The organism is Trichodesmium erythraeum IMS101, from assembly GCF_000014265.1.
GTDB classification, from domain to species: Bacteria; Cyanobacteriota; Cyanobacteriia; order Cyanobacteriales; family Microcoleaceae; genus Trichodesmium; species Trichodesmium erythraeum.
Map to the genome: position 1 here is coordinate 2,306,860 of NC_008312.1, position 115,343 is coordinate 2,422,202.

At 33.7% G+C, this 115,343-nt stretch carries 63 protein-coding genes and 4 pseudogenes (1 of these 67 running past the window's edge); 29 read left to right on the forward strand and 38 right to left on the reverse strand.

Annotation, left to right across the window (positions count from 1 at the left end; translation table 11 throughout):
* Both TERY_RS07025 and TERY_RS07030 read left to right on the forward strand, forming a co-directional pair.
* Positions 1–1,626: the 3' portion of a tetratricopeptide repeat protein gene (locus tag TERY_RS07025; RefSeq protein ID WP_011611178.1), read on the forward strand. The gene continues 168 nt to the left of window position 1, outside the view; 1,626 of the gene's 1,794 nt are visible here — the last part of the coding sequence; the start codon falls outside the window, past its left edge; the stop codon is at positions 1,624–1,626.
* A gap of 784 nt (positions 1,627–2,410) precedes the next feature.
* Positions 2,411–2,923, forward strand: coding sequence for an inorganic diphosphatase (locus tag TERY_RS07030; RefSeq protein WP_011611179.1), 513 nt, complete (start codon positions 2,411–2,413; stop codon positions 2,921–2,923).
* Between the two features lie 425 nt (positions 2,924–3,348).
* Here the strand turns inward: TERY_RS07030 and TERY_RS07035 are convergent, their stop codons facing one another.
* The 6 genes and pseudogenes from TERY_RS07035 to TERY_RS32620 form a co-directional block, all read right to left on the reverse strand.
* Positions 3,349–3,588 (reverse strand): hypothetical protein, encoded by a 240-nt coding sequence (locus TERY_RS07035; protein WP_011611180.1) that lies wholly within the window; start codon positions 3,586–3,588, stop codon positions 3,349–3,351.
* 150 nt (positions 3,589–3,738) lie between these two features.
* Positions 3,739–4,002: a hypothetical protein gene (locus TERY_RS07040; RefSeq protein ID WP_011611181.1), complete on the reverse strand. Its 264-nt coding sequence runs from the start codon at positions 4,000–4,002 to the stop codon at positions 3,739–3,741.
* Positions 4,003–4,098: 96 nt separating this feature from the next.
* Complete coding sequence (locus tag TERY_RS07045; RefSeq protein WP_011611182.1) at positions 4,099–5,364, reverse strand: WcaI family glycosyltransferase; 1,266 nt, start codon at positions 5,362–5,364, stop codon at positions 4,099–4,101.
* A 788-nt stretch (positions 5,365–6,152) separates the two neighbouring features.
* Positions 6,153–7,163, reverse strand: a complete 1,011-nt coding sequence (locus TERY_RS07050; RefSeq protein WP_011611183.1) for an exopolysaccharide biosynthesis polyprenyl glycosylphosphotransferase — start codon at positions 7,161–7,163, stop codon at positions 6,153–6,155.
* Positions 7,164–8,912: 1,749 nt separating this feature from the next.
* The gene (locus TERY_RS07055) at positions 8,913–9,575 is read right to left on the reverse strand and encodes a DUF3318 domain-containing protein (RefSeq protein ID WP_044137240.1); all 663 of its coding nucleotides are present in this window, start codon (positions 9,573–9,575) and stop codon (positions 8,913–8,915) included.
* A 107-nt stretch (positions 9,576–9,682) separates the two neighbouring features.
* Positions 9,683–9,946 (reverse strand): annotated as a pseudogene (locus tag TERY_RS32620) (DNA cytosine methyltransferase); the annotation flags it as partial.
* A gap of 293 nt (positions 9,947–10,239) precedes the next feature.
* On the opposite strand from TERY_RS32620, the pseudogene TERY_RS30190 reads away from it, so the two are divergent.
* Positions 10,240–10,965 (forward strand): annotated as a pseudogene (locus tag TERY_RS30190) (IS1 family transposase).
* Between the two features lie 337 nt (positions 10,966–11,302).
* Here the strand turns inward: TERY_RS30190 and TERY_RS32625 are convergent.
* From TERY_RS32625 to TERY_RS07090, 6 genes and pseudogenes are all read right to left on the reverse strand, one after another.
* A pseudogene (locus TERY_RS32625) lies at positions 11,303–11,428 on the reverse strand (DNA cytosine methyltransferase); the annotation flags it as partial.
* 28 nt (positions 11,429–11,456) lie between these two features.
* Positions 11,457–11,675 carry a DNA cytosine methyltransferase gene (locus TERY_RS27565; protein ID WP_081432415.1) on the reverse strand — a complete coding sequence of 73 codons (219 nt, stop codon included), beginning with the start codon at positions 11,673–11,675 and terminating at the stop codon, positions 11,457–11,459.
* 755 nt (positions 11,676–12,430) lie between these two features.
* The gene (locus TERY_RS07075; protein WP_011611187.1) at positions 12,431–13,828 is read right to left on the reverse strand and encodes a ferredoxin:protochlorophyllide reductase (ATP-dependent) subunit N; all 1,398 of its coding nucleotides are present in this window, start codon (positions 13,826–13,828) and stop codon (positions 12,431–12,433) included.
* 765 nt (positions 13,829–14,593) lie between these two features.
* Entirely contained in the window at positions 14,594–15,841 is a 1,248-nt protein-coding gene (locus TERY_RS24970; protein ID WP_011611188.1) for a DUF5331 domain-containing protein, read from the reverse strand.
* A gap of 38 nt (positions 15,842–15,879) precedes the next feature.
* Positions 15,880–16,746 (reverse strand): ferredoxin:protochlorophyllide reductase (ATP-dependent) iron-sulfur ATP-binding protein, encoded by an 867-nt coding sequence (gene bchL, locus TERY_RS07085; RefSeq protein ID WP_011611189.1) that lies wholly within the window; start codon positions 16,744–16,746, stop codon positions 15,880–15,882.
* Positions 16,747–17,678: 932 nt separating this feature from the next.
* Entirely contained in the window at positions 17,679–19,757 is a 2,079-nt protein-coding gene (locus tag TERY_RS07090; protein ID WP_011611190.1) for a ShlB/FhaC/HecB family hemolysin secretion/activation protein, read from the reverse strand.
* 404 nt (positions 19,758–20,161) lie between these two features.
* Between TERY_RS07090 and TERY_RS07095 the strand changes: the two genes are divergently transcribed.
* The 3 genes from TERY_RS07095 to TERY_RS07100 all read left to right on the forward strand — a co-directional run bounded on the left by TERY_RS07095 (position 20,162) and on the right by TERY_RS07100 (position 22,482).
* On the forward strand, positions 20,162–21,865 hold the full coding sequence (locus TERY_RS07095) for a transglutaminase domain-containing protein (protein WP_011611191.1): 1,704 nt from the start codon (positions 20,162–20,164) through the stop codon (positions 21,863–21,865).
* Between the two features lie 163 nt (positions 21,866–22,028).
* Entirely contained in the window at positions 22,029–22,166 is a 138-nt protein-coding gene (locus tag TERY_RS32630) for a hypothetical protein (protein ID WP_155994352.1), read from the forward strand.
* A gap of 76 nt (positions 22,167–22,242) precedes the next feature.
* Entirely contained in the window at positions 22,243–22,482 is a 240-nt protein-coding gene (locus TERY_RS07100) for a hypothetical protein (protein ID WP_044136536.1), read from the forward strand.
* Between the two features lie 1,166 nt (positions 22,483–23,648).
* Here TERY_RS07100 and TERY_RS07105 read toward each other — a convergent pair.
* On the reverse strand, positions 23,649–25,751 hold the full coding sequence (locus tag TERY_RS07105) for a hypothetical protein (protein ID WP_155994353.1): 2,103 nt from the start codon (positions 25,749–25,751) through the stop codon (positions 23,649–23,651).
* A gap of 1,362 nt (positions 25,752–27,113) precedes the next feature.
* On the opposite strand from TERY_RS07105, the gene TERY_RS07110 reads away from it, so the two are divergent.
* The 5 genes and pseudogenes from TERY_RS07110 (at position 27,114) to TERY_RS07125 (ending at position 32,429) form a co-directional block, all read left to right on the forward strand.
* Positions 27,114–28,208, forward strand: coding sequence for a glucose-1-phosphate thymidylyltransferase (locus TERY_RS07110; protein WP_011611194.1), 1,095 nt, complete (start codon positions 27,114–27,116; stop codon positions 28,206–28,208).
* A gap of 316 nt (positions 28,209–28,524) precedes the next feature.
* A pseudogene (locus TERY_RS36470) lies at positions 28,525–28,926 on the forward strand (glycosyltransferase); the annotation flags it as partial.
* A gap of 84 nt (positions 28,927–29,010) precedes the next feature.
* Positions 29,011–29,367, forward strand: a complete 357-nt coding sequence (locus tag TERY_RS36475) for a glycosyltransferase family 2 protein (RefSeq protein WP_370496784.1) — start codon at positions 29,011–29,013, stop codon at positions 29,365–29,367.
* 150 nt (positions 29,368–29,517) lie between these two features.
* Positions 29,518–30,600 carry a glycosyltransferase gene (locus TERY_RS07120; RefSeq protein ID WP_011611196.1) on the forward strand — a complete coding sequence of 361 codons (1,083 nt, stop codon included), beginning with the start codon at positions 29,518–29,520 and terminating at the stop codon, positions 30,598–30,600.
* A 911-nt stretch (positions 30,601–31,511) separates the two neighbouring features.
* Positions 31,512–32,429, forward strand: coding sequence for a TSUP family transporter (locus TERY_RS07125; protein ID WP_011611197.1), 918 nt, complete (start codon positions 31,512–31,514; stop codon positions 32,427–32,429).
* A 552-nt stretch (positions 32,430–32,981) separates the two neighbouring features.
* Here the strand turns inward: TERY_RS07125 and TERY_RS07130 are convergent.
* Entirely contained in the window at positions 32,982–35,135 is a 2,154-nt protein-coding gene (locus tag TERY_RS07130; protein WP_011611198.1) for a polyribonucleotide nucleotidyltransferase, read from the reverse strand.
* 1,208 nt (positions 35,136–36,343) lie between these two features.
* Here TERY_RS07130 and TERY_RS07135 point away from each other — a divergent pair.
* The 7 genes from TERY_RS07135 (at position 36,344) to TERY_RS07165 (ending at position 55,522) form a co-directional block, all read left to right on the forward strand.
* Complete coding sequence (locus TERY_RS07135; RefSeq protein WP_011611199.1) at positions 36,344–40,939, forward strand: SNF2-related protein; 4,596 nt, start codon at positions 36,344–36,346, stop codon at positions 40,937–40,939.
* Between the two features lie 475 nt (positions 40,940–41,414).
* Positions 41,415–42,590 (forward strand): AAA family ATPase, encoded by a 1,176-nt coding sequence (locus TERY_RS07140; protein ID WP_011611200.1) that lies wholly within the window; start codon positions 41,415–41,417, stop codon positions 42,588–42,590.
* A gap of 3,604 nt (positions 42,591–46,194) precedes the next feature.
* Positions 46,195–46,959: a Uma2 family endonuclease gene (locus tag TERY_RS07145; protein WP_011611201.1), complete on the forward strand. Its 765-nt coding sequence runs from the start codon at positions 46,195–46,197 to the stop codon at positions 46,957–46,959.
* Positions 46,960–47,056: 97 nt separating this feature from the next.
* Positions 47,057–52,396, forward strand: a complete 5,340-nt coding sequence (locus TERY_RS07150) for a tetratricopeptide repeat protein (RefSeq protein WP_011611202.1) — start codon at positions 47,057–47,059, stop codon at positions 52,394–52,396.
* 3 nt (positions 52,397–52,399) lie between these two features.
* Positions 52,400–52,753: a hypothetical protein gene (locus TERY_RS07155; RefSeq protein ID WP_011611203.1), complete on the forward strand. Its 354-nt coding sequence runs from the start codon at positions 52,400–52,402 to the stop codon at positions 52,751–52,753.
* A gap of 459 nt (positions 52,754–53,212) precedes the next feature.
* Positions 53,213–54,598, forward strand: coding sequence for a hypothetical protein (locus TERY_RS07160; protein ID WP_011611204.1), 1,386 nt, complete (start codon positions 53,213–53,215; stop codon positions 54,596–54,598).
* Positions 54,599–55,036: 438 nt separating this feature from the next.
* Complete coding sequence (locus TERY_RS07165; RefSeq protein WP_011611205.1) at positions 55,037–55,522, forward strand: LOG family protein; 486 nt, start codon at positions 55,037–55,039, stop codon at positions 55,520–55,522.
* A gap of 536 nt (positions 55,523–56,058) precedes the next feature.
* Here TERY_RS07165 and TERY_RS07170 read toward each other — a convergent pair.
* The 4 genes from TERY_RS07170 to lgt all read right to left on the reverse strand — a co-directional run bounded on the left by TERY_RS07170 (position 56,059) and on the right by lgt (position 63,925).
* Entirely contained in the window at positions 56,059–57,195 is a 1,137-nt protein-coding gene (locus tag TERY_RS07170; RefSeq protein ID WP_011611206.1) for a PRC-barrel domain-containing protein, read from the reverse strand.
* A 544-nt stretch (positions 57,196–57,739) separates the two neighbouring features.
* The gene (smc, locus tag TERY_RS07175) at positions 57,740–61,399 is read right to left on the reverse strand and encodes a chromosome segregation protein SMC (protein WP_011611207.1); all 3,660 of its coding nucleotides are present in this window, start codon (positions 61,397–61,399) and stop codon (positions 57,740–57,742) included.
* A 749-nt stretch (positions 61,400–62,148) separates the two neighbouring features.
* Entirely contained in the window at positions 62,149–62,946 is a 798-nt protein-coding gene (gene cobM, locus TERY_RS07180; protein ID WP_044136543.1) for a precorrin-4 C(11)-methyltransferase, read from the reverse strand.
* 112 nt (positions 62,947–63,058) lie between these two features.
* Positions 63,059–63,925 carry a prolipoprotein diacylglyceryl transferase gene (gene lgt / locus TERY_RS07185; RefSeq protein WP_011611209.1) on the reverse strand — a complete coding sequence of 289 codons (867 nt, stop codon included), beginning with the start codon at positions 63,923–63,925 and terminating at the stop codon, positions 63,059–63,061.
* A gap of 2,295 nt (positions 63,926–66,220) precedes the next feature.
* On the opposite strand from lgt, the gene TERY_RS07190 reads away from it, so the two are divergent.
* Entirely contained in the window at positions 66,221–66,595 is a 375-nt protein-coding gene (locus tag TERY_RS07190) for a hypothetical protein (RefSeq protein ID WP_011611210.1), read from the forward strand.
* Between the two features lie 784 nt (positions 66,596–67,379).
* Here TERY_RS07190 and cobT read toward each other — a convergent pair.
* The 3 genes from cobT to TERY_RS07205 all read right to left on the reverse strand — a co-directional run bounded on the left by cobT (position 67,380) and on the right by TERY_RS07205 (position 70,040).
* A complete protein-coding gene (gene cobT, locus TERY_RS07195) occupies positions 67,380–68,486 on the reverse strand; it encodes a nicotinate mononucleotide-dependent phosphoribosyltransferase CobT (RefSeq protein ID WP_011611211.1) in 1,107 nt (368 codons plus the stop codon).
* A gap of 158 nt (positions 68,487–68,644) precedes the next feature.
* A complete protein-coding gene (locus TERY_RS07200) occupies positions 68,645–69,304 on the reverse strand; it encodes a DUF2232 domain-containing protein (RefSeq protein WP_011611212.1) in 660 nt (219 codons plus the stop codon).
* 31 nt (positions 69,305–69,335) lie between these two features.
* Positions 69,336–70,040, reverse strand: a complete 705-nt coding sequence (locus TERY_RS07205) for a cyclic nucleotide-binding domain-containing protein (protein WP_011611213.1) — start codon at positions 70,038–70,040, stop codon at positions 69,336–69,338.
* Between the two features lie 608 nt (positions 70,041–70,648).
* Between TERY_RS07205 and TERY_RS07210 the strand changes: the two genes are divergently transcribed.
* Positions 70,649–72,400 (forward strand): hypothetical protein, encoded by a 1,752-nt coding sequence (locus TERY_RS07210; RefSeq protein WP_044136545.1) that lies wholly within the window; start codon positions 70,649–70,651, stop codon positions 72,398–72,400.
* Positions 72,397–74,406, forward strand: coding sequence for a hypothetical protein (locus TERY_RS07215; RefSeq protein ID WP_044136548.1), 2,010 nt, complete (start codon positions 72,397–72,399; stop codon positions 74,404–74,406). Before TERY_RS07210 ends, TERY_RS07215 begins: the two co-directional genes overlap by 4 nt.
* 41 nt (positions 74,407–74,447) lie before the next feature.
* Here the strand turns inward: TERY_RS07215 and TERY_RS34740 are convergent, their stop codons facing one another.
* Positions 74,448–74,612 carry a hypothetical protein gene (locus TERY_RS34740; protein WP_196797239.1) on the reverse strand — a complete coding sequence of 55 codons (165 nt, stop codon included), beginning with the start codon at positions 74,610–74,612 and terminating at the stop codon, positions 74,448–74,450.
* Between the two features lie 386 nt (positions 74,613–74,998).
* A complete protein-coding gene (locus TERY_RS07225; RefSeq protein ID WP_011611216.1) occupies positions 74,999–76,612 on the reverse strand; it encodes a TonB family protein in 1,614 nt (537 codons plus the stop codon).
* A gap of 639 nt (positions 76,613–77,251) precedes the next feature.
* Between TERY_RS07225 and TERY_RS07230 the strand changes: the two genes are divergently transcribed.
* Together TERY_RS07230 and TERY_RS07235 are read left to right on the forward strand one after the other, a co-directional pair.
* Positions 77,252–78,142, forward strand: a complete 891-nt coding sequence (locus tag TERY_RS07230) for an alpha/beta fold hydrolase (protein ID WP_011611217.1) — start codon at positions 77,252–77,254, stop codon at positions 78,140–78,142.
* Positions 78,143–79,574: 1,432 nt separating this feature from the next.
* A complete protein-coding gene (locus TERY_RS07235; protein ID WP_011611218.1) occupies positions 79,575–81,896 on the forward strand; it encodes a heavy metal translocating P-type ATPase in 2,322 nt (773 codons plus the stop codon).
* Between the two features lie 529 nt (positions 81,897–82,425).
* Here the strand turns inward: TERY_RS07235 and TERY_RS07240 are convergent.
* Positions 82,426–82,770 (reverse strand): hypothetical protein, encoded by a 345-nt coding sequence (locus TERY_RS07240; RefSeq protein ID WP_011611219.1) that lies wholly within the window; start codon positions 82,768–82,770, stop codon positions 82,426–82,428.
* Between the two features lie 65 nt (positions 82,771–82,835).
* Between TERY_RS07240 and tmk the strand changes: the two genes are divergently transcribed.
* A complete protein-coding gene (gene tmk, locus TERY_RS07245) occupies positions 82,836–83,513 on the forward strand; it encodes a dTMP kinase (RefSeq protein WP_011611220.1) in 678 nt (225 codons plus the stop codon).
* Positions 83,514–83,728: 215 nt separating this feature from the next.
* Positions 83,729–84,691 (forward strand): DNA polymerase III subunit delta', encoded by a 963-nt coding sequence (locus TERY_RS07250; RefSeq protein WP_011611221.1) that lies wholly within the window; start codon positions 83,729–83,731, stop codon positions 84,689–84,691.
* Between the two features lie 385 nt (positions 84,692–85,076).
* Here the strand turns inward: TERY_RS07250 and TERY_RS07255 are convergent, their stop codons facing one another.
* Both TERY_RS07255 and TERY_RS07260 read right to left on the reverse strand, forming a co-directional pair.
* Positions 85,077–85,475 (reverse strand): DUF309 domain-containing protein, encoded by a 399-nt coding sequence (locus tag TERY_RS07255; protein WP_044137246.1) that lies wholly within the window; start codon positions 85,473–85,475, stop codon positions 85,077–85,079.
* Positions 85,476–86,057: 582 nt separating this feature from the next.
* Positions 86,058–86,423: a ferredoxin-thioredoxin reductase catalytic domain-containing protein gene (locus tag TERY_RS07260; protein WP_011611223.1), complete on the reverse strand. Its 366-nt coding sequence runs from the start codon at positions 86,421–86,423 to the stop codon at positions 86,058–86,060.
* Positions 86,424–87,869: 1,446 nt separating this feature from the next.
* On the opposite strand from TERY_RS07260, the gene TERY_RS30195 reads away from it, so the two are divergent.
* On the forward strand, positions 87,870–90,308 hold the full coding sequence (locus TERY_RS30195; RefSeq protein WP_196797240.1) for an SUMF1/EgtB/PvdO family nonheme iron enzyme: 2,439 nt from the start codon (positions 87,870–87,872) through the stop codon (positions 90,306–90,308).
* A 636-nt stretch (positions 90,309–90,944) separates the two neighbouring features.
* On the opposite strand, the gene TERY_RS07270 is transcribed toward TERY_RS30195, so the two are convergent.
* The 3 genes from TERY_RS07270 to TERY_RS07280 all read right to left on the reverse strand — a co-directional run bounded on the left by TERY_RS07270 (position 90,945) and on the right by TERY_RS07280 (position 98,068).
* Positions 90,945–92,099: a DUF58 domain-containing protein gene (locus TERY_RS07270; protein ID WP_011611225.1), complete on the reverse strand. Its 1,155-nt coding sequence runs from the start codon at positions 92,097–92,099 to the stop codon at positions 90,945–90,947.
* A 144-nt stretch (positions 92,100–92,243) separates the two neighbouring features.
* Entirely contained in the window at positions 92,244–93,791 is a 1,548-nt protein-coding gene (locus TERY_RS07275) for a DNA-processing protein DprA (RefSeq protein ID WP_011611226.1), read from the reverse strand.
* Between the two features lie 2,195 nt (positions 93,792–95,986).
* Positions 95,987–98,068, reverse strand: coding sequence for a RecQ family ATP-dependent DNA helicase (locus TERY_RS07280; RefSeq protein WP_011611227.1), 2,082 nt, complete (start codon positions 98,066–98,068; stop codon positions 95,987–95,989).
* A gap of 93 nt (positions 98,069–98,161) precedes the next feature.
* On the opposite strand from TERY_RS07280, the gene coaD reads away from it, so the two are divergent.
* Together coaD and TERY_RS07290 are read left to right on the forward strand one after the other, a co-directional pair.
* Positions 98,162–98,668, forward strand: coding sequence for a pantetheine-phosphate adenylyltransferase (gene coaD, locus TERY_RS07285; RefSeq protein WP_011611228.1), 507 nt, complete (start codon positions 98,162–98,164; stop codon positions 98,666–98,668).
* Positions 98,623–99,291 (forward strand): hypothetical protein, encoded by a 669-nt coding sequence (locus TERY_RS07290; protein WP_044136555.1) that lies wholly within the window; start codon positions 98,623–98,625, stop codon positions 99,289–99,291. The genes coaD and TERY_RS07290 overlap by 46 nt, the downstream gene beginning before the upstream one ends.
* 1,650 nt (positions 99,292–100,941) lie before the next feature.
* Here the strand turns inward: TERY_RS07290 and TERY_RS07295 are convergent.
* From TERY_RS07295 to TERY_RS07335, 9 genes are all read right to left on the reverse strand, one after another.
* Positions 100,942–102,213 (reverse strand): ribulose bisphosphate carboxylase small subunit, encoded by a 1,272-nt coding sequence (locus TERY_RS07295; RefSeq protein ID WP_011611230.1) that lies wholly within the window; start codon positions 102,211–102,213, stop codon positions 100,942–100,944.
* A gap of 878 nt (positions 102,214–103,091) precedes the next feature.
* Positions 103,092–103,292, reverse strand: a complete 201-nt coding sequence (locus TERY_RS07300; RefSeq protein ID WP_011611231.1) for a hypothetical protein — start codon at positions 103,290–103,292, stop codon at positions 103,092–103,094.
* A 1,147-nt stretch (positions 103,293–104,439) separates the two neighbouring features.
* Complete coding sequence (nuoK, locus tag TERY_RS07305; RefSeq protein WP_044137249.1) at positions 104,440–104,751, reverse strand: NADH-quinone oxidoreductase subunit NuoK; 312 nt, start codon at positions 104,749–104,751, stop codon at positions 104,440–104,442.
* A gap of 40 nt (positions 104,752–104,791) precedes the next feature.
* A complete protein-coding gene (locus TERY_RS07310) occupies positions 104,792–105,415 on the reverse strand; it encodes an NADH-quinone oxidoreductase subunit J (RefSeq protein ID WP_011611233.1) in 624 nt (207 codons plus the stop codon).
* 119 nt (positions 105,416–105,534) lie between these two features.
* The gene (ndhI, locus tag TERY_RS07315) at positions 105,535–106,164 is read right to left on the reverse strand and encodes an NAD(P)H-quinone oxidoreductase subunit I (RefSeq protein ID WP_011611234.1); all 630 of its coding nucleotides are present in this window, start codon (positions 106,162–106,164) and stop codon (positions 105,535–105,537) included.
* A gap of 2,260 nt (positions 106,165–108,424) precedes the next feature.
* Entirely contained in the window at positions 108,425–109,543 is a 1,119-nt protein-coding gene (nuoH, locus tag TERY_RS07320) for an NADH-quinone oxidoreductase subunit NuoH (RefSeq protein ID WP_011611235.1), read from the reverse strand.
* Positions 109,544–109,813: 270 nt separating this feature from the next.
* On the reverse strand, positions 109,814–110,965 hold the full coding sequence (locus TERY_RS07325; protein ID WP_011611236.1) for a citrate synthase: 1,152 nt from the start codon (positions 110,963–110,965) through the stop codon (positions 109,814–109,816).
* Between the two features lie 97 nt (positions 110,966–111,062).
* Positions 111,063–111,563 carry a phosphohistidine phosphatase SixA gene (gene sixA, locus TERY_RS07330; protein ID WP_011611237.1) on the reverse strand — a complete coding sequence of 167 codons (501 nt, stop codon included), beginning with the start codon at positions 111,561–111,563 and terminating at the stop codon, positions 111,063–111,065.
* 885 nt (positions 111,564–112,448) lie between these two features.
* Entirely contained in the window at positions 112,449–112,946 is a 498-nt protein-coding gene (locus TERY_RS07335; RefSeq protein WP_044136556.1) for an HNH endonuclease, read from the reverse strand.
* Between the two features lie 592 nt (positions 112,947–113,538).
* Between TERY_RS07335 and alr the strand changes: the two genes are divergently transcribed.
* Positions 113,539–114,726 (forward strand): alanine racemase, encoded by a 1,188-nt coding sequence (gene alr, locus TERY_RS07340; RefSeq protein WP_011611239.1) that lies wholly within the window; start codon positions 113,539–113,541, stop codon positions 114,724–114,726.
* Positions 114,727–115,343: the final 617 nt, after the last annotated feature.

Genomic DNA, 115,343 nt, shown 5'->3' on the forward strand with positions numbered 1-115,343 from the left:
TCTCAAGTCTTAAATTATCTGGGGGTACTTAAAGCACAAATGGGAGATAATAAGAGTGCTATAAGTTTAATAAAGAAAGCTGTTAATCTAGAACCATTAAATTTTAAATACCTCAATAATCTCGGCAATACTTATCGCGCCTTTGAACAACTTGATAATGCTATTGACTGTTATAAACGTGCGATTCAGGCAGATAAAAATTCTGCTGAATATCACCTAAACTTAGGTATTGCTTTGACCGAAAAAGGAATCATAGAAGAAGCGATCGCTTCCCTAGAAAAAGCTTTAACTATTAATCCAAATTATCAGCAAGTTAACATGGCTCTAGGAGATATATTTCAGACTCAAGGGAAATTAGATAAAGCAATATCTTCTTACATAAAAGCTCTCTCAATAGATCCAAAATATTCAAAGAATCAAAATCCCAATAATTTTGATGCTCTATTATCTTTAGGCATGGCACTTTATCGCCGTGGAAACCTCAAAGAATCACAAATAACTTATGAACAAGCATTAGAAATTAATCCTCATTCCACAGAATGCTTGACTAATATTGCTGCTACTTTTTATGAGCAGGGAAGAGTTGATATAGCTGAAGCTTGTTATCAAGCTGTTGTTGATTTAATTCCTACTTCTACTGATGCTCATATAAATTTGGGTTTTCTGTTAAGCCAACAGGAAAAATATGACGAAGCAATTGAGTGTTATAAAGCAGCATTGAAGCAGGATCAAAATTCTGTTAATGCTATAGCAGGTCTAGCAGAAGTTTTCGGAAAAAAATCTGACTGGAAAACAGTCTTTCAACTATATCAAAAAATTCTGAAACTTGATTCTAACTCTGCTGATGCTTATGCAAAACTAGGAATATCTTTGCGAGAAATAGGTAAATCTAAAGAAGCAATTCCTCAATTTGAAAAAGCTATAAGTATTAATAATAGACATATTAAAGCTTATGCTAATTTGGGTTTAGCTTTGCAAGATGTAGGCAAACAGTCTGAAGCTAAATTTATTTTTGACTATTCAGAATTAGTAGCTAAATACCAGTTTACTAGTATAGAAGGATGGCAAAATTTGACAGCTTATAATCATGACTTGAAAGATTATATTGTTCGACATCCTACTCTTTTAAAAAATCGACCAGGCAAACCCATAAATAAAGGTAGTCAAACTTATGAAATTTTTACAGATAATACTCCTGTAATAACAGCACTAAGAAAAAAAATTAATAGTTATCTAGAAGATTATTTTAGTCGTTTCACTTCTAATTCTAACTATCAATTTTTTCATAATATACCCTTAGATTGGAAACTCAGTGGTTGGGCAGTTGTTTTAGAATCAGAAGGATTTCAATCTTCTCATATTCATCCTGAAAGTTATTGCAGTGGCGTTTATTATATTCAAGTTCCTAATACTATTAAAGAAAATAATTCTGAAGCAGGTCACTTAAATTTTGAAACTTGCTTTTCTTCAAAGTTAGATATGAAAAATTCAGATAAATATCAGGTTAAACCACAAGCAGGATTATTAGTAATTTTTCCTTCTTATTTTTGGCACTCTACTATTCCATTTATTGGAGATAGTGAGAGAATTTGTATTTCGTTTAATATGGTTCCTGTGAGTAGCTAAAATTCTCTGATGTCATGGTAAATGTTAATCATGTGTCTGAGTTTCTGAGACTCTGCTATTTAATTTTATATATATAGAAAATCGCAAAATTTGTATTTCATTTATCTACTGCCGAATGGTAAATCAAATTTTCTGATATTTGGCTAAATATTAGTCATCTGTTCCTAGGAAATTTCCAGATTAGTCAATTTTATCCATCATCTCTAAGAAAATAATTTTGGAGAAAGTTACTGCAATTTTTCGACTTTATTAGCCTCAGAATTAGACTTAAATAAATTTTTCCTTTGCTTGAGAGTTATACCATTTATAAAAAAGTTTTCTACCTATATCTTCAGTAGGGGAGAAGGGAAGTATTAAACATTTATAAAACTAATATTAACTTAGCTAAAGATAGCAATAAGATTATTATGCCTATCTCAATTCTTTAACAACTGAAGTACTAACCAAATATAGTATTAATGCATAGGAATTAGTATTAAACGGGAAAAATGAGGCGAATAAAATTCTCTAAATTTTGGGTAAATATTAATCATCTGTTTGGAAATTCAATGATAGAGTTCACGTTGACTGAGGATCGAGATATTAATTCAGCTCAGGTATGCTTGACTTAGGCCTGGGTGTAGGAACGATATCTTTAGATGCCTAGTCCCTTAGCTCTACTAACTTAGAAGAATAAAGCAACTATGGGCCTGGAATCTTACTATTCCCGGTGCTAATTCGTGGAGCCCGAGTAGTTCATCCCAACTCTTGATATACTCTTTTTTAGTTAATATGGAGAAATATTGTGGATTTATCGTTAATTCCGGCTCAACCAAAACCTGGACTAATAAATGTTTTAATAGAAATTACTGGCGGAAGTAAAAATAAATACGAATTTGATAAAGATTTACAAGCTTTTGCCCTTGACCGTGTACTATATTCTTCTGTACAATATCCTTATGACTATGGTTTTGTCCCTAATACCCTAGCAGATGATGGTGATCCCCTTGATGGAATAGTAATTATGGATGAGCCAACATTTCCTGGATGTGTTATTCCAGCAAGACCTGTAGGTATGTTAGAAATGATCGACGGAGGAGATAGAGACGAAAAAATTCTCTGTGTTCCAGATAAAGACCCGCGCTATACTGAGGTTAAATCTCTCAAAGATGTAGCACATCATCGACTAGAAGAAATAGCTGAATTTTTCAGGACTTATAAAAACCTAGAAAAAAAGGTGACAGAAATACTTGGCTGGAAAGATGTTGAGCATGTAATGCCATTAGTAGAGAAATGCGTTAAAGCTGCAAGTAAGTAATATTAATTCTAGTATCTTCAGAGTTAAAAAAAATTTAGGGGTGGGTTTTCTAGAGATTTTACTTGAATAAAAACCTACCCCTACTTTTTAAAAAAACTAGTTAATTTTTTAAAAATTCTCAAATGATGGCAGTTTTTGTAGTTATCGTAATTTTTAATAGGAATAAAATACTTTTTTACCCGAAACTATTTTACAGCAAGAAAGCAGTGTCTTAATTATAACTAAAATGATTATAGTAAATAACAATAGGGAAGTGATATGGAAAGTCTACAAAAATTTTAGATAAAGTCCAGCAGCATCATTAATGTATAAAATAAGGTAATAAAGAAAAAACATTTTTCCTTCAGTATAAATATCTTTTGCTACAAGGTATTAAAATCATTAAAATCAGAAGTTTTAGTTAACTCAAAATTAGTTAGTTCTATTCAAATTTTTATAAATCTTGTAGAATTATCAAAGAAATTTATTTGTTGGTTTACAAAAAAATATCCAACATATTCAATTTCTACTGCATATTTATGTGCCACCATATCAACCAATTCAGAATCGTAATATTTCCAATATTCTTCTCTATTTGATTTATTGCGGATAGGGAGCTGAAAGTTTTCTAGTTGTAATATTTGGGATAGTTTTTTAAAGTCGTTTTCAAGAGATTCAAACCTCATAACAAAATTAACTTAAGGCTGGCTTAACGGCAAGCCATTACTATTTAAATAATAAAACATTGTTGGTACTTTTCGCAATAAATTAATAAACTCATCTCTATTCCATTTTTGAGTTTGACGATGTGGCGAAAAAAAATAAGAAATCATTCTTTACCAAGAGTTTCTAATAACGGCAAATTTATAAAGAGAATTAAAAATATCTGGTGACAAAACTTGATAGTAGTCAAGTAAAGACAAGTGTTTATGTATGTGAGAAAAATTTTTATTTCTTACTTCAAATATTTCTACATCATCTTGCCAAGGGTTAAAGAAAAAAATTTTATCTTCAAAGTAATGCTTTAGAAAATTATGAATTGAATTACCTACTGTTTTAGGAATGTGAATAAATAAAAACTTTTTTTGTATAGAAAGCATTTTTCAAAGTGACGTAGTAAACATTTTTGGTTTGTTCCCTATCCTCGGACTCATCTATCCTACTCCCTAATAACTTAAAACAAAAACAATTAATAATCAACCTTTTCCTTTCTTCTTTTCTCCTCTTTCCTGACAGGATAAAATTTCAGCAAATAAAGCTTCATAACTATTTAAAGCATTTTTAGATCCAAAATTTTCTTCAGCATATTTTCTCCCTTGCTGACCTAGTTCCTCAAGTTTTTTTGGATTTTCATATAACTCTAGAATGGCTTGTGCCAAAGCTGAAAAATCTTCTGGAGTAACCACTATTCCACCACCACTTTCTTTGACAACCCTCATTGCTGTACCTGTATCTGGAACAGAGGCTATTATGGGACGACCACTAGCAAGAATAACAGGAATTTTTGAAGGTAAATTAAAAGCAGTAACAGTCTTTTTCTGTATTACTAAACCAACATCAGCAGCAGATAACATTTCTGGTAATTTTTCTCGTGGTACTAAAGGCAGTAAAAGTATATTATCTGCTTGATAATTATTACAACATTCTTGTAATTGTTGACGCGCTGTTTCTTCTCCTAAGATGACAAAAGAAATCTCTGATTTTTCTTTGAGACTAGCAGCAGCTTTAACTACTGTTTCTAAACCTTGAGTTAAAGCAATATTCCCAGAATAAATCACTACAAACTTATCTTGAAGGTTATGCTCTGCTCGGAAATAATTATTTTTATTGAGAGGTCTAATAAAATTAATATCTACCCAATTAGAAATGCAAACAATACGATCTTTACTAACCCCTTGTTCTACCAACTTAGTAACAAAATCTTCAGTAATAACACTAATTTTATCAGCTTTAAAATAAGCTAATTTTTCCACTGCTTGAGCTAGACTTACTATCCAACTATTTTTGTTCACTAGCCCAACTCTTACCGCAGCTTCAGAAACAATATCCTGAATATTTAAGACCACAGAAGATTTAGAAAATAATCCGTAAAAACTAACTGGTAAAGAAATTAATATAGGAGGAGTAGTAGCAAAAATAATTTCAGGTTTCCAGCCATTAAAAGCTTGCCATAAACTAGAAACAATAAAACTACCATCTAACAATAGCCGAGCTAAAACCCCCGGTTTAGAACCTCTGACATGAATATAACTACGTTGAACTGTCACACCATTTTTGTATTCTGTCAGAAAAAACTTCCCTTTATATCCATCATAAACTTTACGTTCAGGATAATTTGGCATACCAGTCACTACACGAACTTGATGTCCACGTTTAGCAAAACCTTCTGCAAGTTCTGTCATTAGGGGTGCAATACCAATTAGTTCTGGGTTATAGTTGTAGGAATAGATAAGAATACGCATAATTTAACTAATTATTCTTGCTACTCTGGAAAGGTAGTAATACTTTTTTACCCCGACTAAGGCATTCAGAACTCAAAAGTTAAAAGTAATATTTTGTATACTGTAAATTTTGATTTTAAAGTAACTTTCGGTAATTATAGCTAAAGTCAGAAGTCATAATTTTATAAATTTTAGAAATTTTTCGCAGTTTATTATCTATAATTAAAATTTTCACAACTTTTCAGAACTAATTTAGGGTTTCTGTAGTGGACTGACATAGGTAAAATACTACATTAGCTTTTTTATTTTAATCTTTAATTAGATCAATATTCTACTATTTTCCTTAAGCAAAAATTATGACTTTCCACTCTAAGAGAGAGCAAAAATTTCAGAATTATTTAGTTTAAAAATCTACTGTATTTGTAGTGTATACAATTAGTTATAGTTAATTATAAGGCCAAAAATTAACTGTACGCCTTAAGTATTACTTTAGTTAATAACTATACCATAAAGAATGAAAGGTAAATTATAAAAAAAGATAAAAATTTATCTTTCTAATCAAACAAGTTAGTTTTAATTTTTTGATATTCTTTATTCTTAGAATACAGTTACTACCCAGTAGGTTAACATAAAACTAATAAGTTAGTTTCAAGAAATTAAAATTTAAAAAGATAAAAACCACAACAGTAAGTATCTTATAACAGTTTTCATTAAAATAAAATACAGAGATTATAGCTATTAGGCACCTATGCATTTATACAAAAGGCAGAAGTTTTATAGTCATGAAGTGAAAACCAATATAAGTCACTCTAGTAGGCCCCACTACTTTTCTTGAATAGAATTACTACAGTCCTAATAATTAACTTTATATCATACATTAGACTCCAATTCTTTTGGTACTTTAAGTCCAACCTAATAATATCTTCAAAATTTTTCACTTGAGAACGACCATTAACTTGCCATTCTCCTGTCATGCCAGGTTTAACATCTAAACGTTGCCATTGAGGAATTTCATAACGTTCTACTTCATCAGGAGTTGGAGGTCTAGTTCCAACTAAACTCATATCTCCTATTAATACATTCCAAAACTGAGGTAATTCATCCAAACTCTTTCGCCTCAAAAAGCTACCAACTTTAGTAATTCTTGAATCATTTTCATTCTTAAAAATTGCACCTTGAGCTTGATTTTTAATTTGACCCTTAAGTTGCTCTGCATCTTCACACATAGATCGAAATTTCCACATTCGAAAATGCCTTCCCATCCAACCACATCGTATTTGACAAAAAAATATCGGACCAGGACTATCAAACTTAATAGCAATAGCTATTGGTATAAACAAAATACCTGTAATAAGTAATCCTACCAAAGCGCCAACAATATCAATTAAGCGTTTTACCAAAGATTTAATAGAAGAATGAGTAACAGGAAGTTGATTTTCTTCAGGTTTCCAACTACCTTTAATCTCTGTTTGTTTAGTTTGTTCAATAGTAAAAATTTTATCTAATTCAGTTAGGTAAAATATACTCATCACCTGAGAATTAACATTATCAAGAATAAAATCTATATCTTTTTTCCTTGCTATCTTGAGATTTGTCACCAAAGAGCCAACACCACAACTATCCATAAAATTAGTTTGACTAAAATCAATAATAATCTTACTTGTAGTCTTCTCTTGAGAGAAAAGTTCTTGGCAAGTTAGCTTAAATAATTTTGCCTCTGAGACAGTAAAACGAAGAGGCAAATTAATCACAGGAATTTTTTCCCTAAAAGTTACTTCTATATCTCTTTTTGAATATGTTTCTGATATTTTGCTGACCATGAAATTTTGATTCCTATTTTATTTAAGATTATACTATTATTGTTTCTGCAAAAGTTATTTCCTTGAAAATGAAGATTTAAAATTTATTACTTCGGACAAGGAGTTACTATAACCCCACCACCCAGTTTTTTATATTTCTGGCTGAATTTTAATCGCGACACATAAATATGCCGCAGTGCCGATGAGAATGAATCTTATTTGATCATTTTAGTAGCACTTTTTCCTAACAATAATTTGAGAAATCTTGACTTGTACCCCTATTCTATTCACAGCTATTGTCTTCTGTGGAGCATTTAAGTTCTACGGATGACATAAAAATAACGTTTTGATAGTTAAAATAGTTAGGAATTGACCCTATCCTAGATCATAGATTGATTTGCTCAATCTTGTTTTTCCCTAATCCTTTTATATTTAAGTTTTCGTAGGTAATAACTTCAGATTTAGATAATAACTTTCTAGGGCGAGAGAAAGTAGAAATATTTTCTTTTCTCTACTATTTTTTTGATTTTGTCCGGCAACTTTTATCAGAGCATTCAGCTATTTTTACTTCTATTTAATAAGATGATATAAGTCTTTTTTTTGAACGCTTTTAATACCTTTTTATCTTTAAGATAATACTGAGCTTGTCACCAAAAAATCTTTTAACCCTATATCAATTACTATAGTATTTCATACTGTAGGTTTACTATCACACTTAAATCTAGGAAATGATTTATATTCTAAATACCAAGTTACATAATAAACTTAGTTTTAGGATTAATAGTAAGAATTTTTATTTTAAATAACTCTAGTAATGGTCGATGTAAAAGTAGCTTTACCTTAACTATTTTGGGTAAGTTAATCTTTTTTCTTAAAAGCAATATAGCCTAATTATAATATAAGTAAAATTAGGATAAAACTACTTTACCTTAAACCTTAGTTTACCTAGATTTTATTAATTTTAATCTACATTAAACTACCCATCAAAGGTAAATTTTAACTGCCTAATACAATCTTGTAATACCTGATAATTAATTAATTAATTGATATTCAAGAAATTTATCTTTCCCATTGACAAAATCCTATTTCTAATAGTACTCTTTATAAGAGTAATAATTTAAGCTATCTTTAAGTTGGGGAACTTGTATTATTAATTGGCAAGGGTTCACTAAACAGTCACTTTCTTTCCAACAAGAGGAGTCTTCAGAGCATCTATAGTTGTACTTTTTATACAAAAACTACAGCCACATTTCTATAATTGTGGCTTATGATTTAATTGGCTTTAGCCTGTACTTATAAGCTATCATCTTGATAGCAAGATTAAGTTTATTATTGTTATAGTAACATAAATTTTTAGTATCAAAGTTAAGAATAGTTTTTGTCAGTTATGGGATATCAAGTTTAATTGATTGACCAAAAAATTTAGTGTAAAGCCTCTATTATCAGCGAGGAAATTTTTAGTTGTTTTTTATAAGGTTATAATCTTATTAATTCATTAGTCACAGGGGAGCAGTCCGAGACAAAATATGGAAATATCAGACAACCTTCGGAGGTGGGTATAGTAGTCTGTTAGACATTAAGCTACACCAGAGCTTTATTTGGCAAGAACCTCCCCACGCCTAAAAGTCGGAGAGGATGTCAATTTTTTGATTAACCTAATCATATCTCCATAATAACACCAAAATAACCCATATCAATTTGAGTGGGTTGTTACTCCCGATTAAGTCTAGTTTTGATTAGTTTCCAGCTAACCCACCCAATATCTCTTGTCTAGTTATATATATTTTCAGAACGTGAAGTTTCACGACTTCCTTTTACTCTTGCCTTTGCTTTAGCTGCACTACGTTTGATAGCTTGAAGTCGTGCCTCATATTTTGCCCTCTGCCGTTTTTTGGGAGTTTCTTCGATTAAAGTTTTCAGAGCACTACCTAAGCTTTTATAAGCATTGGGAAGCGAATAACCAAAACGAGTTGCTAGAACGATCGCCTTATCATCTGCTTCTATGGCCTCTTTGAGATTACGCTCTCCATTATTTTTCTGGTATAGTCTATACCCAGATACACCACACAAAGCCAAGGCCAGAACTAAAAGTAGACCATCCTGTACCCATAATTCACCAACAGCACCCCCCAAGCCTATAGCAAGGGCGGCCATTTCCCAACCATCCCTAGGAATTGTATCGTTTTGAATTCTGGCCACTTCATGCCAAAATAATAAGTTACGCTGGTCTAATGCTAATTGTTCCCAACGTGCTAGGTCAATAGATACCTCTACCTGGTCTTTGCCTATTTCCTCACTGCGAATAAGTGAAGGATTAACTTCAAGAGATTTTTCTACCATTACCCAACTTTGTAATTCTGGTGGTAGTAACCCTTTGAGACGCCTAATTTCACTCATTTCTGCTCTGGCAGTAGTAGTAGCATAAGATGTCATAGTTTCTAATAGTCCTATAGATTTTTCAACAGATATCATCTTTTCTTTAAATAGTTTACCCCAAGATTTCGGGCAGTATGTTTTTTAACCTTACTGAAAGAATTAAGTCAAGCCACATACTTACTTTTTGGAGAATAAACTAGAGGTAATTCTAATTGATGACTCAAGTCTTCTTGATAATGGATATTCTTCATATTGAGGAAATCAAGAATAGTTTTAGCAACTCCTTGAGCCGCTAAATACGGTACCCCATTACCAATAGTTTGAAACTTATGGCTGAGAGTCATATTATTTGATAAAGCAAATTTTTTAGGTAAAGACTGGATAGCTAATGTTTTTGCTGTAGAAAGATGACGGACTTTATCTGGATGTAAATTAACTTCATTATTTCTATAACAAGCAGCGGGAAAATAACGCCATCAATGAAGATGTTTATCAGATTTTTGGTGGTCCTGTATATGTAGTGATAAGCCAGTATAAATGATTATTTATTGACATTAATCTTGAAAACATTAAGTTTTTTAGGCTTAATAATTTAAAATTTTTATCTAGGCGATCGCTACATAATAATCAGTTATCAAACTATCAGGAATTAAGCTCAACTATCATGAAAAAAGTATGCTATTATCTATAACAGTAATAAGAAAAAATCTATATAATTCAGATGTCCATTCATAAATTAATCTGTCCTAGTTGTGGCAGTAATCATATTGTCAAAAATGGGACTATTCACAACAAAAAACAAAAATATAAATGTCAAAATTGTCTCTGACAATTTGTCGAAAATAGTCAAAGAGATTATATTAGTAATGAAACCCAAGAACTGATTGATAAATTAAAATAGAGAAAAAATTAGTTTGGCTGGTATAATCTGTGTAATAGGTGTGTCAGAAAAATGGAACCAGAATTACGTCAATAATAAGTATGCTGAGGTTTCAAGCTCTATTAAATGTACTAAAAAAAACCGGTAAACTCACCATTCAATGTGATGAAATGTGGTCATTTGTAGGCAATAAAAATAATCAACAATGGCTGTGGTTAGCGATTGATATAGAAACTCAAGAAATTGTGGGTTTCTACTTAGGGGAAAGAGGAGAAAAAGGGGCAGCATAGATTATAGAATTCTAACCCACGGTGTCTTAAGGCCGTGTGCAGTTTATTATACAAATTTTGGGTCAGCTTACGAGCTTGTTTTTCCTGATTCAAGACATAAATCAGTGGGGAATATTCAGGTTGAACAGCTTATATAGAAAGATTAAATAATACTTTGCGTCAAAGAATTTCTCGGTTGGTCAGAAAGACTTTATCCTTTTCTAAAAAGCTTCGGTCCCATCTAGGAGATATTTGGTATTTCATTAATCATTATAATGAAGCGATCGCTTCACTGTAATTTTATCACTACATATACAGGACCACCAGATTTTTTTATCATCTCCTTCTGCTATTGTCTGAAATTTTATTCGTCTTGATATTGGTTGAAAATAATGTTCTGAATTAGGATGAAAAACAACATTATTTTGCCTAAACTAATATTCAAAGGTCAGTTCTTGAGGTATTCCTTATAGGCAATTTATTTATAAATTTTCTACAAAAGTATTTGTCTGAGGCCAAGGATAATAAAATACTTAATTTTGAGGATACAATACATGCTTGTTCCAGGGAAAAATATGTTCAGGGATGAATTTACTATAGTTAATCTCAAAAGCTTTATCCTTGAGTAAATTAAATCAAAAATTGATTAAAATAATTCTATGTCTATCTTGAGGAACTTCATATTCAATCGCATTAATTAAACGTTCGGTAATTATATATCCGTATCTGTAAAGCTGACGTTTCATTTCATCATAAAATGCCCGATGTTTCCTAGTTGACCATAATCAATCATTGAACATTTTCAAAGACAAAAAAATCTGGTTGTTGCTGACAGATTAATTTAATATAAGCATCTGATAATTTACCATTTTCTCCATTTTTACCCCTGTTTTTTCCTCCCACTGAAAAGTCAGGAGAAGGGGAAGCACCAATAAATCCAATAAAATCAGAATTTATTGCAGTATCTTTGATGAGTTCTTGTAAATTTATTTTTCCATTTTCTCCAATTAAACTAACTAAATAATCTTCTAAATATCCATACTCTAGTTCTGGTACTTCTAATAATTATCGAGTATAACGATAACCTATAATAAAAGGAGAAAATTTTTAATTGACAAAAACAACTTCAAAGCCAGTGTTTTTCAAACCCTAAGTCGAGAAAGCCACAGCTATAAAAAAAAGGAAAATATTGTGATTTTTGGCATCATTTATTATAAACACTTGAAGGATATTAATGTTTTGTTGATTACTTAATCTTGCCTGATAGAGGTAATATTAAGACTATTAAATTTGACTAATAAACTTTTGCCTATATTTCTAGTTAACTAGTCAAATCTATAGCGAATTTAAGGTTTATTAAGTATATTTGAAGTCTGCAATAAAGTTTTCATTCTTATTAATCAAATCTACTAGAACCAAGGTACTAGACTTTACTAGGAATAGGCTGTATGCATGAAATAAAAATTACTCTCTATTTTTCACTTAAACCAAAATTATTGAAGATGAAAAAATATCTCCTCAGATCCAACAAATCTGATAAAATAAGTAAATTCACAAAACTATCACCAACTAAACTATTTTTATTAGAAGTAAATTTTGCCAAAATTATCATAATTTTGGCTCTGACAAAATCTGTGAATAAAATTATAATTTTCTCCAACTAACCCTCATTCTAAAAATTAGTAGAGCCAGTAAAACTTACCCTACTATTTTAGTAACTACAATCTATAACTTAGTCATTTTTCTACTCAATAACCTCTCAATTAAACCTTAGCTTCTTCCTTAACTAACTTATCCCAACCTAAATCTTTCAAAGCATTATTTCGACGCAAAGGACGAGTTACTAATTCCAAGATATCACGAGCATTTGTAAACCCATGAATTTGAGCAAAAGTAAACTCAACTGACCACTTAGTATTAATCCCCCGTGCCTCCAAAGGATTAGCGTGAGCCATACCAGTAATTACCAAATCTGGCTGTAATTCATAAATTCTTTGAATCTGATTATAATTATCAGGTTTCTCAATAATCTTCGGCAAACGTACACCCATTTCCTGACAAGTTTTTTCCAACATTTCCAACTCAGCCTTTTGATATCTTTTATCCATATAAGGAATACCTATTTCTGGGCAAGTCATACCACAACGAATCAAAAAACGAGCCAAGGAAATCTCCAACAAATTATCTCCCATAAAAAAGACAGACTTACCACGAATTAATTGAATATAGTCCTCTAAATTATTCCAAATTTGCTCTTCTCTTTCTACCAAACCTTGAGGTTCAATACCAAAAACAGAGCAAATCTTTTCAATCCAAGCCTTACTTCCATCAGGACCTATGGGGAATGGTGCACCAATTAATTTACACTTCCGACGACGCATTAAAGTAGTAGCAGTACGACTTAAGAAAGGATTAACACCTGCCACATAATATCCCTCTTCAATAACTGGTAATTCTGTGTAATGTTTAGCAGGCAACCAACCAGAAACCTTAATTCCTTGCTTCTTCAATTCTAAAGTTAATTGAGTGACAACTGGGTCTGGCAAAGAACCAAATAAAATCAAAGGTGGATGGTTAACATACTCAGATTTTTCTGCAGCAACTTCCTCCTTTTTTCTGCCAAAACTTAATAGTTTTTGTATGCCATTCTTTGCTTCTTTTTCTACTTCTAAGACTTGTTTCGGACAACGAGCTGCCATTGCTGCTAAAACTGTATCTTCCCCTTGAGTAAAGGCATAATCCAAACCATTAGCACGAGCAACCACAATTGGAATGCCAATTTCTGACTCTAATTTAGGAGCCAAACCTTCCAAATCCATTTTAATAATTTCAGTAGTACAAGTGCCAATCCAGACTATGACACTGGGGTTTCTGTCACGCTTAATTTGTAAACATAAACGTTTCAGTTCATTATAATCATTTAACTTAGCTGAAATATCACCTTCTTCTAACTCAGCCATAGCATAACGAGGTTCAGCAAAAATCATTACTCCCATGGCATTTTGTAGGAAATAACCACAGGTTTTAGTACCTATTACTAAGAAGAAACTATCTTCTATTTTTTGATAAAGCCAAGACACACAACTAATCGGACAAAAAGTATGATAATTACCTGTTTCACACTCAAAAGTTAAAGCTTCAGGTTGAATCGTATTACTCATAAAAAACACTCCTATTTATGAACATTTTTTGGGGTGAATTGATGCTTGCGAATGGTAAAATTTAGCTTTTATGGCACTCTCTAAAAGTTTGAGGCCAGGGATCAAATCCTAGAACCTTAGAGACATAGAACTACAAAAAACTATTAGGACATTGATAAAATTGAAATCCTTTATAATCCAATATGGTTTACTTAAGGATTTTTTTTGAAGTTCTGTAATCTGAAAAACTCATTTCATAGCTCCATGCCATAATAGTTCTGGTATCAGCTAAATCCTATTGCTTTATAGCTAATAGTTTTGACTTGAGCTAATTTATAAGCTGTTTGTGGAGCATTCAGTGACAGAAATACTTAAAGCCATAATAGTTCTGACTCAAGTTAATAACTATGCTATTGGTATAGCATTGACAAATAAGATTTTTGATAATTTTTTGTTTTTTTTAGTAAAATAATCCGTTCGACTAAACTTACCCAAACTTACATGGCTTGTAAATTGTATAAGCTTTGGAGCTACCTTCGGTGTTTCACTCTGATACCACTAGACCTCAGTTTGTCACTTATCTTCGCTTTTCAGGCAACAGAATCCCAAGGAAGCTCAAGCTGCTTATTCAAATAGTTTTTGCTTATTACTCACACTGCTACAATATTGCTATGTATGTGTAATTTTAAATAAGTAAAGTAAGTTTTTATGTAACTGTTAAGTCCCCCCTTTAAATCCACAATGAGAATAAGCTTTGCTTATTCCTTCCTGCCTAATTCCTAAGACTTAACCCAATAACCCTTCAAGATCATCATCATTAGAAGACTTTTTATCTCCTACTAAAGAATCTAGAGCCACCTCATCTAAACTTGATTCTTCTCCATCCAGCTCAAAATCTAAGTCTAAGTCTGTTAGGTCATTAGAAGAAAAATCATCAAATTCATTATCATTTCCTAATTCACTAAGGTCTATATCAGCAATTTCATCTGAAGAATTTTTACCAAATAGATCCAGATCATCACTATCAAGCTCATCTAATCCTGACTCATCAAGTGATTCAGGAATATCTTCTACCATAAAATTCGAGCTATCTTTGCCCTGAGTGAGATCATTAGAACTATTCTCATCGAAATCTTCAAGGTCAATGCCAGTTAAATCATCATCTGTTTCTGAGTCAGAGTCTAGTTCCAGAGCAAAATCATCATCTGTTTCTGAGTCAGAGTCTAGTTCCAGAGCAAAATCATCATCTGGTTCTGAGTCAGAGTCTAGTTCCAGAGCAAAATCATCATCTGGTTCTGAGTCAGAGTCTAGTTCCAGAGCAAAATCATCATCTGGTTCTGAGTCAGAGTCTAGTTCCAGAGCAAAATCATCATCTGGTTCTGAGTCAGGATCTAGTCCCGTATCCAACTTATCTGTTGGTAACTCCATTTCTATGTCTAAACTATTATCTGCTTCTGAGTCAGAATCTAATTCTATAAATGAACTATTATCATTTTCGAGTTCAAAGTCTGAGTCACCTTGGTCGTTATCAGCTAAGTCATCGAAATCTTGATTCAATCCTGCAGCCAATGCTACTCCTCCAGCTACAGCAGCTGCACCAGTAATTGCAGCAGCAGCAGCAGTACCTAAATCATTAGAATCCTCAATTGTATCTGGCATAAGTGGTGAATTTCCCCCTGGTGGCTCCTGATCGTCTTCACCTATTTGATTGATGTTCATAGGTGTTGATTTATCTAGGGAAGAACCTGGTTTTTCGCCTATAGCAATATCAGGGTCAAAATTTAAGCCTAAAACCTCTACTAGACTATCTGCATCGGCCTTAAGTTTAGAGAAAGGGAACATTAATGCTTCTAATTCTGGTTCCAGGGCATTGAGAATTCCCAGGATAAGGTATGACACGGGTCTCCTCCCTCCATCAGGAGTCTGAACTGTATTTTGTTCTGTCATGTGGAGTATTAACCAAGGGCGATTTTTTTTGTAATACTCTAACCATTTTTGCTTTAGGGACGTTGATAATTCTTTAAAGAAAACCATGATTTTTATATTCCTTATCCTGAGAAGAGCTAAATCTATTAAACCATCATCAGGTCAAGCTCTTCATCCTCTGACATAACATGAGATTTACTGGGATTTAAGTAGAAATCAGATAGCAGGGCGAACAAATCACGATCAGGAGATTCGCTAGGTACTACTCCTTCTGGCAGAGCCAAAATTTGGTCCGCGATATTCAGGTAATAATTACAAACGTATTGTAGAGAAGGATCGGTTTCGGCCATCTCAAACAATGTTTTGCCTTTGACACGAGAAACTCGAATATCTTCAATGAGTGGTAGAACTTCTAGCACTGGCATTGGTACAGCTTCTACATATTTATTAATTAAATCCCGTTTAGATGTACGATTACCTATTAGGCCAGCTAAACGTAGGGTATGGGTACGAGCTTTTTCTCGCACAGAGGCAGCGATGCGGTTAGCTGCAAATAGGGCATCAAAGCCATTGTCTGTGACAATCATGCAGTAATCTGAATAGTTGAGTGGAGCAGCAAAACCACCACAAACTACGTCACCCAATACGTCAAATAGGATTACATCGTATTCATCAAAGGCGTTTAATTCTTTTAGTAGCTTTACTGTTTCGCCAACAACATAACCACCACAACCTGCTCCAGCAGGAGGTCCACCTGCTTCTACACAATCTACACCACCATAGCCTTTATAGATGACATCTTCTGGCCAAATATCTTCATAATGGTAGTCCTTTTCTTGTAATGTGTCAATAATTGTGGGAATAAGAAATCCTGTGAGGGTAAATGTACTGTCGTGTTTTGGGTCACAACCGATTTGTAGAACTTTTTTACCACGCTTTGCTAAGGCAACTGAGATATTGCAGCTTGTTGTAGATTTACCGATTCCACCTTTTCCGTATACTGAAAGTTTCACTTTTTTTCTCCTAGTAATTCTCTAATAGGGCTACAAGAATTTTTAATACTAAGCTCAAATTTAGTCCATACTCAGAACTGAGAAGCAATCTCTAACGAAGTTTTAGCATTTGTAAATGTCCATGCCCTATTTGTCTAGTACTATAAGTATATTTTTTGGGCTTGTGTATCAAATTATTGTCTAACTTCAGTGGAAAAGAAAGGGGAGAAATTTTGATAAACTGTTGTAAAAGTAATTATTGAGTTTTAATTCTCTTAAAAATTGATTTTTTTACATTATTAGTAGTAATTAGTCTAAATTTTAGATTGATTAACATTTTTGTTAAATTATTTTATGATAAATAGTTACAAAGTTAAATAAATGTTTATAACAACATATATCTAGAAAAAAATTTAGCCTTAAATCTAAGTTATCAGAGCTTTTGAGACTATAATTGATATCAAGTTTAATTTGATTATTGAATTATTAAGCTTCTAGTAAATTCGATTCTTAAGGATAATAATTGATTGAGGTTAATTTTTATAACAAAAAATTTGATCGGATAAATTAGGGCTATTGCTGATGGGCTTGATATTCTCCCCCGCTATGAGACAGAGTTAAACAACAGAACCTTAGCTCTGATAAAGTTTCAAGTATGGGAATGCCTGAGGGCGACCTACCAAAAATTCTTATGGGTTTTTATTTGTGCTTTGGTTGAAATAAGCTCCTCCAAAACCTGAAGGCTTCACAAGTTCTGCTTGAGGGCGCGCGGAGAGTTTCGAGGCACTTCTTCTTTCCCACAGTATTTATAAGACAAGGCGGGTAAAGAACCAATCTTATTTAAACATGGATTGTTGCCCGATGGATGGAGGAGGCTTTAAGTCCAGTTTTACCTCAGAGTCCTATTGTGCAAGACTACTTTTTAACTTCTGAATTCTGAGTTCTGAGTTTCTTCAGAACGGCCGAACAATTACACTGAAATAAAATCCGGAATCCTGAGCATTATTGCTACGATCATCTAAGTGCACCAAAGGTAAACCATAGTCTAAGCGTAGATCGACTTGTGGCACAAGTTGCCAAATCAAACCTATTCCAGCTCCAGCCAAAAATCTTTGGTTGGGTTTTGAGTCACTATTAGGATTACTACTATCATCCCAAACAGCTCCAATATCTAGAAAAGGAGTAAACTGTATCAATGGCAAACCAGACTCATCTCGATAAACTGTAATTCTGTCCTCAATAGAAAATCTAAAACCATTATCTCCAGACCTGACATTCTGCTGATAGCCTCGTAAGGACAAAGCACCACCAATAATAAATTGTTGATATGGCAATAAACTAGTTGAGGACAATTGCAAATCTCCCTGGACAATCAATAAATGATTACTACTTAATCTTTGTACTCTTTGTACTTGGCCTAGCCAATTCAAGAAATGTCCATCAGGTTGTGAATCCTTCCTGACAGTAGCATCAAATAAACCAGTACCAATATTGAATTGCGATCGCAAAGCCCAAGCACCTTGAGGATCTCGGAGAATATAATCCTGTCCCAATCTAATCACAGTAGTACTATTAATACCATCATTATCAGTGTTATCTGTATCTGCTGTAAAATTAAAAGGTTCATCGTTGAGGAAAGTTTTTGTGCGCTGATAACTCAAACCGAGAGACAAGGCAAATTCTTGTTTCGGTTTTCTCAATATAGGTTGACGGTAACTCAATTCATATACATCTGTTGTGCTACTAATTTCAATATCTTCAAAATCTTGGCCAACTCTATTACTGTTAGGGGCAACTCTTGCCTGCAAAGTACCATTCATGGAGTTAATAGGCAAATTATAAATAAAGTCAAAAACATCTGATTCATCGTCAAATAGCCTAGTAGTGTTATAAGATGCCACAAAAAAATCGCCTCTCCCAGTTAGGTTACGATGTAGTGCAGTCCAACCAGTTCGTTCAGAACCTACGCTGGGATTAGAATAGTTATCAGTATTCATACTCAACTCTAAGGGATTTTTTTCTTTGATACGAACAATAAGAATACTTTCCCCTAGGGTTTCACTAGTTTGCAAACTAGCTTCAATATTTTCAAATAAAGGATTCGCCCGAAGTAACCGTAATTGATTTTCTAGTCTACCGGTGTCCAATGGTTTTCCCGCCCCAAGTTGTATCCGACTTGCTATATAGGAATTGTGTAATCTTTTTGTACCTTCAATTTTGATTTCTCCTAAAATGCCCTCTATAATTTCAATCCTAACTACTCCCTCCCTAATGTTTTGGGGAGGTAGAATTGCTCTTGAGGTAATATAGCCAAGTTCTAGATAGATTTCGGTAATTTTATCTGCTAGTTGCTGAAGTTCTAATAGAGTAGCCTTACGCCCTTCATATGGTTCAACAAGAGTCTTAATTTCTTGTGGGGTAAAAATTGTACTTCCATTTACTAAAACTCTCTGCACGGGAATTTTCTGATTTAGTTGCTTTTGGTCTTGTCGTAGAGGTTGAGGTGGTGGTGTTTTTTTTAGTTCCTTATCTTTGGGAATTTCTGGTATGGTTGGTTGGGGAAGGGGTTGGAGGAAGCGATCGCGATTTGGATCTGGTCGGGGATTTTCTAGTGATTCTGGTGGTCTTGGTGGATTTTGAGTCTTTTGAGTATATTTTGGTTGGCTGGTATTTAAAGTATTAATAATTTCAAAGGAAGTAAGTATTTGCTGACTATTGGGTAAAGTTTGTGTGATGTTTTTTTCTATAGGATAAACTTTTAAATCTGGGATTAATTTTATTTTTTCTATTTTTTTTAATTGAGATATTAAACTTTTGTAATTAACTTTTTTCTGTCCAGATTTGTCAATCAATTGAGAACTTAATGCTGATGTTAATTTATATTTTTTGAATGATGAAATATTTTTTTTGTTAGTGGTTAGTGAAGTTTGATTCAATAATTTATCAACATCAGTAGTTTTGGAGATAGCTTGATTATCCAATAAGGAAATAATTATAAATGTACTAGAAATTAATGTGATAATCTTTAACATGATAATAGTTACTATCTTGGTTTTTTTGATTTGACTTACAAAAAAATAAAATACTTGATCCCTCTTAAGTTTATGGGATAATATTAAGTATACTAAAGAGTACAGTTTTATTTATGAAAAATCAGGTTTGATGAGATAGAAATGTCAGGGACAGTAGAGCATTTAATACTATCCCCATAATCATATATTTTATTTATACCGATACTACCGAATTTAATATGTAGCAGTTCTCATTCTGGCCTTAGTATGACAGACAACATAACCGTGCTATGCTAATTTTAGTATTAACCAATTGTACTCCCGTTGGGGAAATTATTACTGACAGCTAAGAAAGAATTATTTTTCCCTTGCAAATCACTTAAGACCCAAAAAGTTTTTCTAAAAATATTGCTTCTGAATTTAATATGAACTTTGAATCATCTGAGAGTTCCCAAAAACAAAATTATTGGCCACGGACAATTAGACCAGTTGGAGTCACCTCACTACATAGTATTGCCTTTTCTAGAGAGACTCTCTATGCTATTGACAAAAACCGTGGTTTTCTGTTAGAAATTAATCCAAAAACAGATAACACAATTATTATTAATCCTTATCAAACTAATGAGTTTATTGATGTTACTGGTATTTCTATCTGGAAAGATACTCTCTGGTTGACATGGGAAAATAAAATCTATTTCTGTCTCAATGCTGTTGGTAATTCATCAGAAAAACGTTTAAAATGGCAACATTTTTTCACTTTACCTTATACTGCTAATGGAATTGCTGTCCGGGAATCAACTGTTTATGTGACTTGTCAAAAATTAGGTAAGATTCTAGTTTTTGACAAAAATACTAAACAAGAAATTACGAGATTTTATTCTCCAGGAATAGGGTTTGAAAATATTACAGTACAAGATGAGGAATTATGGGTTTGCGATCGCGAAGAGCAAACTGTTTATTGTCTAGATAGAGGAACAGGTAAAGTTAAATTTAGCGTGCTGACTCCTTTTGAATTTCCAACTGGATTGGCATTTTATAATAATTTAAATACGGGAGAGCGACAACTTTATATAGCTTATTCTGGAGATGAACTTTACGTTAGAGATAACCCGAATTCGGAAAAACAGTATGAATTAAGTCGACGGGAACGTACTTTTATACACCCCCTTTATTTTTATTACAATGAGCCGGAAAAATATGCTGTTTCTAATGGTTTTTTAATTGAGATATCTTATGTAGAGGAACTAGAACCATTAGATGAAGTATTTTTAGAAGATTTAGAATGGCGTATTGCTTTACCTGCAGAAACTAATCGTCAAAAAGTTAGGGAAATTTCTCCTATAGGAATGCCTTTTACTGAAGAAGTCAAAGATGGTCAAAAAATTGCTGTTTTTAGATTTAAACCACTGCGTCAAACTGAAAGGCGAATATTTGGCTGGAAGGCTTTATTAGAAGTTAGGGCAATTAAGTACCAAATTCAACCTTTTAATGTAGAAAATATTCCGGAGCTTCCATCAGGTTTTAAAGAAAAATATTTGGTGGATAATGATAATTTGTCAATGGATAAAGAGATAATTATTAAAGCCGCGAAAGATGCTGTTTCTACAGAAACTAATATATTACGTCAACTTCTAAGTATTAGAAATTATGTTTATGATCATCTTTCTTATGGATTAACAGTTAAGATTGATACTCCTGATATTGTGCTGAAAAGAGGTATTGGTTCCTGTGGAGAATATGTGGGATTACTGTTAGCTTTAGCACGATTAAATGGTATTGCTTGTCGTACAGTAGGTCACTATAAATGCCCGGCTTTTGCTGATAGAAAAGGTGTGCCTTTAGAACCTGATTTTAATCATGTATGGTTAGAGTTTTATATACCTGGTTTTGGTTGGATTCCTATGGAGTCAAATCCAGATGATTTATACGAAGGTGGTCCTTATCCCTTGAGGTTTTTTATGGGTTTGGCTTGGTATCATGTGGAAATTGGTAAGGGAATTAGATTTGAAGAGATCAAAAATAAAGGGGTTTCTATTAATAAGGAAAATAATAAGGAAAAAATTTCAATTGGTAATTTGGCAATCAATCATATCAGGTTTACAATTTTAGAAGAATTGTTAGAATTGTAAGTATAAAAGTTAGAAGTAATAGAGAATAATGAACAATGAAAATAATAATTATTGATCTAAATATTTTTGAGATTTAATGAGATAATTTTTTTTCTATTCTCTATTACTTACTTCCTATTTGGTAAAATTTAGGAAGACAAAATCTAGGGTATAAGGAGGAGTTGTGGAATTAACACTAATAAATATTATGGCCATTGCTGCATCGGGATTAATGTTAATTGTGACGGGAGGAATTATATACTTAACGGCGTCTGAGTGGCGCGATCGCAGACGTCAAAAGAGAGATAAAAGCGGCCCTTAAAGTGGTGTTTGAAGAGAAATTTTCCTCTATTATTATTTAAATCTTTCCTTTTTTACTTGATGAGGCGGTGCAGTTGGTGGGTATTCATCTGGGTAGGTTGAGGAGGGTTGATGGATATGGGAAGGAGGTTTTGATTTTGACTTTTTTGAGAGTTGTATCACCGGAGGTTGGGGAAATATTGGTAAGGCCAACTGCTGTTGTGACTAAAGAAAACCTGAGGATGACAAATTCTGATAATGTTGTTTTATCTGAAAGCCAAGATCTTGAAACAATACCTGGGCAATACCTCTATCTATGGTCTATAGCATTTCTCTAGATATTGTTACTATTGGCTAGTGTTGATTACATATTGCGCATTGTTTAGCATTAGCGAGCTGTTTACCTTGAGAAGATAAATTTGAGAATGTCTCAAAAGGTGGTTGCTGTCTGGCTTCCTTAGCCTACAGAAAATAAGACTGTTACAAATGTTGTTGATGCTACTCTATCTCAAACTCAGGGTGCTGAAAGTGACTTGAGTTTTGATGTTAGGCACTATGACTAGGGAAGATATGATAAGGCGATCGCTGAGTTTTACCAAGCTATTGTACTTCATCCCAAATTAAAAAATTACAATGTGTTACTGTGAGCAGGAAAAATCAGAAAAAGAAGAACTATTTACTTTTGAAGTTTTAACTTTCAAGAACTCAGGCATTATTACTAACCTTACTTAGGGAAGTGCTCAACAAAAAATAGAAGACTTGGGTGGTAGCGAAAATTGGAAAATGATTTATACTTCTAGGGGGGTTTTTCATGGTCGCCGGAAGGTTTCGTCTACGTCTGTGATACTAACATGGCTTTTGACTATGGCGACTGCTATTCCTTCTGTGAAGGTTATTGTGTAGTCGCTGCCTGTGGCTCCACTCTTGTTATCCCCATCTAAGTCTAATGTGGGAGCGTTATTGACTGAAGTAATATTTATTGTTTTTGTCGCTGTGTTGCTATCAGTATCATTATTGTCGAAATTATGAGTACAAGAATATTAATTTACAACCAAAATGAAAGTAAATTAACCTTAGATGACGAAACTAAAAAAGTTGAAACAGTAATTACTAAAGCCAAAATTGCGATAAAAAAAGAAATATAAATCGCTGTATAGCAATTTAAAATGCCCATTAAATAATTTAAAGTATTCTCGTAAATTAAGAAACTACCGATAAAATTTAAAGCAAAAAATAAGAATATATCAAAATAATCAATTCAATAAATAAGTCAAAAAAACCCTGTTATGAATTATTGGGGATAAAAGATATAACTTACAAAAAACTCAGTTATGAATTATTGGGGATAAAAGATAATCGCCAAAAATACCGATTTAGAGCTTGGTGAAAAAGTATATATAGGTTCAGATCGAACTCATAACTGAGGAATAGGTATAGACATTCCATGGAAATTTCTTAAAGAGAAAATATACATAATATTATAAATTATCCCTGGATTTTTTTTCTAGTCATCAACAACTAGATGATTAATTATCCATCCACATTTATCAGTTAAATTATCACCGTCAATACTGATATTTTCTAGAAGTAGATAAACAGGATTTTTACCTGCTAGAGAAAAAATAAAATCAGAATCAACTCCAGGAAAATAATTATTGACATTTGTATCAAGCAAAATTCCTTGGTCATCTAATATAGAAAACTTAAGAGATAAACCATTACATTCTTGATGAAGAAAATCTAGCTTACCAGTGATTTTTATAGAAGAAGATAATTGCCCTAAATAGAGAAAATATTTAGATGTTTGCTTAGTAATATCTGAAGGATCTGTCATTAAATTATAAGCACTATCTGAAACTTGAGTAACTGCTGAATAGTTATAAGTAATATAAGGAGATTGATTTAAACTTATCCAGTCTAACTGTCTACCCGGACGCTGGGGAACTTGTTTTTGCATTGCTGATAAAGTTTGTAGGGCAGTGCTTATAGAAGTAGGACGAATTCTTTGATAAAAACTAACAGTTACTCCTCCATCTAAAACAAATTCTTCTGGCAATTTTTGGAAATCTTGACTAATAGATAAATTTTGAGTAAAGGCATCATAGACAAATCTGACTAAATCTTGTTGCCCTGGTTTTAAGACTTGTTCATCAGTTAATAATACTCTCTGAAATGGATGAGCGATGACTATATATTGTGCTGCTAATAATTCTGGCAATGGGTAAGTATCACGGGTGTCAATATGTGGTTTACTTATTGCTTTTAAGTTCGACCAATTTTTCGGATTAATTATCCGGTTAGCGTTTCTAATAATATTAGCATTAAACTGATTTGAAGAAGCAGCTACATACACTAATTCTTGATTCGGTGCTAATTTATTTAGATAATCAGTCAACTGTAAAACTTGATTGTAGTCGGAACGAATTAATGGGGAAAAGTTACTAGCAAATAATGGGCGTAGAGGGTTATTAAATTTACCGATAGGAGTTAAACCAAAGATGAGATTAATAATTAAATATATTCCCGCAATACTAAAAATAATTAATCTAGTTTTGCGTCGAAAAGTATGAATAGTTATCCAAATAAATGAGGATAGTCCTAAAACTACTATCGGTGTCAAATGTAGAGAGTAATGAATATTGCCATAGCGGAGTAAAATCAACCATTCAGCTACAGAAAATATTCCGAATAATAAGAGAAAAATAGTAGTAGATGGAATTAAAAATTTTCTCATAACTCCTACAAAAAATCCTATGGCAACTAATAGTAAAGTTATTAAGCCATAGAAACAGCTGTAACGCCAGAATATGTCAGGTATTGATAAGCTCCAGGCAGCATAAAGAGTTCGATAATTTTCTGTTAAAGAGTTTTGGATAAAGCCCCAGGCAAAAATTGATATAGTTAGGAAACAAGTTAGGGAAATAAGACTAATTTTTATAGCACCTTCTAAAAGTCTTTTCACAGAAGTTTTACTAAATTTGAAATTAGTTAAAGAGTCGAGGATAATTTGACAACTAATAGCTCCTATAAAGGCGATCACACTATAAGCAAAATGTCGTCTTAAAACTATAGATATTCCTAGACAAAATCCAATAATAGGAAGTTGCCACCAAGTAGTTAATCTAATATTTTTTAAGTAAAATAAAGCCCCCAATAAAATAAATAAAGTTGCCCCAATATCGGGATATCCTCTTAAACTCGGGCTCCAGCTCATAGGTATTAGTAAAGCGATCGCTACAGTTGACCAAAATACCCATCGAGAATGAACGGGAATTAATTTTATAGCTATTGCTCCTAGTAATAAACTAAAGGGTAATAAATAGATAAGATTAATACTCAAGATATAGATAATTCTTTGGTTGCCAAAAATATAGAGAAATGGGATTAATGGCAATGTAATTAGATAATTTTTCTGTTGAGATAAAGAACCATTAATATCATCAATAGCTCTTTGAAAGGATACTCTAAATAAATTTGTTAAATTATTCGCAGCATTCTGATATCCTACAAAGTCCCACCAATAAATTGTATCTTCATTGGATACATATATTGATGTTATAGCAATAATTATTAAAACTACTGTCAAGAAAATAATTATATTAGTCAAAAAGCTAGGCTGTGAATTTAATTTAGTATTTAACGGTTTGAAAAAAGAGTGAGTTTTCATGTTTTATAGCTGACTACTTAGGGAAAGTTATCTTTTATTATCTGTGATTAAGTTATATAGTAATCATAAATAATTTGTGAAAAAACTGTCGGGGTTTATTTCCAAACCTAAGGACAAGTGAGATTTAGATACAAAACTACCTTAGAAAAAAATTAGGAATTACCTATAAACACCATATATAGTAATAGTTAAGAGGGGTTAATCGCTAAAAAATACTGCATGATTTTATGTTGTTGTATAAGTCCTAAAAATATTTTTTAATATAGAACTGCTATAAGGCTTTTCATTCTTCTTAATTATTAAAATGAGTAAAAAATCAGGTCTCAAGGGTCTTCTTTTCAGGGGATGAAAAAAATCAGATTTAGTATTTTCAGTCTCTGGTTTAAAATAACTTATTTTGTAGCTGATTATTTTTCGGGTTTGAAATATATTTGTTTTGATATTTGTGGGAATAGTTTCTTATTCTTTTTTAGAATCAGCTATTTTAAAAATAATAGTTATATTTTTTATAAACAATAAAACTTTGGCAGCTAAATCTATAATTGATAGATGAAAAATTGCTGGTAAATAAATTAGTTGCATTCACTATTATACTGTAAATATATAGACAAATAATACAGAAATTAATAAGAGTATTTAAGAAAAAAAAGAGACAATTATTAGTTCCATAACCTATGCATCTACTAATTTTAATTATTTTTGGAACTCTAGAATTCTATTAAATCTTAACTATTTGAAATACCATTAAAGTATATTTGTAATTTATTCAGAGAAAAAAAATAGATAATTTTTCTATAATAATAAAAGAATATTTTGATATTAAAATCAAATTTTATAAACCTTTTAAGTAATTATAAAAAAAATATATTTTTATAACTAAATTTTGATCAAAATCTTATTTTCATAACATTGATAATAATTTTAAAGGTAAAGATTAGAGTGGTACAAAAGAAACAATAAAGTTTTTCCTAGGATAAGTGGATTCAAAAATTCATTTATATTGTACATCTTTAAACTTGAAATCTTTCTAGCACTATCTATTGATAGTAAATAAAAATTTAGTTGCTAAGTATTATATTGATAATATAATATAGCTATTATTTGAGAATAAAAAAAATAAAATTATATCATAGTATTTATTATTAGTAAAAAATAGAAAAACAGCTCTTTCTATATTTTTTTAATTGCCCCTTAGTTTATTAAAGTTACAATTGATTGTTAGTAAACCTTATGTTAAGCTGAAAAAAAAATAGCCCTAAAAAACATAAAATACTGCAAAAATCTCTAATCGAAAATATTAATATGAAAGCATTAATTCTCTCTGGTGGAAAAGGAACAAGATTACGTCCTCTTACTTATACAGGAACAAAACAATTAGTACCAGTTGCTAATAAGCCTATTTTGTGGTACGGAATTGAGGGTATTATTGCAGCAGGTGTTACTGACATAGGAATTATTATTAGTCCAGAAACGGGAGAAGAAGTACAAGAATTAACAGGAAACGGGGAAAAATTTGGAGGAAATATTACTTATATTCTCCAAGATAAACCTGCTGGTTTAGCTCATGCTGTTAAAACTGCTCAACCATTTTTGGGAGATTCTCCTTTTATTATGTATCTCGGAGATAATATTATTGAAAGTCAGTTAGGGAATTTTTTAGATACTTTTAAAAAGAAGCAACTAGATGCTTTGATTTTGCTACGTAAAGTTCCTAATCCTACTGCTTTTGGTGTGGCAAAAATAGATGATAATGGACGAGTATTAAGATTAGTTGAAAAGCCCAAAGTTCCACCATCAGATTTAGCACTTGTAGGTGTATATTTATTTTCTAAAAAAATACATAATGCTATTGCTAATATTAAACCTTCAGAGAGAGGAGAATTAGAAATTACAGATGCTATTCAATATTTAATTGACCAACAAATTTCAGGTGAAGAACCTGAAATTTCTGTAGAAGCAAGCATCTTAGAAGGTTGGTGGTTAGATACCGGTAAAAAAGATGATTTACTTAGTGCTAATCAAATTATTTTAGATACTCGTATAATTAAGTCAATAAATGGAGAAATAGATTCTAAAAGTAAAATTATAGGAAGGGTAAAAATGGGTAAAAATACAAAACTAATCAATAGTAGTGTTCGTGGTCCTGTAATTATAGGTGATAACTGTTACCTAGAAAATTGTTTTATCGGTCCTTATAGTAGTATTGCTGATAATGTGACTTTAATTGATGTTGATATAGAACATAGTGTTATATTACAAGGAGCAAAAATTATTGAAATTAATCAACGTATTGTTGATAGTTTACTCGGTCGTCGTGCTCAATTAATTAATGCTCCACAACATCCTAAAGCATTACGGTTTATGATTGGAGATGATAGTCAAATAGAATTAACATAGATTATACTTTATAGCGCTTTTTATTTTGTTAAAAACTTTGTTTATGGGGAAGAGCTGTCTGCGGTAAAGGTTTGTAGAACATGACTTATCAAAACAAACTCTGTATCCCCAAAGCTTTTTGCTCTGTGGAAACCATGGCAGTTACTTCTCTTAGGAATAACCTAAGACCGCACTTTCGAGCAACAAAACCTACAAATTAATATTTTTAATGTGTTTAGCAAAGCAATATGTTGATAATTATTATATTTATAACTATTAGAATTTGACAAAAAATTGAAATTGTAGATTAGGAGAAACTCATATAAATACTAAGTCTATATACTTCTTAACAGTTAATTACTATTCAACTCAATTAATTAAAAAATTAATTAATTCTATTAAATTAATTACCGATCTATTTAGTCATATTGTTATTATTAATAATTCTACTGATGATAAGTCTATTTATCAACTCCAAAATAACAAGACAATTATTATTAATTCAGAAACTAATTTAGGATATGGCAAAGGGTGCAATTTAGGATTAAGTTGGATTTATAATCAAAATCCTCAAGCAATAGTTTGGTTAATTAATCCTGATGCTTATTTATTACCTGATTCTCTGGAAAAAGCATATCATTTTTTAGGAAAAAATCCTGAAATTTCTATATTAGGAACAACTGTCTATGAACCCACAGGTAAAGTTTGGTTTGGTGGCGGGAATTTTATTCCTGAAACTGGAAAAATAATTGCTAATAATTTTTTTTACAAGACAGAAACATCAATCACAGATTGGGTGACAGGATGCAGCATGTTAATCAACATGAATAACTTTGAAAAATGCCCTGAGTTTGATGAGGATTATTTTTTATACTACGAGGATTTTGACTTTTGTAGACGCTATAAAAAACAAGGTCATAAAATAGCTATTACTCAAACAATATCTGTAATTCATCAACCATCTTCTATTACTAGTAAACAACCAGGATTAAAACTTGAGTATAGCATATATAGCTACCTGTTGAGTTTAGCAAAACATACAAATAAATTAGTTTTAATATATAGATTACTTAGAATTACAATAGCTGCTTTAGTTAGCCTACTAATAGATTATAAAATAGCTCGTGTTAAAATCAAAGCGATATCGAAATTTATCAGATGTAATCGTAGGTTTTTGTAGAGCTAAGTTAAAGCCAAAAAACTATGATGTAATTGGATAAATTTTGGCCTGATCTGAACCTTGAAGTAAAAATGTTGGGTTGCCCTGGGATATATTGCTGGGTTCTCAGAACCAACTTACGGTATTTAAAATTATTGTCTCTAAGTGTCAATGTCTAATAAAGTTCTTATTAACTTATCAGTATTAATTCCCCAACCTACAGGAATATCTGTCTATGCTAATAATATTTTGCCACAGCTTCAGCCACTTAATCCTATTCTATTAGTTGCTAATAATATTCCCAAATTTAACTGCCATCTTATCCCTAATAATATGACTCCCGCTCAGGGAACTATAGGTCATTTTCGACGATTATTTTGGACTCAATTTCAATTATCAAATATATCTAAAAAATTACAAGCAAATCTAATTTTTTCTCCCCTTCCAGAAGCGCCATTATTTTCTGAATGTCCTTATATTGTCATGGCTCATGATTTAATTCCTTTGCGTTTTCCTAAACCTGGTTCTCGCTTAACTGCTTATTTCAAATATTACATTCCCCAAGTATTAAGTCAGGCAAAACATATTATTTGTAATTCCCAAGCTACGGCAAAAGATATTACTGATTTTTTCAAAATATCACCTCAAAAAATTACTCCTATTCCTCTAGGTTATGATTCTCAAAGATTCCAATTTTTAGATTTACCGACAAAAAATTATTTTCTTTATCTCGGTCGGCACGACCATTATAAAAATTTGCATCGGTTGATCGAAGCTTTTACTAATTTGCCAAATTTTTCTGAGTATGAATTATGGTTTGCCGGACCTACAGATAATATTTATACACCAACATTAAAAACTCAAATCAAAGAACTAGGTTTAACAAATTTAGTGAAATTTCTTGATTATGTTTCTACAGAAGAATTACCCAAAATAATTAGTCAGGCGATCGCTATGGTTTTTCCTAGTTTGTGGGAAGGGTTTGGTTTTCCAGTATTGGAGGCGATGGCTTGTGGTACTCCTGTTATTACTTCTAATATTTCATCTCTGCCAGAAGTTGCTGGAGATGCTGCTATTTTGGTTAACCCGAAAAATGTGGGAGAAATAACTGATGCGATGAATATTATTGCTCAAGATGGGGGGGAGCGATCGCGTCTGATGAGCTTAAGTTTGGCTAGAGCTAAAGAGTTTAGTTGGGAAAAAACTGGTTTAGCTACTAGGGAGATAATTCAGCAATTTTCTGTATCAGGTTGAAATAATGAGAGCGATCGCTCTTTTTGAATTCAGGGCTATCTTTTTAGGGAAAGCGATCGCTATTCACCCACAACTATTAGGGACATATAGGCCAGAAAATCAAATCGTGGCCAAAATATGATGGCAGGTAAATGCTCAAGATGTGGGGGAGCGATCGCTGCTGAGAACGTTAAGTTTAACTAGATCTAAAAAGTTTAGTTGGGAATAAACTGGTTTAGCTACTAGCCAGATAATTCAGGAATTTACTGATTAAGGTTTAAATAATTCGAGCGATCGCCCCTTTTTTTTAGGGAACCTAAATTAACTGTTAATTCATCTAACTTTGAGAACGTAGATCAAAAAGGTTAGCCAGGCTGGCAAAAGGTTGATTACCTTTGTTTTAGATTAATTAGATTTGCAGCCATAAGCATTGTATTTTTCGTCTTGGAAAATTTTACCCAAAAATGAGGGAACATTAGACTATTTAATATAGCAAGGTAAACCTAATTCAAAATTAGCAAGGTTGTAATCTCCTTTCAATTTTCCGTGCAGACAAACCTTGGTTAAAGGCTGACCACATCCTCCTACATTAGCAATTTGTCATTCACCGATGTAGTTACCAACCTTATCCTCAGCAATATTTGTTGCTAAACAAGATGAACCTTGGGTAACATTATCTACGGAAACTGCACTCACAGAAAATCTAATTTATATGACTACTATTCTCTACTTTCTTTTTGACTGTGTTATTTTTTTTTGAAATTCTGTATTATACAGAAGTTACGCACTCAGATGGACATACACTATTAAGGTTCATATCACTTTATGTCGTAACTAGATAAGTTCTATTATACTAATAAAATTATAATATTAAACCTTAACTATAAGAATTCAAATTAATATAGCATCTACTATAACAATAACAACATATTATGGAACACATAGAATTATTATATATTAGTTTTTCTGGATTATTTGCTGGTGTACTAGCCGGTTTTTTAGGCATTGGTGGAGGTGTGGTAATGATCCCAGTATTAGTAACATTAGGATACCAACCTGTACAAGCAGTTGGGACTACCACTTTATCCATTTTGATAACAGCTATTTCTGGTAGTATTCAAAATTTACAGATGGGAAATTTAACTATTAGTCGAGTAATAGCAATAGGTTTTCCTGCTTTGATTACTGCTCAGTTAGGGGTGTACTTAGAAAATCAATTTTCTTCTCGTTGGTTATTGTTTGCTTTTGGATTATTTCTAATTTTAAATATCTATTTAGTAGAGTTTCGCAAACAGGTGACAAAAAGAAAAAAAGAGCAGGAAGAATTAGAACAAAATCTGCGCGAGGATGTTTTAGTTAAACTAGAAAATAGGAATAATCAAGATTTTGCAGAAGAATTTGCATTACCTATTACTGATGAATCTTTGCTATTAATAGAGCCAATAATAAAAAAAATAAATTCTCAAATTCCAGAGAAATACATGAAACCTATCGCTAGAATTACTACTGGTAGTTTAGCTGGGTTATTAGCAGGTTTGTTTGGTTTAGGAGGTGGTGTAATTCTGGTACCTTTACAAATATTGTTATTAGGAGAAAAAATTAAAGTAGCTATTCCAACTAGCTTAGGAGTAATCGTAATTACAGCTTTTTCTGCTTGTATAGGTCATGCAGTTAGAGGAAATGTTTTATGGGAAACAGGATTATTATTAGGATTTAGTGGTTTATTGGGAGTACAATTTAGTACCAGATCTATGAAAAAATTACCAGACGAAGTTATCAGTTTTGCTTTTCGTGCATTGCTAGCAATTATATCAATTTACATTTTTTGGGAAGGTGTAAATATAGGTTAGATTTGAGGTAAATATTCAGTCTTTAAAACTCAGGAATTTAGAAATTAATAATAAATAATTACTGGTAAAGTTAAGGGTTCATAATTGGTGAATTAATTTTTATTCTATCTCAAATTTTCCATTACCTTTAAGTTTTTTTATGAGGAGACTAAATGTGTTTTTTATTGTTAGTACATAGGGAAATTTGAGTTATAAAATGATCTAATATTTCCCATAGTTCTATTAGTTATCTGTTTTGCTATATCAAGTCAAAAGTTTGCCAGTTAATGGGAGACTTCCACGCACCTAAAAAAACTAAATTGTCTTATTATTTATATTATATAGAACCCATTTGATATATTTTTTAAGCTAAATAGGCTTGCTGAATTAGCTAGTATATCAAAGAACTTCGAGGCTTTTTTATAGCCAAGTGGGAACTATATTATAACAATAATGATTCAACCAAAAAACTGTTAGGTTGATGGTTAGGTAAGGAGGTTTTAAATGGTTTCTATAAAAACAGAATTTTTGCTCCCCATTTCTGACGTCTGACTTTTGACTTGTAACTATACTTTAATAATTCATTGCATTAGCACGAGCTGCGGCAGCTTCGTCAGGGTGAATATTCAAGCGAGTTAAATTCACTCGGCCCTTAGAATCTATTTCTCGTACTTTAACAATGACCTCATCTCCAATTGCTAGCTCATCTTCTACCTTGCCTACGCGATAATCTGCAATTTGGGATATATGAACCATTCCTTCTTTTCCAGCAAATACTTCTACAAAAGCACCAATAGGAATAATTCGAGTCACTCGACCAACATAAACATCTCCAGGATTGAGTTTCTTGGTCATCCCTTGAATAATATTGCAAGCTTGTTTAGCTTTTTCACCATCTGCTGCTGCAATAGTTACGGTTCCATCATCATCAATATCAATTTTAACACCGGTTTCCTCAGTAATACCTTTAATAGTTTTACCACCAGGTCCGATGACTAAACCGATCATTTCTGGGTCTATCTTGAAGCTTAAGAGTCTCGGTGCATAGGGCGACATATCGGGACGAGGTAGATCGAGAACACTTAGCATCTTGTCTAAAATATGTATCCGTGCTGGTTTAGCTTGATGAATAGCATCAGCAATGACCTCTATAGGCAAACCTGTAATTTTCATATCCATCTGTAAAGCTGTAATTCCACTATCGGTACCAGCAACTTTGAAGTCCATATCACCCAAAAAATCTTCTATACCCTGAATATCTGTCAGAATTCGGACTTCCTCATCTTCTTTGATTAAACCCATAGCTGCTCCACTCACGGGTTTAACAATAGGAACTCCAGCATCCATTAAACCAAGAGTAGAAGCACAAACTGAACCCATAGAAGTTGAACCATTTGAAGAAAGGACTTCTGAAACGACTCGAATTACATAGGGAAAAATATCGCTTTTTGGTATGACAGGTATCAAAGCACGTTCTGCTAAAGCACCATGACCAATTTCTCTACGACCAGGCTGTCGCAATGGTTTGGTTTCTCCTACAGAAAAAGGAGGGAAGTTGTAATGGTGCAAATAACGTTTTTCGTCTTGGGGATGTAAATCATCCGCTAGTTCTTGAGCATCACCTGGTGTTCCCAAAGTAACAGCAGACATTACTTGAGTTAAACCTCGATTAAATAGAGAACTACCGTGGACTCGTGATGGCAGTACTCCTACCCGACAAGAAACAGGGCGTACTTCATCTAACTTCCGACCATCAACCCGGATACCTTCAGCAACAATTTGTTGACGCATTAACTTTTTGGTGACGCTCTTAAAGGCATTCCCAAGCAACATACTTTCAGATTCAACCATTGCTCTTACTGCTTCTTCTTCAGGAAGTTCAGTGATGCTTTCTGCCAGAGAATCTTTAATTTCATCGAGTTTTTCGTCCCGCTGATTTTTATCTAAATCATATTGAGACAAAATCTCTTTAATCTGTTCTGTAGCTTTTTCCTTGATATAGTTTTCTAAGGTAGGGTCTACTTCCGGAGGTTCTAATTCTACAAGTTCAATACCCATTTCAGCAATAATTTCTCGTTGAGCTTGAATCAGGTCACAAACTGCTTCATAGCCAAAATCAATTGCCTCAATAATATCTTGTTCTGGCAATTGATTTGCCCCTGCTTCTACCATGATCACCCCCTGGGGAGACCCAGCGACCACTAAGTCTAAATCACCATTTTTGACTTCACGGTAAGTAGGATTAATGATAAAGTCATCCCCTACTAGCCCTACCCGTACTGCAGCCATTGGGCCATAAAAAGGTAATTTGGCCAGTAATACTGCTACTGAACTACCTGTTACGGCTAACACATCTGGTGGTACTTCCTCATCCATGGACAATGTTGTGGCCACAATTTGAATATCATCCCGTAACCAACTAGGAAATAGGGGGCGTAGAGGTCTATCAATTAAACGACTTGTCAGTGTCACCTTTTCTGGAGGACGACCTTCCCGGCGCAAAAAACCACCGGGAATTTTTCCTCCAGCGTAGAGTCTTTCCTCATAGTCAACCAAAAGAGGTAGAAAATCTATTCCTTCTCTACCTTTAGCTGTAGTAGCTGTGACTAATACTGCTGTGTCTCCTGACTCTATCATCACAGCACCACCAGCTTGAGGTGCAAATAAACCAACTTTGAGTCGAATATCCCGTCCGTCAAAGGATATGGATTTATCTATCTCTTCCATCCAGTTTTTTTCCTTCTATATTCTTTTGTTTCTGTGGCAATCCTAGCATTGTTGATGGGGCAAGTGTTATATTGCTTAAGTTGGAACTCTGAGGTCAGAAGCTAGAAGTCAGAGGTTAAAAGTTTTTTGAAGTCTAGTCTTTGACTGAAACTCGTTAAGTTTTGTATGGGAAAAAAATTTGTCAAATTTTGTTATGACAAAAGTTATAACGAAAGTTATATAAAAAAAGCTAATGATGGATAGTAAAAATTTTTTTCCCTAGTAAGTTAATACATTTTCTGAAGCACCCATCCGAAGGAGATGATTAGTGAAATTTTTCGGCGTTGGTAAATAGAAAGATGAATTAAATAGGACAAGAGCTACGGACTAGTTAAAGTCTCTGAATACTATAGACTCAGATTCTATGTTTCATTGCAATATCTGTGAGTATCTTAGGAAACATATTGGTAAAAATGGCCATGGATCAGGTTGATTTTTGTGATTCACCTGGATATGGTCAGGATATTAAGGTTCTTTGTCTCAAAATATAGGTTAATGGTATGGGTTTCTAGGGGATTGGTTGAGTTCTTGGTGTGGCCCATGCTATTGTTATTGATTGGCTGAAACAGGTGGGAGAGCTTTTGCCTGATGCTTAGGATCCAGAGGATATTAGTCAAGTTGGAGAGCTTGATGAATTTTAGAGTTTTATCGCTAAAAAAAATAAAGTCTAAGTCTCAATAGTTGTAGATTATTTTCTCTTAGGAATTCTTGATAGGGTGGTAGGAGACTCCAGTGGGAAAATTTTGATTCTTTTTTGAGGAGCGATCGCCTATTGGCAGTTACTTGTGGGTAAGCGACGGTAGATATACTTATTCCTGCTTAATTTATTTTCTAAATTACCAACGCCAAATTTTCTTACTAGAAGGACACGTCTTAAATGTTGCATTATAAAAGGCTCTAAAAGCTTGTTATAATAAGAACTATAGAAAAAAAAGGCTCTGCAAAGTTTTAGCTGTGTCAGTCTAATACTGGACTCTCCTAATATCTCTGGAATTTTACTGAATATAAAATGCTATAATAATCATACTTACTGTTCATTGTAAATGATGAAGTTTGCATCCAGTTATTTTAACTCGGATGTAGTTTTTATTGTGAAATTTTGTTTTTCAAAGGTTTACAGTAGAAAAAATTAGTAGTCAAAATATAACCTTTTTGATAGATATTTTAAGATGGCAATTTTACATAGTTTTTGGGTGACAGAACATGAACAACCTAGTTTTTTATTTATTTGGGGAGAAGCTTGGCACAGAGTTACAGAAGAGGATGCTGGTGAAGTAGAAAAAATTACTAATAATCCTTATTCAATAACTTTAGATGAACTATTAAAGTTATCTGAGGCAAATATATATTTATCTTTAGAAAAGCACAAAAAATCCACAAATCAAACTTTAGGTATCCCCACAAAGTTATCAGAATCTAACCAAAAATTATACCCAATTCACTCTGCTATAAGTTTATCAGAAATTCCAGAAAATTTATATATTTATCCCTGGAAAATAGAAGGAATTTGTCTAGAACCTGATGAAGCAATTAAATTTTTACAATCTATTCCTCTAGGACAAACTACTGAATCTTTCATCGGGTCAGATTTAAAGTTTTGGTCTCATCTTGCTCGATGGAGTCTTGACTTATTAGCAAGATGTAAGTTTTTACCTTCTATTGAACAAAGATCTATTACACAAGAATTTATTACAACTTGGCAACCTTTAATTGATAGTTCTATAGACCAAACAAGATTGAAAAATTTTGCCCAACAAATGCCTCTTGTTTGTCGTACATATAATCTTGATTGGCAATTACATCCTTCTTTAGAAAGTTTACAAATAATTACTAAAAATAATAGTTACTCAAATTTACCTCGACTTCAATCAAGTCAAGAAATTATACAGGATTTCTTGAAAAATACAATAGATAAACAGATTAGACAACTATCAGCTGAAATATCTCTAACAGAAACTACCTCATTAAATTCTTCAATTAGACAATGGTTGAAGTCTTTATCAGGAAAATTAAGTTTAAAATTACCTGCTCCTCAAGAAACAAAAAAAATTCAAAAAATACTTGATAATTGGAAGTCACCTCTACAAGAATATCAAGCTATAGAAAATAAGTTTGTTGCCTGTTTTTGTCTCCACTCACCATCAAATAATTCCCAACAATGGAAGCTAGAATATTGTCTCCAAGGACTTGATAACCCAGATTTTTTGGTTGATGCTAAAACTATTTGGGAAAATCCTGTGGCAAGTTTAAATTATCAAGGTAAAACAATTAAACTGCCTCAAGAAACTTTGCTTAAAGGTTTGGGTTTAGCATCAAGAATTTATCCAATTATTGAGCCTAGTTTACAAGAAGCAACTCCCCAATATTGCTTACTAACTTCACAACAAGCTTATGATTTTATTAAAAGTGGAAGTGGGCGGTTTATTGATAGTGGACTGGGGGTAATTTTGCCTCCTAGTTTAGCTAACCGAGAAGGGTGGGCTTCTCGTTTGGGCTTAAGTATTCAGGCTACAGCTCCAAAAATGAAAAAAACTGAAAAACTTGGGTTGAAAAGTCTTCTCAATTTTAAGTGGCAGTTGTCTATTGGAGGTCATAAATTAACTAAAGCTGAATTTGAAAAATTAGTTTCTCAAGATAGTCCTTTAGTAGAAGTTAATGGTGAGTGGGTGGAGTTACAAGGTCAAGATGTCCGAGCTGCTAAAAATTTCTTTGCCTCTCGTAAAGACCAAATGAGTTTATCTTTGGAAGATGCTTTGCGCCTGGCGACTGGGGATACTCAGACTGTGGAAAAGTTGCCTGTTGTTAATTTTGAAGCTGGGGGTCAATTTCAGGAACTTTTAGATACTTTAACTAATAATCGTTCTTTAGAGGAAGTTTCTACTCCTGAGAATTTTCGGGGAGAACTGCGCAATTATCAAGCACGAGGGGTAAGTTGGTTGAGTTTTCTGGAACGTTGGGGTTTGGGTGCTTGTTTGGCGGACGATATGGGTTTGGGTAAGTGTGTGTTGCACGATACAGAAATTTATGTTAATGGTATGGTAATGGAAGCAGAACAAATTTGGCAAGCTTATGCAGGTGAGGCTGAATTTGATGGGGAAGGGTTTTGGACAGAGCCTAATAAGGAGTTATTGGTAAATTCTTTAGATGAGACAACTGGTAAAATTGTCTTTGCTCGGATCCGACGGTTATATCGCCAGTGGGTACGGGAAAAGTTACGGAAGGTTAGGTTGAAGGATGGTAGTAGTATTACTATTACTTGTAGGCATAAATTATTTATTCGCGATAGTTGGAAAAATGATTTTCAGGTGGGAGATGATGTTTGTGTACCTGCAAAGCTGATGTGGGATGGGAAACCAGAAGATCCAGATGTGGTTAAGTTTGTTGCTTGGCAAGTAGCTGAAGGATGGGAAAGGGTTAATTCTGGAATGTTTGGTGTTTCTCAGAAGGGAAAGGATGTTTTGGAAGGTTTACTTGAAGTTTTTAGCAGACTTGGAAAACGATATGATATTAAAATTAATTGCCCTAAAGTTGTTGCTCATGGTAGCAAGAAAAATTGTTATGAATTTAGTGCGCATAGTTTAGAGTATCGGAAATTTTTGGAAGAAAAAAGATATGGCTGGGGGAAGCGATCGCATGAAAAAACTATCCCACTATTTATAATGCAGGCTGACTTAGACAGCGTTAGAGTTTTTCTGAGCAACTACTTTGATGCAGAGGGTTGGGTAAACAAAACTGTAAGATGTGTCGAAATTTCTACAGCATCATCCCAACTTATTCAAGAATTATCTATCCTTCTCAGACGCTTTGGGGTTTGGATGAAAATTTCACCTCAACAGAAATGCGCTACTAATGGTACTGGAGTTTTTTGTACCTATTATATTGGTACATTTGGTGGTAATTCGGCACGCTGTTTTTTACAAGAAATAGGATTTAATGATTCAGGAAAACAAGAAAATCTTAAGTCAATTTGTGAAAAAATTGCTGACTCTAATGTTGAAGGAATTCCTGCTTCTGATATAGTTGCTGAGTTAGTAGAAAAAACTCAACTACCAGTGGGAAGTTTAGGAATTCAGGATCCAATTTATATGGATGGTTGCCAAGATTTTTCTCCTACTAGTTTAGAAAAAGTTATTAACAGTATTGAGGATATTATTAGTGGAGCTGGGGAAGAGGAGTATGGTCAACTGAAATCTTCAAAATTGAGGAATAAAACTTTAGAGGCTTATTCTTTACTGAATATTTTAGAGCTAGAAATTTATAAAACTAGGCTGCAAAAATTACTCAACCAAGAGGTCTATTATTGTCAGATAGAATCTATCGAAGAGATGGAATATGAGGGATGGGTTTATGATTTTGAAGTGAGCAAATATCATAATTTTGTTGCTAATAATATTATTTGTCATAATACTATTCAAACTATAGCTTTTCTACTGAAACAACAAGAGCAAAAAGCACTTAAAGGACCTACGTTATTAGTTTGTCCTACTTCTGTATTAGGAAATTGGGAAAGAGAGGTCAAAAAGTTCGGACCGACTTTAAAAGCAATAGTACATCATGGGGATAAACGTGCTAAAGGTAAAGGGTTTGCTACAGCAGTAAAAGATACAAATTTAGTCATAACAAGTTATGCTTTATTGCATCGAGATGAGAAAATATTGGAGACAATAAAATGGCAGTCAGTGATAGTTGATGAAGCCCAAAATATTAAAAATCCAGAGGCAAAACAATCTCAAGCAGCTAGAAAGTTAGATGCATCATTTAGAATTGCTTTAACAGGAACTCCTGTAGAAAATCGCCTTTCAGAATTATGGTCAATTTTGGATTTTTTGAATCCTGGATATTTAGGTCAAAAGCAATTTTTCCAGCGTCGGTTTGCTATTCCTATTGAGAAATATGGCGATACAAGTTCGTTGCAAATTTTGCGTTCTCTTGTTCAACCATTTATTCTCCGTCGCCTTAAAACTGATAAAGATATTATTCAAGATTTACCAGAAAAACAGGAAAATACTATTTTTTGCCCACTGGCAAATGAACAAGCATTGCTTTATCAAAATATAGTTGAAAATTCTTTGGCAGAAATTGATACTGTTGGTGGTATTCAGCGAAAAGGAAAAATTTTAGCTTTGTTAATAAAACTGAAACAGTTGTGTAATCATCCTGTACTTTTACAAATCAAAAAAGGTAGTAGGAAAAAGGTAGAAATTACTGATAAAAATTCAGGGAAATTACAACGTTTAGGGGCAATGTTGGAAGAAATAATTTCTGAGGAAGAACGGGCAATTATTTTTACACAATTTGCTGAATGGGGAAAGGTTTTACAACCTTATTTGCAGAAAAGTTTAGGTAGGGAAGTTTCTTTTTTATATGGTTCTACTCAGAGGAGTAAAAGGGAGGAAATGATTGATCAATTTCAACTGGATCCTCAAGGTCCTCCTGTCATGATTTTGTCGTTAAAAGCTGGAGGTACTGGTTTAAATTTGACTCGGGCTAATCATGTTTTTCATTTTGATAGATGGTGGAATCCTGCAGTGGAAAATCAGGCTACGGATCGGGTATTTAGAATTGGTCAAACTCGAAATGTTCAGGTGCATAAGTTTGTTTGTACTGGAACTTTGGAGGAGAAAATACATGATTTAATTGAAAGTAAAAAGGAGTTGGCTGAGCAGGTTGTAGGTGCGGGTGAAAAATGGTTGACTGAACTTGATACGGATCAGTTGAGAAATTTATTAATACTTGACAGAAATCAAGTGATTAAAGAGGAATAATTTTGAGATTTTCTCCACCCTCAAGTTATGATAATTTTGATGCTTTTATCTCCTTTTTTTTGGGGGGGGGAAGGGTGGAGGCGATCGCTAAGGTTAAAAGTGAAAAATAGGAGGTCATTTATTAATAGTTAAAAAATGCAAATTTTGAGGTTATCAGTAAACTGATACTTATAAAAATGTAGGCTGGGTATAACAGCGGTGAAACCCAAAAAAGCTTAATTTTGGTTAGGTTACTCTAATAGTTACTTTTATTTTTAAAATACTGAATAAAACCGACTACTACCTAACACTTAATGCCTAAAACCTGGAGCCTAAAACCTGCAACCTAAAACCTGCAACCTAAAACCTGATACCTGACACCTAAAACCTGACACCTACAACCTGCAACCTAACACCTGCTACTTAATACCTAACACTTAACACTTAAAACCTAAATCGAGGTATATTATAGATATCAACTAACCAATAACTAAAAGTGGATAAACAACCTATTGATAATTTAACTATTCATCATTTTCGAGGTATACGAGATTTAACTTTGGAAAATTTAGGTCAAATAAATTTATTAGTTGGTGTTAATAATTCAGGGAAAACAAGTGTTTTGGAAGCAATTTATACTTATTGTAATCCTTTAGAACCTTTGGAATGGTTAAATACTGCTTGGCGAAGAGAAGTTAAATCTTCTCGTAAATCAAAGTTAGAATCCCTTAAGTGGTTATTTCCTCAAAATACTCACAATAATTCAGATAGTTTTTATCAAGGAGAAACTTGGGTTTCTGGTAATAGTACTTTTGGTTTTCTAGAGTCAAAAGCAACTTATCAAGAAATTGAAGAAATCTGGGATTCTACAAAAGATAATGATGAAGAAGATGAGCAAGAAAATTTGATTAATGAGATAGATATTGATGATAATGAAATTAGACGTGGTGCAGGTTTAAAACTAAGATTTACTCCTTTAAAGCTAATACCTAAGTCGGATATATTTGACTATGAAAATGATGAGAAAAATCAGGAAAAGTTTATATCTAAAAATTTTAGAATCTGGGAAAATCAACCATTAACTATTTTGAATAAATATAAGGGGAACTGGTTATCGGTTGATATAGTTACTCCTTTTTCTCATAGGATAGAACAGTTGCAAATTAAACTCTTAACAGGTGCAATTTTTCAAGGTTTTAAGCCGGAGATTATTGAGTTAATTTCAATGATGGATTCGGAAATTCTTGATTTAGAGATTCTTGACATTACAGGTAAAAATTCTCGCCTTTATGTACGTCATAAAACATTAGGTATTACTCCATTAAGTTCTTTTGGTGATGGCGTTAGTCGGTTATTATTTATGGCTTTAACTATAGCTAAGTTAAAGGATGGTATTTTGCTAATTGATGAACTGGAAACAGCTATTCATACTGAGGCTTTACTTTTTTCATTTTCTTGGTTAGTTAAGTGGTGTAGAAAAACGAATGTACAGTTATTTGCTACTACCCATAGTTTAGAAACTGTTGATGCAATGTTGAATGCTAGTAAGTTAAGAAATGATTTGGTTTTATATCGTTTATATCAAAAAGATATGCAGACTCAAGCAATTAGAATTGACCAGGTTAAGCTAACTAGGGTTCGAGAAAATTTAGGTTTAGAAGTAAGATGGTAAAATATGCATTTTTTTGAGATGAAATGATTTTTAGGAGGTTGTTTGATGTTTAAGGTTGGCAACTATATTTGGTGATTTATTGAAGAGCGATCGCTAAACTGGCTACTACCTAAAATCTGCAAGTTAAAACCTACAACTTCTTAAGGAATGTAATAAGTTGATTCAAAATAATAAGCTAAAAACTACAGGGTTGTTTCCCTGAATAGGTTGTTAAAGTAATGTTTGAAAAGTCAATTTTTTGAGATGAAAGGATTTTTAGGAGGTTGTTTGATGTTTAAGGTTGGCAACTATATTTGGTGATTTATTGAAGAGCGATCGCTAAACTGGCTACTACCTAAAATCTGCAAGTTAAAACCTACAACTTCTTAAGGAATGTAATAAGTTGATTCAAAATAATAAGCTAAAAACTACAGGGTTGTTTCCCTGAATAGGTTGTTAAAGTAATGTTTGAAAAGTCAATTTTTTGAGATGAAAGGAATTTTAGGAGGTTATTTAATATTTAAGGTTGGCAACTATATTTGGTGATTTCTTGAAGAGCGATCGCTAAACTGGCTACTACCTAAAATCTGCAAGTTAAAACCTACAACTTCTTAAGGAAAGTAATAAGTTGATTCAAAATAATAAGCTAAAAACTACAGGGTTGTTTCCCTGAATAGGTTGTTAAAGTAATGTTTGAAAAGTCAATTTTTTGAGATGAAAGGATTTTTAGGAGGTTGTTTGATGTTTAAGGTTGGCAACTATATTTGGTGATTTCTTGAAGAGCGATCGCTAAACTGGCTACTACCTAAAATCTGCAGGTTAAAACCTACAACTTCTTAAGGAAAGTAATAAGTTGATTCAAAATAATAAGCTAAAAACTACAGGGTTGTTTGCCTGAATAGGTTGTTAAAGTAATTTTTGAAAAGTCAATTTTTTGAGATGAAAGGAATTTTAGGAGGTTATTTAATATTTAAGGTTGGCAACTATATTTGGTGATTTCTTGAAGAGCGATCGCTAAACTGGCTACTACCTAAAATCTGCAGGTTAAAACCTACAACTTCTTAAGGAAAGTAATAAGTTGATTCAAAATAATAAGCTAAAAACTACAGGGTTGTTTGCCTGAATAGGTTGTTAAAGTAATTTTTGAAAAGTCAATTTTTTGAGATGAAAGGAATTTTAGGAGGTTATTTAATATTTAAGGTTGGCAACTATATTTGGTGATTTCTTGAAGAGCGATCGCTAAACTGGCTACTACCTAAAATCTGCAAGTTAAAACCTACAACTTCTTAAGGAAAGTAATAAGTTGATTCAAAATAATAAGCTAAAAACTACAGGGTTGTTTCCCTGAATAGGTTGTTAAAGTAATGTTTGAAAAGTCAATTTTTTGAGATGAAAGGATTTTTAGGAGGTTGTTTGATGTTTAAGGTTGGCAACTATATTTGGTGATTTCTTGAAGAGCGATCGCTAAACTGGCTACTACCTAAAATCTGCAGGTTAAAACCTACAACTTCTTAAGGAAAGTAATAAGTTGATTCAAAATAATAAGCTAAAAACTACAGGGTTGTTTGCCTGAATAGGTTGTTAAAGTAATTTTTGAAAAGTCAATTTTTTGAGATGAAAGGAATTTTAGGAGGTTATTTAATATTTAAGGTTGGCAACTATATTTGGTGATTTCTTGAAGAGCGATCGCTAAACTGGCTACTACCTAAAATCTGCAAGTTAAAACCTACAACTTCTTAAGGAAAGTAATAAGTTGATTCAAAATAATAAGCTAAAAACTACAGGGTTGTTTCCCTGAATAGGTTGTTAAAGTAATGTTTGAAAAGTCAATTTTTTGAGATGAAAGGATTTTTAGGAGGTTGTTTGATGTTTAAGGTTGGCAACTATATTTGGTGATTTCTTGAAGAGCGATCGCTAAACTGGCTACTACCTAAAATCTGCAAGTTAAAACCTACAACTTCTTAAGGAATGTAATAAGTTGATTCAAAATAATAAGCTAAAAACTACAGGGTTGTTTGCCTGAATAGGTTGTTAAAGTAATGTTTGAAAAGTCAATTTTTTGAGATGAAAGGATTTTTAGGAGGTTGTTTGATGTTTAAGGTTGGCAACTATATTTGGTGATTTCTTGAAGAGCGATCGCTAAACTGGCTACTACCTAAAATCTGCAGGTTAAAACCTACAACTTCTTAAGGAAAGTAATAAGTTGATTCAAAATAATAAGCTAAAAACTACAGGGTTGTTTGCCTGAATAGGTTGTTAAAGTAATTTTTGAAAAGTCAATTTTTTGAGATGAAAGGAATTTTAGGAGGTTATTTAATATTTAAGGTTGGCAACTATATTTGGTGATTTCTTGAAGAGCGATCGCTAAACTGGCTACTACCTAAAATCTGCAAGTTAAAACCTACAACTTCTTAAGGAAAGTAATAAGTTGATTCAAAATAATAAGCTAAAAACTACAGGGTTGTTTGCCTGAATAGGTTGTTAAAGTAATTTTTGAAAAGTCAATTTTTTGAGATGAAAGGAATTTTAGGAGGTTATTTAATATTTAAGGTTGGCAACTATATTTGGTGATTTCTTGAAGAGCGATCGCTAAACTGGCTACTACCTAAAATCTGCAAGTTAAAACCTACAACTTCTTAAGGAAAGTAATAAGTTGATTCAAAATAATAAGCTAAAAACTACAGGGTTGTTTCCCTGAATAGGTTGTTAAAGTAATGTTTGAAAAGTCAATTTTTTGAGATGAAAGGATTTTTAGGAGGTTGTTTGATGTTTAAGGTTGGCAACTATATTTGGTGATTTATTGAAGAGCGATCGCTAAACTGGCTACTACCTAAAATCTGCAGGTTAAAACCTACAACTTCTTAAGGAAAGTAATAAGTTGATTCAAAATAATAAGCTAAAAACTACAGGGTTGTTTGCCTGAATAGGTTGTTAAAGTAATTTTTGAAAAGTCAATTTTTTGAGATGAAAGGAATTTTAGGAGGTTATTTAATATTTAAGGTTGGCAACTATATTTGGTGATTTCTTGAAGAGCGATCGCTAAACTGGCTACTACCTAAAATCTGCAAGTTAAAACCTACAACTTCTTAAGGAAAGTAATAAGTTGATTCAAAATAATAAGCTAAAAACTACAGGGTTGTTTCCCTGAATAGGTTGTTAAAGTAATGTTTGAAAAGTCAATTTTTTGAGATGAAAGGATTTTTAGGAGGTTGTTTGATGTTTAAGGTTGGCAACTATATTTGGTGATTTCTTGAAGAGCGATCGCTAAACTGGCTACTACCTAAAATCTGCAGGTTAAAACCTACAACTTCTTAAGGAAAGTAATAAGTTGATTCAAAATAATAAGCTAAAAACTACAGGGTTGTTTGCCTGAATAGGTTGTTAAAGTAATGTTTGAAAAGTCAATTTTTTGAGATGAAAGGAATTTTAGGAGGTTGTTTGATGTTTAAGGTTGGCAACTATATTTGGTGATTTCTTGAAGAGCGATCGCTAAACTGGCTACTACCTAATACCTAATACCTAATACCTGCTACCTAATACCTAATACCTAACACCTAAAACCTGCTACCTAACATTGCTATGCTATAATTTCAATCATTCCTAATTAGTTATAAGGTGAAGGTCAATGGTTTTAACTGCCCAACAACTAGAGGCAATAATGCCAGATGCTACTCAACTAGAAAGTGAGGAGCCAGAGATGGAAAGCTCTCAACACTATATGCAACTGATATTGCTGGTCATTTGCCTAGAATGGCTGTGGCGCAATAGTAATGATTACTTTATCGGTGCTAACCTCACTATTTATTACAGTCGACAGCAACTAAAAAATCGTGATTTTCGGGGTCCTGACTTTTTCTTGGTGAAGCAAACCCAGAAGCGACCTCGCAAGTCCTGGGTAGTTTGGGAGGAAAACGGTCAATATCCTAATTTAATTATTGAGTTACTATCGGGCTCTACTGCTAAGGTGGATCGCAATTTGAAAAAAGGGTTATATCAAGATAATTTCCGCACCCCAGAATATTTTTGGTTTGACCCGGAAACATTGGAGTTTATGGGGTTTCGTCTACAAAATAATCAGTATGAAGAAATTCAGTTGAATAACCAAGGTTGGCGTTGGAGTCAAGAATTAGAACTATACTTGGGTGTTGATGAAAGTCAATTACGTTATTTTACTGCTAATGGTGAACGGGTCCCAACTCCCCAGGAAGCAATGAGACAAGAACAGTTGGTAGCTAGACAGGCTCGGTTACAGGCTGAACAAGAGCGAGAGCGGGCTCAAAAAGCTGAGTCTCAAGCCAAAAAAGCTCAGTTACAGGCTGAACAGGAGCGAGAGCGGGGAGAACGCCTAGCTCAACGGCTGCGAGAACTGGGTGTCGATGCTGAACTATAAGTTACTGGATAAGTTAGAGCTTCCGCAAATTCACATAAGGACTCTTATCTTTAAACTGCTAACACCTGCGACCTAAAACCTAATACCTAAACTAACCATGCAACAACTTTTGCTCATTAAAAAAATACTTTTCAAATTAGGGCGGAGTTTTCTCCAACTACTGCTTATCGTTTTTGTTGGTTTGCCTCTGGCGGCGTTAATGTTGATATTTCCGTCGTTGCGGCGGAGGTTGTTACCTAAAACTCAAAATGAAATTTACGATCGCTTAAGTTCAACTGTTGGTACTAGAGAAAAATTACCAGATCAGCTTCTTTCTCAACTAGATTTTTTAATCCAAGTATTGCGGGTAACTGCAGAAAGTAATGGTGACTCGAAGGTTGTCTACCCATTCCTGCAGCAAAACTTAGATAAACTTGATGATAACTTTGCTGATATATTGCGAAACTGGGCAACTGCTAATTTTTCTGAAGTGGAGGCGGATGTAGCAAAAAGCATTGCTATAGATATTATTGACTTCAGTTACAACATTCAGGAATTTCCTCTGGGCAGCAAAGCAAACAACATGGAAATTAGCATTGCAGGTTATGAAGTAGTGCTAAAAGTTTTTACATATAAGAGTCACCGGGAAAAGTGGGCAATGACTCAAAATAATCTCGGCGTTGCCTACAGTAAGAGAATAAGGGGAGACAAAGCCGAAAATATTGAAGCCGCCATTGCTGCATACCAACAAGCTTTGCTGGTGTACACCCAAACTGACTTCCCCATCAACTGGGCAATGACTCAATATAATCTCGGCATTGCCTACAGTGACAGAATAAGGGGAGACAAAGCCGAAAATATTGAAGCCGCCATTGCTGCATACCAACAAGCTTTGCTGGTGTACACCCAAACTGACTTCCCCATGGACTGGGCAATGACTCAAAATAATCTCGGCATTGCCTACAGAAACAGAATAAGGGGAGACAAAGCCGAAAATATTGAAGCCGCCATTGCTGCATACCAACAAGCTTTGCTGGTGCGCACCCAAACTGACTTCCCCATGGACTGGGCAATGACTCAAAATAATCTCGGCATTGCCTACAGAGACAGAATAAGGGGAGACAAAGCCCAAAATATTGAAGCCGCCATTGCTGCATACCAACAAGCTTTGCTGGTGTACACCCAAACTGACTTCCCCATGGACTGGGCAAGAACTCAAAATAATCTCGGCATTGCCTACAGAGACAGAATAAGGGGAGACAAAGCCCAAAATATTGAAGCCGCCATTGCTGCATACCAACAAGCTTTGCTGGTGTACACCCAAACAGACTTCCCCATCAACTGGGCAATGACTCAATATAATCTCGGCATTGCCTACAGTGACAGAATAAGGGGAGACAAAGCCGAAAATATTGAAGCCGCCATTGCTGCATACCAACAAGCTTTGCTGGTGTACACCCAAACAGACTTCCCCATGGACTGGGCAATGACTCAAAATAATCTCGGCATTGCCTACAGAGACAGAATAAGGGGAGACAAAGCCCAAAATATTGAAGCCGCCATTGCTGCATACCAACAAGCTTTGCTGGTGTACACCCAAACAGACTTCCCCATGGACTGGGCAATGACTCAAAATAATCTCGGCATTGCCTACAGAGACAGAATAAGGGGAGACAAAGCCCAAAATATTGAAGCCGCCATTGCTGCATACCAACAAGCTTTGCTGGTGTACACCCAAACAGACTTCCCCATCAACTGGGCAATGACTCAATATAATCTCGGCATTGCCTACAGTGACAGAATAAGGGGAGACAAAGCCGAAAATATTGAAGCCGCCATTGCTGCATACCAACAAGCTTTGCTGGTGTACACCCAAACTGACTTCCCCATGGACTGGGCAATGACTCAAAATAATCTCGGCATTGCCTACAGAAACAGAATAAGGGGAGACAAAGCCGAAAATATTGAAGCCGCCATTGCTGCATACCAACAAGCTTTGCTGGTGCGCACCCAAACTGACTTCCCCATGGACTGGGCAATGACTCAAAATAATCTCGGCAATGCCTACAGAGACAGAATAAGGGGAGACAAAGCGGAAAATATTGAAGCTGCCATTGCTGCATACCAACAAGCTTTGCTGGTGCGCACCCAAACAGACTTCCCCATGGACTGGGCAATGACTCAAAATAATCTCGGCATTGCCTACAGTGACAGAATAAGGGGAGACAAAGCCGAAAATATTGAAGCCGCCATTGCTGCATTCCAACAAGCTTTGCTGGTGCGCACCCAAACAGACTTCCCCATCAACTGGGCAACAACTCAAAATAATCTCGGCCTTGCCTACAGTGACAGAATAAGGGGAGACAAAGCCGAAAATATTGAAGCTGCCATTGCTGCATACCAACAAGCTTTGCTGGTGCGCACCCAAACAGACTTCCCCATGGACTGGGCAATGACTCAAAATAATCTCGGCATTGCCTACAGTGACAGAATAAGGGGAGACAAAGCCGAAAATATTGAAGCCGCCATTGCTGCATTCCAACAAGCTTTGCTGGTGCGCACCCAAACAGACTTCCCCATCAACTGGGCAACAACTCAAAATAATCTCGGCCTTGCCTACAGTGACAGAATAAGGGGAGACAAAGCCGAAAATATTGAAGCTGCCATTGCTGCATTCCAACAAGCTTTGCTGGTGTACACCCAAACTGACTTCCCCATGGACTGGGCAATGACTCAAAATAATCTCGGCAATGCCTACAGAGACAGAATAAGGGGAGACAAAGCCGAAAATATTGAAGCCGCCATTGCTGCATGCCAACAAGCTTTGCTGGTGTACACCCAAACAGACTTCCCCATGGACTGGGCAATGACTCAAAATAATCTCGGCATTGCCTACAGAAACAGAATAAGGGGAGACAAAGCCGAAAATATTGAAGCCGCCATTGCTGCATACCAACAAGCTTTGCTGGTGCGCACCCAAACTGACTTCCCCATGGACTGGGCAATGACTCAAAATAATCTCGGCAATGCCTACAGTGACAGAATAAGGGGAGACAAAGCCCAAAATATTGAAGCCGCCATTGCTGCATGCCAACAAGCTTTGCTGGTGCGCACCCAAACAGACTTCCCCATGGACTGGGCAATGACTCAAAATAATCTCGGCAATGCCTACAGTGACAGAATAAGGGGAGACAAAGCCCAAAATATTGAAGCCGCCATTGCTGCATGCCAACAAGCTTTGCTGGTGTACACCCAAACAGACTTCCCCATGGACTGGGCAGGAACTCAAAATAATCTCGGCATTGCCTACAGTGACAGAATAAGGGGAGACAAAGCCGAAAATATTGAAGCCGCCATTGCTGCATTCCAACAAGCTTTGCTGGTGTGCACCCAAACTGACTTCCCCATCAACTGGGCAGCAACTCAAAATAATCTCGGCATTGCCTACAGAAACAGAATAAGGGGAGACAAAGCCCAAAATATTGAAGCTGCCATTGCTGCATACCAACAAGCTTTGCTGGTGCGCACCCAAACTGACTTCCCCATCGACTGGGCAATGACTCAAAATAATCTCGGCAATGCCTACAGTGACAGAATAAGGGGAGACAAAGCCCAAAATATTGAAGCCGCCATTGCTGCATACGAACAAGCTTTGCTGGTGCGCACCCTAGAAGCAGACCCCATCACCCATCTAAAAACCACCAGCAACCTAGGCGACCTATATTTCGACAACCAAAACTGGCAACTCGCCGCCGACAACTATAAAAAAGCCATAACCGCAGTGGAACTCACCCGCAGTTGGGCAACCACCGACGATCGCCGCCAGGAAATACTCAAAGAAAACATCAATATCTATAACAAAGCCATCCAAGCATACATACACCTAAAAAAGTTAGAACAAGCACTAGAAATAGCCGAGCGCAGTCAAGCCCGAAACCTAGTCCAACTCCTCACCAACCGCGACTTAGTTCCTCAAGACAATGTACCCCCAGAAATAACCCAACAACTTCAACAACAACAAAAAGAAATTCGCGTCAACAAAGGAGAACTAGAGAAAGTCAGAAAACAACTATCACAGCAAAACACACAAGAAAAAACATCATTAGAAAAATCTGAGAAACAGCTAAACGAAGAATTACAGAAACTCAGACAGCAGTTAGAAAAAACATTTAATCAAATTCAGGAATACGACCCCACCTTCCGCCTGACCCAGGAAGTGCAACCAATAGCTTTTAGAGAAATTCAGCAACTTGCCACAGAACAGCAGACAGCAATTATTGAGTGGTATATTATGGGAGAAAAATTCCTAGCATTTACCCTAGTTCCCCCAACCTCAACAGCAACATCAGAATTATTTATGTGGCAGTCTACCGAAGACGGCTTAAAAAATTTACAGGAGTGGGCACAAGAATATGTAGATAAATATTATGAACTTAAAATAGCACATCAAGAAAATCAGGAAAAAGCCAAAAAATTACAACAAGAATGGGAGACAAAAATAACAACTCGCCTAGAAAAACTAGGAGAAATTTTACATATAAAAGAAATACTCCAACCCATCCTCGAAAGTGAATGTCAAAGACTGACCTTAATTCCCCATTCATTCCTACATTTTCTCCCCCTTCATATCTTACCCATTAATAACCCAGAAAATAGTCAAGAAAACCCAGAAAAAAAATATCTCCAGGATTATTTTAACCAGGGAGTAAGCTATGCTCCAAGCTGCCAAATATTGCAAAAAGTTAGAGAACGAAACAACCAAGAATTTCAGAGTTTATTTGCCATTCAAACCCCCACCCCAGATTTATACGGGCAAGACTTAGGCATTATTTCAATAATCAAAAAACAATTTAATAATGTGGAAATAATCCCAAAAAATCAAGCCACAAAATCAGCATTAATTAACGATTCCAAATTATCCCTTGCTAACTCGGTATTATTCTTCTGTCACGGAGTATTTGAACCTTTTTCTCCCCTAGATTCAGGATTAATATTAGCCGATGAAAAACTCACATTAGGAGATATTATTCAAAACCTAAATTTAAGCAAATGTCGCCTAGTAACCCTAGCCGCTTGCGAAACAGGATTAACAGATATCTTAAATCAAGAATATGTAGGTTTACCCAGCGGTTTTCTCCTAGCAGGAAGTACAAATATTATTGCCAGTCTTTGGAGTGTGAGAGTTGATGCAACAGCGTTATTAATGTTAAGATTATATCAAGAATTAAAAAAATATGATAATATAATAATAGCCTTAAAAATAGCCCAAAACTGGTTAAGAGATACAAAGGTGCAAGAATTGAAAGAGTGGGTCATAAAGTCCCCTCTAAAAATTATTTGGCAAGAAAAATTAGAAGAAACATTTACTAAAATGGAAAATCTAGAAGGAGTCAATTGTAAACCATATAACTCACCTTATTTTTGGGCTGGTTTTTGTGTTGTCGGAAAAGGAGAATAACCTATGTATGAAGACTACTATACTATCAAAACATTTATTGACATAATAAATGATCAAGCCATCCCCCCTGAAGAGTTTCCCAACTTATTAAATTTAGTCGAGCAAATGCCAGAAGATTCTGAAGAAATAGCCAATCAAATTGATGATTGGTTAAGGGAAGAATCTCGGTTAGAAATTCAAGAAGCCTATAGAAATCAAGTGAAGAAATTACCAGAGATTGAGTGGAGAAAATTAGGTTTTGGCGGGGCAAAAGCTCCTCCGGGAAACGAAAATGAATCTACCAAAGAGTTAATACTTAATGCCATCAAAAAAAATACTCCTGAACCGAAACCAGAGGAAAACTCTGAAAAGAAATAATCAACTTAAAGTTGGTAAATTGTAGTTGTAGGTTGGGCAGAAAACAGGAAAAACGAAACCCAAAGCCAATAATATCAATTGGAAAAATCACAACTGCAAAATTTATATAAGAAAGAAATTATCAAATATTTGTAGGGGGGTTAACTGCAGTTAACTCCTCCTATAAAAAGCTGCAAAATTGTAGGTTGCGTTGCACAATGAAACCCAACAGCAATAATATTAATAACTATAGAAAAATGTAGATAGCAGCCAAAAAAATGTAAGTTAAATTGAAAAATCAAAACCCAAAAAAGTAATATTAATAGCCATAGAAAAATGTAGATAGCAGCCAAAAAAATGTAAGTTAAATTGAAAAATCAAAACCCAAAAAAGTAGTATTAATATCTATAGAAAAACATATATAATAGCCATAAAATTGTAGGCTAGATTGAAAAATGAAACAAAATACTAAATCTAAAAATGAAAAACTTGACAATTAGCTTATTAGCATTTCATCTATATTCTCCATTCCTAGAATCTTCAGAAACAAACGACCAGGAAGGCAAATTATTATGGGAAAACCTCACCCAACTCGGAGAAAAATCTCTACCATTTTTAGGACTCAAATATTTACCCCATCAATTAATTTGCTACGACCAAAATGGCAACTACAACCTAGATTTTAAAACTCATGAAAATAACTGGTGGATGAGCAGATCAAAGCAAACAATAGACCTAGGTGTAATTGAAATAGAAGAATGCAAAATAGCAGGTAATCTCCAGCCATTTATCCTCAACGACACCTACGCCGCCGACCTAACTCTCACACCTAAATTATCAGAAGAAAAACTAGATATTTCTCAACTAAAAAAATTCCCCATAAACAACCTATTACCCTCATCAATTCAAGCATCACTAGGAGAAACATTTTTAATTTATGGAGAAATAGACTCAGAAGTAAATCCCCAACAAATAGCCGATGAATGTGTAGAAAACTTATTCAATTCCGCCCAAATTGAACCTGTATTTCTCAGCCAAAGCAAATTATTTAATAGCTTACTATTTGAATACCAAGGAACAGAATTAAACCAAAATAATAACCAAAGTCAACCATTCAAAATATTAGTCTTATTAAAAAATAGTCAAGCAGAAACATTAAAACTAGCAGAAAAATCCTATGAATGGATATTACAATTATTATGTTGTCGCCATAAAATCAATTTTATCTATCAAGAATCACGAAATCTCTACCCCAAAGCCCGAAAATCCTACGGCAAATTAGAAACACAAATGGAAAACTTCTCTAAAATAATAGAAGACCCAAAAACCAGACTAGAATCTCTCAAAGAAATCCTCGAAAAAATACCAAAAGACTATCTATATTATTCCCGTTATGTGCGAGACCTAAAAACACATAAAACCGCCCTCGAAACAAACATCAAAAATTATGAAATCTGCCTAGAAAAAATTAAAAAAACTAGTGAAATCCCTCCATATTGGCAAGAATTTTTGAATAAAACCAGCCACATCCGTCACAGACAAATTGAAACCGATATTAACTATCTATCCCCTGGTCAGCAGTTATTTGAACAATTAGTAAACGCAATTAGAGGCATAGCAGAAACAGACCAATTAGAAAGCGATCGCCACTTAGAAAGAACCATTCAAATTATTGGTATAGGATTAGGAACAGGAGGAATTATTGCTTCTAGTACTGGTCATATTGATGTACCTCTAACCTTCAAATCTACCGGAAAAATAGAAACAATTCATCCTGTTATTTTGACTTTAATTTTAAGCATTTTAGCCACCCTATTAGCAGGAGGAATAACCTGGCATCTTACCAAACCTAAAAACAAAAAATAAAATAATTAAATGGTAATATTTTATCAAAAAAAATATTACCATTCAGTCCTCAGCTATTAGCTAATTATCTAGGCAAAATTGAGAGATAAATCAATTATCAAAACATTGATTTAATAGTAGATAAAAAATTATCAAAACCTCATTTTTTTCAGTTAAAATACCAGTAATATTATGTTCGGATAATCAATAATTAAAAAACCTTCCCTCGTAAGTAAAATTCAACCTTTTTCCACCTCCCAAATTCAGCATAAGTAACTCATCTATTGGAAAGTATAAGTATTTAACCGGACATAATATACAGCATATTTCAGGCAAATTATCTACAAAGTAAATAGTAAAAATTATGTATTGTAGGTATCTTCCCCAGGTAGTTTTAACTCATAAAAAAAGAAAGCACCGTAAGTTATTTCAGCTATAAAATAAAAAAAAATACCAAAAATGAAAAAAACCATCATCGGTGTCATGGGTCCTGGCAATAGCGCCACTTCAACAGACCTAAAAAATGCCTATAAACTAGGTCAATTAATTGCTCAAGAATCTTGGGTATTATTGACAGGAGGGCGAAATATTGGAGTAATGGATGCTGCGAGTCGGGGAGCGAAATTTCTTAATGGTTTAACTATTGGAATTTTACCCGACAATAATCTTCATAGTATTTCTGAGGCTGTAGATATTCCCATTATTACTGATATGGGAAATAGTCGTAATAATATTAATGTACTTTCTAGTGACGTTGTTATTGCCTGCGGAATGGGAGTAGGAACTGCTTCCGAAATTGCTTTAGCAATTAAGAATAATAAAAAAGTAATTTTGTTGAATAATAACTTAGAAAGTCAGGCTTTTTTTGTTGCCTTATCTCCTCAAACAGTTTTTGTTGTAAACACTCCAGAAGCCGTTATTGAAGTAGTTAAAAATTTGATTTGAGTAGTATTCTATCAATCTTTTCCTAAATGCAGATCGCAATTGAAACTACTGTAAGCGCAAACCATTAAAGCAAAATAACCGCTTACGGCGCTTTTCAAATTCATAAACCACATCCCCATAACCAAAACCTTGTAGGGAACTTGCGTACATTATTTTTACTGTAGTCTATGAACATAAAAATTACTGTAAAAGCGTCTACAGGTTTTTACAGTAGACATTGGGAGATACCCCCGAACCCCGTTACTTTTATTATGTATTCTCAACAAGTGTTAGCACTCATAATATCAAGACAAGCTGAATAAAATATCAATCAATATAGACAAATATCAGCTTATTTATAAGAGCTATTTTTGTTTTAACTATTATAGAGTAGTAAATTTTGTCAGAGCGAGCCATTAGAAAAGGAGCTTAGAAAACAAGCTCCTAAAGATAAATAGGCAGATAAATTTTTTTCTTAAAACTAACCCTTAGTTGTCAGCAGTGACAAAAATTAACTGGCAAAACTTAGGCTAGCAGTAACAGATCAAAACAGTAACCTAATAATCTTCATATTCTGGGACCTTAGTTTTTTCAGGAATATTCACCCGTGGAGCCTGATAAGGTTTTGGAGCCTCATCATCAGCCCAAGCATCTCTATCTATCTCCTCATCATATTCATACTCCGAAGTTGCTTTATATTCTTTCTTCTGATATCCATCCTCTTTCTTCTGATATCCATCCTCTTTCTTCTGATATCTATCCTGTTCATTATCATATCCAGTCTCTGAGTCACCCCAATTACCTTCTTCCTCATAGTAGTCATTATCAGCAGGTTCTACCCTTACCTGACGCGCTGATGGGGGAGCAACAGGCTCTGGCTCATAATAATTATCATAAACCGCTTCTTGTTCTCGCTGCCGGGGAGGAGGAGCCATTTCTTGTTCATAATACTTACGATAAACTGGTTCTGGTTCAATTACCCTACTTTCTACTGGCTCTGGTTCAACCCAGTTATCATCCCATGTCTCCTGAGTAGAGCGTCTGGCTGTACGAATAGGTTCACGAGACACTAACTGTCCTGGACCTAATTGGTTATCAGGATTTACAGTAGGAGGGTTATATAAACCTTCTTCCTCTTTTTGCCAAGGTGCTTCTGCTAGACCCAGACGTTCCAATACTCCTACTGTTAACTGTTGTAGTTTTTCTTCAGAACCTTCAAAAACAATTAGACGATTGGGCCCACTAGCAACAATTTCATCAATAGGCATTTCATAAGTGCTGATAATTTGGTCTGGAATTTGGGGTATACCAATGGAAGCGATAATCAATGACAAAACTTTACCATCTCTTACATCACACTTGAAATCTCGAACCCTGCCTAAAAAATCACCATTTTCTGTCAAAACTTCACTATTTATCAACCCACTATAAGCTTCAGTATCAATATCTTCCTCTATTACTTCTTCGTCATCTACTAATATCACATCACCTATTTCACAGACGTCCTTGAGAAACATAAACTTAGGTATTCCAGCAACTGCCAATATATTGTCCCGTAGCCCAATAGCTACTACTTCCCGTTTATCAACATCTACCCATAATTGACTTACTACTCCTAGGCGTTTACCTTTATCACGAGTAATTATTTGAGTTCCTAACAGTTCAGAGCGTTGGCGGTTTTTTTCAGATCTCATTGTAATCTAATCCCGATTATTTTGATAATTAAATAATAAGTTAAAAGTTAAAAGTCAAAAAGCAAAAATCAAAAGGCAAAAGTCAACAGTTATATAAAATCATAATTGATTAATAAAGGGTTAAATCAGATCTAGGTAGAATTAAATTCTGAATTTAATTTTCAAGCCAGTTGCGCTTAGATTTGACCATTGCTAGTAGTAGCTTATGTATATTAACAGCAGTCAAGAATTTACTCCAATGCTATCTAAGTAATTTTAGTTATATTGCAATATATTTATGGTTAATCATAATTGCCAATGACAATCATACTGAGCTATACCTGCGCGTTGAGCCAGCATAATTTTTTTACTTATTTGACTGTAGTTCACCTTTAAATTTTAGTATCATAAAATATATAATTATATCATTATAATATATAATATCATATTTACTTAATGCTTAACAGTTAATATGTAACAGTTAATACTAGTCCTCTAGAGTTTCTGTAACTCCTGCCTCCTTCTTAAACTGACTTTCACTTTTTTTTTGCAAGAACAAATAAATCTAATGTTGACTCATTTTTATACCTAAAACTTGGGTATAAGCACCTCTAGCTTGGGTCACGCCGATAGTACGCTCTGATAATTCCATCATTGGCCTTCGTAAACTTACCACAATAAACTGAGCCCCTTCTGCCTGTTGTTTAATCATTTTAGCTAATCGCTCCACATTGGCCCCATCTAAAAACATATCCACTTCGTCAAAAGCATAAAAAGGAGATGGACGGTAGCGTTGTAGAGCAAAAATAAAGCTTAAAGCTGTTAAAGACTTCTCTCCTCCAGACATAGAGGCCAACCTTTGTACCGGCTTTCCTTTAGGGTGAGCGACTAAATTTAACCCACTGTTAAAAGGATCTTCTTGATTATCTAATTGAAGATAGCCGTCTCCTTCAGAAAGTGCAGCAAAAATTGTCTGAAAATTTTTATTTACAGCATTAAACGCTTCAAAAAATGAACGTTGTCTCATAGTAGTAAAGTTTTCTATTCTTAACAACAATGCTGTCCGCTCCTCCTCAAGAGTGCCTAACTTTTGACTTAATTCTTCTAGTCGTTTCTGAGTTTGCTCATATTCTTCAAGAGCCAACATATTTACAGGTTCTAGGGCTTGCAGTTGTTTCTGTAGCGATCGCACCTCCTTCTCCAACTCTGTCATTTTTATCTTTTCAGGCACTATTGGCAATGGATCAGGCAATTCTGCTTTCTGCTCTTCTAAGAGAATTTGCAAAGGGACCAACTGTTCCCGACGTCCCTGTTGAGATTCCTGTAATTTTTGTAGTTGCCATTCTAATCCTTGTTTTGCCAAATATAACTCCCGCAAATTAGCTTCAGCTTCATCTCGTTTTTGTTTTTCTGTACCCAGCCTTTCTTCGACTTTGGCCATTCCTTCTCTCGTCTTGCCAACTTCCTCATCTACAACTAAGATTTGACTTTTTACTTCTTTTATGGTATTATAAGCATCTAATTCTTGTTCTTGATATTCTGAACAGCGACGGGAAATTGCCTCTACCTTCTCCTGCAAAAGCCGTTGTTGATTTTCCAAATGCTGTAATTTTTGTTCAGCACTGCGCAAAGTAGCTTCCTGTTCTTGCAAAACTACCTCTTGAGACCGAATCATAGTTTGGAGTTGTTGCCATTCACTATGAGTATGAGACTTTTCCAACTCAGCCAAAGTTTTCCTTAACTCAGTCAACTGGACTTCCTGAGCTGGAATTTCTTGGTCTAAGGACATCAACCTATTATGAGCATCAACTAGCTCCTGATTATTTTTCTCTAGTTGCCCTTGTCCTTGCTCTTGTTGTCTAATCAATCTTTGCAGTTCAGCCTCAATTTGTGATACTTTTAGCTCAGTTTCCCTAAAATACTGCTTTCCTTCCATGAAAGCTTGCGATCGCTCTTTCACCTTTTCTTTTAACCCCTCTATCTCCACCAAACATCGCTCCAGAACTATATCTATTTCTTGCAAACGTTGACTATGACTTTCCATTTCCCCTATTTCTGTCAAGTCCCTACCATCAACCGTGCCAAAATGCAAGCTTCCCGAACGGCGCGACATACTTCCACCAGTCATCGCCCCACTACTTTCCAATATTTCCCCATCCAGAGTAACTATCCGATATTTACCCAAATACTTGCGGGCATTCACCAAAATATCAAATACTAAAGTCGAACCAAACACATAAGCAAAAATATCTTGATAATGGGGGTCACACTCAATCAAATTCACAGCATAATCTATAAACCCAGCTGCTCCCCAACCTAAACTACCATCCCGTTTCTGAGCAGGATATCTAATTTTATTCAAAGGCAAAAACGTCATCCGACCAGCTTTGTGTCGTTTCAAAAATTCAATCCCCAAAGCTGCCACTCCATCATTTTCGACCACCATATTTCCTAGACGGCCACCAGCAGCAATTTCTAAAGCCAGTTGATATTTTGGTTCAACCCTCCCTAACTGTGCCACCAGACCACAGATCCCAGAAATACCCGACTGTTGTAGCATCTTAGTAGCATAAGTACCAGTAGCCTCTTGAATTGCCTGTTGCTGGGCTTCTAACTTATCAAGTTTTCTTTGTCTGTCTCTTTGTTCTTGTAGTAGGCGAGTCTGAGTATCTTGCTGAACTTTTAAATCTTGTTCTACAGCCTCCAATTGTTTCGTTAAAGACTCTACTTGATACCTAGCTGTCTCTTTCGACTCTTTTACCTGTTCATAGTGCTTACCATAACCTTCAATTTCTTCCCCTAAAACTCCTAGAGACTCTTGCTGTTCTTGAATTTGCTTTTCTAACTGATAAGCTCGTTCCCTAACTCTAGCTTGTTCAGTTCGTTGAGGGTTGAGAGTTTGTTGTAGACTTTCAATTTGATGATGAAGTTGACCCTGTTCCTTAACCCAAGCTTCAGCAGTATCAGCAATAGCACTAGCTGAACCTCGTTGTTGATTAAGAATTTCTTGGGCTTCATTACGACCAGCTTCTAAAAATGAAACATTTTGAGTTTGGACAACAATTTCAGTAGCTAATACTTCTAAATTTTGCTGGTGTTTATTTACTTCTTGCTCTAATTGACTCAAATTTTTTTGAGTCTGCTGAATAGTAGCTTCTAATTCTTTGTGCTTTTTTTGAAATTGACAGCGCTCCGCTTCTTGAGTCGCGAGGCTGGACTGTAAAGCTAAAAGTTGTTCTTCCCCCAAAGCTTTCACTTGGGCGTTAAGGTCATCTAGTTCAGTTTGAGCTTGTCTAACTTCAGTTTCTTTAGCTTGAATATTTTGGTTAAATTCAGTGACAGAGCGATCGCCTGACTCAATATTTTCCCTCAGTTTCCATTCCTGTTTTTGTAGATTTTGCCATCTGAGTATTGTTTGCCAGAGACTTTTCTCCTCAAGTTCCCCTCGTAGTTGTTGATATTTTTTAGCCTTTACACAATCTTGAGAAAGACGGCCACATTGTTTTTCCAGTTCTCTTTCTACAATACGACTTTTTTCCTCCTGCTCCTTAACTAAATCTAATTTTTCTTTTGCCAAAGAAATTTTTCTGTCAAACTGAGCCACACCTGCCAACTCATCAATAATCTCCCGACGTTCCCGAGACTTCATAGAAATAATACCAGTCACATCACCCTGGAGAACTACATTATATCCTTCAGCGTAAACCCGAAGTTGATTTAGTTGTTCATGGAGTTGGCTCAGAGTACATGGCTGACCATTCATATAGTAGGTAGAAGTATAAGTACCTTGCTTGGTAACCCGCAGGCGACGAGAAATGCTCCACTCTAATAATGAATCAAAAGAATTAGTTATCTCAAAAGGATCTTTAGTTTCCCGAGTCTTATATCCATTTTCTTCTACTTCCGGTACTTGTGGCTGTACTGAGCCCAGTTCATTCTGGCCATTCTTTTGACTTGAAAGGTCTTCTAAATCAAAGGTAACAGTCACAATAGTTTCAACAGTTTTACGTCCAGCTAATTTATTGTTAACCAGATCTGGAAGACGTTCAGCTCTCATGCCTTTGGAAGTTGATAAGCCCAGGCAAAATAGAAGTGCATCAAGAATATTGGATTTACCAGAACCATTTGGTCCAGAAACCACAGTAAACCCCGGCAGCAACGGAATTGTGGTTGTGCCACCGAAGGATTTAAAGTTGGTCAGTTCCAAGCATTTGATATGAACCATGAAGGCCAGTTTTTCTACTGGATAGATTGATTTTTAATTAATTATAGACAGGACTTGTGATTTATGGGTTTGTTTTTCTAAGATTTTGGTTGTTTCTAAAAGTTTAGGGCAAGTTTTTTTTGACTTATAGCTTTAGATAAACACAATATTTTTCAATTGCGTAGATAAAATTATTATTTTTCCTAAATTAGGGAGCGTGGTTACTTAGGATACCTAACTGCTCTTAATAATAAACTGAAAGTCAATGTTTATCACTACAGTGGAGATTCCCCCGTAACGGTGGCCAACTTTTAGTGAGGGAATGATTAGGATTCCAAAGGTTTGGAATTAAGTAGTCCAACATAAGAGAAACTCCTCTGGCTCTGAGTCAGATTTCCGGCTTCATACTGTAGTCTCCAGGAATTTTATCTCCGATAAACTGTTTAATTACTATTACTTGAAAACCATGAGATAGTATCTGAACCCTAGTTATCAAGTTATACTAAACATTCGAGAATCAGGAGAAGTAAGTATGAATTAAATTCAATTAATTTAAGAGGAAGGATAACAGACTATAATAATACCATCATGGATTGGATGAGCATACGAGCTTTGATATTTGTTTTTCTATTTCTGAAGCAGGAGTATTGATTAATTAGATATTTTAATAGTCATAATTAATCAATTCCATCCACTTCAGGAATTATAAAGTCTCGATTAATTAAAGCTATTTATCTTTAAACTTTGGAATCATTTGCTATTAGTTAAATTTAATTTTTTCTGTTATGTTTTCCTCGAAATAAATGATTATGTTCAGGATTATAAAGACCAGAGCGACCTACTTTTTCCAGCTTCTCCAAAGCAGGACTAATCACATAAAGTGTGGTTCTAACTAACTGTTTCTCTTCAGTCATAAGGGCCATTTTCTCCAAAGGCACAACCCAAATTTTCTCATCAGGCCATCCCAACCTATAACATATCGCCACAGGTATGTCAGCCGAATAATGTTCCATCAACTTTTCTTGTGCTTCCCACACATATCGGGCACTCAAATATAAACATAAACTGGCTCCATGAGCTGCCAAACTACCCAATTCTTCCCTTGAAGGAACAGCAGTTGCTTTCCCACTAATTCTTGTTAAAATAATAGTCTGTACCAACCCAGGCACAGTCAACTCAACCTTTAACTTAGCTGCTGCATCCTGAAATGCACTAATTCCAGGCACAATCTCAAAATCAATTCCCGCTTCAGCCAAAAGTTGCATTTGTTCATAAACCGCCCCATATAAACTAGGGTCTCCAGAATGAAGGCGCACCACAGAAAGACCTTTTCTGACTCGGTCAATCATTAAAGGTAAAATTTCTTCTAAAGTTTTATTAGCCGTTGTGATAATCTCAGCATCATGACGCACATTCCTTAACATTTGTTTGGGTACCAAAGAATCTGCATATAGAATTACATCTGCTGTAGTTAAGATTTTGTCAGCCTTCACCGTTAATAAGTCCGGAGCTCCAGGGCCTGCCCCTAAAATGTAAACTGCTGGTGTGAGACTTTTAGTATCGTTCATTAATTTTTCCGGATATGAGTCTTTATCTTCAGATAAATGGAATGGTAGATGCACCCTGGTTTAGTCCTAGGCTTTATGTCTAGGACTTTTCTAATTTTTCACTTAGTTTAGTTCAGTTTGTTTCTTTAACTTCTGGGGGTAAAACATCTAGCAAAGGTCGTTTCAACAAATATAGCCACCCTAAACCTATTAATCCCAACAAAATACCAGCTAAACTGACAAACTGAGCAATGCGTAATGGTCCTAACATTAAACTATCAGTGCGCAATGCTTCAATCCAAATCCGTCCACTACTATAAGCAACCATATAGACTAGAAATAAAGTCCCTGGTTTAAGTCGAGGTCTACCCCGCAAATCTCTAAAAAAAAGAAATATTAATAATCCAAATACTATCAAATTCCATAAAGACTCATATAAAAAAGTCGGATGGAAATAATCAAAACTTATTAAGTCTAACGGACGACGTTCTGGAGGAATATACAACTTCCAAGGTAAATCTGTGGGACTGCCAAAAGCCTCAGAATTGAAAAAATTACCCCACCGACCGATGACTTGTCCTAAAATTAAAGAAGGAGCTACTAAATCTGCTAATTGCCAGAAAGAAATTTTATTGAGTCTGGCAAAAATCAAAGCAGCGATCGCCCCACCAATAATTGCTCCATGAATTGCAATTCCTCCTTTCCAAATAGCAATCATATCTATAGGATTTTGTTGATATTGTTCCCACTCAAAGAGAACATAGTACAAACGGGCTCCAGGAATTGCGGCTAATACTAACCAAATCACTAAATCACCCAATAATTCTGGGTTAACATGACGAAGTTTAGCTAAGTATTGGGAAAGAGTGACTCCAATTAATAGTGCAGCTGCAATTAAAAGTCCATACCAGCGAATTATCAAAGGTCCCAACTGAAAAATAATTGGACCTGGAGAAGTAAATTGAAAGCCTAAAGGCAATAAGGTAATCTCTACTGTCATTTCAGTTATCAGTTATAAGTTATTAGTACCTCTCACTTTGGTTGAGGGCTTGAAATCATAAATTTCTTTTTATCCCCATGAAAGGGTAGGCTTAAAACCTTATTTATTGGTCATTAATCTAGTATCAAAATTACTATGGATGTTCTTTACTATTTATAAGTATAAAAACTTTTATAAAACAGGTGACTATTATAATTTATTATGCTTGGGTATAATATCTAAAATCTAACTGAATTTCCTGTCCAATTTTATGATTATGTATTAACAGTGATATTAGTTGATCTTTCTAATAGACATCTCCAAAATCAAAATTAACATCAAATATAGTAGTCTATTATTCTTTATGCAGCCCCGATCTGAATCAAGTATTAGAATATATTAATAACCATCGAAAACGGACAAAGAGAGTTATTGGTGTCACTAACATACAGCTTTCAAAAATTAATATAAAATGCTCAGAATATTGTTGGAGAAAGAGAATCGGTCAAAGCCCTTTGTAAAAAAAAATATTAATTAAAGTAAAGGGTAGTAGAAACATGATTAATTCCTAGTAAGTAAATTAGATAAACTTTATATTATTTCTACTAGAAGCAGATATTTAAATTGATAGGAATAAATTTTGGTGTCAGTGATTAATTGCCAACAATATATTTGAGAATAAGTTAAGTGGTTATTTTCCGGTAATTACTACCAGCAAGATTATTGGAGTGGGTAAAAAAAAAAGAATTATAGAGTTATAGGATAAAGAAATATTAAAATAGCTATAATTAACTTTATACAGTAAACCAGAAAGACATAAAAATACTTTTTAAATAGGAAACATAGGAAACATATTATTCAGGTAAATACAAAAAATATACATTTAATTTCACAAATAATTATCACAGATAGATGTGGATTAATAGTAGACTTAGTAGTCAGATAAGTTTGTCAATAAAGTCATAAATACTCATTCAATAAACAGCAAAAAAAATATGATAGGGAGTAAAAAAAATAAGAATATAAAGGATATTAAGGCAGGGATATATTTGATATATAAAAAAATAAAATCGAAAAATTAACTGTCAGGAAAGGAATAGAATAAGTTAAAATATTAAAAACAATAATATCTGTATATTATTAATACCATTTATCATGTATTCATGGTGCCCGGGGAAGATTTTAAAAAATAACTGGATAGATTACAGAGGTTAGTAGAAAATAAAGTTAAGTCAATAATAAATAGCATTTATCAATCAATATAAAGTTCAAGTATAGCCAAATGTTTTATGATTTGTAAATAAGGCTTATAAGAGCATTTAAAGTAGTATGAGAAATCAAAAGTAATTTTAACCATAAATACTTTTTTAATATTAAAAATAGCAGTATTAATACTGATATTAGTCATACTTAAGAGAGAAAAATAAAAGAATAAAAAATTGGATCAAGATGGTAAATAGTTAACAATAATTATATCTAATAGTAATCAAGGGTGTAAAAAAACGCTTATTTATACAAGAAAATGCGACATGCCCATGGGAAAAAGTTTAAAACTACATTGCTCCCTAAAAAATAGTTATAGTAAATGCTTGATAATTTTTATAAATGTAATAAAAGTAGTTTAGTAAAACGTAAGTTAAAAATTACATTCAACCCTTATATAAGAATTATTAGATTTTTATTTTTTTATAAAAAGTTGCATATTTATCTTACCCAATAAGAGTAATAATAGACATTTTTTGCAGTTAAAAAATGTCAAAGTACCGATGAGTAGTTAGACATATATATAGCCTATTATATGTAAGTCCGGAAAGAGTTATTACAGTAGATTTGCTTAACAATAATAAAAACTTAATTATATACTTAAAAATTGTTGAAAAAGCTAAATTTACTTTGATTAATAAACCATGAAATCCGCTGTAAATAGTTATATTTGTGTTAATAAAATCAATATCAATATAATTTTAATGACCAAATCACTTTGCCATAAAAGTGTGAATTTTATAAATTAAATTGACACATATACATGAAATAGTCGTTTGATACTTATATTTATTTTCAATTATTTGAAATATTTTTAGTGTAAATCAAGTTACTTAAAAAAAATTATATAGCACTAATTTTTAATAAAACTCTAGAGATTATCTTTGATTTTTTTCAGTTTAACATTATCTTCAGTTATATAAATATTTAATCTTTTTTTAATAAATCAATTATTATTATAAAGTTAAGAAATTAAAAATAATAACCACATAGATATAGAAGTTAATTAGGATTGAATAGTGTAAACTTAATTTTCAAGTGGTGAAGAAATATATGGAACTATTGCAAGAACAAATTTTTGCTTTGACTAAAAAAGTTGAAGTAATATATAGAATTATTGAACAACTCAATGACAAGGTATCAAATTACATAATTATTGAGAAAGTAAATAAATATCAAACTACAGAAACTGATTCTAATCTGCAACAAGGCAATGAACTTCAAGAAAAATATGACTATTTTAACCCAGAATTAGAACATAAGGATGTCCTAGTAGATGATAATTATTTGAATAAGAGTAGTCAAAATATTGATGGAGAATTAACATCAAATATTCAAATTCAACGGTTAACAGCTCAGTTAACAGCAGCTTATAATCGAATTGCTTCCTTAGAAGAACAATTACTATCAAAAAAAATTAAATTTTAGAGATTACATATATAGCATTTTCAGGCGTTGGTGAATCAAGCTATGAATTAAGATCTGATTTTAAATATCATTTTGATTATATAGTCTAAAATTATGCAATGTCCTGAATGTAATCTCATCATATCTGCAACTAAGGAATCAGTTGAAAAGGAAAACAAAACTATTTAATGAGACTTGATATAACCCTGAGGATTAAAATATAGAGTAAAATATAAACATCATCACAAAATTATTTACCTATTCTAATTCTCTAGCATCTTTAGAAAGCAAATAATTCAGCTTCTATAGATATGTAATTAATTTTGTGTACTTTCTTAAGTACTTAAAGAAATTATTTACCTATTCTAATTCTCTGGGTTCTTTAGAAAACAAAGAATTGAGCTTTTATAAATTGTGTAATTAATTTTATGCACCTGCTGAGTAGGTTATAATATTGTATAGTAATAATATTCATATCAAACCACAACCCTTATGGTGTAGAATCATTAGATGAAATCTTCAGATTAAAAAACTGCAACAAAAAACTCTTACCCAACCGCTATATAGCTATACATTTAGGACGCCGACATTGACATTGGTAAATCCTGTTTTTGATAATTCATTTGGGTATGGAAAACCCACTTCTTTGATATCTTTTGACTTCTCACCTTGGGTTTTTAACCTATTTTTTCCTAAAGTTCCCCGAGCTCCCCTGGAACCCCACCTTTTTTTTGAGAGAAAGAAACAGCCCTAGGGTAAGGGAGGTTAACTTTTGACTTACGTGTAAAACTATGTTGCTAATTTTTTATTCAAGAAATATAAAAGACGCAAACAAATCTTCAACAGCTTTCAGTAATTGAGTTTGATTCCAATTTCTATATAAATGAGCAGTGATCGCGCAGCCTCCACAGCCAACTCCTTCCTTAACATATCCCCTTTCATAAGCTTGTAGTTGAGGATAACAAGACTCATCAAAATGAAGTTGTGTTGCCATTAAAGGTACACAACCAATCTCTTGTGCTAACCCAACGGTGTCTCCCGTGGGATCTTCAGCAACCCAACGAGTTGTTCCCACCACAATATTCTCAGGTCTCCAAAGTAAAGATAACTTTTCTGCCAATACTTGCATTAAAGCATAAACAGCCAGCATTTGCGTTCCACCAGCTAACATTACCCCCACCTTGAGACTTGCTGCCATTCCCATTCCTGCTACTACTATTTGCATCGGGTCTCCAACTGCAGCGACTAGTTTTAGAGGTTCTGACACTGGAAGCGCCGAATGAAAGCCAGCCTCCTGTAAACCCTGATGTACTACAGCCAATTTTTGATCATGATTACATTGAGGATGACTGCTATTTACTTTACCAATAGCGCCAATACCCAAACCTAATAAAACTGCTAAAGCGGTAGTTGTTCCTCCAACTACACATTCTCCTAAAATCACATAGCTATCTTTTGCTTCATCAGCTAACTTCCGACCCCAATAACTACCTACTTCTAGTAAATGTTGAATTGTTGCCAGATCTAAAGCATGACCAGAAGTTAAACAACGAGCAGGAGCGCCTCCCAAATCAATTGTTGGAACAGTTGGTTTATGGTATAAGCCAGCATTAAATAAATAAAGAGGAATATTGAGAGTATCAATAATTGCTTTTGTGATTAAGACTGGGGAAGCACCAGCCTCAAGGGGAGGTAATGGATATTGGGGTTGTAGTTGTAGACCGTTATATAAAAATTCTATATCTGCTAAACAAGTATATTGGCGGTCTTGTGGCGTTGCTCCTGCTGCCGAAATTCCTGGAATTAGACCTGTATCTGTAAATCCTAAAATACAACCAAAAATTGGTTTGTAGCCTTGATACCTTTGGAGCCAATTTTTTCCCTGTTGTCTCTGGGTATAAACACGAATCATGATTGGATAATGGGTGATAGTTCAATTGATAAAGAAAGTAATAAGTCAGGAAAAAGGAAGGGTTTAAGCTAGGAAATTATTGACAGCACTTTTGAGGATAGTCAGGTAAAGTTTCAAACTCACTTTATATTCCGTGTTTTCTATTTCCTATTTTTTAACTAATCATAATCCAGCAATTTTTTTATCCATTTAGGAGGTCTAGGAATAGAGTTTCCGATCCTATCTAGTAATAATAAAGCTACTAAATGTACAACGGATAAGTAGATAACATTGTTTATAAAAATCAGGATTAAAGCTATCAGTTGAACTAATAGTAAATTGGGTTGATTTAATAATCCTAATTTGACAAATACCCATTCTACTAATTCTGTAGCTTGTGTAATTAAGTAGATCCAAAGGTCTTGCCCTAACAAAATTGAAAGTAACCAAAATCTAAAAAAGAAACCTATAGAGCCAAGTAGAGAACCATAAGTAATAGAAACGAACCAACTTTTGCCTCGCCTCCATAATGCTCCCAACATTACTCCCATCAAAGCAAAAGGAATTACAAATAAGATGCTGCGAGTTGGCCCCATTAGTATAGATAACAGTAATCCCGATACTATTGCGCCCATCCAAGATGCACGGCTCCCCCAGCGCAAGTAAAGTAAAGCAGTGGGTATGGGGAAAAAAATCTTTAATAAAGGCCCTACTGGAAAATAATAGTTGATAAACCAAATCAAGCTGGCGGTACTGGCCAGAAAAGCTGTTTCTACTAGAATTAAAGGTTGATCTTCTCTGCTGCTTGATGGTTGTTTTTGATCTGAAGTTGTTTTCACTGATTTGGTTTTGGGTTTTGGCTTTTAACTTTTAAACAAGTGTACGTTCTAAAGCGTGGAGGTCAGGAATACATAAAATATCGCGCTCGCGTTTAATTAATGACTTTTTCTCCAACTTACTTAAGACTCTAGTTACTGTTTCTCTGGCCAAACCACTTAAACTACTTAGCTCTCTATGAGGCAAATTAGGAATTTCTATTCCTTGTTGGGAAGGTGTACCTTGGCCTTCTGCTAGAAAGAGCAAAATATCTGTTACCCTTGCCTGAGCATCTGCTTCTCGTAATCTAAGTCGTCGATTTACTTGTCGTAAACGTCTGGCCATTAATTGAGCTAATCGGATTCCTGCTATGGGTTCAGTATTAATGAGATAAGCAAAGTCCTGAGCTGGCATATTAGCAATTAAAGTAGGAGCTAGAGTAATTACATCAGTAGAGCGTGGTATTTCATCTAAAGCTGCCATCTCTCCGAATAATTCTCCTTTGCCTAAAATATTTAGTGTTACTTCTTTACCATCTAAATTATAGGTGCGAATCTTTACCCACCCATCTAAAATAAAGTATACTGAAGATCCCCAATCATTTTCCAGTAAGATTACTTGATTCCCTGGATGTTGACGGCTGACCAAGTGAATCACTGCTTTTTTTAATGCCTTTTCTGGTAAGCTCTCAAAAAATGGTGTGGACAGTATTAGTTGTTTTATATTTGACTGGGGGTTGTGACTGTACCTATCTTCCATGAAGTTATCTGTTCTACTAATTAGGGCAGGGGATTTAGACTAGAGGTAAATTATAAATTAATAATGAAAGCCAATATATTTTTTATTAATAAAATTACCTAACTTTAATAATTTGAAAGTCTATAGACTATAGTGCCACGGTTAACTGGGGAAATCATCACTAAAAAAGAGAAAAGTTTAAAAATGTATAAATGTCCATACTCTATTTGCTTTGTTCTATAATAAAAATAAATAATTGTAGTTCTTGACTTTGATCATGACTGTCTATGATGAGCAAGATTGGGCAATTCTATAAGCTAAATAAAGCTGTTGAATATATGATATTATAATTTTTTAGGGTAACTTTGGCTATAAATGATATATGTGGTAATGATTGCTGATATTTAATGATAAATATTTTGCTTATTAAGGAATAATATTTGAGCTATAAATACTGCATTAATATTGCCTTGTTTTCACCATCATCTAAATATTTTAACTATAGATAAAATAAAAGGATGGAATTACTCTGATAAAGTTTATTTAAATATTGTATATCCACTAGGGAAAAGAAAGAAAAAAATTTACTTAGATTATACTTTTATAAGTTCTATGATTCCTAATAATTGGTGATTAAAGGGGTAGTAATTTTGAAAAAGCAGAGTAACCGAATTCAATCAATAATCTTTGAGATAGATGAGGTACTAAGTCAATCTAGTACCGAAAGTTATTGTCAAACTATTGAAGAAACACTGAAAAAATCTCAACATATACTACAGGAAACTCTAGACTATCTGAGTGAAGACCCAGATAATAGCTCCAATTTACAGCTACCCTCTATTGACACAGATTTAGCTTCAGAAGACACTACTGACTTTCAGATTAAACAACATCTAATAGAAAAGTTTTTTGCCCCTATTAACGAATATATACAGGAAGATTTCACCATACTTAAAAAACAACGGCAAGCTCTGCAAGAAGAAATTAGGGGACTTGAAAAGCAAATAGAGGAAAATTCTTCTCTAGCTCAACAATACGCTAAACAAGAGCAAATTATTTTTGAGTTTTCTCAAGTTTTACTTGGCCAGATACAAGAAATTTTGGTTGAACATTTGTTTTGCCTAGCAACTCAATATTTATCTCCTGCTGAAGGTGGTTTATCCTCTAAAAAATATATTTCCCTACAGAATATGAAGGATATGGAAACCTCTGAAGTGATAAAAATTTTCGAGGATAAACTAGAGGAAAGTTCTAAATATAATCACTCATTGATTGATGATTCAAATAATTATAATAGTGAGCAAAAAAAGCAAACTCAAGAAAATAATACAGAAGCAAATATGAATGATAAAAATTATCAAAATAAAAAGCTATCCCCTCAAATAGATAGGTCAAATCAACCAATAGATAAATTCCCATTGCCTTATCCAGGTTATGAGTTTTTTGGAAATGTAGAGATGGAATCAAAAACAACAGAAACAGAAAAAAAAAAGCATCAATTAGAAAAATTAAATAGTCAAGCATTTTCTCTAGAAGATAAGTCTAAGATTAACGAAAAGCAAGATTTAGAAACTATTAAAACTCATCAATATCCAAATGAAATTTATGCTGGACTAAAACCTCCTAGTTTTGATGATAATGATATAGAAAATCAAAACTATCAAAATCAATCTTTAACAATAAAAGATGAAGTACCAATAGTCCCAGAATTGAAATTAGATGCCTCAGAAAATAGAGACAATTTAGACAATCCTGAAGTCCTAGAATCTCTGAGCAACTTATTTGGAAAGCTAGAAGTCGATAAAGAATCAAATAACAAATTAATTACTACTACAAAAAATCAACGAAATTTCAAAATTTCCACAGCTCAATTAGAAGAAGATACATATACTCAAGAATCTCTAAGACAAAGTCTATTACCTGTAGAAGAACCTGATAAAAAACCTAAGGAATTTTTATTAGATAATCAAACTCTACAATGTTTGCGTTCTGATTTAGATAGTTTAGAAGAAATTGATGGAAATGAATTAATAGATGATCAGGAGCAAACTAAATTACAATTAGAAGAATATCAGAATGGAGATTTAACAGAAAATACTCCCGGGTTTTCTGAGGATAGTTTGGTTATGACTTCAGAAGCAGAATTTACTAATTTAGAGGATTTGTTCATAAGTGTTGATGAGCAAAAAAAATCCAGAACGAGTCAACAAGAAAATATTTATGGTTCAGCAGAAAATACAACAAATAAAGTAACTCTAGAAGATTTTTTGGATGACTCAAGATTAGAAATAGATGAAAAAATAACGGAAACAGATAATCAGGAATTTTCTCCTCTAGAAACTTTACTTCAAGAGAAAAAAAATTCAGAAAAAAAAATTTGAGTTCATTAGAAATGGAAGCTGATATAACACTAGATCAGGCAACTTTACCATGGTATTTAGGAATTGATTTTGGTACTACTAGTATTTCCGCAGCGTTATTTAATAGGAAAAGTGGGGAAGTTTATCCTATTTATTGGGAGCTTGTAGATGTTAAACCAGAATTGAATATTCCTGAAATTAATCTAGAATTTACTGTCTCTACAAAAAAAGTTAAAACTGATTTTAGCTCGACTCAAAAAATATATAGGCTACCATCAATTGTTTATATAGCTCAACATCTGGAAATATCTGACAATGATCGAGAGGGAAATATAGAACAAAAATGTTTATTGTTACAAAGTTTTAAGCAGAGTTTAAAAGCTACTATTCCTTACGTTGTAGTTCAATTTAAAAAACAAAAATTACAGAATAAACTAGAAGAACCTTTTCAAATTTCTCCTAATTTTTATGCTTCAACTGCTCATGAACCTGTTTTACAGTGGTCTGAAAAACACCAAGTTCCTCTTAGTTTAGTTAAGCAAGGGTTAGTAACTTTATTAGCTACCCTTCAACCTCAAGGTAATATCCAAAGTTCTATTTCTCTAATTGAGAAGGATACTCAAACAATAGTTATGACTAATGATTATGTTTGTGGTGCAGTGGGATTGAATTATGAAGCTTTTGTCTCAGCTTTAGCACAATTAAGGTCTGTAGTTATGGGTTATCCGGCAAGTTGGCCAGAAGCTTATCGCTTTAATCTTCGGGAAGCAGTTTTAGAAGCAGGTTTGGTGAAAAATGTTACTCAGATAGTTTTGATTGAGGATGCGATCGCTACAGGTTTATCAGAGTTCATTTCAGCAGAAAAAGATACGAACAATTTCACTACCTCAGGATACAGAAGGGGTGTAATTTTAATTGTGAATGTGGGGGCAACTACGACAGAATTCACTTTGATGAGTTTACCAGAAAGTGGGCAAAATTTAACCTACTCTAATTTTCATTGTCATAGTTTTGCTTATGGGGGTCATGCTTTAGACCAAGATATTATTTGTCAATTGTTATTACAAGATGACAATGTGGAGAGTTTAGGGAAGAGTCAAGAAAAATCTGGTCGGTTATGGCCACGTCCAGGTTATCCAGATTTGTCAATTAGGTATCAACTACGGCAGTGGTTACAAACTTCGCCTTATAGGCAAGAATTATTAGTAACAGCTCATAATTTAAAGTTAATTCTGCCATGGGAAAAAGAGTTCACTGTAAATATAGGCGATCGCATAAAGTACTTACAAGAAACAGACTTGGAAAATAAGGTATTGGAACCTTTTGTTAAGCAATTAAATCAAGAGTTAAATAGTTTTTTAATTAAGGTGGGAATATCTCCTGTGGGAATTAACCGGGCTGTTTGTACTGGAGGTGGTGGTTGTTGGGCGACGGTTGCTCGTTGGTTACGTCAAAAATTGCCTAACGCAATTATTGTACAAGATGTAAAAGCTGAGTCTAAAAATTTAGATTTAGGGCAAAAAAATCACCAGGGGGGGAATAATTATTTATCTCAGGCAGAAAATATTAAGTTAGCTATTGGTCGAGTTGCTTATGGTTTAGCTATCTTACCTCTCTATCCACAACTTCTAGATATACCTGAGCAACAATACAATGATTATTTTCTACTTTGGGAGATATTGGAAGTTTTCTCATATTATCCTTTATCTATGAAAGAAGTTTTTCAGTTATTAGAAAAACGCGGCATAAATACTCGTGTTTGCCAAGAAAAAGTTCAGGCTATTTTAGATGGGAAATTACCTCCTGGTTTAATCCCTTCTGAGGAAGATTTAATGCTATTAAGTGAAGTTTCTCGACAAAATTTTTACTATCAAAGTTTAAAGGCAAATCCTCTTTTTGATCAAAAAATTGATAGTAGTAAATATGAGTTAAATTATGAACAAGCTGAATATGTAAGAGAATACTTAAATAAGATAGTAACCAGCAATAAGCAAAAGTTTAAGGAACCTTTTCTCAGGGGGCTTTAGTGAAACTTATTTTTTAAATTTAAATATAGCCTCAACCCACTCTATGAGAGGTTAATAGGATTATATTTAATGTTAACCAACTCAAAAAATAGTAAAGACATCCCTGTAGGAAAAGCATCCATTGCTTCATAGGACCTAAGTCGATCTTCAGTTTGATGCTGTAGAATTTGAGACTCTTGCCTAGATGTAAAATTGAATAATTTCACACCAGACAAAATCAAGCAATGAACTGGGAAGGGAATTTTGCAAATGTCATCATAGAAAAACTTCCCTAAGTTTTATAGCTTGTGGGATGGAGCGTGTGGAATTTTTGAAATAGATTTGCTCTTCATTATCAGAAAAAGTATTGATCAAGAACAGCCACGAAACTCCTAAGTTGGTTATCTTTGTCTTGCTAGTTTTTTTAATACCATTTATTCTGTGGCTGCGCGCTGTACTATTTTACTTGCTAGTGAGTACATTAACTCTAACTTATTTCAGCAGCAAAATAACGAGTCGACTAATTTGACCACATTCACAAAGAATAAATAACTAGGGTATTCAAAACCCTATAGATTAGTAAATTGTCAACTCAGTTATTCCTCCCTACTCCCTAACTAGTACAATTAGAACTATCAAAATCAAACTCATACCGATATAATTTAGGCTTATTACTACTATCAAATGACTCCTTGCTTACAGCATCTAAAGCAGCGTTATCTAATATTGGAAAACCGCTTTCTATGAGCAACTTCGGTCCTTTACTAATACTACCATCTGGATCAACCAAAACCCCCACCAGAGCTTTACCTTCCAATTTTTGCTCACAAGCAGCTTCTGGATAAATATCAGGAATAGCTTTCGCGTGAGTCGAAATTTCCTTACCTACTCCTAATTCTATTGCCCAATTCGCATAAGCAAGTGCAGCATCTACAGATGTTTCCCTTGACTGCGACTCCTCATTAACGGTAGCATTTGTTAGCTTTTTTTGCCGTAGTTTTTGCAACAATGAACCCTTAAATTCTGGTTGCGGTTGTAGAAGTGGGGAAGCATCAGTAACCTTTTGTTGCTGTAGTTGTTCAAAATTGTTTGAGGGTAAATCTTTTTTAGGTTCTTCTGCTTTTTCTGGAGTTGGAGATGGTTTAGGAGTAAGAGCAACAGGTTCAGACTTTGGGGCTTTACTAAGTTTTGGGGTAGCAACAACCTTTTCTTTTTGTGTTTCCTGTACTATTTCTTTTATAGTCTTTCCTTCCCGTAATTGTGTAACTATTGGTGCTTCTCGCAATCTATTTTTTTTGGTCGGGTCTGGAGGTAAAGGTGTTTTTAGTGGTTGAACGTTATTGGTATCATCTTCTTCTTTATTATTCATTGCATTTTGATTTTTAACTTTATCTTGTTGATTTTTAACTTTATCTTGATAACGTTGTGGAGGCTTTTGTAAACCGTCTAAGTATGATTTCTTAGTTGAGTTTTCACCTACAGAAGTTCCATTGACAGAAGTTCCATTTGTGGGATCTATTTCTAGAGTTGGACGACGAGATAAACCTGATTCATAAACGTCGTCTGTCAACTTTAAATTTTGTCTAATTTGATATTCATTTATTTGATTTTGTTCTGGAATTTGTGGTGGTTTAGGTTTAGGTTGAAATGTCGGTATAAGTGGAGGAATTGTATTAGGTGGTGTGGGTTGATATCTTGGAGCTATTGGTAATGGTGCTATACTTGGTATGGGTGAATTGTAGGAAAATTCTGATGGCAGTGAGTTTTTAGGCAGCCTAGAAACAGAAGGAGTCGAAACAGAGGGAAGAGGAGAGGATAAATTAGTAGGGTCTAGGGGTGGTAATTCTGGTAAGTTGTAGTCTGAGGGGTCTAATGGTATTGTTGGCAATTCTGAAGATGGAGGTTCGGCAACAAATGGTACTTCACTTGGAGTTGGTGGTGCAACAGGGGAAAAGTTCTCTGGTACGGGCATTTCAGAGAATGTAATTTCTGGTTCTTCTGGTTGGGGAAGACGCTCGAGTTGTTCTGGTGTTAATTCAACAAATCCTACTGTTGGTGGTAATTTAGCTTTCTTGGAGAATAGGGATAGTTTTGGTAAGTTAACCCCTAAAACAGTATGGATAATTACAGAAGTCAAGAGTGCTATCCATATTGGTTGACGGAGGCTGTTTATTACATAGGATTTTTCGATAGGCTGATCTAGCTCTAGGGAAGAAAAGTTGGACATTTGTAGGAAACTCCTCTGTTGATAAATAAAATGGGTGTAGTTTAAGGTAAAAGCAATAATATCTTTATAAATAAGTTATGTTATTTTTGTGGTTAGAGATTGATTTTGACAACAGTTTTTAGGTGGCAAACATAAAAAAATGATAACCTGTTCTAGGACTTGGTATACAACGCTCTAATTTTTATGGTCTATTAATCATGAAAAGCCTTGTCCACTCAAATTATTGATTATGATGATATGAATAAGTATAGCACTACAAAAAATAGTTCAGACATTGATAATATTAAAATCCTTTACAGCTAGTTGTTTGTGAAGTATTCCAAAAGTAAAATACTTAAAATTATAATAGTTTATTTTGAGCAAATATGATATATTTACAAGACTTAGGTAAAATCTTAAATCCTACAGCGTCTTTAGGGGTGTTTCGTTTTCACAGCAGAGTATTGTTCTTCTGCATAAGTCCTGATTTATCTGAATAGGTAGGATAAAGATTTACGTTTTGACAAAAAATTTGGAAAAGAACCATACAGGCAAATTATTAACTGGTTTTGAGCACTTTGAATTTACATTGCTATTCTAGGAATAATTAAACCTACCGACTTACGAATATATGTAATAAATGTTTCTCTTATTGAACTTATGACAAAATTTTATATTTGGAAAGGAAATCGTTGTACTTATGAATTATATCCGCAAAAAGAGGATGTTACTACTAGGGCATCTTTGCTATTAATACATCCAGTTGGTGTTGGTTTATCTAAATATTTTTGGCATAGATTTTGTTCTCTATGGCAGTCAGAAAATTTACCAAATTCTATTTATAATCCAGATTTATTAGGGTGTGGTGAAAGTTATATGCCATCAGTGGCATATTACCCTGTAGACTGGGCTGAACAATTACAATATTTTTTAGAGACAATTGTGCAAAAACCAGTAATTTTAGTTGTGCAAGGTGCTTTATTTCCTGTTGCTATATCTCTAGTCAAACTACAACAAAAATCAAGTTTAATTTCTGGTTTAATTTTATCTGGACCCCCTCCACTTGAGTTGATGCAAAAGGCTGGTTCACCCATCCAAAAAAAATTAATATGGAATCTTTTTAATTCCCCAGTTGGTAATGCATTTTATGGTTATGCACGCAGGAGAAAATTTTTAGAATCTTTTTCAAAAAAACAACTATTTGCTAATGCAAATAAAGTTGATAAAGAATGGTTAGATACTTTAGAAAAAGGGGCAAAAAATCCCCAAAGTAAATATGCAGTTTTTTCTTTTTTAGCAGGTTTTTGGAGACAGGATTTTAGTCAGGCGATCTCTGAAATTAATCAGCCTACTTTAGTATTAGTAGGGAGTCAAGCATCAACTATTAGTAAAACAGATACAATTGAAACTCCAGAACAAAGAATAAACACTTATTTAAAATATTTGCCTCAAGCAAAAGGTAATCAAATATCAGGGCGAAATGTCTTGCCTTATGAGTCAACGGCAGAATTTGTTAAAGCTGTCAGTGAGTTTTTATTAACAATTAATTAGCTATCAGTTTTGAGTATTTCTCTACCAAGATGCTACCCATTCATTCTTCCCCAGGGTTTCATATTGGCGACAGCCGAAAACCTAAACAGCCAGACTCCGATGGAGGAAATATGTTAACAGCTTTTAGCAGTTGTGGATGATACCTTTTTTTTTCAGGAAAATTATATAATTATGTATTAAGTTTGAAAAATTCAAAACTTTGACGTTTCCTGTAATTTCGGTAAATTATTTAACATTTAAAGTTGGCAAATATTTGTAACATATTTAAAGTTAATTGGGATTAAAAGTTTCTTCTACTAGATAATATTATTTCTCAAAAAATCTTTTATTTTTCACTTGAAGTATCCGAATGCGGATAGTTAGTGAGGTTAGATATAATTTCCCTACAATATTGATAAAATCAATATGAACTTAGTATTAATTATGAAAAGAAATTGATTTTTGTGTTAATTACTTAAATTATAAAGTTTGAAAAAAAGTTAATATTAATCTATGATAATTGGCATCAAAAAAAATGTTATAAGTATTGACTGCTTCTTTAAGGATTTCAAACCCAATAAATAAAGATCAAAATCTCAGAAAATTATAATTAGGTATCAAGTAAATTACTTAAATTACTATAGCAATATTCAATCATTTATAAAAAATTACTAGCATTTTGAAAAAAAAGCTCAAGATTATTTTTACTTTTTGTTTTTCTCTGCAGCCCACCAGTTTCAAAAATTAGATATAATTGCTATATGGTAAAAAATAATAGTAAAAATACTACAATAAACACCATAATTTTAATTTTCTATTATCACTAAATTAATATAAAATCAGTAGTTATTTTTTTTTGAAAGTATGATTTTAATATTTTCATGCCTATTGATTATCAGCATTTTTTAAAACCAGCAATAGAAAGTATCTCTATTCTTTCTTATTTATCTCAATTTTTTTCATGTGGGGGGGTAGTTGATTTTTTTTACCTGTAAAATTAAAAGAAATAAAGATATTCCTGTGATTTTTATGACTGCTTTTCAGAGACAAAGGTAAAATGAATAAGTGGGAATTAGGAGCATTAGATTACATTACTAAACCAATCAAAATAGATAAATAATATACTTAATTTATAATTTAAATTCCTATATAGTAAATAGTAAATCAGAAATAGGTAACTATTGATAACTAAATAAAATTAGTACTTACATACCCAAACAAGAAACTTACAGAAGTCCTACCCAAACAAGAAACTTACAGAAGTATTACCCAAACAAGAAACTGGGTTAATTACCCTAATTTTTAAAATCACGAAATATCCTTAAGCCAACTGGTTTCTGCCTAAGCCCTAAAAACCTTAAAAAAATAGGTTTAATAACTAAACAGTTATTACTTTTTTTCTATATTTTCTATATTAGAATAAAAAAATTAAAAAATCATTGGAGAAAACTTTATGCAAGTTACCCCTAAAAGAGAAACAACAATTCATAATTCCCTACCAGAAACCATTACCCTTGATGTCAGTGGTATGAAATGCGCCGGGTGTGTTAAAGCAGTAGAAAGGCAACTCAACCAACAAATAGGAGTTATCTCCGCTCGCGTGAACCTAGCAACCGAAGTAGCAACTGTTGAATGTGAAAAAGACCAGATCGACCCAAACATTCTCGCCCAAAAACTGACAGATAACGGTTTTCCAACTCAACCACGGCTTGATAACTCCAAAAACTACGCTGCTCAAAAACAAACCGAACGGCATCGCCAAGAAATAAAACAACAGATCTGGCGTATAGCGATCGCTTCTTTACTACTTATTTTGTCAAGCATCGGACATTTAGGCCACTTCATTGGTTCAGAAATTCCTATTCTGGGAAATATTTGGTTTCATGCAGTATTAGCTAGTCTAGCTCTATTAGTACCAGGGCGAGAAATTATTATTGATGGTGCTCGCAGTCTGTCACGCAACGCGCCAAACATGAACACTTTAGTTGGTTTAGGAGCAGTCACAGCTTATACTACTAGTATCGTTGCCTTACTAGTTCCCGAGTTGGGATGGGAATGCTTTTTTGACGAACCTGTAATGATCCTTGGTTTCATCCTTTTAGGTAAAACCCTAGAACAACAAGCTAGATATCGGGCAGCATCTACCCTACATTCATTAATTGCACTCCAACCAGCAACCGCACGTTTAGTTTCTGCACCCAAGTGCAACAATAATTCTTCTGAGCCTTTAGAAATTCCGGCCTCACAAGTCAAAGTGGGAGAATATTTACAAGTACTGCCTGGGGAAAAATTTCCTGTGGATGGGAAAATATGTGATGGCAAAACTACTGTAGATGAGTCTATGCTGACGGGGGAGTCTATACCTGTAGTTAAAGAATTTGGTAGTAATGTAGCGGCAGGAACTATTAATAAGTCTAGCACTATAGTTATGCAGACAACTCACACAGGTTCGGAAACTACCTTAGCTCAAATTATCAAATTAGTCGAAACAGCCCAAACTAGAAAGGCACCAATTCAAAATTTAGCCGATACTGTGGCAGGGTATTTTACTTATGGGGTAATGACTATTGCTGCTATAACGTTCCTATTTTGGTATTTTGTCGGTACTAATATTTGGTCTGAAGTTTTGCAGACATCTAGTCATCAAGGGATAATGACTTATTCCACTTCTCCACTACTTTTGAGTTTGAAATTGGCGATCGCTGTTTTAGTTATTGCTTGTCCTTGTGCCTTAGGTTTAGCAACACCCACCGCCATATTAGTAGGTTCGAGTGTGGGAGCTCAAAGAGGTTTGTTAATTAAAGGTGGGGATGTATTGGAAAAAGTGCATGAGTTAGATACTATCGTTTTTGACAAAACTGGAACCTTGACTACTGGGCATCCCACTGTCACAAATATTGTCGGAAATAACCCAGAATTATTATTAAGGGTTGCTGCTACTGTGGAAAGTGGTACGAGTCATCCTTTGGCAGAAGCAATTTTACAAAAAGCACAGGAAGAGAATGTGGAGTTATTATCAGCAACTGATTTTTATACTGAGCCAGGTTTAGGAGCATCTGCTATTGTAGATGGCAAGCTTGCTTTAGTTGGAAATTTAGAATGGTTGAAAAACTATCAAATTGTTGTAGAGCCAGAGAATGTTCCTACTTTAACCGATAAAACAGCAGTTTATGTTAGTTTTGATAGAGCATTACTTGGGCTTATAGAAGTTAGTGATACATTACGGGATGATGCTTTGGTAACAGTCAAGAGTCTGCAAGATGTAGGTTTAAAAGTAATGTTGTTAACAGGCGATCGTGCCTGTGTTGCCAAAGTTATTGCTCAACAGTTAGGTTTAACTGCTGAGAATATGTTAGCAGAAGTGCCACCTGAAGGAAAGGCAGAGGCGATCGCTGCTTTACAGTCAAAAGGTGAGAAGGTGGGAATGGTAGGAGATGGTATTAATGATGCTCCTGCTTTAGCTCAAGCAAATGTGGGTATTGGAATGCAAACTGGTACAGATGTGGCAATGGAAACTGCTGATATTGTGTTGATGCAGAATAAGTTGATGGATGTGGTAGAGTCTATTAAGCTGAGTCGCGCTACTTTCAACAAAATTCGTCAAAATCTATTTTGGGCTTTTGCCTATAATATTGTTGGCATTCCTGTAGCGATGGGGGTATTGTTGCCTAGTTTGGGAATTATTCTTAATCCCTCTGCTGCAGGTGCTTTGATGGCTTTTAGCTCGGTGAGTGTTGTGACTAATTCTTTGTTATTACGCAATAGGAACTGTTAGATTTTTGTAGTAGTGTCTCTAGCTTGAGAATATAGGTAATAAGGTAATACCGTTTTACGAATGTCATACATGGATACATTGATGCATTAAGATTTGAAAAATTCAAAACTTTGAGCCTCTCAGTAATTTCAAGAAATTATTTGTGACATCTTTAAACTGAATTGGTATAAGTTTGAGTAAATATAGATTTTTTCTTAAGTCTTTTACTGGCGGCGCTGAAGTTAGAAGTTATACTAAATCTTTGGAATAAAAAGCTGGTTATAGATAGATATCTATATTATGCTTTACTTTATAAGCCTATAGTAACTAAATTTAGTATGCTCAAAGTTTTGACTTCATAACTACAAAACTTACGGCTTTTGTTTTGAAACCAAAATATCTGTATTTTTGAATAATGAAAACTGCTAAAAATTCGGAGCATGGACTAAAGTTAAGAATGGTAAAAATGTTTAGGGGAGTAATGGTGACTACTATATAAGGAAAGGAGAGGATAATTTTATCCCCCTTCTAGCTCCTATTTTCTATTCTCTTAAATAATTCTTTCCAAAAGTTCCCAATTAGAATTTTCTACTATCAAGTAAGTTAATAAATCAAATACTTGACTACAATGATTACTTGATTTTAAAGGGAGTTCTTCATTTCTTGTAACTATATTTAGTTGGATATTTTCAGAATTATTAGTTACTCTGTAAAGAGTTATTTCTATAGTGACAAGTTGGGAGAAAGAAACTTGGCCAGGAAATTCACGAGCCATTAAATAGTATTTTTGGGTATAGATAATTTCACAACCACAATTATTTAATATCTCTGTAAAAACTGGTTGTAAACTTTCGATCTTGACAGCAATAGTCAATATAGCAGTATAGTAAGCCATAAAAAACTCCAATCAGAGAAAAAACACTTAAAATTAAATATAATTAATTAATTAGAACTTACATAATGATAGGCAAATTTATAGTTTTTGAAGGTGTAGAAGGAGGGGGTAAAACCACTCAAATTGAACTTTTACAAGATTGGTTATTAGAAACAGGAGAGTCGAGGCAAATTTTGCCAAAGTCTATAGATTTAGATTTAGAAGTAGTTATCACCCGAGAACCGGGAGGAACAAAACTAGGTAAAGCTTTACGAGAATTACTTTTAAGTCCAGATGTATTGGCAGAAAAAATTCAAGAAACATCTGAGTTACTATTATATGCTGCAGATAGAGCGCAACATATAGAAGCTTTGATTAAACCTTGTTTGGAAAGAGGGACAATAGTTCTGTGCGATCGCTTCATTGACTCAACTATTGCTTATCAAGGATACGGTCGTGGTTTAGATGTTGAATTAATTAAACAACTGAATTATATTGCTACAGGTGGTTTAAAAAGTGATTTAACTTTTTGGTTAGATATTGATGTAGAAATTGGTTTAGCTAGAGCTAAAAGTAGGGGAAATTTTGACAGAATGGAACAAGCAAATATTGAATTTCATCGGCGGGTACAACAAGGGTATCAAGAGTTAGCTAAAAACAATTCTTTAATAGTACGAATAGATGCTAACTTGACTAGAGAAAAAGTACAACAGCAAATTCAAGCAATTATTATGCAAAAATTAGTAGAATGGAAGTATATTTGATTAAAAGATAGTTTTTTTGTCATTATTATGGAGTATAAATATACAGATGATTTCGCGAAAATTATGTGGTGCGGGAAGTTGTCTGAGTGAGCTTACCTTATAAACCTAAAATATTCTGTAATAATCTATTATTGAAAAGGATTTCCTGTTGGTGTAGTCTAGCCTCAGCAAATTATCTTATGTTCATTTAACTTTTAACTTTTAACTTTTAACTTTTGATTTTTGACTTTATTAATATTATCGGGCAAAACCAAGCCATAGAATTATTAACCCAAGCAATGGCTCATCAACGCATTGCCCCAGCTTATCTATTTGCTGGACCTCCAGGAGTCGGCCGAGCTTTAACTGCTCAATGTTTTATCCAACTTCTATTCTCTCATACCAACTCTTTCCCTCCAAATAGTTCATCCCTAAAAAGCCGCATCCAAAAAAGAAACCATCCAGACCTGTTATGGTTAGAGCCAACATACTTACACCAAGGAAAGCTTTTTTCAGCAACAGAAGCAGCTGCAGCGGGGGTAAAACGTAAGTCCCCTCCTCAAATACGCTTAGAACAAGTGCGCGATATTGGTCAATTTCTGAGTCGTCCTCCCCTACAAGCAGCAAGAGCAGTTGTGGTGTTGCAACAAGCTGAGACAATGGGAGAAAATGCTGCCAATGGTTTATTGAAGATTTTGGAAGAGCCAGGGAAACGAGCAACCTTAATTTTAATTGCCCCTGGAGTTGATGCATTGTTGCCAACTTTGGTGTCCCGGTGTCAACGTATTCCCTTTTATCGCTTGACTCAGGAGAATATGAAGTTAGTCTTGGAAAAGGTGGGTTATGGAAAAATTTTAGATCAGCCAGAAGTCATGGAAATGGCTCAAGGAAGTCCTGGAGAAGCGATCGCTTGTTGGCAGCAACTACAACAAATTCCAGCAGATATTCTTGAAGTTGCAACTCAGGGTATTAGAGATATTCCTCAAGCATTGACATTAGCACGGGATATTAGTAAAAGTTTAGATACGGAAGCACAGTTATGGTTGATAGATTATTTACAGCATTGTTATTGGAGACAACACCCCTTAATTGGAGTGGAGTGTCTGAAACATTTGGAAATGGCAAGAACATATTTACTGTCCTATGTACAACCTAGGTTGGTTTGGGAATGTACCTTAATGGCTATTTGTTCAAGTTGAAATTTTTTAGACCCAGTAGCCTGGGTATTTACGACTAAAATTTTTGAGAATATAAGTGGTGAAAGATATTAGAATTTTTAGAATTTCCGAAAAATTTTCCATAGCTGTTGAGGAGAAAACTACTGAAATTGATCTAACACTCCCCTAATTTTAACCCTGGTCGGGTTTAGGAGTGGGTATCCTACTCTTAAAAAAAACTTTTTCAGCAAATTCTATTTAGTTTTTGAACCAAACCATTACAGCGCTTTTCAAATTTATCAACTACATCGCTATAACTACAACCTTGTCGGGAAGTTGCACGGAATGTCCTCACATGCAACCTCCCTAAATGCAACCTCCCTATTGTGGTTTACCGACATTAAAACTACTGTAATTTAGCAGATAATTAATCTTTTAGCTCTAATATTTTGGGGTACTTACTATTTTTGTGCGATCGCACAAAATCAGCCAAATTTTCCTGCCCAGACTGTTGCAAATATTTTAATAATTCACAACTTTCTATCAATAATTTATCCACATTAATCCCAAAATAACTAGGCTGATAATAATGTAATTTACTAATACCTTCTCCTAATAACATCATACTACCACGCCAATTTTCATTTCCTGCATGATAAAGTCCTACTGCTATTTGTAAAATACCTTGATAAAAAGTTCGTTCAGGCTCTCCAGCTTCCAGCCATAAAGCCTCAAGAATATCATGGCATTTATAAAATTCTTGTTTATTAAACTCTCCTATTCCCTGCCAAAATTCTTGGGGAATTTTTTCTTGTTTAGAAGTCATGATTACTAAATCAACAATTAATACTAAAAATTGAATTTCATTCCATATCAATTATCAACTTTATCATTTTTTCCCAACCTTTTTAGCACAGACTTTTTTTCTATAAGAGTTATACCATTTATCAAAAGTTTTCCATATTTACTCATAGCAGAGGATCCTCCCCTAACCAGTCCCAGGATTAGGATTTTTTGATAGGGTTTTTCCTCAATTAACAGATAGTTGAAAATTTATTATCATTCTTCAATATACAAAATTATTCAGCAATTAAAACCTAATATTTTGATAAGAAGAAAAAAGAAAATTGACATTATCCTGACGCTGGTTTACAACAGCGCCGGATGTCTTATATAGAAGTCCTTAGTGCCCCGAGGATATTCGCACTTTTCAAATTAGTCACAGCTAAAAATGTATATAAGAATGGAAATTATCTCCTTTGGAGAGTAAAGGTAGCCTTGACTTCTGACTTCAGCTTGAGAGAATGGGCCCAAAATCCCCTTGATCAAAATAAATTTTGACTTGTAGCTTCTAAGCTATAGCTTCTAAGTTGATTAACTTTCTTCTTTCTTCCTTCAAAATTTCAACCTACATATTTTTTCTAGTTGACTCTAGATCTTCTTGAGTAATTTCTTGTTGTTCACCAGCAAAATCATTATCTGGCGTTAAAAACAACATACAATGACATTCTTTACGCTCCCGCATTGGTACACAAGGACAATTCCAATAAGTAGCTTTGACTTCTGCTTGTTTATCTTCATAATGACGACATGGGCACAAGGGAGCGCCCAAATCTTCTTTATGTTTAGCTAATCCCTCAATTACTACAGCAGTAACGGAAGGATCTATACAAAAATAAGTATTTGTTTTTTTTGCATATCTTTCCGCGAAATTTTTTATCGCATTCAAAGATTTATCACTAGATAGGTTCTTTTTCTCTGTGGCTAGGGTCATAATATTTGTTTGTTATGGTGATCTTTGTTCGTTCTGTTAATTTTACTACATAATGCTATTTTTAAAGTCAATTAAATTACAAGTTTCTCATATTATCTACTCCTTTACTATATATAATTAAATTTGTCAACTCCTAAAAAAAATATACCATAAATATTCAGTGATCAGTGATCAGTTATCATTTATCAGCTTTAAATTCATGATCTTGAGGGCAGGAATTAGTATTGATATCTTTGATAAAAATTAAAAGTATTGGGAAAAAACTTACTTGCAGGAGGCAAAGTGTATGTTTATTCGACATCTCTATAAATAAAAATTTAGGTCAAATGGTAATAAGTAATTATACATAGCTGTGCCCATATTAATAAATATGAGAATATATTTATCACTATCCATTAATCAAGAAAAATACTTATTGATAGTTATTTATAGTTATTGATCCGTAATATCAATAACTAATAAAGTTAATATAAAATTTTCACAAAATTGAACAAAAAAATACTAGCAATTACCTCGAAAAATTCGACCAGATAGCTCATCAATAAATTAAAGTTAATCAAAGCAACAAAAGGTGAATTAGCAGCAGATAAAACCACTATAGCTTACTCTTAAATTCGATTATTACTAGGTTAATTATGGGAATTTTGGTTCTTAAAAAAAAGTTTCTCATTTTAATTTTATTTAAATTTCCACAATTTTAAGCTTGAAGTTTATTTGGAAATACTTATTTGGAAATATTTATCTGGAAATATTTATCTGGAAATATATAGGTGAAGCGATCGCTCCAAATATTACCTAATTTTGAGAATAGTATGAAAGCTCTGATTTATATTCTTAAAATAGAATATTTTTCTGTCTTGAATTGCCTACTAATTTGTCGATAAAATTAATCAATATAATACCCAGAAATTTATAATCATTAAAAATAAAAATGCTTTATTTCTGCTTCTTCCGTAAGAGATATTCAATAACAATTTCTTAAATCTTATGAAAATAAATATGAGATTTTAGGAGGTAATATGGTGATCAACTGCAATCACTAATGCTATAATAAATTTGGAAAAATTTCACAGTTAAGGAAATTATAGGAATCAGGAATGAAATGTAATCAAAAACTCTAAGATTTTGATATACAAATTCTATTTTCCCCTAACTTGGGACATCATACCCCTAAGATTAAATATGATAGTCTCTTTGGGTAAGTCAGGCTCAAAAATTATGGTTGTTAATTACACCGTTTCCGTTTTTATAAGGTACAGCGACGGGGGCAAGATAACTGCACTACATGATTTTCACAAAATACAGCAGTACATCATTTGCCCGATCCAATGCTGTCATTAAAGCTCAAATATCAAAATATTGAAAAAACTTATCTGACTAGACCTAGATCAAATATTACAGTTTATAGGCGGATTTATTTATATGAAATACACGATAAAGTTTACAATGTTACTAACAACATTAACCCTAGTTAGTTGTGATAAAATACCTTTTATGAACAAACAATTATCACAACCAGAAAAACTAACTTTTGTTGCTAAAAAATCAGGTACTCCTAAGAATTATAGTGCTTTAAATAGATTAGCACAACAAACTATGGTTGAGATTGTGAGCGAGGGTTATTTGGTCGGAGATGATAAATATATTCTTAAAGGTTCCGGAGTAATTATTGGTAGAAAAGACTTTGTTTATTATGTGCTAACTGCTAATCATATTTTTAATATGAATGATATATTTTATGTATTTATTCGCAGTAAAAAGCTAGGGAAAGCAGGAGAAGTGACTGGTTTAAAATTTATCAACCGTTACCCACAAGAAGATTTAGCTCTGATAGCGTTTGCTAGTTTCACTAATTATAGAGTGATGGAGTTAGGGGATGTGAGTCAGCTAGATGATAATAATCAAGTTTATGTGGCGGGTTGGCCGGGATATGATAATAGGGAGAATTTTCAGTTTACTCGCGCTAAGGTGACTAACTCACAGATGGGAAATAATTTGACTTATAAACCTATTGAACTTGAAAATGGTTTATATAAGGGGATGAGTGGGGGAGCAGTTTTGAATGAAGCAGGGCAGTTGGTGGGTATTCACCTGGGGTTGACCAAGGTTGATGAAGATAGAGAGGGAGTTTTGATCTCGACTTTTTTGCGGATGGTATCGCCGGAGGTTAAAGACATATTGGAGAGACCCACATTTTTGATAATTCTGCAAGCGTTTGTTTTGCTATTGTTGGCATGTTTTTTCTTCATAGTTTTTGACCAATATGTTTACCCTTGGAAGAAAATTTGGAAAAAGAAAAAAACATCAGTTGCTATTTTGCCTCTTCCCACTAGAGAAGATCAGACTATCACAAAATTTTTAATTCAGAATGCTGAAAGTTATTTTAACCAAGGCCTTAAGTATCGAAATCAGAGAAAATATGATTTGGCGATCGCTGAGTTTAACCAAGCCATTAAACTTAATCCCAAATATGCTGAAGCTTACTACAACAGGGGTAATGTTTACAATACCCAGGGAAAATATGATTTGGCGCTCGTTGACTATAACCAAGCCATTAAATTTAATCCCAAATATACTCAAGTGTACAATAACAAGGGTATTATTTACAATAAACAGGGAAAATATGATTTGGCGCTTGCTGAGTTTAACCAAGCTATTAAACTTAATCCCAAATATTCTAAAGTTTACAATAACAGGGGTATTGTTTACAATAACCAGAGAAAATATGATTTGGCGATCGCTGAGTTTAACCAAGCCATTAAACTTAATCCCAAATATGCTGAAGCTTACTACAACAGGGGTAATATTTACAATAACCAGGGAAAATATGATTTGGCGCTTGCTGAGTTTAACCAAGCTATTAAATTTAAGCCTAAATATGCTAAAGCCTACTACAACAGGGGTCTTGTTTACAAGACTCAAAGAAATATTGAAAGAGTCATATCAGACTTTGAAAAAGCTGCCAAGTTATACAAAGAACAACAAAATCAAAGGTGGTATCAAAACTCTCTAGATAAACTCAAAAAATTACAATATATTTATAGTGAGCAGGAAAAATCAGAAAAAGGACAGGTATTTACTTTTGAAGTTGTAAGACTCAATAATTCTGGTAATATTATTAGTCGTACTCAGGGAAGGGCTCAACAAAAAATCGAACACTTGGGTAATGACATTAAATTGGAAATAGTTTATATTCCTGGGGGAAGTTTTCTCATGGGTTCGCCAACAGAAGAAGTAGGTAGATACAGTGATGAAGGTCCCCAACATAGGGTAACTCTTCAGCCTTTTTATATGAGTAAATACCCTATAACTCAAGACCAATATCAAGTCATTATGGGAAATAACCCTTCTAGGTTTAGAGGAGGAAGATGCCCAGTAGAAACAGTAAGCTGGCACGATGCTACAGAGTTTTGTGAAAAGCTATCTCAGAAAACGGGAAGAGACTATAGACTGCCCAGTGAGAGTCAGTGGGAATATGCCTGTCGTGCAGGAACAACAACACCTTTTTATTTTGGAGAGACCATAACACCTGACTTCGCTAACTATTATGGCAACTCTTCTTACGGTAATGGTCCTAAAGGAAAATATCGACAACAAACAACATATGTGGGAATTTTTCCACCTAATGCCTTTGGTTTATATGATATGCACGGGAATGTTTGGGAATGGTGCGCTGATGAATGGCATGACAACTATGATGGTGCCCCTACAGATGGCAGTGTTTGGCTAGATGGAAATAAAAATCGTTCTCCACTGCGGGGGGGTTCCTGGGTATACTGTCCTTATTATTGCCGTTCTGCGATCCGCAGCCTCTTTCTTCCGCGTGACGTCCACAACTACGATTTTGGTTTTCGTGTTGTCTGCAATAGCAGGAGAACTTTCTGACCCTTTTCTATTTTCCCTTTTTGCTCTTTATCCTGTTTTTCTTCTTCCTTTAATTTCTCGCTTTAGCGGATCGAAATTTTTGAACGCAATGTAGTGTTTATATAAAAAAGTACCACAATATTGATAAGTCTGGGCTACAACTTCTTGAGTAGGAGAGTAAGAGAGTGAGGGAGTGGATGTGTAGGGAGGTTCTATGGATACTCCCTACTGTAGTCTACTGAAATGAAAACTGCTGTAGGGGAGGACTCTTTCTCAGGTCAAGGTTAGCCGCCGACTCCCTCCAAAGTTGAGCTACAGAAAACAAACGCCATTTGCCACAACTATAGAAGTTATGGGTAAGTCTTGTAATATTTGCCTACTGCTTTATCAAGCTAATACAAAGCTTCATATAGCTTGACAAATTAATGTTTACTTCCAGCTTCTACTGAAGCTGTCGGCAGTTACTCATCCACAGGTATTTATAGGTCTTGCCCGACCGCATTTCTTAAATTAATACTTATATTTAGATCGCGGTCTATAGATATCCCAAAATTTCTCTAGGTTTGACAAATTTCACCACATTATTATTTGATACAACTAACTCATGATATCGCTTTATCAGGTAAATTCTCAACTAAGTCAATTTTCCTGACTCCCTCAAACACTAGACTGAAGTTGAAACTCCAAAGGTTGATCAGAACTAATATTCAAACCAGAACAATATTGCATCCTTGGTGTTTCTGCTGCATAACCAACAGACTCATCTAACCACAACAACCATCTACTCCCAGGAGGAAGAGAACTCAGACTCAGAGAATTTTGAGTCAACCAAACCAAAGGCTTTTCCGGTGGGTTTCCCACCACCACCTCTTCCCCAAACCTAACCCCAGCCAAAGTTTGCAACATAGCCAAATTACCATAAACCAACCCAGTAGCAGCTGTCCAAAGTCGAACATTTAACAAAGAGCGGTTAGCATAAAAATATAAAGAAGCAGCAGCAGTCACCGCAGCCTCAAAATTATCAGGTTGCCACTCAGCAGCACTATCAAGACAAATTAGAACTTCTTCACCAGCCTTAGATACCTCTAGCTCTCGAACCCGCAACTCCCCATAACGTGCACTACTCCGCCAGTGGATCAAACGACTAGAGTCTCCAAACCGATACGGTCTTAATGTCCGAGTTAGTCCCTGGGAAGCCATTTCAAAACGACTATGTTCATGAAGTTGGCGACTATATTCTTCACCAAGCTCATCCAAGATCGGGCAACGACTCAAAGGTAAAACCGTGGGATAGACAATAGCAGTAGCTTTAGCATTTCGACTACGCCGACACCAGAAGAGACCTAGAGGTGCTGCAGTTCTAAGCTGAAGATAATGCCATCTATATATACCCCTTTTTTTAGTAGGAAGGTAGTAAACCCAATGGTAACTTTCTTTAGGGGGAATAACCTCTATTGCTTGTTGCACTGGTTTCCCTAATACAAAAGGAATTTCATCTTGGACTTGTAGCAAAGCCAGTGGTTTGTTAGTAGTATTTTCTATTGTTAAAGCGATCGCTAAACTATCACCCACAGTTATAGGTTGAATTCGATCACGACGTACTTTTATTTCACGTAGCGATCGCCCAGGCAAAAGAGCACTTACTCCCAACAGTGCGAAAGTAATGGCACTAATTAAGTATAACCATCCTGCCATAGTATTAGCAGCAGCAGCAAAGAAGAAAATTGACAATACTCCGAGTAACCCACCCCCATAGGCGGGTTTAACCCAATTAATTTCTAACCAGTCAGATATTTTGTCGTAAATTTTCATTTAGTAAATTATTTTATTTATTAGCACTAACCGAGAAGCCTAATAGTTAGACATTTCAAGAAAAGTCAAAAACAATAATCAAAGCAATAAACCCGGTTTCTAGTAATGGTAAATCATTCCTATTGATATTGTTTAAAAATAATTTTACCAATCTAACCCTTCCTCATCATCTTCATCTTCCACTCTATCAAAAAGAGATAACTGTTTGATATCTTGGTAAATCACATAAACATTAGAATTCTTTTCTAACATTATTTTTCCTTCTGTTTTAGCTATTTTTAACCAATCTTCTAATTGGCTTTTATTTACATTTAAAATTTTAGCTAAATCTTGAATTTTTTGTGGTTTATTTAAATTATCTAGTAGAATTGGCAACACCATTTCATAAACATTTAATTCCTCTGTTGAAATTTGATAATTTTGATATTGTTTAGTTTCAGCAACAATTCTATATATTGCTGTTTTTTCATCTTTAACTATTTTTTCTTCATCACAGGCTTGACTTAACCAATTACGTAACTGACCAACTCTCACATCTAATATTTTACTTAAAGATTTTGCCTTTTGTGGCCGAATTAAATTTTTCAGTATAATAGGTAAAACTTTCTCATAAATACTTGGATTAGTTCCTTCATAAATAGATAAATTAGACTTAGTTTCAACATTTAAATTAGCAGTTTTTGCAGATATATTAACTGGAGTTTCTAATTCTATCAACGAAATATTTTCAGACAACTTTAAATCGCATTTTGAACCCACCAAAAAATCCTTTAAATTACCATCCCATGGATCAAAAGGAAAAGACCTTGCTCCTTTATCCAAAAGAGCTTTATTTCCCTCTTTTACCTTTCCTTGAACTTTCACAAATACAGGTATTTTCTTATATTTCTTCAACACCTCTGTAGCCCCAGCCCAAGTACCACCCTTATTGAAACTACTACTTACAACTAAAGCATAATCAGATAAAGCATAAATATATTTATTCCGACCCATAGCATTACCAACACTAAATCCCGCATCAGGGTCATAAGTAGAAATTAAAGTTAGTTTATCAGCCCTAATACTGTCACGATATTTTCTAGAAACAGACGCTTTATTTAAACTATTTGCCAAAACTCCAACAGCAGTACCACCAAACTCTAAAGTTCCTAACATTGCCTCTTGATCTATCCCTTTTGCACCCCCAGAAATTACATTAATACCTTCAGACGCACAAACTTTTCCAACTTTTTTTGTATATTCAACTTCTTCTTCATTAATATCACGAGAACCCACTATAGCTAATCCACCCTTTTCCAATAATTCTATATTTCCTACACCATAAATAATTACAGGAGCCAAATATTGCAGATTCTGTTTCCATTTTATAGGATAATTTTGGTCACTTCTTGTAAGTACCCATAAACCTTGGTTCACCCACTTTTCCAGAGTAATAGCTAAAATTCCACCTCTTTCCAATAGAGCCACTAACCGCTCATAGTTTAATTTTTTATCATTAATTTTTGGTAGTATATCTAATCCATTTTTACTTAGTAAATATCCTGGTCTAACTTGATTTTTAATTAAAAAATTAGCAACTATATTATACTCAATTAGAGTTAAAGGTTGTGGCTGTATATTTCTATTTTGACCAAAACTAGCACATAATAATAAAGTCACTTGTGCATCTGAAGATAAAACATGATTAAGCATTTTTATTGGATAATTTTTGAGCAGGTATCTCTATTTTATTATTTAGCAAAAAAACATAGTTGAAAGGAAATAAATTCACATAACAATATTCAAAAAAAAGAATCTACTTAGGATGTGCTTTCTAAATCTTTTTAAGAACTAGGAGACCCAAACCTAAACCCCTTATACCATTTCACCTAAGTCAAAAGTCAAAAGTTAAAAGTTAAAAGTTAAAAGTTAAAAGTTAAAAGTTAAAGTTTAAAAGTTAAAAGTTAAAGTTTAAAAGTTAAAAGTTAAAAGTTAAAAGTTAAAAGTTAAAGTTTAAAAGTTAAAGTTTAAAAGTTAAAGGTTAGGTTTTTCCGGCATAAAACTTTGACCCTACAGTAATTTTAGGAAATTATTTGATATCTAAAGTTTTAAACTATTTATAATATTATTTATGACATTATTTTTGACCCTTAGTGTTATAAGAGTAATTTTTTAACAAAGGGGTAAGTAATCACTATTATTCAGTATAAAATATCAACAAAAGTATATTTGATTTTATACAATAACATAGCTAAAAATTTCTTCTAGCCTTCATCCATTCATCTTCTCAAATTTTTTTATCAACTTTAATATCAAAGATAAAAAATATACCCTTATAAGTCTCTAACCCCTTCTAAGAAAAAAAAGAAAGTAAGTAAGTAGAAAAGTTATATTAAACTGACTTAAGTTTGAACATATAATTTATAGAAGAATTAGTTGGATATATTTATGCCTAAAACTTTCTGCTATAGTTATCAAAAAAATACTAATACTAATTTAATAAACATCTATCATACTAATTTTTTTTGAAGTCAGACTACACATACCTTAACATTTTAGTTTTTAGACTTACAGCTAATTTTGGACAAATGATGTACAGGGTCAATAGTAAAAATCATGTAATGCAGGTATCTTACCCACGTAGGCGTACCTCATAAACCTCAAATATGCTGTAATAAATTACTCTTACAAATTTTGTTTAAGTTAATCAAATTTATATTGCACTTTCTTAACTAGAGAAGCACAGGAGTAGGTAGAGACCTTACATAAAACCTCCCTAAAACATTTATACAATTAACACGCTTTTGAAATACTAATTATCAAAAAAAACTATTGGTACAATATTAATTACTAAATAATTAAAATTTTATCCAAGAATAACATTTTTTTTTAAATTGGCATCAAACTGGTTATTCTCCATACCGAAAACCAGACACTTTTTCCATCAAAAAAATACTCAAGCCTTTATAGCTTAATACCTTAATATTTTATGCATTCAACATAATTAAAATTTTATCCAAGAATAACATTTTTTTTTAAATTGGCATCAAACTGGTTATTCTCCATACCGAAAACCAGACACTTTTTCCATCAAAAAAATACTCAAGCCTTTATAGCTTAATACCTTAATATTTTATGCATTCAACATAATTAAAATTTTATCCAAGAATAACATTTTTTTTTAAATTGGCATCAAACTGGTTATTCTCCATACCGAAAACCAGACACTTTTTCCATCAAAAAAATACTCAAGCCTTTATAGCTTAATACCTTAATATTTTATGCATTCAACATAATTAAAATTTTATCCAAGAATAACATTTTTTTTTAAATTGGCATCAAACTGGTTATTCTCCATACCGAAAACCAGACACTTTTTCCATCAAAAAAATACTCAAGCCTTTATAGCTTAATACCTTAATATTTTATGCATTCAACATAATTAAAATTTTATCCAAGAATAACATTTTTTTTTAAATTGGCATCAAACTGGTTATTCTCCATACCGAAAACCAGACACTTTTTCCATCAAAAAAATACTCAAGCCTTTATAGCTTAATACCTTAATATTTTATGCATTCAACATAATTAAAATTTTATCCAAGAATAACATTTTTTTTTAAATTGGCATCAAACTGGTTATTCTCCATACCGAAAACCAGACACTTTTTCCATCAAAAAAATACTCAAGCCTTTATAGCTTAATACCTTAATATTTTAAGCATTCAACTATTAGCAGTTAGCTCTAAACTTTTCCTAGGTCATGCCAAGCAAAAAAATGAAACTTAGCTAATGATATTTTCAGTGTCAAACTTTTAATTCTTCTGGGAGAATAACTCCTCATTCTAGCTAATAACTAATACCTAAAAGCTAAATGCTTACCTCCCAACCTCAGTCTTCTTTGTTCCTTATTTAAATCTATTTATTGCTAAAGCCAATGGAAAAACTTTACCAGAACCAGCATTTCGTAAAAGCGCCGCAACAACAGTAAAAGTCCATCTTGAGTCTACAATATCGTCTACTAAAAATACATTTCCCCTAATTCCCTCCCAATTATAAACTTTAAAAGCACCATCTAAATTATGAGCTTGTTGGTAACTATTAGTCATGTCTTTTTGTAGTGAAGTCTGACGAATTTTTATAATACATGGAACAAAGGGTAAACCTAATTTTTTAGCAAGACGTTGAGCAAAATTAGGAACAAGTTCCGGATGTGTTAAAGAGGGAATACAAGTAACCCAAGTGGGAAAAGGTTGAGGCTGCCAACGTTGAATCATATCGTATGTAGCTTGAACTAAGCTATCCTCAAAATGATTATCTTTATACTTACCTTTTTCAACAAATTGGCCCCAACCAGCATCATTCCAAATAGAAAGCGATCGCCCAATTTCTGCTTGTAAATCTTTAGATATTTTGCCTGTTAAATTATAAGTTAATAAAGCATTCTTCCGCCAGACTTTCCTCGTCTCAATAATTTGTTCCCTAGTTCGTAAAAATTGTACAGCTTCTGTCACAAACTTTGAGGAAACATTCCCCGGTAAAAGTGGTTTTCCTAAGCAAATAGCACATTTACCACAAGGGCTAGGATTTGGGTCATCTAATTCTTTTCTCAGAAATTGCATTAAACATTCTTGACTGTGCATATAATCCAACATTCGATCCTGTTCTTGATGGCGTATTTCATTCAATCTTGCTATTTTTTCTGTGTCCGTTTGATAATTAATTGGGGTAGCATAATACTTTGACTGTATTTTTTTTATTGGGGATGGAGTTTCGATAGATAATAACTTCAAAACTTTATTTATTTGCCCATTAGTAAGATTCAACTTTTCCTCTAACATTGGAACAGAAAGACCATCTTCAGCTTGATTTAATGCATCCAAAATTGCCTGATTATGAGCTTCTGGAGGAAAAGCAGTTTTAATAAAATAATTAGTAATTTCTTTATCTTCTTCACCACTTAGAAGAATACCATAGGCATTTTCTACTGCCCTACCAGCACGACCTACTTGTTGATAGTAATGTACTACAGATCCAGGACGTTGATAATGAATAACAAATCCTAAATCTGGTTTATCAAAACCCATTCCTAGAGCTACAGTTGCTATTAATGCTTTAATTTCATTATTCAATAATTGCTGTTCTAATTCTTCTTTCTCTTCCGTATTTTTCTTACTATGATAAGCTGCTACATTTATTCCTTGAGACTTCAACCAATTAGCAACTATTTCCGTATCTCTCACAGTTAAAGTGTAAATAATTCCACTGCCAGGAATATTAGGTAAATGTTCTGCTAACCATCCTAAACGATCACAATAAGATGGCAAATAAATATTTTGTAATTGGAGGCTATCTCTAGTTAATAAACCCCTAAATATTTTCAGATTTGCACCTAGTTGAACAGTAATATCATCCACAACTCGATTATTAGCAGTAGCAGTAGTAGCAAGCACAGGAATATTTTTTGGTAAGGCTTGTAAAATTCTCGCAATTCTTCGATAATTAGGACGAAAATCATGTCCCCAATCAGAAATACAGTGAGCTTCATCAACTACAAATAAGCCGATATTTTTAGCTATATAAATTAAAATATTTTCTCGGAAGTTTTCATTAGCTAATCTTTCAGGAGAAATTAATAAAATATCTACTTTTCCTACCATTAAATTATTTTCTACTTTTTCCCATTCTTCCTTGTTACTAGAATTAATTGTTTGAGCCCTAATTCCAATTCGTTCGGCAGCAGCAATTTGATTTCGCATTAATGCTAAAAGTGGGGAAATTAATAGAGTAATACCCTTACCTTTATCCCTAAGTAAACGAGTAGCTAAAAAATAGACAAAACTTTTACCCCAACCAGTACGTTGCACAACTAAAAGACGGCTTTGATGTTCCGTAATAGCTGCAATAGCCTCCCATTGACCATCACGAAATTCAGCTGTGGAATTATTTAAAGCCCGCCTTAGTAATGATAATGCTTCTTTTTGAATCATATTAATTTTTATATTAAACACCCAGCTTTTAAAAGTTGAGTAAATTTGGGAAAAACCTTGCTAAAATACTTTAGTAACTCTTAAATACGACCCGTGATTGCAATTTATCCAGGCAGTTTCGACCCCATTACCTTAGGTCATATAGATATTATAGAAAGAGGCTGCAACCTGTTTGAAAAAGTAATTGTAGCTGTCCTGCGAAATCAAAGTAAGACCTCTTTATTTACTATTGAGCAGCGTTTGAATCAAATTTGTCATTCCACAAAACACCTGCTTAATGTAGAGGTAGCCAGTTTTGATGGTTTAGCGGTAAACTATGCAAAAATGCAACAGGCTAAAGTCCTAATTCGAGGTCTACGAGTTCTTTCAGATTTTGAAAAAGAATTACAGATGGCCCATACTAATAAAACCTTGTCACCTGAAATAGAGACAGTTTTTTTAGCTACCTCTAATGAATATAGTTTTTTAAGTAGTAGTGTAGTTAAAGAAATTGCTGTTTTTGGTGGCTCAGTAGATCATCTCGTTCCCCAGCACATTGCTATTGATATTTATAAATGTTACGACAAAACTCAGCCAAAGCCAATATTGAACCAGAGGTAAATGGGCAAAATGTCGAGAGTCAACCTGCCAGTGGTTCCCCTGGAGTAGATATCCAGCGAGAACTGAATAGGCTGGAAGAGATTATTCTTGATAGTCCTAGAATACCTTTCGTGGGGCGCACTTTAATAGATGAAGAACAGTTATTAGACCAACTAGATATTGTACGCCTGAATTTACCAGTTGCTTTTCAGGAAGCTGAAATGATTGTTCGCCATAAAGATGATATATTTCAAGAAGCTGAACTTTACGCTGAAGAAATTATTGAAAATGCAGAACAACGAGCTTCTCAAATCTTAAATGAAATGGGCCTTGTACAGCAGGCTAAATTAGAAGCAGATCAACTTAGAAACCAAGTTCAGCTAGACTGTGAAGCAATTCAACAAGCTACTATCACTGAAATTGAACAAATTCGTTATCAAGCTCAACAAGAACTTGAAGAAATGAGAGCTAGAGCGATCGCCGAGTGTGATGAAATTCAGAATGGAGCTGATGACTATGCTGACCATGTACTTGATAGTATTGAACAGCAGTTAACAAATATGCTGCAAGTTATTCGTAATGGCCGTCAACAACTAGGAGGAGATGGAACTTTAGGAACTCCCTTAAATCATACTAATGACTAATAGCATAAGGATAACTTAGTTGACAATTTACAAGTTTTACAGTCCCCAATAACTCAGTTATTCTCAGTCAAATAAGTCAAAAATTAAATTTATTCACAAGATCTAAAAATTTCTTAATGACCGTTTAAGTTAATTGATAATAGCCCTAATTATGTCCTGCAGGAAGTAAACCAAGCATATAAATACTCTTAAAACAAATACTCAGGACAAATATCATTGACTGAATCAAAAAATAAAATCAAATAAAATCAAATAAAATAGGTTCTCTCAACTCATGTTAACTTATATCAAATTTAAGTAATCTAAACCTATTCGGACTCAAAATAATAAATATCTATTCTATCCTATTTATCCTACATTCCGCACAATAAAATTTAGTCCCTCACACCCTCCCTCAGCTATTATGCCTAAGGGAGGTTTATTGCTATCCCTAGCTCTGATGCCAGTTCATATTTCATTAGATACCCTACAATTTTTTGAAGGAAGGTAAAACTTAATCTTAGTCAAACTCCTTTCTTAGTTTTCCCGTTTTTTTGTCTCAGATACTCACCCATAACTAATTAATTAATACAATAATAACATATATATTCAAAAAAATAAAACAAACAAAAATACCAAATTCTAGAACTATTCTTTAAACCAACTTTTTTTGTAAAACATAATCATAAAAATCGGAATAATATTAACTTATTCAATAGCATTATTTTAGCTAATTTTATAAGTAAAAAACTATATCTATTAATTTCGATATGAGTCTCAAATTCTTAGTTTATATCTATTAGTTTCGAGATAATTATCAATTTATTCCGCTGCAAAGTTAGCATAAAAAGTTGAGTATAAGTTAACAGCTTGCTTACTTCCTGAACATTTTTTAACATAGTACCGTTTATTTATGTCCGACTAATTACTAAATCTAGTTTAGACACGAAGTTAGTTGATACACCAAAGATTATTTATTATTAAGACTAAAAAAACAAAACTAGAAAACAGACTCAAATTAAAGATACACGTACTTTAGCCTCAAAAAAATATCAATCATAAATTAACAGCAGTTTTAGGTATTTTAAGAGCATCAACATAATTATCTTATTTAGACTAACCTTATTGATACTTTTTTCTCCCAGAAAATTTATAAATCACACTATGAAACTGTATTCATAATTATTCTCATTTAACTATCTTCTTAGAGCTTTCTGATTAAATATAAAATCACTAATATACAAAGATTTATTTTTTTTGCCTTGAAAAAATACCTAGTTTTTCCTCCTTCAAGCTCATGCATATTAGCCTTTTACCCACCGCCATGGCAGAAAGCAGCAGGGGCAAATATATCCAACTACATCCTCTATAAATTTTCTGTTTCTCTCTACAGATATTACATGCAAAGTTCTTAGTTACTCCCGCGCACAAGCAAAAAAAAGTGGCGCAACAGCCCCTCAAAAATCAATTCCCAGAAGAAAGCTCAGTAGAAATATCAGCCCCTAAAAGGCAGAAAATATGTCACATTAACTAGATTTCCTATTTTGAACATATTCTTTAGTCTTAGATCAATAATCAATCACTTTATTATATATCGGGTCTATAAATAATTTTCTAGATTTCCTATTTTGAACATATTCTTTAGTCTTAGATCAATAATCAATCAATTTATTATATATCGGGCCTATAAATAATTTTCTCAACTATCCGTCGCTTCACATTCCCATCAATACCAATCAAACGAACATAATCATTTTGATGTTTAACTAAACAATTTTCTACAGCATTTATCACCTCTTTTACTTCCCCATTCTCTATTTTTCCACAACTTTTCCATGAACCAGTTTTATATCTACGTTTATCTGCATATTCCATCCCAATTTTTCCACCATCTTCGAGAATTTTTTGTATTTTTTCCCTCACTTCTGAACTAAGATTACTACTTTTAATACTATGATTAATCCGATTTGCATTTAACTTATTTTCCGTAGTTACTTCGGGAAATAATCCATTAGAATTTGGCGTAATATTTTCTCGTTGACTTGTTTTAAAAACACCAAACAATCGAGATTTATTATATTCTTCTACTAAACCCAATTCTCGAATACGTTCTTGTTCTCCAACCATAATTTTTCCATACTCTAGAAGACGGGAAACATTAAAAGTAGGTTGAGGAAAATCGGGAATCTTTTCTACAGAATTTACTACCCGCCTAGAAATTTTTTCTATTCCTACTTGGTGAATAAAATCACGAATTTGTTCATCATATATCCGACTTCGTAAGGCACTAAAAAAATCGATAGCCTGGTCAGAAAATTCATCTATTAAATTATCAATATCTCCTGTAGAAAGTTCATCTGTTTTAAATATGCTACCTACTATGCCAACTCTATCTTCTCTATTTGGTTCCCAATAAAATTTCTCCATTCGACCATCTCTAATTAAAGGCGCATAAAGAGTAGAAAAATCATTTCCAGTCACAATAATTGGTATTCGATGTAAGGGAGTTTCATCGTAGCTGCCTGGTAATTGTACATTTGTAGGGTTATCAGCAATATTCATTAAAGTAGCATTTACTAATTGAGTATTTACCGTATATTGAGTACCCCCATCAAATCTACCAGCACCTGCATCTAAGTCATTAATAAATAAAGCACACATTCGACCTTGAACTTTAACTTTTTCTGACGCTTCTCTATAACGTAGACGTAATAAACGTGCAGGATCTCCCGCATCTTTACTTTCTAATTCTCCACCAGATATTGTGACAGGTTCTATTCCCATTTTCTCAAAAACTAATTGGCATTGAAATGTTTTTCCTTCTCCTTTTCGTCCGTGTATTCCTATTATTAAAGGTACCCTTATTCTGGGGATTTCTAAGAAGTTTTTGGTAATATGTACTGCTAGTTTATCTATGAATCTAGGTGATATATAATATGGCATTTATTTTAATTTTTTTAGTATAAATAATGGTTTGATACAGATTTAAAACAGATAACAATTAAGCACAAGGAAAGAATATCTAGATAATTACTCAGAAAAATTAGAAATAATCCTGTACATTTAGGTTTTGATTTGAAATAAGTAACTATACTACTGCAATATAATGAATCATTAAGCTTTGAGTTGATCATACTACTCATATACAATTAATGCAGTAAGGTATTTAATTAATATAAATGAATTAGTACCTATCTTCAGGAATTTTTCCCAGTCACAATACAGAGATATTTTATTTTGTGAATCTCCCATAAATAAATAACTGTTTTTTCTTGATCAAATCTTTCTATCTATACCTCCTCAGCAGAATATACCAAGAACTGAATTTTCATTTTATGAAGCTCATTCTGGTTAATTAGATTTGCTCTTCCATTATCACAATTTTTGTGATATAACTAATTATGTAACTATATACATATATGTATGACTTTTTATTCAATATAGTTAACTAGCTCAGAGAACATCAAATCTTCAGGAATTTTTCCCCGTCACGATACAGAAATATTTCATCTTGTGAAGCTTCCAGAGATTAATATAAGGTAGGTATTTAAACCAATCTTAATTAGATGAAAAATTGCCCCATGGGTGCAATTTCTCTGTAAATTAGATAAGTCTGCTCTGTAGTATAGTTTTGAGAGTGAGAGAAAGAAATCAATTCCACCCATGCGATCGCGAATGTGGTAAAAAAGAAAGTCAATGTAAAAAGTACCAAATGAGTAGTATAAAATGTAAAGTTGTTGAACTGTTCAAACAAACTAAAAAACCCAATTAATTTAGTCAAAACTGGGTTTTTACAGAAAAATCAATAAGTATAAAAATAATTAAAGAGGCTGTCTAGAAATCAACTTTTCAAAATGAGCTTGAGTTTGTTGCAACATTTGCTCACGACCATCTTTTATTTGATTAAGAGAAGGAACTAAATTACGAGCATGTAAAGTCATGTGAAATTGTAAATCAGCCACATATTCACTAACATCTTGATGTAAAGAACAAGATGGATACTTTTTAATTTCTGAATTCAAAGTTTTATCCCCCCCCCTAAATTATTTGAGTTTGTTTATGATCACAAAAAGTACCATAGAAATTCTTCCTCTGTTGAAGTTTAGCAATGAAGCTTAATATTTTTCATTGACATCCTCCATGCACTAAAGTGAGAGAACTTGCAACATCACAGAGAAAGTTTCCTCTTTCTTTAAGTCGGCTTACTTAACTTGAGTTTCCCCATCTAAACAAAGACCAATTTCTCGAACTTGTTTTACTTTCCCCGTGCACCAAATAAGCTGATATTTTCCTTAATGCTGAAATGAGGATGTTTTTTTGCTACTTTCTCGTCTCTCTTTGCAACATATAGCTTTGTATTTAACTCAGCTTCGTACTTAGTATTTTTTGAACTTAAGAATCACCTTTTTTTCCAGTAGTCTTAGCTTGAAAGTTGCCATAAAATCTTTATATAGCTACCCAAGCTCTTTCCCAGTGAACAAACCTGGCCATATAATTTAGTTGTTTTGCCCAAGAAAAATCAGGGGGAGATGAGCTAATAAATATGCAATATAAGTTTAGGCAACCAATACGACTAAAAATTGTTCTACCTATCTATGCTATAATAACAATTCCGTAAGTACAAATAGCGATATCTAACAGGTTCTACTAATTCTGGATGCCTTATCTTTTCATTTCATAGATGAATATAGATAAATATAAAAAGCTTGATTTTAGTATTAAGCAATAAAATTATAATCAATCAAACCTGCATATAAAGCTAATAGCATTAAAAACCCTTCAATAATTATAAGGATAAGGCTTGAGACCAATTCCCATCCGTTAATACTATACTTAGGCAAAACTTCATAAATTTAAGTAATTAACACGGACTGAATAACTTGATGGCTAAATTGAGGCAAATTAATGTTAATTATTTTTATATTGTACCGAGCGAGATTGTATGCAACCCCTCTTTCCCTCCTAGGAAAGCTTAGGGACTAATATTACTGCACCGTCAGAGTAAGAGCTAAGTCCCCGACTAAAAATTTACGTTCAAAAGTTTTTGATGAATGGTACTAGACCCCAATTATCGGAAAAAAAAATTATTCAAACAGTAAAATAACTATATCAAAAGGAATTGGGAAATGTTAAAAACTCTTCAAACACAAACATTTCCCAGTGCTATGATTACCACTTTAATAAGTTAAATTCTTCCATATCCACCGTATCACGGTTACGATAAATTGCTAAAACTATAGCCAAACCCACAGCAGCTTCAGCAGCAGCAACCGTCATGACAAAGACAGTAAAAACCTGACCTTTAATATTTTGAGAATCTAGAAAATTAGAAAAACCCATCAAATTCAAATTAACAGCATTGAGAAGTAACTCAATAGACATTAGCACCCTAACTGCATTACGACTGGTAACTAAGCCATAAATTCCTATACAAAAAAGTGCTGCTGCCAACAACAAAAAATATTCCAGTTGTAATTGCATAAACTTATCAACCATTTCAATTTAACAAATTATTTTAACCCTATTTGATTTGAGCAGAACTTTCACCAAGACTTGAAACTAATTCACGAGGACGTTCTGGCAAACTTAAAACAGGTGTTTGAGATACATTAGTTGGTACTTCATCAGGCAAAATATCTCGACGAGCTAAAATAATAGCTCCCACCATTGCTATTAACAAACACACAGAAGCAAGTTCAAAAGGGAGTAAAAAATCTGTAAAAAAGTGTTTACCAATTAACACAATTGAACTTTCTCTAGTAGCATTTCCAACAACAGGAATTGACCAGGAACTAGACAATACCATTGTACTCAGTAAAGCAAACAAACCAAAACAAACTAAACCTGTAGCTACCTTTCTAAACCAAGCATTAGGCAAAGCTTTAAAATCTTCTCGTTTGTTTACAAGCATAATCGCAAATAAAATCAGGACATTAACAGCCCCAACATAAATCAAAACCTGGGCAGTAGCTACAAAGTCAGCATTTAACAAAAGATATAAACCAGAAATGCTCATAAATACTCCACCCAGCAAAAACGCTGAGTGGACAATATTAGAAAATAATACTACTCCCAAAGCAGCCGCAATCATCATTACAGCTAATATAACAAATGAAACGAATTGAACTCCTTGCGCTAAATCCACTTTTTATTCCTTTAGAGATACTTAAACTTTGAATTATATTTTTTTAGCTGGTAGTTATTAGTTGGTCGTGGCTAAAAATCAATTTAAACCTCTCTAAACTAATAACTAATAACTAATAACTATTTGTCTGTTATTTCTGCGGCTGTTTTTTCTGCGGCTGTTTTTTCTGCTTCTATTTGTTCCAGAATTTCTTCAGGGCGCAGACCAGCACGACGTGAAGTATGAGGAACTGTATGAGGGTCAATAACTCCTTTAGGCAAATAAGCTAGTTCTCTCATAGGAGTAACCATTGGGTCATTTGTCACCTTATATGGTAGTCTACCCAGAGCCACATTATCATAATTTAACTCATGGCGATCATAAGCTGCTAACTCATACTCTTCTGTCATAGATAGACAGTTACTAGGGCAATATTCTACACAGTTACCACAGAATATACAAACTCCAAAATCAATACTGTAATGCTTAAGCTTTTTCTTTTTGGTTTCTTTGTTAAATTCCCAATCTACTACAGGTAAATTAATTGGACAAACCCTTACACAAACTTCACAAGCAATACACTTGTCATATTCAAAGTGAATTCTACCTCGAAATCTTTCAGAAGGAATCAGCTTTTCATAAGGGTACTGTACAGTAACAGGCCGACGGCTCATGTGGTCAAAAGTTACAGATAAACCTTGACCAATATATTTCGCTGATTGAAAAGTTTCTTTTGCGTAATCACTTACTTGTTTGAGGAATTTGAACATGGTTTTGCTTTATAAAACTTAGAGTGACAATTTAAACTTTATTTGATGTTAGAGATAAATTTTGTTAGTTAACATCCTACTAATATTAAATTTTTACAACAACTATGCTTTGCTTCTTAACTCAGTATGTTGTCAATTTATCTTAACCAGAACTTACACAAAGGAAGTATATAGAGTGTAAATATATAAAACAATTACCAAAAATACACTATATGTAGTAGTACTCTGTAATTACTATTAAGGTTGGTTGTTTTGCAGTGCTCTCCTTCAAAGAAGCGCCCTATGGGAAAACTAATCAATATTACTAATCAATATTGAGGTTTAACACATAGATATGTTAACGTATCTTTCCTAAATAATTAAAGGTTAACCTTCACCTCAGCCTAGAAGCATAGGGAGATTAAAGGCCCGAAGCTGCGATGCGGTTTAATATTTCTTATGCTGCTGCACCCACCCCAACCTATTCCCCCATTTCCTCGGTAGGAACGAAGCAAGATGGTTGATGCTTGCCCAGTGTGTGCATTTAATGTCTTAGGCTACCCGCTTTAGACTAAAATATTTGTTGGTGCATTTTCCCAAGCGGTCCTACTTACTATTCACTTTTAAGACAGAACTATTCCCTGACTCAAATTTCTAACTTTCCTTTTCTTCACCAACTAGAGCAAATTTGAGAAGTAGGTTCTCACCTCCTAATTACTCTAAAATTATGACTATATTTTTCTGCAATTCCATTAAAAATGTTCCTATGGGTCGCTAACCTAGATCACTAACCCACCCCTAATTCCTCCTGGGAGGCTAGCAAGAAGGGTTGCTTACTTTTTTGACTCCATATACATATCATACTTCTAAAACAATTTTTTGGAAGTTAGCTGAATTTCAACAGATAATTTATCTAGAAAATCAATTTTTATATTCTTAAGTTTAGGGTGCAATTTAGGAAGTTTCACTCGTGGATTTTTATACCTTTTAGATCCTTGAGTTTTTTTGAGATAATAATTTACTTAACTTTCGTGCTTCGTAACTTTTATATTTTACTGACATAACCTAGGAAAAAATCTTACTTTTTGATTTATTTCTTTATATAGTTTAAGAGTATCAATTTTTTGACCATGTACAGACATTGGATTAAGGCATCCTTAAGGTAGCAAAAGTTTTAATTCCTAAATAATTACTATTGTAAATTATCAGTTTTAGGCAAAATTTATGGTAAAGTTTTTAATACAAAAGTCAGAAAATATCTATTAGCTGAATTTTGGCAGCATTTTTAAAATTACTGCTTTATAATCTGTCAGATATTTAGGTTTAGTAATTACTTCCCTAGACAAAAATATTTTTAGTTTTCCTACTTTAGGATTGCTAATAACTTTATTTTAAACAACTTTGAACCTTTATTTTGTAAATTTTGCAGGTTATTTTAAATTTTTAATCCATAAATTCAGGTACGATTACAAGTTTACCTTTTCTCTTATCTTTTATTAATTGAAAAAGTTTTTGAGCAACGAAAAGTTGTGGTTACTGAGAAACATATTTCTGTAGTATTCCGAAGGGAAATGCACCTAGGGTTTAAATCATTTAAAGATTGCTGCAATAGTAATTTAGAAACTTTTAATAACCATTCTCTATCTTCGGTGTTTTTAGCTTAAATAATCAACTATTTTTGTAGTGAGAGAGTTAACAGGCTTATTCTCTAGTAATTTATACTTTTCATAGTTAGAAATCTAGGCTATTACGTTAGAGAAAACGGACACAACCAAATAGTTTTGTGCTCTCGGTATTTTTTTCCTGTTTTTGGAGAGATACGATAGTTAAATAATTGCGAGTTATAATCTTAAACTTTAATAGCTTTTTAGCGTAACATATTTATTAGAATAAAATAAACCAAAAACTCAGCCCAGAAGGGCAAAACTTTAGATACAATCTTTCGAGCAATAATTTAAAAAGCAGACAAGTATTGCTTAGACCTACTCCTGAGCAGAAAAATCTGTTTCTGATGATGGACTAGATACCCTAATTTCAATAAAAAACTTAATAGTAGTAACACAGAGTTTACTAGGGCTAAATTTAAGAGAATAAATGGCCAAGTTTATCTAACTAAATCTGCTTAAACATTACCTATAAGATGGGGTAGGCAACTACCAGTTGGCTGTATACCAACTAAAATTACAGAAAATTTCTTCAGGCAGTTGCGCGAGAAAAATCAACCTAGATTTTGAGGTTTAGGAATTCCTCGTTGTTCCTTATGCGCAATCTTAGGAGGATATCAACCGCCAAAGGCAAATGGAAAGGTTAACTTTAAGGCAGCAGTTAATAGCAAATTAACTAAAGCTACTGGCAATAAGAACTTCCAACCCAAGTCTAATAATTGGTCAATTCTTACCCTTGGTAATGTCCAACGTAACAGAACTGCTATAAATACAAGCAAATAAGTTTTGAGTAACGTCATGATAATACCCAAAGTAGCGTTGGTTATCTGTAACCAAGGAGTTGTTTCACTGACCCCAAACCAATTAGATATAAGTTCTACTGGAAGTGGAGACTCCCAACCGCCCAGGTATAAAACCGCTACAAGTAGAGAAGATAAAACTAAATTGACATAGGAGGCTAAGTAATACAGAGCAAATTTCATGCCAGTATATTCAGTTTGATATCCAGCTACCAATTCTTCTTCTGCTTCTGGAAGATCAAAAGGAAGACGTTCACATTCAGCCAAGACCGCTATCCAGAAAATTATGAACCCTAGTGGTTGTCTCCAGATATTCCATCCCAGAATACCATAGCTTGATTGTTGTTCAACAATATCAATTGTACTGAGACTGTTGGACATCATCGCTACTGCCAATACAGCCAAAGCCAAAGGAATTTCATAACTGATAGATTGTGCTGCTGCTCGTAGACCTCCAAGTAGAGAATATTTATTATTAGAAGCATAGCCAGACATGAGTAGTCCAATGGGTTGAATGCTCGAAAGAGCAATCCACAAAAATATTGCTACCCCAAGGTCTGTAATTACTAAGTTTTGTCCAAATGGCACTACTAAGTAGGAAAGAAACACGGGTACAGCTACAATTACAGGCCCCAATGTGAATAGTAAGGGATCTGCTTTGGCCGGAACAACGTCCTCTTTGAAAAGTAGCTTCAAACCATCAGCAAGAGGTGCGAGAGTACCTAAAGGGCCCATGAATTCAGGGCCAATTCTTTGTTGCGCCGCTGCAGAGATTTTTCGCTCTAGCCACACTGTTACTAAAACGCCAACAGTAGCAACAACAATCATTAATAACATAGGGAATGGTAACCACAGAGTTTTAGCTATTTCTGAGGATAAGCCCAAATCTACAAGGGCTTGAATAAATGTTCTTTGTAGATCAATTCCTGAATTCATTTACAATTTGTTTATTTATTTTAGAGAAAGTTAATTTTGAGTAAAATGGGTTACTAATGTAATCAGTGCAGATCCTTCAAAGGGATGTACAGTTCATTAGGTTAATGTTTGTTAAGAGTTATGCTAACAAAAAGATGGCCACTGCAGCCAGTTTGTTATACAAGTTAAGACAGCTAATTTTCCTATCCTAAACCCTTGAAATTAGGCAATTCTCACAGGTTCCTGGCATGAATTGCTTAATCTTGTTTGCACTTAATACAACATAAAGAATTAGATTAAGGCTCGCTCTTCAAGGGAAGTATAAGCAATATTATGATCTCCGGAATAAATTTGTGTAGGACGGAAAATTCGATTGGCTGCTAATTGCTCTTTCCAGTGAGCTAACCAACCAGCCACACGAGCAATGGCAAATACAGGGGTAAATAAATCGCTAGGAATACCTAATTTCCGATAAACAAGACCAGAATAAAAATCCACATTTGGGTAAATTCCTTTGTGACCTAGTTTTTCCTCTACCACCTTTTCCATTTCTAGAGCTATCTGATAATACTTGTCGTCGCCAAACTTTTCAAATAAATCTACTGCTAGTTCCTGAAGGATGATAGCTCTTGGATCTTTTACTTTATAGACTCGGTGACCAAAACCCGCAATTTTGGCCTTAGTCTCAAAACATCGTTTTAAATATGGTTTAACATTTTCTACCGAACCAATTTCAGACAACATACTAATTACATCTTCATTTGCCCCCCCATGTAGTGGACCGGCAAGAGTTCCCACTGCTGAAGCTATAACTCCGTAGGGATCAGTTAAGGTAGAAGCAGTTACCATTGCTGAGAATGTAGAAGCATTAATAGTATGTTCAGCATGAAGAGTCAGACAAATATCAAATACTTTTGCTGCTAATGGATCGGGTTCTCTTTCATTGAGCATATACAAAAAGTTGGCTGCATAGCCCAAGTCATCCCTTGGCTTTACAGGATCGTTACCTTTACGCATTAACTCAAAGGCAGCTACCATTGTGGGTATATTGGCCAGTAGCCTGACTACTGCTTTCCTAATATATTCTGGGTTATCAAGAGCACGACGAGAATAAAATAAACCCAGAGCTGCTGCTGAAGTCTGTAGAGCATCCATAGGATGTCCAGTCTCCGGGAAACATTTCATCATGTCCCGAATTCTATATTTGATTCTTCTGTTTAGGCAAATCTCTTGCTCAAAGCTTTGCAATTCTTCTTGAGTAGGAAGGTTGCCCCAAATTAACAAATATGCTGCTTCCAGAAAAGAACTCTTTTTTGCCAATTCTTCAATATTAATGCCTCGGTATTCCAATATCCCTTTTTGTCCATCGACGTAGCTGACACTTGATTGGGTAGCAGGAACACCTTCTAAACCAGGCTTAAATTCAATGCAGACGACGGACATGATGATCCCCTTTATTTAGATATGAATATACTCAAGCTACATTATCAAGTAGTTGAGTTGTGTTATTTTTTTAACAATAAAATATTAATAGTTTTAGTTAATCCAGTATAAATCTTGGGGGTGTCAACCAAAACATTTGACTATTACCGACTGGTGAACCAATTTCTGGTAATGAAGTTCCTATTATACCAGCTTTTTTGAGTATTAATACTTGTTTTACTTCTCCCCAGATTAGAATTTCTGCCCAGTTTGCTAAGTTTGGTTGATGGCCTACCATGGCTAATTCTTTATTTGATTGAGGTGACCATCGTTCTAGCCATTGTAACCAGAGATTAATATTTCCACTAGGGGCTAAAGGTGAAAATTCTTCTACTTTGGAACTTAATTTATGAGCTTGAAGAATTTTAGCTGTTTGATTTGCTCTAACTAAGGGACTGGTCAGAATTAAGTTGAAATGAAGACCTAATTGTTTGAGTTTTTGAGCAATTTTGTGGGTTTTGCGATCGCCTATTTCTGTCAAAGGACGTTCTCCATCTGTGGCATAATTTTCTCTATCAGCAGCTATACCGTGACGGATAAAATAAACATTTGTACTCATAATCACACTTTTTTCTTATATGGTGTTTTCACCATCATTTTATTGGATAACAGTCAAACTTTGCAGCATAAAAAATTAGATTGGTAAGTAAGAATAAATTAATATTGAATCAACAAAGTTTAGCAATTAAAAATTACCTAGATTTAAAATAAATTGATTGAATAAAAAGAAAAAGTTTTGTTATCCTTAAAATGATCACCTTTAAGATCTAAATAGCAATTAAGAACACAATTTATAGCAATTCTAATTTTTTCCATCTATTCTTCAGTTATGATCTATAATAATATTATATTAAGTCTCAAAGTATCATAAATTAGCCATAATAAAAATACTTTTTTCACATCATTTAATAACTTTTTTCCAATTCCTAAATTCCTATTTTTTTTCACAGTGAGTATTCAAAGAGACATGATATAAGTTATTAACTTGAGTTGCATATCAAGGAAAGAATTTAGTCTACAAAAAGAATTAAAAGTTATGAATTAAATTTTTCAGGACTCTAATCTTAGTCGTTTTTTAAATACTTTTAAAAGTAAAAAACCTGAATACTTACCTTAATTTAATCATGACTAACAAATCAGGTCAATAGCCTCGCCTTTTAAGGGATAAAAAAAGAAAATTTTATACTTTGTCACCTCTGGCTGTGCAAATAAGTATTAGAGTTGTTGGGTGTAGGAAAATTGAAAATACTTAAAAGCTTACTCTTAATGGTTTTCATAATTTTAAGCCTTAAAAGTACACTTAAACCTGAACTTGTTTTGGGTTTTAGCTATTTTTTGGGCTTCATTCCCAACAACTCTATTATTAATTCACTGGTAGCTGACAACTCAAAAACAGATTGTTATTTTTGATACAAAAAACCCTGCCCTTAAACAGGCAGGGGTTTTACAGTCCGATAACATATTTTTGCCATTCTTTATTCATACCACTTTTAACATGTTTAGTTAATTCAAAGTAAAGACCACTGCGAGGTTTTCGAGGAGGGCAGTCCAAAATCATATTAGCTTCTTTTGGGGTCCGACTTCCTTTTTGTACATTGCAACGGACACAAGCCGTTACGAGGTTTTCCCAAGTATCACCACCACCACGCGATCGCGGTATTACGTGATCTAAAGTTAAATCATCACCCATATAACCACAGTATTGACAAGAATGACCATCTCGGTGGAAAACATTTCGACGCGTCAAAGGAATATCTTTGTACGGAACTCGGATATAATAGCGCAGTCGGATGACTGTAGGTAAGGGAATATCTGGGAGAAGATATATTCCCTTATGTTCAATTTGCTCCGCTTTACCTTTGAGCAACAAGACGATCGCTCGTCGCCAACTCGTGATATTGAGCGGTTCATAAGAAGCGTTCAACACTAAAACATTGGCCATTGACATTTCTGAAAAGAGGATATTTTCTCAGATATTAGCATATTTGACGTCCTTAAGCACAAAAGTTGAGATTTCAGCAGTTTTCTATCAAGTTTATAAGTGGAATAACTTATGTTTTTGTTTTTTCAAAAAAACATTTCTTTTTCAAATTAATGATATATAACTATATGGCTTTAAAAGGGTTTTCTTGAAAATTTGATCAATTATTTGACAATGGCTAAAAAAAGTGAAGTAAGAACTTGTATGGTTAGTAAATTGTTTAACTAAGTAACATTCCCGCCCAAGGAAGAACTAAAAGCTATCAAAATATATGGCTGGTTGTAAGTTAAGCAACATCAAAAAATGGACATTGGTGTTGTTACGGTGCAGGGAGCGAGTAGACAATATGCTTCAAACTATCACCTATAAGCATCTTATTCAAAGAGCAAAACAATACCTGCAACAGCTTTACTCTGGTGATGCTATACAAATTTAATGTGGAGCTTGGAGGGGGTTAACTATCGCACACGCTCTAGATATATCCTGATGAGTGTAAATTTTGGGAGTAGATAATTTTATTTACGCAAAGGCACTAGTTAAGGGATGGATAAAAATGTTGAGTAGAGAAAAGACTTCTTTTAAGACTCTAGCACTAGAAAGTGATGCTTATGGAGGTATTTGTCAAAGAGCATGGGTAGAAATTAATGATCGGGCATTGAGCTATAATGTCCAACAACTTAAGAGTCTTTTATCAGCTAAAACTCAACTAATGGGAGTAGTAAAGGCAGATGCTTATGGACATGGAGCGTCTAAGATCTCTAAAACTATTTTAGAAGCTGGTGTAGATAGGTTGGCAGTAGCCACACTGCCAGAGGGAATAGAATTAAGGTTAGCTGGAATTAAACCACCAATTTTAATTTTAGGAGCAATAGACCGACCTGAACAAATTCGGGCGATCGCTCACTGGCAACTAGAACCAACTATTTGTACACCTCAACAAGCTTTAGTTTTTTCAGAAACTCTTTCCTACCAAACTGAACCAATGCTAGTACATCTTAAGTTGGATACAGGAATGTCTCGTTTGGGAACACCTTGGCAACAGGCGGTAGAATTTGTAAAATTTGTGCAGGGGTTACCAAATTTAAAAATTGCTAGTATTTATTCCCACTTAGCGACGGCGGATAACTTAGACCAAACGGTGATGAAGCAGCAGCATCAAAGGTTTGAGGAAGCAATAGGTCTTTGTGGTATTGGTGGAAAAAGTTTTTCTAGTGATATACAACTTCATTTAGCTAATTCGGCGGCGACGTTAACTGACCCTGCTTTACACTACGATATGGTACGAGTAGGTTTAGCTATTTATGGCCTGTATCCGGCACCTCATCTACAGGATAAAATTAATTTAAAGCCTGTTATGCAAGTAAAAGCTAGGGTGACACAAGTCAAAACTATTGAAGCTGGTACTGGTGTGAGTTATGGTTATCAGTTTATTGCTCCAAAACAGATGCGTTTGGCAGTGGTGGGTATTGGTTATGCTGACGGTTTACCTCGTAACCTTTCTAATAGGATGAAAGTCATTGTACGCGATCGACTAATTCCTCAAGTAGGAGCTATTACTATGGATCAGTTGATGTTAGATGTAAGTGCTATTCCTGATCTAGAAACGGGTGAAGTGGTAACTTTGTTAGGGCAAGTTGGTAAACATCAAATTTCTGCTGAAAACTGGGCAAATACTCTAGGAACTATTTCTTGGGAAATTCTTTGTGGTTTTAAAAATAGGTTGCCTCGGGTAGCAGTTTAGAAATTAAATTAGGGAGAGTTATCAGTTATGAGTATTGACTGTGCTCAGGCAGATGCTTTTAATACTGAGTTTGATTGTTTTTTATAAGCACTATTACAGTTGTTGAAAGCATACTCTAGTTTGAGTGATGGTTATAATAAGAGGTTCAGTCTTCAGGGGGTGAAAAGCTAGCGGAAAGTTATATATAGAATGTTTTTGCGTTGGAGAACTCAATCATAATTCTACTAAAAGAAAAGACAACGCTTATTGAAAATAAAGGGGTGTGGTATGTTCATGGAGTGAACGCACTACACCCCTATTTTTGGTTAATTATTTTTTCATTTAAGGATGTTTTACAATAGTTAAATATCAGATTAATAAAGGTTTGTAATTACAAATAAAAATCAATAAAAGTGAGTATTTTAAGGTTTTATAAAAGCTATATTGAGTAAGGTTTGAGCCCATTTGAAGTGGCAATATTACAAATATTCTCCTCAGTAAGTATCAGTATATAAAACTTACAAATATGCAATTTAAGTAATTATTTTACCCTGTCAATAAAATCATAAAGTAAGGGCAAACATATACAATTTTTTTTGATTATCAATGAGTTAAATTTACCTTTATTCTGGCTTGCT

Coding starts and splice junctions, on each gene's coding strand:
- TERY_RS07170 (WP_011611206.1), bottom strand. CDS start 57,195: ATGAGATCTGAAAAAAACCGCCAACGCTCTGAACTGTTAGGAACTCAA.
- TERY_RS07255 (WP_044137246.1), bottom strand. CDS start 85,475: ATGACTTCTAAACAAGAAAAAATTCCCCAAGAATTTTGGCAGGGAATA.
- TERY_RS07240 (WP_011611219.1), bottom strand. CDS start 82,770: ATGGCTTACTATACTGCTATATTGACTATTGCTGTCAAGATCGAAAGT.
- TERY_RS07155 (WP_011611203.1), top strand. CDS start 52,400: ATGTATGAAGACTACTATACTATCAAAACATTTATTGACATAATAAAT.
- nuoK (WP_044137249.1), bottom strand. CDS start 104,751: ATGCAATTACAACTGGAATATTTTTTGTTGTTGGCAGCAGCACTTTTT.
- TERY_RS07160 (WP_011611204.1), top strand. CDS start 53,213: ATGAAAAACTTGACAATTAGCTTATTAGCATTTCATCTATATTCTCCA.
- TERY_RS07120 (WP_011611196.1), top strand. CDS start 29,518: ATGTCTAATAAAGTTCTTATTAACTTATCAGTATTAATTCCCCAACCT.
- TERY_RS07190 (WP_011611210.1), top strand. CDS start 66,221: ATGGAACTATTGCAAGAACAAATTTTTGCTTTGACTAAAAAAGTTGAA.
- TERY_RS07130 (WP_011611198.1), bottom strand. CDS start 35,135: ATGGAAGAGATAGATAAATCCATATCCTTTGACGGACGGGATATTCGA.
- ndhI (WP_011611234.1), bottom strand. CDS start 106,164: ATGTTCAAATTCCTCAAACAAGTAAGTGATTACGCAAAAGAAACTTTT.
- TERY_RS07040 (WP_011611181.1), bottom strand. CDS start 4,002: ATGCTTTCTATACAAAAAAAGTTTTTATTTATTCACATTCCTAAAACA.
- TERY_RS07335 (WP_044136556.1), bottom strand. CDS start 112,946: ATGGCCAATGTTTTAGTGTTGAACGCTTCTTATGAACCGCTCAATATC.
- smc (WP_011611207.1), bottom strand. CDS start 61,399: ATGGTTCATATCAAATGCTTGGAACTGACCAACTTTAAATCCTTCGGT.
- TERY_RS07205 (WP_011611213.1), bottom strand. CDS start 70,040: ATGGAAGATAGGTACAGTCACAACCCCCAGTCAAATATAAAACAACTA.
- TERY_RS07280 (WP_011611227.1), bottom strand. CDS start 98,068: ATGATTCAAAAAGAAGCATTATCATTACTAAGGCGGGCTTTAAATAAT.
- tmk (WP_011611220.1), top strand. CDS start 82,836: ATGATAGGCAAATTTATAGTTTTTGAAGGTGTAGAAGGAGGGGGTAAA.
- TERY_RS07235 (WP_011611218.1), top strand. CDS start 79,575: ATGCAAGTTACCCCTAAAAGAGAAACAACAATTCATAATTCCCTACCA.
- TERY_RS07045 (WP_011611182.1), bottom strand. CDS start 5,364: ATGCGTATTCTTATCTATTCCTACAACTATAACCCAGAACTAATTGGT.
- nuoH (WP_011611235.1), bottom strand. CDS start 109,543: ATGAATTCAGGAATTGATCTACAAAGAACATTTATTCAAGCCCTTGTA.
- TERY_RS07095 (WP_011611191.1), top strand. CDS start 20,162: ATGAACTTTGAATCATCTGAGAGTTCCCAAAAACAAAATTATTGGCCA.
- sixA (WP_011611237.1), bottom strand. CDS start 111,563: ATGAGTACAAATGTTTATTTTATCCGTCACGGTATAGCTGCTGATAGA.
- TERY_RS07150 (WP_011611202.1), top strand. CDS start 47,057: ATGCAACAACTTTTGCTCATTAAAAAAATACTTTTCAAATTAGGGCGG.
- TERY_RS36475 (WP_370496784.1), top strand. CDS start 29,011: ATGAATAACTTTGAAAAATGCCCTGAGTTTGATGAGGATTATTTTTTA.
- TERY_RS07275 (WP_011611226.1), bottom strand. CDS start 93,791: ATGCTTAATCATGTTTTATCTTCAGATGCACAAGTGACTTTATTATTA.
- TERY_RS07110 (WP_011611194.1), top strand. CDS start 27,114: ATGAAAGCATTAATTCTCTCTGGTGGAAAAGGAACAAGATTACGTCCT.
- cobT (WP_011611211.1), bottom strand. CDS start 68,486: ATGATTCGTGTTTATACCCAGAGACAACAGGGAAAAAATTGGCTCCAA.
- TERY_RS07055 (WP_044137240.1), bottom strand. CDS start 9,575: ATGACATCTTATGCTACTACTACTGCCAGAGCAGAAATGAGTGAAATT.
- TERY_RS30195 (WP_196797240.1), top strand. CDS start 87,870: ATGTTACTAACAACATTAACCCTAGTTAGTTGTGATAAAATACCTTTT.
- TERY_RS07125 (WP_011611197.1), top strand. CDS start 31,512: ATGGAACACATAGAATTATTATATATTAGTTTTTCTGGATTATTTGCT.
- TERY_RS07090 (WP_011611190.1), bottom strand. CDS start 19,757: ATGTTAAAGATTATCACATTAATTTCTAGTACATTTATAATTATTTCC.
- TERY_RS07270 (WP_011611225.1), bottom strand. CDS start 92,099: ATGAAAATTTACGACAAAATATCTGACTGGTTAGAAATTAATTGGGTT.
- cobM (WP_044136543.1), bottom strand. CDS start 62,946: ATGAACGATACTAAAAGTCTCACACCAGCAGTTTACATTTTAGGGGCA.
- alr (WP_011611239.1), top strand. CDS start 113,539: ATGTTGAGTAGAGAAAAGACTTCTTTTAAGACTCTAGCACTAGAAAGT.
- TERY_RS07035 (WP_011611180.1), bottom strand. CDS start 3,588: ATGAGGTTTGAATCTCTTGAAAACGACTTTAAAAAACTATCCCAAATA.
- TERY_RS07135 (WP_011611199.1), top strand. CDS start 36,344: ATGGCAATTTTACATAGTTTTTGGGTGACAGAACATGAACAACCTAGT.
- TERY_RS07225 (WP_011611216.1), bottom strand. CDS start 76,612: ATGTCCAACTTTTCTTCCCTAGAGCTAGATCAGCCTATCGAAAAATCC.
- TERY_RS07050 (WP_011611183.1), bottom strand. CDS start 7,163: ATGGTCAGCAAAATATCAGAAACATATTCAAAAAGAGATATAGAAGTA.
- TERY_RS07145 (WP_011611201.1), top strand. CDS start 46,195: ATGGTTTTAACTGCCCAACAACTAGAGGCAATAATGCCAGATGCTACT.
- TERY_RS07290 (WP_044136555.1), top strand. CDS start 98,623: ATGTTACGACAAAACTCAGCCAAAGCCAATATTGAACCAGAGGTAAAT.
- TERY_RS07325 (WP_011611236.1), bottom strand. CDS start 110,965: ATGTCCGTCGTCTGCATTGAATTTAAGCCTGGTTTAGAAGGTGTTCCT.
- TERY_RS24970 (WP_011611188.1), bottom strand. CDS start 15,841: ATGGTTTTCTTTAAAGAATTATCAACGTCCCTAAAGCAAAAATGGTTA.
- TERY_RS07075 (WP_011611187.1), bottom strand. CDS start 13,828: ATGAGTAATACGATTCAACCTGAAGCTTTAACTTTTGAGTGTGAAACA.
- lgt (WP_011611209.1), bottom strand. CDS start 63,925: ATGACAGTAGAGATTACCTTATTGCCTTTAGGCTTTCAATTTACTTCT.
- TERY_RS07230 (WP_011611217.1), top strand. CDS start 77,252: ATGACAAAATTTTATATTTGGAAAGGAAATCGTTGTACTTATGAATTA.
- TERY_RS07295 (WP_011611230.1), bottom strand. CDS start 102,213: ATGCCATATTATATATCACCTAGATTCATAGATAAACTAGCAGTACAT.
- TERY_RS07165 (WP_011611205.1), top strand. CDS start 55,037: ATGAAAAAAACCATCATCGGTGTCATGGGTCCTGGCAATAGCGCCACT.
- TERY_RS07260 (WP_011611223.1), bottom strand. CDS start 86,423: ATGACCCTAGCCACAGAGAAAAAGAACCTATCTAGTGATAAATCTTTG.